We start from the raw sequence: 92,237 nt of genomic DNA on the forward strand, positions 1-92,237 counted from the left end.
AACCGGCCACAGAAGACGAAGGTTGATAAGCCACCCCGACAGCCTCCCACCCACGAGGCCACCACACCCACCGAACTTACGAAAAGATCAGTAGGCGCGCCATCTGACAAGGCACCGCGGAAGGTACGGGACCACCGCGGCCACACCGTCGAAGCCGACAGCGGAGACCGCCGCCGCTTGCGCGATCGCCCCGATTCGCGCTGACCGCGGTCGGAGTGCTCATCGGTGGCGCTCTGTTCGGCGCTCTGTCTTCAACTGCCGGCACCCCACGTCCACCAGCGACGATCCGCATCACTTCCCACCGATCGAGACGCCCTCGGCACCGGCCGGGGCGGCGGCACGCAGCGCCGCCTCGACCCGGCGGTTGCCGGTCATGGTCGACGTGACGGCGGTCATGGTGAGGAGGAGGCCGGCGGCGGCGTAGAGCGGGGTGCGTACGTCGTACGTGGTGGCCAGCCAGCCGCCGAGGAAGGCGCCGAACGGGGCGGCGCACATGGCGAGCATCCGGGAGGTGGAGGCGACCCGGCCCATCAGGTGGGCGGGGACGATCGCCTGTCGGAGGGAGGGGGCCAGAACCATCGTGGCGCCCATGCCCGCTCCGCACACGGCGAGCGCGAGCCCGGCGACGTACGGGTTCGGAGCGGCGGCAAGACCCAGGATGGCGAGCCCCTCGACTGCGGCCGTGCAGGTCAGTGCGGTGCCGGTGCCGAGCCGCCGGCCGAGGAAGGAGGCGATGCCCGCGCCGAGCAGACCGCCGGTGGCCTCCGCCGTGAGAAGCAGGCCGAATCCGAAGGTGTCGATGCCGAGGCGATCGTGCGCGAAGAGGGCGAGTACGGTCTCCACGGCCAGGAAGGCGACGTTCCCGACCGCCGGACGCAGCGCGAGCCCGAGCAGCAACTGATTCCGGAATACGTACGAGGCGCCGGCCCGCGCCTGTCTCAGCAGCGACTCACGAGCCTGCGGCACGGGCCGGGGCGCGGCGGGCAGCGATCGTACGAGCAGTGCGGAGACCGCGAACGACACCGCGTCGGCGAGCAGCGGAACCGCCCGCCCGAGCGTGAGCAGCGCACTGCCCGCGGGCGGCCCCGCGAAGCCGGACGCGGCGGTCTGGGCGCCGCGCAGGCGGGAGTTGGCGCGCTCAAGGAGTGCGGGGTCGCGGCCGAGCAGATCCGGCAGATAGGCCGTGGCGGCCGTGTCGAAGAAGAGCCCGCCGACGCCGAGCAGGAAGGCGACGGCCGCGAGCAGGGGGATGCTCAGCACGTCGAGCGCGGCCGCTGCCGCCGGTATCGCGAGCAGCACCGCACGCGCCGCGTCCGTGACCCACATCGTGCTCCGACGGTCCCAGCGGTCCACCAACGCACCGCCGAGAACCCCGAAGAGCAGCCACGGCAGCGTTCCGGCGGCCGTGACGACGGCGAGCACCATCGGATCCCGCGTCAACGTCAACGCGAGGAGCGGCAGCGCGGCATGCGACACCCCGTCACCGAGCGAGGACACCGTCTGCGCAGTCCACAGCCGTCCGAACTCGGACGGCAACTTCGCTACATCTGAGGTCACTTGGAGTCTCCTTCGGACTGCTCGCGCGGTCCCGGGTGGAACAGTGCGAAGACGAGTGACGCGTCCGGCAGTGAAGGATCGGACAGCTGCCGGTACTCGTCCGCCAGTGCCTCCAGCCGCGCCCCCAGCTCCGCGAACTGCGCCCCGGTGAGCCGGAGATGCGCCATGCGTACGTGTCGCTCGCCATCCATCGGCGCCGCCTCCAGGTCCGCCACCGCATGCCGCATCAGCACGTCCGGACCTCCCTCGCCCGGATCCGGCAGCACGATCGACCGCGCGGCCATGGCGTAGTACCGCTCGGTGACGCCCCGGACCTTCCGCGTCCGGACCACCTTCACCAGGCCTGCCCGTTCGAGCAGCCGTACGTGGTAGCTGGAACTCCCCTTCGCTAGACCCACTCGCTCGGCGATCTGCGTGATCGTCGCGGGCTCGAATCGGAGCACGGCCATGATCCGGTGGCGCGTGAGGCTGGAAACGGCGCGCAACTGCTCGCCGGTGGTGACGTGGAACGTCTCAGGAGCGTCTTCGGTAGGCATGCCCCCAATGGTCAACGTTTCTTGACCATTGGGCAAGGGGTTTTCGTTGGAACTTCCGAACCGCGGCAAGGTCGGGCCCGACGCCGGCTCTGGTCGTCAACACGCCCAACGAGCAACGGTGTTGTGTGCGCAGTGCGCACTGTCGACTGGACCGGGCATGAGGGGTCGGCCCGTGCTCGATTCGGGTGGGCAGAGGAGGATCTGGCGCTCGTTCTCGTCGATGGTCGGGTCCCGGTGGAGCTTCGTGCCGATCCGGGCCGCAGGATAGGTGCGGTGGTGGGAGCTGTCCGAGGGCAGCCCCGCTCCGCCGGTTCGTCTCCGCCCTTGGCGCTGACCGCGAGGAGTTCTCATGTTCGAAAACGTCCAGGGTCTTTCTCCGGAGCGTGCCGCACGCCTTGCCGATCTGGTGGAGCAGTGCGAGCCGTTGCTCGACCAAGACGAGGGAATGGAACAGGTCCAGCGGCTGCTGCGGGACCTCGGGTCGGGGGTCATGGACTCGATCGTGGTGACCCGAGAACTGCTGGGCGTCGGCCTGGGGGAAGCCGAGGAGATTGTCCTGTCGAGTGCCGCACGGACCACCGACCTGCGGACTCATCAACAACTCGTGGACATGACGGAGCGAGCGAAGGACATTGCGGACGCTCTCTCGCAACTGCCCCCGCCCCAAGGGGGCCCTAGGATCGTCGCCATCGACGGCGCGGGAGGATCGGGCAAGACCACGTTGGCCGCCGCGTTGGCCGGACACCTCGACGGCGCCGTCATCGTGCACGTGGACGACTTCTACCGTCCGATGCCCGACCGAGAGCGAGAGCGACTCGATGCGGAACAGGGCTACAGGTGCTACTTCGACTGGGAACGTCTGCGGGATCAAGTCCTGATCCCGCTGCGGGATGACCGGGCGGCCCGCTACCAAATCTACGACTGGACCACCGGACAACTCGGCGCTTGGCACGAGGTCGTCCCCGGGGCCGTGGTGATCGTCGAAGGGGTCTACTCCGCGCGCCCGGAGCTGGTCCCTTACTTCCACTTCACCGCCTACGTCGACACCCCTCGCGACACCTGCCTGCGGCGCGTGCGAGGACGCGGCGAGAACTCCGAGGGGTGGATCAAACGTTGGCGCGCCGCCGAGGACCACTACCTGCGCACCACGTGGCCCCAGGCCAGAGTCAAGCTCGTCGTCCGGGGCTACTGAAGCAGTCGCGGGCGTCCAATAGCGGAAGACGGCGGCCGGGGGCCGGTCCGCCCAGGCCGCCGAACTCCCGTCCGTCGGGCTGGTTTTGAGCCCTGCCGGGCGGGTCGCGTGCCTACTGGGCTGCGACGATGGAACGCTCGACCGATGTGCCCGAGAGTCTCGCCCCAGCCACAGATCCGACCCGGGTCAATGACTACGACAGCTTCGCCGAGGCGTACTCGGCGGACAACGAGAACAACCTCGTGAACGCCTACTACGAGCGGCCCGGGATGGTGGCCCTCGCCGGAGACGTGACCGGCCGTCGGATCCTGGACGCCGGCTGTGGCGCAGGCGCCCTGTCCGCCGTCCTACGCGACCGGGGTGCGGTCGTCACCGGCATCGACGCGAGCGCCGGAATGCTGGCGTTGGCAAGACGGCGGCTGGGTGCCGACGCGGCCCTGCAGGTGGCCGACGTGAGCGAGCGCCTGCCCTTCGACGACGGTGCTTTCGACGACGTGGTGGCGTCGCTGGTCCTGCACTACGTCGAGGACTGGGGGCCGACGCTGGCCGAGATGCGGCGAGTACTCACGCCCGGCGGCCGGCTGATCGCCTCGGTGGACCACCCTTTCGTGGCCTACGCGATCCAGGATCCTCGGCCCGACTATTCTGCGACCACCAGCTATTCCTTCGACTGGACGTTCAACGGGCAGTCGGCTCCCATGAGGTTCTGGCGCAGGCCGCTGCACGCGATGACCGATGCCTTCACGACCGCCGGTTTCCGAATCTCCGCCATCAGCGAGCCGCAGCCCGACCCAGCCGCTCGTGACCTGTTCCCCGACGACTTCGATGCCCTTTCGACCAAACCCGGCTTCCTCTTCTTCGTCCTTGAAGTACCGCCGTCGGCTGCGGGCTCGGAGGAGTAGCCGATCGACCGATCACGAACGGAGCCGGAGCCGGATCGAGGCGAAGGTGGCCGGACTCGTCGGCTCGCCGTCGTCGAGTACGACGACGCCAGAGCGCATGTGTTGCTTCCACGACGAGGACGCCAGGTCGGTGCCGTTGATGCGGTGCCGCTGATCCGGAAGCCCTGGGTGCGGACAGATGGGGAAGGCCGGGGCGGGTGGGGTTGCCTTGGGCGTTGTCGAAGGCTACCGGAGCGCCGCACGCCGAAGGGGCCCGGCTGATGCCGGGCCCCTTCGTTTTCGTAGCGGGGACAGGATTTGAACCTGCGACCTCTGGGTTATGAGCCCAGCGAGCTACCGAGCTGCTCCACCCCGCGTCGGTAACGCCACTCTACGTGGTCCGGGCGGGGTGGCTTGACCAATATCGGCCGCGGACGATGCCTACCTCGGCCTGGACTCGGTAAGGGCTCCTACGCGTGCTCTGACGGCGCCGAGGATTCGTCACGGCTCCGACGGCTCCGACGAGTCGTCCCGGCTCGGACGGCTTGCACGGATCGTCGGTGATTCCCTGGGTAGTCTCGTCGGGAGTCGTCGTCCGAACGGGAGTGAGCCGTGGTGCACGTACTGGGGAGCAGGATCCTGCTGACGCCCACCGACCCCGAGCGCTCCCGCGCCTTCTACGGCGAGACCCTCGGCCTGGCCGTCTACCGCGAGTTCGGCACCGGACCCGAGCGCGGCACGGTCTACTTCCTCGGCGGCGGATTCCTGGAGGTCTCCGGGCGCGCCGACGAGTCCCCCGCGCCCGGGACGCGGCTGTGGCTCCAGGTGGCGGACGTGGCGGCGGCGTACGAGGAACTGCGCGACCGGGGCGCCGAGGTGCTGCGGGCTCCGCTGCGCGAACCGTGGGGCCTGATCGAGATGTGGATCGCGGACCCCGACGGCGTGCACATCGCCGTCGTCGAGGTACCGGCGGACCACCCGCTGCGTTCGCGCCCTTGAAACCGCACACGACGGTGAGCCTCCACGCCGACCGCCACCGCCGGCGCCGCCACCACAGCCCCCATGGCGCGGCCGGATCCGGAAGCGCCGGCTTGACTGTCCTGTGTGGTTTCTGAAGAGTCGACGCCATGAACGAGAACCTCTTCGCCCTCCCCGTCCTCGGCCGACTGTCGCCCTCCGTGACCCGGCGTCTCATCGGCGAGATCCCGATCCTGGTCGTCGACCACCCGCGCGTGCGTGCCGTGGTCAGCCTGCAGGGCGGACAGGTCCTTTCCTGGCAGCCGGAGGGCCGCGCCGAGGTTTTGTGGCTGGGCGAGCGCAACGCCTGGGTGGCGGGCACGCCCGTCCGGGGCGGCGTGCCCCTGTGCTGGCCGTGGTTCGGGCCCGTGGCCAAGCCGTCGCACGGTTTCGCCCGCGCCCTCGATTGGGACCTGGTCTCGCAGGAATCCACCGAGGACGGTGTCGTCCTGGTGCTCCGTCTGGGTTCCTCGGACGTCACGCGCGCCCTGTGGCCGCACGAGTTCACCCTGACCACGCGTATCTCCCTCGGCGCGACCTGCGCGATCGACGTCGAGGCGACCGGCGAGTACCAGAGCACGGCCGCCCTGCACACCTACGTGGCGATCGGAGCCTTGGACGAGACGGAGGTGGTCGGGCTCGGCGACCGCCACCACGACAACCTCCTCGACCTGGACACGGTGGATGCGGGGGGCACGGTGCGGCCGACGGGACACATCGAGCGGGTCTACACCGCGCCGGACGAGGTCAGCGTCGTCCGGGACGGCGCACTCGGTCGCAGCGTGCAACTCACGCACCGGGAGGCCTCCGACGTCGTGGTCTGGAACCCCGGACCCGAACTGGCCGCCTCGATGGCCGACCTGACGGACGACGACCACCTCCGCTTCCTGTGCGTGGAGACCGGCCGCGTCAACGTCCCCCTGGAGAGCACGCCCGCCCGCCCCGCCCGCCTGGGCGTCACCCTGAGCATCCTTCCCGGCGCGCAACGCTGACGTCCGACGGACCGACCGGCCCCCGGGGCGAACCGGGGAGGGAGGGCGAGGGGAACGCGGGGTGAGGGCGGCCGCCCTCGACAGGGCCCGGTGCACGGGACCCCGCCCGCCGGCTGACAGCCCGGCAACTGACCGGCCGTGGGCCTGCCACCGCACGGTGATCGTGCGACGGCAGGCCCACGCCAGTACGGTGCCTCATCAGGACGACAGGATTCCGGTGCGAAACCCCTGGTCAACGGTTCGCAGGCATGGCAGGCTCTGCCTCCACTCGAAGGGAATTCCGCGATGACCGAGAAGCTCGTGCCCGACTGCGTCGACTGCCACCCCCTGCCGGGCCACGACAACGCCCGCATCGGTCCCGACAAGATCTGGCACGCCCCGGACTGCACGGTCTTCGGCCGGTTCATGTCCAGCCTGAAGGAAGACGGCAAGCGGGTCCGCGAGCAGGGCGCGTGGGCGAAGGGCGTCTTTCCCGCCGCGCACGAGCGGCTCAAGAAGGCCGCCGTCGACGTGCCCGAGGACTCCGCCGCCCAGCCCTTCGTCGCCGCGCTCGCCGAGCTCGTCCAGGCACAGGCCGACGCCACCGGATTCGTCAGCCTGCCGCGTTGGGCGGAGATCCTGGAACGTCACTTCCCGGCGACGCCGCCCGGTCCCGAACGGAACGGATAGGCCCGAGGGCCGCCCGCAGCACCCGAACCCACCCGCACCCGAACCCACCCGCACCCGCCCGGACCGCTCGACGCCCGGACCGCTCGACGCCCGGACCCGGCGGCCTCAGGTTCGTTGCCGCCGGGTCGTCACAGGACGCGGACGGCCCCCGAGGGGCTGGACCAGTCGAGGCTGCGCTCGACGACTCCGACGCGGGAGTTCTGCGCGCCGACGTAGGTGTTGCCCCCGACGTAGACGGCGACGTGGGTGGCGGAGCCCTTGGCCCCCCAGTACAGAAGGTCGCCCGGTCGCAGGTCCGACAGATCGACGTCCCGGCCGCTCGCGGACTGCTCTTGGGAGACGCGCGGGAGTTCGACGCCGGCCTGACGGTAGGCGGCCTGGGTGAGGCCGGAGCAGTCGTACGCGCTCGGCCCCGTCCCGCCCATCGCGTACCCCTTGCCGACCTGGGCCCGGGCGAAGTCCACTACCGTCGCGGCCGCCCCGGTCACCTGGTCCGGAGTCGAGGTGTCGGGGGAGGGGGAGGTCGAGGGGGAGCCGTCGGGCCGGGAAGAGGGTATGTGCCCGCTCGCGCCCGTAGGGCCCGAATCCGCCTGGTGGGCCGAGGCGGGGGTGGCCGCAGCGGCCAACGCGAGGGTGCCCAAGACCCCACCGAGAACACCGACGCGCGTCGGGGACGTACCGGAACGGGGCTTGGCGTGACGAGGCTTTCGAACCGTTTTGATCATGCAGCCAGCTCTACCACCGGTTTCGACGCCCGCTCAAATCGCGTGCAATGCGCCACAATTGTGACAATGCGTCCAGGAGGCCGCGCCACGAGGGCCCCCACTGTCGACCGCGCGCCGCAACCCACCCTGTTATCGGCCCGTGACCTGCACTTCTTGACGCACGCTCACGACCGCATCCCGCCCTACCACTTCGCGCACACAGCGGCCGGCCACGCGGGGGCTCGCGCACCGACCGCGTGGCACACCTCACCCTGGCCCATTCGTCGGCCGCGTGAACAACGCTGCGGGTGCGCCATCGTGCCCACCGACCGGGCCCCCGGGCCCTACGCCTCAAACCTTGAACGCACGGCCTACCCCGCCGAGGGTGACGTGGTGCCGAGGTTGAGGGTCGGAGCCGGGACGATCTTGAAGGAGAGGATGGGGAGCCCGATGATCGCCTTTCCGGGGTCCATCGGCGTCCGGTCATGCGGAGCGCCTGCGCAGGCGTCGGCCTCGTAGATGAACACCGATGTGTTCGTGTGGTTGCCCACCGAACGGAAGTAGCTGCCCTCCGGGGCGTCGGGGAACACTTCCTTGACCGTGTAACAGTGACCGTCCGTAGGGCTCTGGACGAGCTTGCGCGGGGCGGCGATCACCGGCCCTTCCTTGCCCGGCTCGCCCAGGGCGACCTGGACGTCGCCGACGGCCGCCGAGGCCGAAGTCGGGAGGGCCACCGCGAGCAGGAGAGCGGTTCCGACCGCGACAAGGAGCCCGGGCCGGTGTGAGAGCGTTTGACGGCGCATGGAAACCTCCTGGGCGCCACGTCGTCCGTGGTCAGATCAGGAGGGCGCCCAACTCGATCCAGTATCCCCTCGCGACCTTCGGGGCGCAGTGCGTCGGCCGCTCACCTGCGGTTTCGCGATGTGAGCGAACGTCGCAGGACGAATCGAAGGTCGGCGCCACAGGGCCATGAGGTGCGCCGTCAAAACGGTCGCGCTGCCGACAGAGGCAGGCGGTCCCGTACGGAGCCGAGGGCGCGCGGCTCCGGGCCCAGCGGGCGGGCCCGCCGTCGGGGACGTGCCCGGCGCCACCGACCGTGTCGCCGGACGGTGGCACTCCTCACCGCCCGTCCGGCCACGGTTGTCCCGGTTCGGGCTCAGGCCCGGTGCGCGACCGCCGCCAGGGCGTTCTTGACTTCCTGCGCCACGCGCGCCGCGTCCTCGGGGTTGTTCACCACGTCCGTGTGGTTCATGTCGATGACGAGGACTTCGCTGGCCGAGTAGTGCGTGTGCACCCAGTCGTCGTACCCGGACCACAGGGTCCGGTAGTACTCGATGAGGCTCTCGTCCTGCTCGAAATCGCGGCCCCGGAGCCCGATGCGGTGCAGCACCGTCTCGAAGTTCGCCTTGAGGTAGACCATGAGATCGGGTGCCTTGCGGTACGGCAGGCCGTCGATCTCGCGCATCATCTCGCCCAGCAGTCCCTCGTACACCCGCATTTCGAGGGAGCTGATCCGGCCCAGATCGTGATTGACCTTGGCGAAGTACCAGTCCTCGTAGATGGACCGGTCGAGGACGTTGTCGCCTTGCTTGTACGCCTCCTTGACCGAGGCGAACCGGGTCTGCAGGAAGTAGAGCTGGAGCAGGAAGGGGTAACGCTTCGCCTGGATCTCTTCGGGGCTCGCCGTGTAGAAGAGCGGAAGGATCGGGTTGTCGTCCACGCTCTCGTAGAAGACCTTGCTGCCCAGTTCCCGGGCGAGCAGTTCGGCCACGCTCGTCTTGCCGATCCCGATCATGCCTCCGACGCAGATCACTGACATACCTCACTTCTCCCTGGAGATCTTCTGTTCGTCGGGCGGGCCGGATGGGCGCCCCACACCACTGAGTGGCCCACCGGCGGTCACGCGATCCCCGGGATCTTCATGATCAGCGCCATGTGGTTCGCCTGGACCAAGGCCCTGACCCGGGCCGATCTCTCGATCGACCGGTCTGAGCGGCAGCCCTGCGGCCGCTGTACGTCTTACATCACGATTCGTGCCATGTCTGAGCGGAGGAATGAAGGGGCGCACCGGCCTAACCGCCGCTACGGATAACACTACATCTTGATGTTGGCGTTTCCTTTCGTCCCAGATGTTGTGCCGCAGGGTGGATTTGGGTCCGACCGCCACGAACTGGCCCATCATGCCCGTGTCCTCGTGGTGCAGCAGGTGGAGGCAGTAGGCGTACGGGATGTTCGAGTCCGCAGCAGAGTTCTCGCCGCGTCGCCGGACCGGGCACGTGCGCGGTCCGGGACGAGCTGCGACACGCCACCTGCGACGTACCGCAGCCGACGCCACGGGCCTACCGGCAAGCCCTTCCGATCACAGCACCGGGTGGTCTTCTCCACCCTCGAATCAGTGTCGCGCGGGGTCCACCGCGAGGATCCGGTGCGTGGTTCAGCGGCCGAGGGCGAAACCGAAGGGGCTGCCCGCCAGGGTGGAGCCGAAGGACGTGGCGGTGAGGCTGCGCACGCCGGTGGTCGCCGGGCCGGCGTCCGCGCCGCGCAGGACGCTGATGGCGCCGTCGCCGAAGTACGGCCACTCCGTGTTGGTGTTGTTCTCGCCTGGGGTACCGACGGCCAGTTCGGCCTTGCCGTCCTTTGTGTAGTCCACGAGGGACACGCCCCAGGCGAACTGGTCGTGCGTCTCCGCGGCCCCCGGCACCCCCGCCGAGTCCTGCGTCAGCGCGACCCCGTCGGTGGCCGTCACGATGCCCTTCGCGCTGCCGCGGAGCACGGTCACCGAGCCGCCGTCCACGACGGCTCCGATGTCCTCGCCGGGCGCTCCGATGGCGAGTTCGGGGTTGCCGTCGCCGGTCACGTCGCCGATCGCGACCGAGTAGCCGAACCTGTCGTCGCTCTCGGCGGCCCCCGGTACCCCGGCGGTGGACTGGGTGATCACCTTCTGCGGCTCGCCGGTGATGCCGCCCTTGCGGCCCTTCCAGACGGCCACGTCGCCGCCGGCTGCCGAGAACTCCCTGGAAGGTCGTCCGATCACGATGTCGGCCTTGCCGTCTTTGTCCAGGTCGCCGACCACCGCGTCGGTTCCTCCCTGGTATGCGCTCTCCGGCCACCAGGTCGCGGAGCCGTCGAGCTTGCCGTTGACCCCGCTGAACACCCCGAACATCGGGACGTTGCCCAGGGCGCGGAACTGGGTCACGACGTCGTCGCGTCCGTCGCCGTCGACATCGCCCGCGGCCAGGCCGTAGGAACCGAAGTTCGCGAAGTCGTCCGTACGCGTCAACGCGGTCCCGCCCGCCGCCACGGTGAAGCGCCGCATGCCTCCGTCGGGCCCGATCCGCTCGGTCGCCACGAGCTCGGGGCGACCGTCGCCGTCCATGTCCGCCGCCGTCAGTGACTGGCCCAGCAGCTTGGCGATGCCCATCACGCGCGAGGCGTTGCCCAGGCCCGTCGGGCTTCCGAAGAGCACGGTCACCGAGCCGGTCCGTTGACCGCCCTCGGCCACGGGGGCACTGTCCTGCGGGGCGCCCACCGCGAGGTCGGAGAAACCGTCGCCGTTGAAGTCGCCGGTGCTCAGCGCGTACCCGAAGTTGTCCCCTTCGCCGGGGTCGCCCGGGACGCCGGCGCTCGCCTGGCTGATCACCTTGCGTTGGGCAGTGACCAGTCCGTCCGGGCCGCCCGGCATGACGGCCACGTACCCGGCGCCCGCCTTGCCGCCGATTGTCGCGGCGGGGGCACCGGTCACGAGGTCGTTGTAGCCGTCCCCGTTGAAGTCGCTCTTGTGGACCCCGGTCACATCGGCTGCCGCGGCGGGTCCCGCCACCACGACCGTTCCCGCCACGACCGTCATCCCCACCGCGAGCGCGGCCCATTCTTGGCGCATCAGCACAATTCCTCCCCTGACCTGCCCGAACGTGTTCCACCGGGCCGTGGAGAGGGACTGTAGGCGACCCCCCTTCGCGCCGTCTCGGCAGGTCGGTTCCCGAGGTCGGGAGAGCCGGGCCCCATGGCGCTCTGGAGGACCCGGTACATCGCCGCCTGTCCACCTTCGAGCACCGCGATCTCAACGTACTCGGCCGCTACGGCTTCACCGCCTCCACCTCGGCCACCGGCACCGGAGGGCGGCCCGGAAACCCGTTTTCCCCGTGGAGGGCGCCCGCCTATGCTGGCAGGGTTCCGATTCCGCCCCCTGTGGGCGTGCGCGTGTCCTTCGAGGTGATGACGTATATCCCAGGCCAAGTAGCCGTTCTTCCCGGGCCCTGCCCGCGGACCCCCGCCTGTGCTGACAAGGCGGATGGGTGTTGTCCGCTGTGAAGACGGTGATCCCGACGGCCTGGGCTCCGTGACATCCTCCTGTGCGCAGTAGGCGTACACGGGCCTTGGCCTGCCCGTTCTTCCCACTGCCCTGAACAGGAACCCCTCTCCGTGTCTCATGACACCCGCAAAGCCCTGCCCGGCTCGGGCACTACCCCAGCCGGACGAACTTCGCGCCCCGGCAGCCAGATCATGCTGGCCGTGGTGCTGATCGGCGAACTGATGGCCGTCCTGGACGCCTCGGTGGTCGACACCGCCCTGCCCACCATCCAGGCGGACACCGGTGCCTCGGCAGCCGGCCTTCAGTGGACCCATGCCGCCTACGCGCTCGCCCTCGGCATAGGGCTGATCACCGGTGGTCGCCTCGGTGACCTCTACGGGCGCAAACGAACCTTCCTGCTCGGCACGGGCGCCTTCACCGGCGCCTCCTTGCTGTGCACCCTCGCCGTCGGCCCCGCCACCCTGATCGCCGCCCGCGCGGTGCAGGGCGCCGGTGCGGCGGTGATGATCCCGCAGGTCCTGGCGACCTTGCACGTCACCTTCTCCGACAGCGACAGCAGCGGCGACAGCGACAACGACCGCCACAGCGGCAGCGGCAGCGACCGCTCCAAGGCGTTCGGCCTGTACGGAACCGTCTTGTCCATCGGAAGTGCCGCCGGGCCCCTCCTGGGCGGCGTCCTCACCCAGGCCGACCTGTTCGGCCTCGGCTGGCGCTCCATCTTCCTGATCAACGTCCCCCTCGGGATCGCCACGGTCCTGCTCGGCCAGCGCTACATGACCGAGTCCCGCGACACGCGGGCCCCGCGCCTCGACCCGCTGGGCATGGTCCTCTCCGCGCTCGGGCTGCTGCTGATCGCCTACCCGCTCAGCGCGGGCGGCGCCCGGCACTGGCCGTGGTGGACCTTCACGGCCATGGCCGCGGGCGTAGCCGTGCTGGTGGGCCTGGTCGTCCAGCAGCGGACCAAGAGCCGTAAGGGCGGCTACCCGCTGATGGAGCTGTCCCTGTTCTCCGGTCGCCCCTTCTCCGGAGGGCTGGCCGCACAGCTGGTCTTCGGTCTGCTGTCCGGCCTGTTCTTCATGTGCTGGACACTCTTCATGCAACAGGGCCTGGGCATGAGCCCGTCGCGGGCGGCGGTCGGCTTCCTCCTCCTCACCCTCGCCGAGATCACGGGCGCCTGGCTGGCCATGGCCGCCGTCGCCCGCCACCAACGACGCGCTCCCCAGGCGGGCGCGCTGCTCGCCGCTTCGGCCCTGGCCTCGTTCCACCTGTTGGCCACCACGTACGGCACCGGACTGTCGATGACCACCATGGCGCTCCCGGTCCTGGCACTGGGGCTCGGACTGGGCATGATCGGTGCCCCGCTCACCGACCTCACCATCGGCCGCGTCGACGTCGCGCACGCAGGATCGGCCTCCGGTCTGTTCAACACCGCCACCCACCTCGGCATCGCCCTGGGCGTCGTCCTCACCGGCGTGGTCTTCTTCGCCCACGACCAGAGCGCGACCGCCCGCGGCGGCGAGGTCGTCGACGCCTTCACCGCCACACTGCCGTACGTGATCGGTGGCCTGCTGATCGCGTGGGCCCTGATGTTCTTCCTGCCCCGCGCCACCTCTCACCGCACCCTCCGCCTCTGAACCCCCGGCTCGGGGTGGAGAGAAGGAGGCGGCTCGGCCGGGGGCCGGCGGCCGAAGCGTTGCCGGGGCGTGGCTTGGGGAGCGAGGGCCAGTTCGTCCATGCGGATGAGGTCGTCCACCGCGTCGCGTGCGCGTTCGGGGAGCTGGGACGCGTAGGCGAGGAGCCGGCCCAGCGGGCCTGGTACGTAGATGCGTGTAGGCGGCCGGCGGATGGCCCGTGCCACGGCGCGGGCTACCTGCTCGAGACGCAGCGGCTGTACGAGACGGGGTCGCAGACCTTCACCGGCACGGGTGGCGACGAGGTAGGGCAGGACGCAGGTGACGTGGACACCGCTGCCGCGGATCTCCCGGCGCAGCCCCTCGGAGAGGGCGACCACGGCGGCCTTCGTCGCGTGGCTGGTGTGGTTCGCGCTGACCGCGACCGCCGCCCTCCTGATCTTCTGTTTCCGCACCCGTTCCTTCCACCGGGCCCCGTCCCGCAGCACCCCTACACGGCTCCCGACACAAACGGCGGACGGCGGTCAGACCACTTCGGCATGTTCCTCACCGAGCAGAGGGAGACCCAGATGACCGCCGGCCGGCAGGGCAAAGCCAATGAAACGATCACGCCCCACGACCCGCGACGCACCACGGACAGCGCCCCCGGCGCCCCCCGAGCCGGCCGGCTCCCCGGACCCCACCAGCACAGCGCGGCCCCGGCCGAGCCGCGTAGGGCGCAGGACGGGCGGTCCGGGTACACAGCGCAGGCGCTGGAGCGGGACATCGACCACCTGTATCCGGAGCTGCCGCACCCTGAGACAACCAGGGATCTCCTGCCCTCCACAGGGACGGAGATCCTCCTGCCGGAGACTGCCAGGCGCCTCCACGGCCGGCTGCACGCGGCGCTCATCACACCGGTGCGCCAGACCGTGGACCACGGCGGCCGGCGCTGGAGACCCACCCTCGCGGCCACGGTGGTGGAGGCACTGGGCGCTGACAGCCGCCCCTACGGGCCCCTGTGGGCGGCCTGCGAGCTCCTGCACACCGGATCACTGATCATCGACGACATCCAGGACGGGGCCCCGCTGCGCCGTGGGCGGCCCAGCGCCCACCTCGAACACGGCACCGCCCTCGCCATCAACGCCGGCACCACCGCCTACTTCAGCATGCACCGGGCCATCCGTCAGACCTTGCCCGACGACCCCCGCCTGCGTTCCCGCGTGTACGAGACCTACCTCGACGCCCTGCAGGCCGCGCATGCGGGGCAGGCCCTCGACCTCCAGGGGCACCACGAGGAGATGAGCGTCGCGCTGACCACCGGGGACACCACCGTCGTACGGCAGTTGGTCGCCCAAACCCACCGGCTGAAGTCCGGCGCACCGGTAGCCGCGGTGTTCCGGATCGCCGCCTTGGTGGCCGAGGCCGATCCGGCTCAGTGTGACGCGCTCGCCGCTCTGGGCGAGGCGGTCGGCACCGCGTACCAGATCACCGACGACGTCGCCGACCTCCGCGGCGTGAGCCGGCAGGGCGCCGCGACCAAGCGCGTGGCCGAAGACCTCCTCAACGCCAAGGTCACCTACCCGCTCGTCCGCGCGCTCGCCCGTATGCCTCAGGACGAAGCCCGACAGCTGTGGGAACAGGTGCGCTCCGGTCTGGACGCGGACGGCGCCGCCCGCGCCGCCCGACGTATCGCCGACTGTGGCGCCCTCGACGAGTGCGCGGACGAAGCCCACCGCATGGTCTACGACGCGTGGAAGAAAGCTTCAGACCGGCTTCGGCCCTCACCGTCGGGCCGGAGCCTGGGCGCGCTGTGCGCCGAAGTCCTGCACTCACGCATCGCCTGACACACGACCCGGGGCAGGCCGGACCCGGTTCGGCCACGCCGGACTGAACGCATGAACGCGGACGTCGCCGAGGCGTTCTGCGCCCGGGTTCCCGGGGTGCGGGGCGTCGAGGTGGTTGGGGCGGGGTGCATGTGGGTTGGTGATCGCAGCGAGTAATTCCCGTACGGGCGCGTCCCGTTGCCGGAAGACGTCGCAGGAGCGAGTGGGGGAGCCGGCGGTGGGGACGAGTGGGGGCGACGGGCGGACGTACGCACCGGACGAGGGGGACGTGCTGGAGGCCGGGGGGCGTTGGGGCGCCCTTCGACAGCGGAGGAGGTCGTCGCGCGGGTCGACGAGCGGACCGGACGCGGTGGCACCAGGCTGTGGTGGTCGGTGGAGCAGTGGCAGGAGAGGACCGTCTCCGGAGGACAGCGTTACCAGCGGGACCGGCGTGACCAGGAGCCGCGGAGGACACCGGACGAAGCGAGCCCGGTCACGGCGAACCCGGAGCGGGTCGCGGAGCGGTTGCGGGAGCGGTACCGCTCCCGCAACCGCTTCGAAGGCCCGGGCGGCTGGCGACGGGGCCGGGCGTCGCGCGCCCTCCGGGCCGCCGTGGAGCAGCAGCCCCCCACCGGCCTCAGGAGCACCCCGCGGACAGCGGCCAGCGCCGCCCCCGGAAGCGCCGGGGGTCGTCGGGGTCAGAGTTCCGCGCGGGTCGCGGATTGGGCGCCCCGCACGGCTACGTTCGCCGCACTTTCCAGCAGCGGGGCGGACGGGCGAGTGTCACCGGTCAGGGTCAGGCCCCCGAGCGCCGCCCAGGCCAGGGCGGCCGAGGCCGCCTTGGCGCGCTCGTCTCGGCCCGGCAGGAACGAGCCGAAGAGGAGCGCGTCACCGAGGTCGGCCGCGACTCGGCAGAGAGTGACCGTACGCAGGGCCGCGCCGACGGGAGCGGCCGCCATCGCGGCGCCGATGATGGCGTCCCGTACCCCGACGGCCCGGATCAGCAGCGCGGCGGACCCTTGCTCGGACAGCCCGCAGGGGCGGGCCAGTACCGCCGGCCGGCAGGCGACCGCCACCCCGTAGCCGAGGGTGGCCACGCCCAGGATCCTTGCCGCTGTCACACGCATCTCGATCACTCCGTCCGGTACTCCGCGAGGCCACCGGACCGGGACCTGCGATTGCGTGTCCGCCTACCCGGCCGGCGCCGGCGCACCCGCCCTACGAGCCATCGTCCTCGGTCACGTTCGCTCCGGCCTGCGCTCCGGGAGCGCAGGCCGGGCACAATCCGCGGTAGGTGACCTCGACCTCGGACACGATGAAGCCGAACCGCTCCTCCGCCGGCAGTCCGACCGGCACGCCGGTCACGTGGACGTCGCGGATGGTGCCGCAGCCGGAACACACCAGGTGCTGGTGCGGATGGTGCGCGTTGGGGTCGAAGCGTTTCGCGCGACCTTGGACGGAGACCTCCACGACCTCACCGAGCAGCACCAGCTCGGCCAGGGTGTTGTAGACGGTCGCTCGGGCGATCTCGGGCAGTCGTCGGACCGCGAGGGTGTGCACCTCGTCGGCCGTGAGGTGTACGTGGTCGCCGTCGAGGACCTCCGCGACGACACGCCGCTGGGACGTCATCCGCCAGCCACGCCCTCGCAGTCGCTCCAACAGGTCACTCATATCGGCTCACCTTTTCGGCTCGGCGGGAAAACGAGATTTTAGCGATGTCGATCGGGTCGCTGACGAAAGCGGATGATCGGAAAATGCCACCTTGCCTCACGGTCTCGGAAAAGAACGGATGTGACCGCTTGTTATGCGGACGCGCTCCGCGTGTTCTCTCCGCGGTGAGCTCTCCGGTGCGCGACCATACGGACGCGCCGACACGCGCTCGATCATCGGCGCCGTTCGCGAGAATGGAAACACCGACACAGGAAGAAGGACGGACGTGTCCGGAAGCGACAGCGAGAACCCGGTCATCCCTGCCCCTACCCCCGCGCCGACCCGCCCCAGGTCGAATCGGGACTGGTGGCCAAATCAGCTGGATCTACAGGTTCTCCACCAGCACTCGCCTCTGGCCAATCCGATGGGCGAGAGCTACACCTACGCGGAAGAGTTCGCGAGCCTGGACGTCGAGGCCCTGAAGCAGGACGTCTTCGAGGTGATGACGGACTCCCAGGACTGGTGGCCCGCCGACTACGGCCATTACGGGCCGCTCTTCATCCGGATGAGTTGGCATTCCGCCGGGACGTACCGCATCGCGGACGGCCGGGGCGGCGGCGGGGCCGGGGCGCAGCGCTTCGCACCGCTCAACAGCTGGCCGGACAACGCGAGCCTCGACAAGGCGCGCCGTCTGCTCTGGCCGGTCAAGCAGAAGTACGGCCGGAAGATCTCATGGGCCGACCTTCTGGTTTTCGCGGGCAACTGCGCCATGGAATCGATGGGGTTCAAGACCTTCGGCTTCGCCTTCGGCCGAGAGGACATCTGGGAGCCCGAGGAGATTTTCTGGGGGCCCGAGGACACCTGGCTCGGGGACGAGCGCTACAGCGGCGACAGGGAACTCACCGGTCCTTTCGGAGCCGTGCAGATGGGTTTGATCTACGTCAATCCGGAAGGACCCAACGGCAATCCGGATCCGAAGGCTGCCGCCCGGGACATCCGCGAGACCTTCGGTCGCATGGCGATGAACGACGAGGAGACGGCCGCCCTCATCATCGGCGGTCACACCTTCGGCAAGTGCCACGGTGCGGTCGACGCCGAGTACATCGGCCCCGAGCCTGAGGCCTGCCCCATCGAGCAGCAGGGCCTCGGGTGGAGGAACACCCACGGAAGCGGAAAGGGCGTCGACGCGCTCACCAGTGGGCTCGAAGGTGCGTGGACCACGGAGCCGACGAAGTGGGACAACGGGTACCTGGACAACCTGTTCCGCTACGACTGGGAGCTGACGACGAGCCCGGCCGGTGCGCAGCAGTGGACTCCCAAGGACCCCTCGGCCCAGGGCACCGTCCCGGATGCCCATGACCCGTCGAAGAAGCACGCCCCCATGATGCTGACGACGGACCTCGCGCTGCGCGTGGACCCGATCTACGGACCGATCGCGAAGAGCTTCCACGAGAACCCGGACAAGCTCGCGGAAGCGTTCGGCAAGGCGTGGTTCAAGTTGTTGCACCGCGACATGGGCCCGCTCTCGCGCTACCTCGGCCCGTGGATCCCGGCGCCGCAGCTGTGGCAGGACCCCGTCCCCGCGGTGGACCACGAGCTGGTCTCGCAGACGGACATCGCGGCTCTCAAGGACCGGATCCTCGCCTCGGGACTGACCGTCCCCCAACTGGCGGGCACCGCCTGGGCGTCGGCGGCGAGCTTCCGAGGCACCGACAAGCGTGGCGGGGCCAACGGGGCCCGGATCCGACTCGCGCCGCAGAAGGACTGGGCGGTCAACGACCTGCCCGAGGTCGCCGAGACGCTGCGGACCCTCGACGGCATCCGCGAGGACTTCAACGGTGCGCAGTCCGGCGGAACGCGGATCTCGCTCGCCGACCTGATCGTCCTGGGCGGGTGCGCGGCCGTCGAACGAGCCGCGAAGAACGCCGGGCACGACATCACGGTCCCGTTCGCCCCGGGGCGCACGGACGCCTCGCAGGAGCAGACCGACGTGGAGACGTTCGCCGTGCTCGAACCCAGGGCGGACGGGTTCCGCAACTATCTCCAGCCGGGGGAGAAGCTGTCACCCGAGACCCTTCTGCTCGATCGCGCCAACCTGTTGAACCTGACCGCGCCCGAGATGACGGTTCTGATCGGCGGCATGCGGGCCATGAACACCGGCTTCGGGCAGACCCCGCACGGCGTCTTCACCGACCGCCCGGAGGCGTTGACGAACGACTTCTTCGTCAACCTGCTCGACATGGGCACGGAGTGGAAGGCGTCGGAGTCGGCGGAGAACGTGTTCGAGGGCCGCGATGCCGCCACGGGCGAGGTCAAGTGGACGGCCACCGCGGTCGACCTCGTCTTCGGTTCGCACGCCCAACTCCGAGCTGTCTCGGAGGTCTACGGGTCCAAGGACGGCGAAGAGAAGTTCGTGCGTGATTTCGTCGGCGCTTGGGACAAGGTGATGAACCTCGACCGGTTCGACCTCGTCTAGGGCGTACCCAAGAGGGCACTGGGTTGTGCCGGGTCGGCCGTCCGAAGCAGTTCCGGGCGGCCGACCCCGTCTCGGGCGCACGGGCCGATCTGCTCGCGGTGCGGGCAGAAGGCGCTGTGGGCCAACAGCAGCCTGCATCGACTATGAAACTGTCATCAGTACGAAAATAGATTCAGTAGTGCTATGTTTGTCTCGTGACGACCGATGGATCGCTGCCGGGCAGGCGTGAACGCAAGAGGGCGGCGACCCGCAGGGCGCTCTCGGATGCGGCGCTGGAGCTCTTCCTCGAGCGCGGCTACGACAGAGTGAAGATCGCCGACATCGCGGAGGCCGCGGACACGGCGGTGACGACGCTCTTCGCGCACTTTCCCGCCGGCAAGGAGGCCCTGATCCTCGACGACAGTGGCGAGCGGGAGGCGTCCTTGACGGCCGCGGTTCGTGACCGCCCCGACGGGAGCGGGGTCCTGGACGCCCTGCACGACTTCTTCGCCGGCCGGGCCCCCTTCGCGGACGACCTGCCCGAAGAGTTCCAGCGCCGCATGGCCCTGGTGATGAGCACACCGGCCCTCCGTGACTACGCACGGCGGGTCTGGATCGCCTGCCAGGACAGCCTGGCCGCACTGCTCGCCGAGGCCGCGGGCCGCACGGAACCCGACGACTCCCTGTACGTCCTGGCCCGCTACGTCCTGGAGACCCCCGACCTCGCCTCCGACCGGCCCGACCGCAAAGCCGCCCTCGCGGAGGCGTTCACGCACCTCAAACAGGGCTGGCCCGGTTTCTGATCACACCCCTGCCCGTGCCCTCTTTCCACCCTTCCCCGCGAGGCCCGCCATGACCTGGAACGTTCATCGCCCGCCGGCTGCACACGGCCTGAACATCCTCGTGACCGGAGGTAACGCGGGCATCGGATACTTCATCGCCGAACAACTCGCCGCAGCGGGGGCCCTGGTCGTCCTCGGCAGCCGCGACCCGTCCAAGGCCGCGGCCGCCACGGCCGCGATAGCCGCTCGGGTGCCGGCCGCCCGGGTCTCCCACATGCCGCTCGACCTCGCGGACCTCTCCTCGCTCAAGGCCTCGGTGGACGGCCTGGACCTCGACCGGCTCGACGTGGCCGTCCTGAACGCAGGGATCGCACTGGATGCCCCGCCCCGCCGGGAGAACGCGGCCGGCCACGAGCAGATGCTCGCCACCAACCACCTCGGGCACTTCGCGCTCACCCACTGGCTGAACCCGCTGCTCGACGCGGCCCCCGCCGCCCGCGTCATCACCATGGGCAGCTTCGCCGCACGCTCCGAGCGCCTCGACCCGGACGATCTCCAGTCCCGCCGTGACTACGATCCCAAGCGGACGTACGGTCGCTCCAAGCTTGCCCAGATGAGCTTCGCCTTCGAGCTCGACCGCCGCCTGCGCGCCCAGGGCAGCGACCGCGCCAGCCTCGTCGCCCACCCGGGCGGCGCCCTGGACTCCCTCACCCCCGCGCGCCCCGCGATACCCGTACGCTCGGTCTCCAGCCGGTTGCTCAGCCTGCCCGCCGGACTGCTCCTCCAGGGCAAGGACGCCGGCGCCTGGCCCGCCGTACGCGCCGCCCTCGATCCCGATGTCAGCGGCGGCATGCTCCTGGGCCCTCGGATGTTCGGCCTGCGCGGTGAACCCCGCATCGAGCAGCCCCGGGCGCACATGACCGATCCCGAGACGGCCGCTCACCTGTGGTCCGCGAGCGTCGCACTCACCGGGGTCGACCCCAGCGCCGCACCCTGAAGCGGCTGGGGTGGTGAGCGGTACGGGCGGGCCCGCGGCTTCCCGGTGGAGGGGTCAACAGTTCGAGGCGTCGGATGTGTCGAGCGGGCCCTGGCCGATGGCCTCCAGCGCGCGGTCCAGGACCTCTTGGACGTGACCGAGGGCCGAGATGGTGGTCACCAGGCCCTGGGCCCGGTAGTGGTCGACGACCGGAGCTGTCTCGGTGCGATAGACCTCCAGCCGCCGACGAACAGTCACTTCGCGGTCGTCGTCGCGCTGGTACAGCTCACCGCCGCAGATGTCGCAGGTTCCCGCCACCGCAGGCGGACCGTAGTCGACGTGGAAGAGGTGTTCGCGGTCCTGACGGCACAGCCGTCGTCCAGCGATGCGCCTGACCACCTGCTCCTCGGGAATTTCCAGGTCGAGCACGGCATCCAGTCTCGACTTCGAGGCGGCGAGGATGCCGTCCAGCGCTTTCGCCTGGGCAAGGTTGCGGGGGAAGCCGTCCAGTAGGAATCCGGGCTCGGTGTCCGGGCGGGCGATGCGCTCTTCCACGACCCCGATGGTGACCTCATCCGATACCAGAAGACCGGCGCGCATGTGCGTGTGGGCGTTCTGGCCCAGCTCCGTGCCCTCATCGATGTGCTCGCGGAACAGGTCACCGGTGGAGATGTGTGGGATGGACAGGTGCGCGGCGAGGCGCACTGCCTGCGTGCCCTTGCCGGCTCCGGGCGGCCCGATCAGGAGGATGCGCATCGCTGAGGTGTCCCCTTCGTCATGCGTGGCCAGGACCCGATTTGAGATCCGAACAGCTGGGCGCCGTGGCTGCGTAGACGTGGACGCCCTTGGTGCGTTCCCACGAATGATAGGCGCCGTGAGGAGGCCCAGGACCGGGTGGCGCCGGGGCGCTCGGCCGGGGGTGTGGCGTCCAGCAACAGTGCCGGCCCGGCGAGGAACCCCGTGCGGTGGCCGATCCGGCCGGGCCACCCCGACCACCCGCCGGACGCGGCCTGGACCTGTCGCACCCGCGGGGCGGAGGTGCGTAACCCGGACGTCGGCTTGGAGATCCGGGTCGGTCGGCGGACGGGGCGTCAGGTCAGGCGGTGGCGCGTCCACCAGAAGCACAGGGCGATCAGGGCCGCGCTCGCCGCCAGGCACAGGCCTGTCTGCGTCCACTGCAGAGGCCAGAAGTGGGAGGCCGGGTGGAACTCCGTCCACCGGCCGGTGATGCCCTTGCCGGCGAGGCATTGACCGTAGTCGGTGGAGGCGTAGCACTCGCTCGATTCGGGGACCCTGCGGCCGGTGGTGTCGAGGAGGCCGCCGTTGAGGATCCAGGCTCCGTCCGGGGCCGGTTCCGCCGTGATGTCCGATCGTTGTGCCACCACCGTCGGCCAGAGCGCTCCACGTACGTGTTCCAGGGCGAACAGGACGACGACGCCGGTGACCGCGGTCGCGGCCATGGCCGCGACGGTGCGTCGTACCAGCAGGCCCAGGGTGGTCCCGATCCCGATCGCGAGCACGAGCAGCGCCTTGGCGACCCGGTGCGGGACCGACGGCGGCGAAGGGCATGGACCCGTGCCAGGGGAACCGGCTGCCCAGCGGCGCGGCGACCGCGTGCCACCACCAGGTGGCGCAGGCGGTGATCGCTCCCGCCCCGAGCACGGTCATGACCACGGGCACGGTGACCTTCGCGCGGAACCAGCGGTTGCGGGGTACCGACTGGGCGAGCGCCGTGCGGTAGGTGCCCGACTCCACTTCCTGGTTGCCGGAGCGGGTACTGGTGTTGCTGCTGGAAATCGGTCACGGCCTGGGAGCACTCGGGCGGCGCCGTGGGGCCGGTCGCATCGACGCATTCCGCGAGGGTCGAGGTGGCGTCGGCCGCCCCGGACCCGCCGTACAGGAAGAACCCGGCGACGAGCACGGTGAAGGCGAGCAGTGCCCACAGGGTGGTGCGGTGCTGGCGCCAGACCAGCCAACTCACGCCGCGGACGCCCGTCACGCCGCGCCCCCGTCACGGTCGACGCGGGCGGTTTCGGTGGTGAAGGCGGCCGGCGCCGGGTCGCGCAGGTAGGTCATGAGGAGTTGCTCCAGGGAAGGCGTCGGGCCGTCGTCGCCGGGTCGGTGGGCGGCGCGAAGGGCGTCGATGTCGCCGGCGAGGCGGATCCGGCCGGAGCCGACGAGGAGGAGGAAGTCGCAGGCGCCTTGCAGTTCGGATACGACGTGCGAGGACATCAGGACGGTGGTGCCGTGGGCCGCGGCCTCGGACAGCATCAACTCGGTCATCTCGTGCCGTACCAGTGGGTCGAGATCGGCCATCGGCTCGTCCAGCAGCAACAGGCGGGGACGTTTGCCGAAGGCGAGGGCGAGCGCCACGCGGGTGCGCTGGCCGCCGGAGAGGGACCCCACCCGGGCGCGGAGGGAGATGTTGCCGCCCTCCAGGACCCGTTCCGCGACGTCCTGGCTCCATCCCGGGTTCATCTCGCGGCCCATCCGCAGGATCTCCGAGACCCGGAAGCCCCGGTGGAGCGGCTTGTCCTGGCTCAACAGGGCCGTCCAGGCGCGGGCCGACGTGTCCTGAGGTGCCCTGTCGAAGACGCGGATCGACCCCTCGGTGGGGGCGAGCAGATCGCAGGCGGGGGAGAGGAGGGTGCTCTTGCCGGCGCCGTTGGGTCCGACCAACGCGCACACGCGGCCGGCCGGCACCTGGAAGGTGCAGTCCTTCAGGGCCCAGCCGCGCCGGTAGCGACGGCCGAGCCCCACGGCACGCAGCGCGGGGACCGCGTCGTCGACGCCGGCGCTCATCGACCGCGCCCCACAGGCCGTGCGGACGCGGTGCCCGGCTTCGGGCCGGCCGGCTGCCGACCGAGGTCGTCGCTCGTGTGGGACGGCCGGGAGCGGGGGACGATCCGCTGACGCGCGGTGGGGCGCGGGCTTGGCACGGCGGTGGGCATCGACAGCGCGAGGATGCCGTCCGATGCCGGCGATGCCGGCGGTGTGGGCGGGGCGTGGGTGTTCATGTCCCAGCCCCGCACCCGTCGGCGCCACGACCTCGCTGTCGTCGCGTTCGCCGCCTGCCTGTCCGTGACGCTGGCCGGGACGGCCGCCAACCCGCTGCTGATGTTTCCCCGCATGTCCTTGACCGCGGCCCTGTCGACCCCCGCCGACTGGCTGCTGACCGCCGTGACGCGCGGCCCCCGTCCCTTCTTCTTCGTGACCTCCGGATCGGTCCCGGCCGTCGCCGCGGCCGCCGCCCTGTGGTGGCGTCGCCGCTTCCCGGCCGCCGTCGCGACCGTCACGCTGTGCCTGGGAATGGCCTCCTCAGCGGTCACCGTCTCGGCGATGATCGCCCTGTTCACCGTCGCCGCGTCGCGCCCCCCGCGCACCACGGCATGGTTCGCGGTGGCCGCGGCGCTGCCCGTCGCCGCGGTGCAGGTGCTCGGCCGCCCGGCGATCACCGACCTGTCGATGCTGGGTACTCTGCTCATCGCCTGGACCCTCGTCGCCCTCGCGGTCGGGTGGGGACTCTTCGTGCGCTCGCGACGGATGCTGGTCGACAGCCTCACCGAGCGGGCCCGCCGCGCGGAGGTGGAATCCGCCCGACAGGTGGTGGAGGCCCAGCAGCGGGCCCGCGAGGAGATCGCACGCGAGATGCACGACGTCCTGGCCCATCGACTGTCCCTGTTGAGCCTCCACGCCGGCGCGCTCGAATTCAACGAGTCCCCGCATCCGGGCGACACACGTCGCGCGGCGGGCGTGATCCGCGCCAGTGCCCACCAGGCACTGGAGGACCTGCGCACCGTCATCGGGGTACTGCGCACCACCGACGACGGCCGGTGGTCGGAGCCGACGGCCACGCCTGCGGACGGCAGGGAACGCGCGCCCCTCACCCTCGACCCGCCCCCCGAGGTTCCGCAGCCCTGCCTCGGGGACCTCGCACGCCTGGCCGAGGAGTCCAGGGCCGCGGGCATGCGGCTGTACCTGGACATCGACGTCGACGAGCCGGACACCGCCCCCGACCTCGCGGGCCGCACCGTCTACCGCATCGTGCAGGAGGGCCTGACCAACGCGCGCAAGCACGCACCGTCCGCACCCGTACACGTCCAGGTGAGCGGCGATCCGCACGCCGGCCTGGACGTCATCGTGCGCAACCCCGCGACGGCGAACCCGCAACCGCCCCCACCCTCCGAGTCGGGTTCGGCCGCCCCGCCCGGCGCCATTCCGGGCTCCGGTCGCGGGCTCATCGGGCTGGCCGAGAGGGCGGCGCTGGCGGGCGGCGAGCTGCGACACGGCCGCACCGGGGCCGACTTCCTCCTGCAAGCGTGGATACCGTGGCCGGCGTGATCCGACTCCTGCTCGCCGACGACGATCCCCTGGTGCGGATGGGCCTGAGGATGATGTTCGCGGGCGTCGAGGACATCGACGTCGTGTCCGAGGCCCGCGACGGTCGCGAGGCCGTCGACCTCACCGCGAAGGAGGCCCCCGACGTCGTCCTCCTGGACATCCGCATGCCGGTCTGTGACGGTCTCGCCGCCACCCAGGCCCTGCGCGCCCTGCCGGTTCCACCGGCGATCATCATCCTGACCACCTTCAATCCGGACGACTACGTGGTGCGGGCCCTGCGCGCCGGGGCCGCCGGGTTCCTCCTCAAGGACACGCCGCCCGCAGACATCGTGGCGGCCGTACGCCGGGTGGCGGCCGGCGATCCCGTTCTGTCCCCGGCGGTGACCCAACAGCTGATCGCGCAGATCGCCACCCCGCGGCCTTCGACCGCAGCCGATGCCCGCGCACGCGCCCACGCCCGTTTGGAGCGGCTCGCCGCACGGGAGTACGACGTCGCCCGAGCTGTCGGCCAGGGCCGCACGAACGCGGAGATCGCGGCCCGCCTCTACATGAGCGTCCCGACGGTCAAAGCGCACGTGTCGAGCATCCTGAACAAGCTGGGGGTGACGAACAGGGTCCAGGTCGCCTTGATCGTCCACGACGCCGGCATCGGAGCCGTCGCCGACGGCGGCGTCGGGGGAGAAGCCGAGGCCGACCCGTACGGACCGCGTGGGCGGTGAGCCCCGTCCGTGACCGGCAGGCCGGAGTCGTCCGCCGGCGCGGATCGATCGGCGGCGCTTGAACGAGCGACGGACCGGCCCGGGCCGTGTGGGCGCCGGTCCGGTCCGTCGCGTTCGGTGTGGAGGGGAGTCATGACGATGTCGCGGTGGGGATGTCGAGGCGGGCGGCTCGGTGGGCCGGCCAGAGCGAGGCGAGGCGTGCTCCGCCGAGGGCGAGGAGGACACCGAGGACATGGCGGTGCCGACGGCCGCGCCGAGGCCGCCGACGATCAGGGCTTCCAGGCGGATCATCCGGAACACGCCGCGGCGGTCCAGGCCGATGGCGCGAAGGACACCGATTTCCCGGCGGCGTTCCATGACCGACATCGCGAGGGTGTTGGTGACGCCCTTGGCGCCGAAGACGTCGCGGAGCTGCCATATATGGAGAGGGGACCAGGCCGGATGCGGTGACGATGCCCGCACTGGATGCGGGGTGGGGAGTCACGGGACGTCCACCCACCGGCGGTGGACCGAAACGTCGCGCTTAGGCCGAGGCGATCGATCCAGACGTCCCACTGGCGGGCCCGCCATGGACGGCGAGGAGGTCCACGACGAAAATCAGGGTCGAGCCCGCCGGGATCAAGGGGGAGGGGGATTGGTTCTTGTAGCCGAGACGCGGGGGAATGGTGATCTCACGCCGGCCGCCGACCTTCATTCCCCTCACGCCCCGGTCCATGCCCTTGATGGCCTTGCCGCCGCCCACGGCGAACTTGAACGGCTGGTCCCGGTCCCAGGAGGAGTCGAACTCCCTCCCCGTCCCGAACGTGACCCCGACGTAGTGGACTTGGATGACCCGGCCCGGCTTTGCCTCGGCCCCGTCCCCGACCACGAGGTCCCGGGTCGTCAGCTCGTCGGGTGCATCACCCTTCGGAGCATCGATCTCAGGCTTCGTCTGTTCACTCATCGCGGCCGGCCCCATCGTTCTCCGCCGGAGAGCCCTCACACGGACCACCCGGACGCACGGACACTCCATGCAGCAGACGATCACGCTACCGGCAATCGTCGAAACCCGCGGAGCCGACTGGTCGTGTGGCCGCGCTGCGATCGCCACCCGCCCCGGAACTGATCAACCCGCACGGCTTCGGTCCTCCCCGGTGCCGCTCCCACCAGGGCGGGAGCGGCACCGGGGGTCGAGACGCACTTCTTCTTCGACCCGGCTCCAGGCCGAGACCGGCGCAGGATCAGAGGCCTGTTTGTTCGTCCCGGGTGTCGAAGGCTTCGCGTGCGCGTGTGATGGCGGGCATCTGCGCCGAGGCCCACGCCAACAGCACGTCGACGGGCGGTCGCAGGGTCTTGCCGAGCGGTGTGATCCGGTACCTGACCGCCACCGGGCGGGTGGACATGACCTCGCGTTCGATCACGCCGTTTCGTTCGAGTCGGCGAAGTGTCGAGGTCAGCGACTTCTGGGTGACCTGGGGAACGGCCCGGCGCAGTTCGTTGAAACGGCACGGGCGTTCGCATAGCTCGTTGAGGACGCTGAGCGACCACTTGTCGAGGATCTGGTCGAGCAGTTCGCGGTGCGGAAGCTCGATGCGGAACTCGTCGTCGGTATCGATGAGGAAACCTGGTCTCGTTGAAGTGTCCTTCTTCTACTAAGTAGCGTACAGATACCTACTCTGAAGGAGGAACAGCCGTGACTGTTCAGCACTTCACACCCGACGGCATGCTGCAGCCGGTCCCGTACCACCACGTCGCCGTGGGCACCGGCACGACGCACGTCCACGTCAGCGGACAGATCGCACGCCTGGCAGACGGAAGCGCGGTCGCACTCGGCGACCTGGCCGGGCAAGTCGCCCAGGCGCTGCGCAACACCTCCGTCGGGCTGGCGGGCGCGGGCGCGTCGTTCGCGGACGTGCTGCGCCTGACGTTCTACGTGACCCGGTGGAGTCCGGAGAAGATCGGCGACCTCATGGCCGGGGTGGGTGCCGTCGCCGCCGAGATCGGGCTCCCCCTGCCCCTGCCGCCGGCCTCGCTCATCGGGGTCGACTACCTCTTCGAGGCGGATGTGCTCGTCGAGGTTGAGGCGACCGCACTGCTGGGCTGATTCCCGAGCGGATGCTGTCGTGGTGATGAGGGGTGTGGCGGCTGATCCCGAGGGCTTTCGGCGGCTTCTTGGTCGCCGAGGGGATCGTCCGGACGGGAGCCGAGCCGGGATGCGTGACCAGCTCGCTCCCGCCGCGCGGCCGTCTTCCCGGCCCCCGTCGGGCGGCCGGATCAGCGCAGGCCGGCGAAGAGATCGTTCTCGGGTACGGCCGCGCCGGTGGCGTCCTTGACGCGTACGAAGGTCTCCGTGCCCATCAGCTCGCCGAACTTCTCCTTGCCCATCTTGAGGAAGAAGATGTTCTCGCCCTGGCTGGCGTGCGCGGCCAGCGCGTCGAACTTCTGGCCGCTGAAGGCGAGGGTGTCCACCCAGGTGGTGATCTCATCGTCGGGGAGGCCGATCTCGGCCATCGCGGCGGCCTCGGCCGGATCCGGCTCCGGCAGGTCCCCGTGAAGCTCGCGCATGATCTCGCCGAACCGCTGCATCATCGAGCGGGGCATCGTCGTCCAGTACACCTTCGGTGTCAGCTCGGTCATCTCCAGCGCCGCCATCGTGATGCGATGGGCCTGAATGTGGTCGGGGTGGCCGTAGAAGCCGTTCTCGTCGTAGGTGACGACCACGTCGGGCCGGTAGTGCCGCATGAGTTCCGCGAGTCGGGCGGCGCCCTTCTCCACGGGGGTCTGCCAGAACGATCCGGGGGCGTCGTTGCTCGGCCAGCCCACCATCCCGGAGTCGGCATAGTCCAGCGTCTCCAGATCGCTGATGTTCAGGACGTCACGACTGACCTCCAGTTCCTGACGGCGCATCAAGGCGACGGCCGCCGGATCGTGTCCGGGCTCGCCCGGCTTGACTCCGCCGGGTCCGTCACCGCAACCGCCGTCGGTACACGTCACGAGAACCGTGCGGATGCCTTCCGCCGCGTACCGGGCGAGGACGCCTCCGGTTCCGGTGGCTTCGTCGTCGGGGTGGGCGTGTACTGCCATGAGCGTCAAGGGCCGGTCAGTCATGAAGAAGTCCTCCTGCAGAAATGGATACGTCGTAGTCCAAGGGTGCGGCGGGCGTACCGCGATCCGGGGGCGTGGATCCTGGTGGGACGGACGGCCTTGTGGTCTCCGTGGCCCCCCTGCAGCGCCCGCCCCTCGGTCGGTGCAACCGTACCGACCGGCCCGGCTGTTCCCGACGCGGCCGCTTGACCTTCCAGGCGTTGGCGTTCCGTGCGAACGAGGCCACAAGCGCGGCCTGCGTGTCCCGGCGCCACGTCGGATCCGGCTTCTACGCGGCTACCGCTGCCGGGAGCCCCCACACGGGTTCGCTGCCCAAGGTGCGGTGGACCGGCCGAGCCTCATGACCTGCTCATTCCCCGAGTGCGAACGACGCCCGTTCCTGCCACTTCGTGCCGTCGTGCACCAGGAGTTCAACCGACGAGACACGAGAGGTGAACGGGAGCCGGCCGGCGAGGTCGGCCTCGATCTTCTCCAAGACGGCGTCTTCCTGGCCTTGCGCGATGGTCAGGTGCGGCACGATCTCGGTGAACCGACCCCCATACGGCGGGGCCTCGGGCCATCGATCAGCGACCGCCTCCGTGAGCTGCCGCAGCTGAGTGTCGGGCTCGGGAACGAGATACGACACTTCCGGGAGCCGCCCACATCTCTCGAACCGCAGGTCAAAGGCCTGGTGGCGTCCCAGTACGTCCGCGAGAGCGGAGTAGACGACCGAATCGATTCGGCTCTCGTCGAGGAACGGGAAGATCACGGTGACATGCGCGGGGACCCCGGCCTGGGCTGAGGGGTCCAAGCGTTCACGCCACCCGCGGACGGCCGACTCTGCCTCCGGGATGCGGACGATGAGCCCCGTCCGGCCCGCCCGAAACGTACTACCGCTGTCGTTTGCCATGACGTGGCATGGTGTCACCTCTGCCGCACACGGCACGGCTCCTTTTCCACTGAACGATCAGGAACGATCGCCGGACAGGTCGGCGAGGGACCTACCGAGAAGGCGACTCCGCCTTCGGATCGAGCAGGAATCGAGAAGCCAGGCTGACGGCGTCGCGTCTAACCTGCTCGCCATGGAAATCACCATTCACACGACGGCTCTGCCGCACGACGACCCGGACGCCTCGCTCGCCTTCTACCGCGACGTCCTCGGCTTCGAGGTTCGCAGCGATGTCGGGCAGGGCAAGATGCGCTGGATCACGGTCGGCCCGGCCGGTCAGCCCGGCACGTCGATCCTTCTGGCGCCGCCTGCCGCCGATCCCGGCATCACGGAGGACGAGCGCCGCACCATCACCGAGATGATGGCCAAGGGCACCTACGGCTGGATCCTGCTGGCCACCCCGGACCTCGATGCCACGTTCGAGAAGGCACAGGCCGGGGACACCGAGGTCGTCCAAGAGCCGACCGAGCAGCCGTACGGGGTGCGCGACTGCGCCTTCCGGGATCCGGCGGGCAACCTGGTCCGCATCCAGGAGCTGCGCTGAGCCCTGAGGGTACGGGTTCGGGTACACGGGTGCGGCCGTGCGGTCGTGGGGCGGACATCGCGACCGCCCGTGAGGAGCACCGCGGCGCACCCGAGCGCATGAGCTCGCACCACCCGGGCGTCTGGGGTGTCCGCCCGGGCGGGCATCCCAGACGCCCGAAGACGTCGATGCCCATGAAAGACGAACGACAAAGAAGGGGGCCTCATGTGTAAGCCGGAATGGCGGCGTGCACGCGTCCAGGCGCAGCGCCTGGACGATCTCGCGCGGCTGCGCCGCGTCCGCGACCGGATCGACCGGGAGTATGCACAACCGCTGAACGTGGAGGCGCTCGCCCACGACGCGCACATGTCCGCCGGGCACCTGAGTCGCCAGTTCCGGGCAGGCTACGGCGAGTCGCCGTACGCGTATCTGATGACGCGTCGCATCGAGCGGGCGGCGGCGCTGCTGCGGCGGGGCGACCTCGGCGTCACCGAGGTCTGCTTCGCGGTCGGGTGCGCGTCGCTCGGTACGTTCACCACCCGTTTCACCGAGCTGGTCGGCATGTCGCCCGGAGCCTTCCGGCGCCAAGCGGCGGCTGCGGCACATGACGCTGCCGATGCCGTACCCGCGGGCCATGCCTCGGGTGCGGCCCACGAGCCGGGCTCGGCGATCACGGTGGTGGGGATGCCGGCGTGCGTGGCGAAGCAGGTCGCGAGACCGGTCAGGAATCGAGAAGCCCCGGCCGGCACCCAACCCCTAGCGTGATGGTCATGGCAACCACCGCTTCCACCGCAGCCCACCTGTCCCTCGCGTCCGTCACCCTTGAGGTGGCCGACCCCGAGGCGGCCCACCGCTTCTACACCGCCTTCGGCGTGGACACGTACGTCCACCTGCGGGCGTCCGAGGCCCACACCACCGGATTCCGCGGCTTCACCCTGGGGCTCACGGTGTCCGGCCCGGCCACCGTCGACGGCTTCGTCGCCGCCGCCGTGGACGCCGGCGCCACGGTCCTGAAGCCCGCCGCGAAGTCGCTGTGGGGCTACAGCGGCGTCGTCCAGGCCCCCGACGGCACGATCTGGAAGATCGCGACCTCGGCGAAGAAGGACACCGGCCCCGACACCCGCGAGATCGACGAGGTCGTCCTGCTGCTCGGCGTCGAGGCCGTGAAGGCCACCAAGCAGTTCTACATCGACCGGGGCCTGACCGTGGCCAAGAGCTTCGGCGGCAAGTACGCCGAGTTCGCCCCCGGTGCGGCCGGCCGCGTCAAGCTGGCGCTGTACAAGCGCCGCGCCTTGGCCAAGGACCTCGGCGTCCCCATCGACGGCAGCGGCTCGCACCGCATCCTCCTCGGCAGCACCGCCGAGACCTTCACCGACCCGGACGGCTTCGCCTGGGAGGCCGCCGCGTAGCTCGCCGTACGCCCTGCCGACTCCCGACCCTGCACTCCCGCCCCGCCCCACCCCGCCCCGCCTGTCCCTGTCCTGCACGACCTGTACGAGAGGAAACCTGCCATGCCGTCCACGCAGTCGCCCGCCGAGAACTCCGGCACCACCACCGAGAAGTACGACGGATTCACCGCCGACGAGCGGGCCGCGATGAAGGATCACGCACGCGAGCAGAAGCAGACGGCGGCGCGGCGCGGTGCGTCCCAGGCGGAGAAGGAGGCGGCCGCGGAGCAGGACGTGCTCGCGAAGATCGCCGAGATGCCGGAGGCGGACCGGGTCCTCGCCGAGCGGATCCACGAGATCGTCAAGACCGCCGCTCCGGGCCTTGCGCCCAAGCTCTGGTACGGGATGCCCGCGTACGCCAGGGACGGCAAGGTCGTCTGCCACTTCCAGAGCGCGGAGAAGTTCAAGTCGAGGTACGCCACCCTCGGCTTCAGCGACCAGGCGGCACTCGACGACGGCGCCATGTGGCCGATCGCCTACGCGCTGAAGGAGCTGACCGCGGCCGACGAACAGCTCATCAGCGCCCTCGTGAAGAAGGCAGTGGCCTGAGCCGACCGGGGGCGGGACCGGCGGCGGCAGCTGCGAGACGAGCTCTGACCAGGTTGGTCTCGGCGCACTCGTGCACTCGCGCCGGCCGGCCAGATCCCGCAGCTCACTGCGGTGCCGGCTCGCGGCGCGCAAGGTGAAATCGTAGAACCATGGCTCAGTGGCAGCGGCAGGCCGGGCAACCGCGGACGCCGCAGGTGCCGGCCGCCGCCGTGGACGGGCAGGGTGAACGTCTCCGGCTCGGGGCACCCGCACCTCACGGAGCCCCGGGTGGTCGTCGACCACCGGCACCGCGTCCGGGGGCTGATCCCGGGGACCGGGTCGAGGTCACAGCAATCGGTCGACCAGCCCGTCGATGTAGTCCGGGGTGAGCGGGACCATGCCGAACAAGACGCGGATGTACATCGGCGCCAGGACGTGGTCCAGCACGCCGAACGCGTCGGGTGCGTCCTCGCCACGTTCGCGGGCGCGATCGAGCATGGACTGCAGTTGCCGCATCCGTTCGGCGCGGAGGTCGTCACCCGCCTGCAAGCCCTGCTGACCTGTGCTCGACAGGGCGACGGCCAGGCGCACCACCGCCAGACCGTCGGGTCCGGTGATCTCGCGGGCCACGTTGGCCGCGTAAGTGCGCAGGTCGCCGGCCAGGCTCCCGGTGTCGGGCATCGGCGACTGCGCGTTGAGGCGGGTGAGCGTCACGTCGGTGAGCAGGGTTTCCAGACTTCCCCACCGGCGGTAGATGCTGCTGTCGGCTACGCCCGCGCGGGCAGCCACCTCGCCGACGGTGAAGTTGCCGTAGCCGCGCTCGCTGATCAGGTCGGTGACGGCCTGGTGCACCTCCGCGCCGACGCGGGCGCTGCGCCCGCCGGGCCGCCGGGCTCGCTGTCGCTCGTTCATGCCCCTATCTTAACGCAGTTATCGCTTGCTTTTGCGTGGGACCCTCCCTACAGTCGCCTAACGCAGTCAGTGACTGCTTTAGAACGCTCAGGTGTATCGCCACCCGCCTCAACCCCGGCCGGGCGAACCAACGATGGAGAGGAATCCCCATGGCCGCATCGCACGCGGCGGTCGTAGGCAGTCGGTCAAACCGGGCCGTGCTGCTCACGGTGACCTGCCTAGGTCAACTCATGGTCCTGCTCGACAACACGATTGTCGGAGCGGCGCTGCCCGATATGCAGCACCGGCTGAACACTCAGTTGACCGGTCTGCAATGGATCGTCGACGCGTACGTCCTGCTGGTCGCCATGCTGCTGCTGTCCGGCGGTGTCTTCGCCGACCGGTTCGGTCGCAAGCGCGTGTACCTGACCGGCGTGGCGGTGTTCACCGTCGCCTCGGTGCTGTGCAGCCTCGCGCCCTCGGTCGGCTGGCTGGTCGCCGGCCGGGCGCTGCAGGGCATCGGGGCGGCGGCGCTGAGCCCAGCCTCGCTCGCCCTGCTCGTCGCCGCCTATCCCGTGCCGCAAGAACGAATCAAGGCGATCGGGCTGTGGGCCGGAGTCAGCGGAATCGGTCTGGCCGCGGGCCCCGTGGCCGGCGGCGTGCTGACAGATGTCTTCGGCTGGCCCGCCATCTTCCTGGTCAATCTGCCCATCGGCGTGGTCCTTCTGCTGGTCGGTCTGCGCAGCCTTGACGAGTCCCGCAATCAGAGCGCCCCCGCGATCGATGTCCCGGGGACGGTGCTGTCCGTCCTGGGGGTGGGGGCGCTGACCTACGGGCTGATCGAGGGTGGTGCCCGCGGCTGGACGGCGCCGGTGATCCTGGGCAGCTTCACCGCCGCGGTGCTCCTCCTCGCCGCCTTCGTCGCCGTCGAGGCGCGTCGTTCCGCGCCGCTGCTGCCGCTGCGGCTGTTCCGGCAGCGCCTGTTCACCGTGTCCAACACCGCCATGGTCGTGGTGGGGTTCGCGCTCATGGGTTCTTCGTTCTTCTTCTCCCAGTTCTTCGTGTACGTCCAAGGCAGCTCCATCCTGCGCGCGGGCCTTCAGACCCTGCCGGTATCCCTCGCCATGGTGATCGTCAGCCCGTACGCGGGCCGGCTCGCCGCCCGGTACGGCTTCCGCATCGTGGTGACCACCGGCCTGGCCCTGGCCGGCCTGGGACTGCTGGCGCTCGGCATGGTGCACGCCGACACCGGCTACGGGAACGTGTGGTGGCGGCTGGGAGCGATCGGCATCGGCTTCGCACTGACCATGTCCCCCCTGACGGGAGCCGCCATGCAAGCAGTCAGCCCGCAGGAAGGCGGCCTCGCCTCAGGCATCAGCAGCACCACCCGGCAGATCGGCGCGGTACTCGGCGTGGCGCTCCTCGGAGCCATCGTCCGCTCCCGGCAGTCCGGCGGCGCCTCCTTCGAGACCGGCCTCAACAGCGCCTTCGTCGCGGCCGGCGTCATCACCTTGGCCACCGCCGTGATCACCGGCCTGTGGCTGGCCGGCTCCAAGCCCGCGGAAGGCTCCGCGGCGCCGCAACGTTCCACCGATCCAGGTGCGGTCACCACCTTGAAAGAGGCATCCGTGAACCGGCGTTGACGACAACAACGGCCGCCTCGGCCCCCAACCGAGTCGATGCGGGCAGGCACGGCCGCCGAGGACTCCGTGCGCGACGGTGGGCAGCGAGAGCGGCCACCGTCGCCGGGGAGCCGTGCAGCATGCTGCTCGGGCCGGCCCTTGAATCCCGCCGCGATCCACCCTCGCGGGACTCCACCCCGCCGCCATCCGCACCTGGTCAGCCAGATGACCCGAAGGGAACGGCCTGGTATCCACTCGCCCAGCACCCCCGGTTAAGCTGCCGAGCGAACGCGCATCACCACGGGGGATTCCACTTGAGTGACGACAAACTGCCCGAGCCGTCCCAGCTACCGCTGACTTCTGACGAGCTGAAGAAACACAACTCTCCCTGGGCCGGGGGCCTGACCAAGGCTCCGCCCGCGGACAGCTACCACGACCCGCTCGTCCCTGTTCCCCTTCAGCAGACCCCTTTCCAAGAGCCGTACCCGTTCCTCAAACCGGCCCCCAAGGCCGGGCCGCACCAGGACGGCGACGTCCTGAGGATCGAGCCATCCATCCTCACCAAGGCCGCCGGCAGCGCGGACGAGATCCACACCGCCTTCACCCAGCCGGCCGCCGCACTCGAAGGACCCGCGCAGGCGGCGGCCTCTGCCATGGGCGGTTGGGAGACGGCCTTCGCCCTGCGGGCCGCCCACAAGCAGTGGGAGACACAGGCCGGCACGGTGGCGGGGTGGCTGGCGCAGATCGCGGAAAGCCTCCGGGTCGGGGCGCGGGACTATACGAAGACGGACCACGAGATCGAAGAGGCGTTCCGGGGGATCAAGCCCCGCAAGTCGCTGTTGGAGGGGCTCTGATGGCCTCGTTCTACCGGGAGATCCTGGACACCGACCTTGGGCCGCTACGGAAGCTCGCGGACCAGTGGCGCACCTCGCACGAGGCGATAGCCAAGCTCGGCAAGCGGGTCCACGGCGAGATGCTCCAGCCGCTGCGGGACAAGGGCTACTGGGAGGGCGCGGCGGCCCCGTACGCCTGGCGGATGATCGACGACATCGAGCGCCGGCTCGACGACGCCACCAAGGTCGCGGCAGCCGTGATCGGTGTCCTCGACGACGCCTTGGGGGAGCTTGAGAGCGTGAAGACCGACCTTGAGGGCGCGGTCCGGCGCGCCGGTGAGCGGGGCCTGCACATCGATTCCGGCGGCACCGTGTCGGCGTCCGTGATCCACGGCGTATGCAAGGTCATCGAGCAGGGGTCCGAGGACGCGAAGGCGATCGAGGCGGCCCGGCGGGAGATCCTGGAGATCGTCAAGCGCGGGATAGCCGCCGATCAGAACCTGTCGTTCAGCCTGATGTCGGACATCGGCGTCGACGAGTGGTTCAACGCCAAGCCCCAGCACCAGAACATCGACTCCACCAACACGATCGGCTACGAGGAGTACAACGAGCTCAACCGCGCCATCCAGGGCAAGTCCCCGTACCAGTTGCCCAACAGCGACGACCCGTACGACCTGGGCTTCGGATGGCTGCTCGGCGAGGGCCCGCGCGACCGGCAGTACGAGGCCGGGGACACGATGACCGAGCTCATACGACAGAGCGAGAGCATGACGAAGCTCCGGGCGGACACCCTCGACGAGTGGCGCAAGGAGGGCAACGCGTCGGGCACGGTCCACTACTCGATCTCCGAAGGCGGCAAGATCGGCGCGCTCCAGAAGCTGATCACGACGGACATCCCCGCCATTGTCACCGGGGACCCGAGGCACCTCGGCGAGGCCTTCGCCGGCTCCTACTCCCTCGACTACGACGTGCGGGGGCAGGACCCCGACGGCTCCCTGGTCGTGCAGTACAAGTTGAAGAACGCCACCAGCAATGAGTCGTTCCTGCACTTCATCGGCTACTACGACTGGCTCAAGAGCACGAACCGGGACGAGGGCGTCCTCTCCACCGTCCGCCAGGAGATCACCTGGACCGAACGCATTCCGGCCGGAGCGAAGTAACCCCATGATCCGCCCCCTGCGCACGCTCACGACGGCCGCCGCCCTCTCCCTGCTGACGTTCCAGCTCACCGGGTGCGGCGCCTCCAGCACGTTCGAACGCTGCATCCCGCCCGAGGCCACGGCCGCGGGCGGCAGCGAACTCGCCGGCACCTACCGGGGCAAACACGACGCCGACGGCGTCAGCCTCACCCTCTCGCTCACCCCCGGCCACAACGGAGGCGACCTCACGGTGGAGAACTGGCCCACCGGTGACTACTACCGGGCGGAGTTGGGCGCCACCTTCAAGGGCTCGGGCACCTGGGAAATCGACACCCCCTCGAACCCCAAGGACCATCCCCTGGTCCACCTCTACTTCACCCAGCCGCACGACTGGTTGTCGGGAGACACGGTCGACCGTCTGTCCGTCGCCATGGACTCCACCGGGACGGTCCTCTACGAGAACTCCGACCCGGACACGTGCCCGGACTTCCGCCTGGACCTCACCAAGACGAGCTGACACCTCGAACGGGTTCCGGTGCAGACGGTCGGGCGACAGGTGGGGCTCCGAGCGGCAGCGCGCCGAAGCCGCGGTGGGCGGAAGCCGCCGCCCTACGCGACACGTTGAGGTCGGCCGGCCCCGTACCCACTTCACGTCGTCCCTGGCGAAGGCCTCCACGCGTCTCGTTCACTTCAGGCCTGAAAGAGACCGCGAGCCGTACGTCCTCGTCGGGGTCGACGGCGGGCCGCTCCACGAGATCGGTGGGGAGCGACGGTTCTCGGCGAGGGCCGCTCAGGTGCGCCCGCGGGCCGAAGCGACGGCGCGAGGTGGGGCGAGTCCAGCAGGGGCGCCCGTACGGAAGGGGCCCGGTCGTCGAGCGAGCGGGCGAACGCGGCGTCCGGCAACGGCGCGACGCTCGTACGCAGGTCGTGTCACTCAGGTCCGTCGGCGGCGGCCGGGTGCCCGGCACCACGCCTTCCGCGGAGAGCGTCCGCTGGGCGACGGACCCCACCCCCGCCCAGGTACGCACCCCGACGCCCGCACGGCGCTCGGCAACGCGATCCGCCACTTTTGGGGGGCGTGTCGTACTGCCAGTGGGTTGACCTGGGTCAGCCTGCCAGTCGGGCGAGGGCCAGTGTGTGCGCGTGGTCGAGGGAGTCGGCGGCGGGGCAGGGGACGTCCGGCTGCACACCGATTCCCTCCCAGTTGGTGCCGGAGACGGGGTTGATGGCACGGCCCGTAGGGATGCCGGCCTCCAAATGCGGGTGCACCGTCCAGCCCTCCCGCGGGTGTGCGCCGCCGCGGGTGCGCTCGCCGACGACGATGGCGCGGCCGAGCTGCTGCAGGTCGTACGCCAGCTCCTCGGCGGCGGAGAAGGTGGTGTCGCTGGTCAGCACGTACAACGGCTTGCTGCCGCCGAAGCGGGCGCCGGGGACGTGCGGCAGGCTCCAGGACTGCTCGCTGCGCTCGCCGTCGCGCCAGTACATGGTGTTGAGGTGGGTGCGCTTGTCCAGGAGGTAGCTGCAGACGAAGGCGACCGTGTCCGGGTCGCCGCCACGGTTGGAGCGAAGGTCCACGATCAGCGCCTGGGCGCGGGAGGCCACGGTGAGTGCGGCGCTCAGCGCTTCGGCGGCCCATTCCAGTGGGAACAGCATCGGTGCCAGCTCCAGTACGGCCACCCCTCCGTCGAGGAGTTCCACCCGGGGCGCACCGCCCAGCGAGGCGTCGAATTCCCGGCGTATGGACTCCAGGACGGCCGCCCCCTTCTTGGGAGGCACCGGGTCGGCGTGGTGCTTCAGGCTCAGGTGCCGGTCACCGTTGACCGACTGCAGGTCCGCGGTGACCAATTGGGCGAGTTCCTCGGCGCCGTCGACGTCATAGGCGCCCTCGGTGAGGCGTCGTTGCAGGAGGCCGGCGAGCTGCTCGCCTATCTCGGGGAACACATAGTGCTCGGTCACGAGCCGGGCCGTCTCGTCGATGACCTGGGCCGGCCGAAGCTTCGTAGGAGTCGTCATGGCGGGGAGTAGAACACCGGCCTTGTGAAAGCGTCAAGCAAGTTAGACACTTTCGGCATGTGCGACCAGCCTCCCTACTCGCCGCCTCCTGAGGATGTCCTGGAGATCGGTGCGCCCGAGCAGTTCGCGGCGCTCTCCCACCCCTTGCGCCAGCGGTTGCTCTTCGCGCTGGGTCAACGGCCTGCCACCATCAGCCGGCTCGCGGCTCAGCTCGACGCGAAGAAGGGCAACGTGGCCCACCACCTCAAAGTGCTCCGCGAGGCCGGGCTGGTCTACATCGCCGAGACCCGCCAGGTCCGCGGCGGCACCGAGCAGTACCACCAGCGCACGGCCCGCCACATGGTCGTCGCCGAACCCCAAGCGGCAGGCACCACCGCGATGCTCGCCGCGGTCGCCCACGAGCTGGACCGCTCGCCGACCGAGACCCACCTGACACTGCGCCACCTACGTCTCAGCCCCGCGAAGGCAAGAGAACTCGGCGAGGCCCTCGCCAAGCTGGTCGACGGGGCCGAGGAAGACGCGGAGGACCAGCCCGTGCACGGCGTGCTGGTAGCGCTCTATGAGCAGGCTCCGCCGACCAGCACCACCGATTCCGCCTAGCGGTGCTTGTCTCCCGAGACAGCACGTCCAGCTGACTCGATACGACTTGCACCCTCGACATCCAACCCGGTGTCTGGAGAAAGGGTGCGTTTCGGCGGCGAGGGTCCGCATACCGGTCCCGTCTTGGCTCCGCGCGGGGACCTCGGCACCATGGGCGCATGATGCACAGTGATGACAAGCACAACGACTCGCCGGCGATTGTCCTGCTCAAGGAGTTGGGAGCCGAGACCACCAAGCACTCCGGCGGTACGCTCCTGACCCACCTGTTGCGCGTTGAGGCGCTGCTCGCCGCGTGGGGCGCACGGCCCGCACTACAGACCGCGGCCCTCTGCCACGCCTTCTACGGCACCGACGGGCTGCCCTTGATCCTCCTGGAACTCTCCGAGCGCGCCCGCCTCGCGGAGGCGATCGGTACGGAGGCCGAGGAGCTCGTCTACTTCTACGCGAGCTGCGACCGAAAGGCCTCCTACCCCAGTCTCGCCGCCCAGGACGAGGCATCAGTGACCTTCCGGGACCGCTTCACCGGGGAGGAGTTCACCCCGTCCCTGCGGCAGCGTTGCGACTTTGCCGAGCTCACGGTGGCCAACGAGTTGGACCTGGCCAAGGTGAACGCGTCGTTCCGTGAGCGGAACGGAGCGCACCTGCTGGAACTCTTCACGCGCTGGACGCCCCTCCTGTCGGAGGCGACGCGCCGAGAAGTGACCACCGTCCTCGGCTGAGCCGTGCGGGAAGCCCAGGTTTCGTGATGAGCGTGGCCATGATCTTGCCCTTTGTTGTCCGCTGTCGTTCTCGGGGCGCAGGCACGCTTCAGGCCGCGACGGCTGCGACTTGGGTCGCATGCGATTGCGACCCGGGGCGGATGTGGCATCGCGTGTCCCGTACCGAGGATGGCCGGGTGACCGAGATCATCGCGGGACTGTACATGTCCGCTCCGGAAATTCTTGCCTTGCTGGGTGGCGTCGCACTGGTGGTGGCGCGCTGGCTTCCGCCCGCTGCCCGCCCACGCGTCACGATCGCGGCGGGGGCGGCTCTCGTCCTGTCCGCGATCGTGCTGAGTGTGGTGGGGATCCGCTGGCAGATGCTGCCGATACTGGCAGGCGCTGCCGTCGCGTTGCCGTTCGCGTTGTCTCCCCTGCTGCGACGGCGTAGCGGCCGGCCGACGTGGCGCGCCCGATGGTGGCTGGCCTTGCCGGGTTCAGTGGCGTGCGTCGGCCTGATTGCCACGGGTCCGGTGGCCGCATGGGCCTTTCCCGTACCCGTGTTCCCCGAGCCGTCCGGCCGTTTCGCGGTCGGCACCCGTGTGGTGCAGTGGACCGACGACGCCCGCCCCGAGAGCTTCACCGCCGATCCGCACGACCGGCGCACGGTCGTGGTCCAGCTCTGGTATCCCGCGCAGAAGAGCCCCGCAGGCGCGCAACGGGCCCAGTACCTCGGACGCACGGAGCAGGAGGCGCGCACCGTTTCCGACGCCCTCGCCCGCCAGGTCGGCTTGCCCGGCTTCCTCGTCGACGGCGTCCCGCGTGCCCACTCCCGTTCGGTCTTCGACGCCGCGGTGGCCGGTGGGGGCGAACGGTTCCCGGTCGTGCTGTTCTCTCCCGGGTCGGGCGGAGTGCGTACGCAGAACACCGCCTGGGCGGAGGAACTGGCCGGCCACGGCTACGTGGTCGCCGCCCTGGACCACCCGTACGACTCCGCCGCCGTCGTCCTCGACGACGGCCGAACGATCCACACCGAGACCACCTCCACCGGAGACCGGGACAAGGACGACAGGCTGGCCGTGGACTGGACGGCTGTCCGGGCCGCCGACCTCGGCTTCGTCCTCACCCAACTGGATCATCTGGACCGGGGTGAGATCGCCGGCCCGCTGACCGGACGCCTGGACACCGGTCGGGTCGCGGTCACCGGCCACTCCATGGGGGGCGCCGCCGCTCTGCAAGCAGCCCGGCAGGACCGCCGGTTCGACGCCGTCATCGATCTGGACGGCTACCCCCACGGCCCCACGTCCCCCTCCCTCCACCAGCCGACGCTCGCGCTCACGCAGGCCATCACTCCCGCAACCGATCCGGACTACATACCCCGCCTCACGGAGGGCCTCAAGGCCAACACGGCGACGAGCTACCGGCTCACCATCCCCGGCGCCGCACACCTCACCTTCATGGACGGCCCCCTGTACCTGCCGCCCGTGCCCTCGATAGTGGGATCGCTGGGCCGCACCGAGAGCCCGCGCGTCGTCGCGGCAACCACTCTCGCCTTCCTGGACACCACCCTGCGCCACACACCCGGTGACCTGGCCGGCCTTTTGTCGGCCTACGGCGACCTCGGCGTCTACCACCCGAACAACAGCGGGTGATCAGCTGCGTCACGGCAGCCGATCGCACGGCCTGGCAACGCGATCCCGGGCCGGACCCTTGGCCGACCCGATCGCCGCCCGGCACCTCCGCGACACCGGCGCGCGGGCGTCTCAGTCAGCGGGACGGCCCATGAATCCCCGTGCGGCCAGGGGCGGGAGACGGAGGCGGTCGCGGGTGTCTTCGTCGAAGTCGTCCAGAAAGCCGTGCAGGGCGTCGGCGAGGTGGTCCGTACTGTCGGTGGAGAACAGGACGGGCTGGTACCCGGCGACCGGGTAGGGACGGGTGACGAGATCGCTGATGTCCCAGGGACGGATGTCGGCCTGCTGGAAACGCCGCAACTCACCGTACGAGGACAACAGGGCCGCCCCGCACGCCTTGGGCACCCCTGATTCGCGTACGACGCCGTACTCCAGGCTGAACCAGTAGACGCGACTGATCAGGTCGAGGGCATCGGGGGACGACACCCGCGCCGCTGCCCGGCCGACGGCGCGGTAGAGGTCGGCGAACCCGGGGTCCACCAGGTGGGTGCCGTGGCCGAACACGTCGTGGAGTACGTCGGGCTCCGGGGTGTACAGCGGCAGGCGCGGGTGCCGCACGTACTGCACGGCGTGGAAGTAGCCCTCGGCCATGGCACCCAGGAACCGCTCGTTCGGCACGATTCCGCCCGCGAGCGTGAAGCGGAATCCCGTCAGTTCGTACAACCGGTCTCCGACCTCCGCGTGTTGGGGCACATGGTCGTCCGGGATGGGCGCCCGCCCCCTCGCTTCCTCCACCGCCCGGCACACTCGTCCCTGCCAGGCGCCGGTCAGAGACGAGTGGACGCTGCGCCAGGTGGCGTGCTCGGCGCCGCTGTAAGAGATGTGTGGGGACGGTGCACCCACCGCATGGCCGACGGCCAACGCCACGATCGCATCGCGTCGTCGCCGGTAGAGGGGATCGCTGAACCCCGGGTGCTCCTCGGCGCAGCCGAGCTGTCCGGTCGCTGTCAGAGGGGTCTGCGTCATCGAATCGGTCATGATGATCTGCTGCCCCGTCGCGACTCACCCGCTCAACCGTTAACCCGGACGAGTGGCAGCCGACAAGCAGGGCTTGAAGTGGTGCCTCCGGTGCGGGGCGCGCGCCCGGGGGGAGGCGGCGATGGCCCGGACCGGGTTCTGGCTGATGGATTCCCTCATGCTGCCGATACCCGCCGGCACCCCGCGTACGGTGGTGGTACGACCCGCCGGGAGGAACAGCCCATGAGCGCGCAGCCCGACCACGTACCTGTCCCGCCGTCCGCGCCCGCCCCGGGAGCTCCGGCCGAGCTCCTCGACCGGCTGCGTGCCGACCGGCGGGCCGGGCAGTGGGTGCCGGCCTTCGAGCGGGAGTGGGCGGCCGCCCTGGAGGAGTCCCGCCGGTCCTTCTCCCTCGGCGGCCTGTACGCGGTTGTCCAGGACTGGCAGGGCCGGCTTGCCCACGCCCCGGCCGTCGACGCGTTCGCCGCCTCCGGCTACGACGACAGCGAGAGCATCGACGTGGCGGAGCTGCGGGGAAGGCGCCGGTGAGCGGACAGCCGTACGCGGTCCGCTTCTCCGCTCCGGCCGCGAAGATCCTCGACACCCTGCCCGAGCATGCCGAGGACACCGTGTGGCACGTCCTGGACGCCGCCGCGGCCGACCCGTGGGGCTTCGGGCAGTTCAACGCCGACGACCCCGAGGGTGAGGACGTACGGTATGCCTCCGTCGGCCGGCTGTCCCTCACCTACTGGGTGAACAGGCCGCGCCGGCGCGTGACCGTCCTGAACATCGTCTGGCTCGGATAGCCACCGTGGAAACCGCGGGAGTCAGCCGCCCGGGGGTGCTTTCCCGGGCCTACCCGTCACGGCCCCGGCTCTGGATGATGAGGGGCCGTTGAGAGGGAGGTCGGTGGCTCGAACAGTGCCCCGGCGGTTTCGGCGGCCGTCTCGCGCAGCCAGGCGTGGGCGCGGTCGTCGTCGTAGCGCTGGTGCCACAGCAGGTACAGGGGGACGTCGGGCAACGGAAGCGGCAGGGGCAGCGTGACCAGACCGAGCTGGTCCCGGGCCGCGCGGGTGACGGCGTCCGGAAGGGTGACGACCAGGTCGGTGCCGAGCGCGAGTTGCAGAGCGAAGGCGGAGGTGGGCCCGGCGGCGATGACACGGCGTTCGGTGCCGCGCGTCGTCAGGGCGTCATCGATCTGGTCGTGCAGGCGTCCGCGCCGCGAGACGGTGAGGTGTTCGGCGGCCGCGTAGCGCTGGAGGCTCAGCGGGCCATCGGTGAGCGGGTGGCCCGGGCGTACCGCGACCACCAGCCGGTCCCTGCCGACGAGGCGGTGGCGGATGTCGGGGAGCGCCGGTCGGCTGGAACTCGATTCGAGGTCGACCTCACCCCGGCGCAGCTCGGGGGTGTCCGTGCCGGATTCGGCGGGCAGGCGCAGCCGGACGCCGGGGGCAACGCGGTGGACGGTGGTGATCAGGGCGGTGCCGCAAGCGGCGATCAGGGCGTCGTGCCAGCGCACGGTGAACACCCTCTCCAGGCCCGCCAGGTCGAGTTCCCGCTGAGCGGACATGAGGTGGTGTGCCTGCTGCACGAGGGCGTGGACCTGTGCGCGCATGGCCAGCGCGCGGGTGGTGGGGACCATGCTGCGGCCGGTCCGGACCAGGATCTGGTCACCGGTGGCCTTGCGGATGCGGCCCAGGGAGCGGCTCATCGCCGGTGCGGTGACGTGGAGGCGGGCTGCGGCACCGGCGACACTGCCCTCTTCCAGCAGGGCGTCCAGGGCTGTGAGCAGATTCAAATCCAGTTGCATGAGAGTCAGTCTACGAGTGAATAGCATGCAGTTGGTGTTAGTTGGCAAGGCGCCTGCCTTCGGAGTGCGGGTGCGGGACGAGCCGCCTCGCACCGACCGAGCCGAGGGAAGTCCGCCATGAGCACAGCCATGCCTTTCGACGTCGACACGACGCTCATGTCCGACGTGACCGCCGCCGTGAAGACCGCCGGCCTCACGCTCCTCGACCGCTACACCCCCACGCCCGGGGAGTCGGCCTCGACGAGATCGCCCGTCCGGGAGCGGGGTGGGCCGAGGACGAGCCGGCCGGTGGCGCGCTCCCGCCGGGGGAGTGGTGGGTCATCGACCCTGCCGAGGGCAACATCAACCACGTCCACGGCATGGGAGTGGGCCGTGACTGCCACGTTGGTCCGCGACAACCAGCCGGTGCTCACCGTGGTCCACCTGCCGAGGACGAGCAGACCTTCCGGCGGATCGGCGACTGCGTCACCGCCATGCTCATCAACGGCCTGGTCGTGCGGGTGTCCGTTCCCGCCACGATGCAGCTCATCCACACCGCCGCCCTCAAGGTCCTGTCGCCGACCACCTGACCGCGAAGCGGCCCGCGCATCCTGGGTGCCGGCCGCATCGGCACCAACCTCGCCGGCACGTTCGCCGCCACCGGACACCACGTCATCCTCGGCCGCCGCAGCCCGATGGAAGGCACCGCGAAAGCATGGGCCCCCGCGTCTCCTTCGCCGACGAGCGCACCACCGCCCGCACCGCGGACATCGTGATCAACGCCATCGGGGGGCACCCCCGTCATGGACGGGGTGCCCACGGGCCGGTGGCCGTGCGGGGTGATCAGGGGAGAGGCGGATGGAGGCGGGCGGCGAAGACGATGATGTCGTCGTCGGGTTCCTCCGCGAACGTCTCCAGCAATGTCCCGCACAGGGCTTCGGGTTCGTGTGGTCCGCCCGCGGCGGTGGCGCTGAGGAGCTCCAGGCGTGCGTCGAGGTTGCTGCGGCGGGTTTCGATGAGTCCGTCCGTGACCATCAGGAGCCGGGTGCCGGGTTCGATGGGGTGGCTGACAGCGGGTGGGTGGGGCAGACCGACGCCCAGGAGTGGGCCGTGTTCGTGCAGGTAACGGGGCGGTCCGTTCGGCGGGAGGAGCAAGGGCGGCAGGTGCCCGGCGTTGGCGATGTGCAGGCGTGCGTTGCCCGGTTCGACCAGGGCGATGCACAGGGTCGTGGTCCATCCGGGTTGGTGCAGGCGCAGCAGGTGGTCGAGGTGCTCCAGCAGGACGTGCGGCGGGTGGCCTTGGGCCGCGTAGGCGCGTAGGGCGAGGCGGAGTTGGCCCATGACCACGGCTGCCTGAAGTGAGTGGCCCACGACGTCGCCGACGGCCAGGAGCAGGCCGTGGGGAGTGTCGACGGCTTCGTAGAAGTCGCCGCCGATCTCGGCCGTGGTGGCGGCGGGCAGATACCGTACGGCGAGTTCCACGCCGGGACTCTCGGGCAGTCCGGCCGGCAGGAAGGCGCGCTGGAGGGTCAGGGCGCGTTCGTGTTCCTCGCTGAATCGTGCCACGACGTCTTTGTGCTCGACCGTCAGTTCCGCGTACAGGGCCATGACGCCCGCGTTGGTTTCGGTGAGTTCCTCGTTGAGTCGTTCCAGCTCGTCGCGTTGGTTGTGGGCCTCTTCCAGCGAGGCGATCAGGTCCCGGGTCTGAGCCTGCAGGTCGTCGATCGCGCTCGCGGGAGCGTCGGTCTCCAGCAGGGTTCGGACCTGGTCCAGGTCCAGGCGGGCGGCCAATTCGGGGATGAGGCAGACGATGTCGATCCGGCCGCCACGGGAGCCGTTCGAGGAGGTCGCGGAACGGTCGCCGCCCGCCTGGTAGCGGGTCTGCGGCAGGAGCCGAGTGACCGCGGTCAAAGACTCCTCGGCCGGCGCTCTGTCGTCGCGCCATCGCAGGGAGGCCTTGAGGGCGGCCGGTTCACGCTGCACGTCGAACGTGACCGTCATGGGTGCGGGACGCAGGAGATCGCGGCCCAGCTCGCTCAGTGCCGTGGCCAGGCGGACCTGGTCGCGGTTGTCGAGGCCGACGGCCTGGGCGACGGTCTTGGCGCGCCGGCGCAGGTCGAAGACATGCTGCTCGGTGGTGACGGCGGCGGTCAGGACCGGAGCGTGGTCGCGGACACGGGGGGCGGGCACGTTCACCAGGCTCCCTTGGCGATCACCACGCTGGCGTCGTCGCGGCGGGTTCCGGCCTGGCGCAGCAGGCTGGTGGCGATCAGGGCCGGCGGGTGGTGCAGCAGGGCGGCCAGATCGCCGGGCTTCCAGCGTTCGCTGAGCCCGTCGGAGTGCATCACCAGGATCGCGTGGGCCGGCAGGCGGTGTTCGTAGGTGCGCAGCTGTCGCATCTGGTGCCCGACGATCCCGGGGTGCGAGAGGAGGTTGGCGCGGGAGTCGGCGGTGACCACGGCGGCACTGATGTTGCCGATGCCGCAGAACAACGCCCGTCCGTCCGGCTCCAGTCGGGCCACGGCGACAGCGGCGCCACGGGTCCCGCGCAGGGCTCGGTGCACCTCCTCCATCGCCTGCTCCGGTGTACGGGCGGAGCCGGTGCGGAAGGCCTGGACGGCCGCCTGCGAGGCCATGGCCGCCATCGGACCGTGACCGAGGCCGTCGCAGGACATCACGAGTATGCCCTGGCCGGGTCCCGCCGCGGCGCCGCGGACGAGCTCGGAACGCCGCCCGGCGCCCGGGCGCTCAGCGCGTTCGGTAGGAGTGGGAGAGTGCTGCGAACGCGGGTATTTCGTCCGGGCAGCGGTCAGGGTGGACCAGTCGGGTGCGCGTACGACTTCGCTCGCGCGGTCGATCCGCTCGCTCGCCGGCGGCACGACCGGCGGGTCGTTGTCCGCGCGCGCCGCCCAGGCGTCGCCACACACGTCTTCGCCGCCGATGGGTCTGGTGATCCCTCCCACCATCGCTTCGCCCCGGAGCGAAGAATGGAGGGGATGAGGCCAGAAACGGGCCAACTGCACGGTTCCCAGGCCCGGTGAGGAGTGGATCTCGAACCTGTCCGACAGGCGCTGTACCGAGCCCAGACCGATGCCCAACGTGCCCACCGACGACATTCCGTCCCGGAGAGCCGCCGTCACATCCGTCATACCGGGACCGCCGTCGACGACGACGACCTCGACCCCCGCCACGTCCCGGTTGCGCAGCACGCGCAGCAGCACGGAGCCGTCGGCGGCGTGCTTGGTGAGGTTGGTTGCCAGCTCGGCGACCGCGAGCACCAGCTGCGCGGTGCGGTGTTCGCCCAGGCCGATGCGCCGCCCCAGGGCGGCGGCGGCCCCCCGGGCGGCTTCGGGCTGGTCACGGAACCAGGCGACGTCCTCGCAGTCCAGCAACAGCGTCCCGCCCATCGTGATCACCGGGCCCACTTCGTGATGGTGACCGAGGTTCCCTGCCCGGGTGCGGTGTCGAGGACGAAGTCGTCGACCAGCCGTTTGGAGCCGGACAGGCCGAGGCCCATGCCACTACCCGAGGTCCAGCCGTCGGTCATGGCCAGGTCGATGTCCGCGATGCCGGGCCCCTGGTCCACGAAGCTCAGGCGCACCCCCCGCCGACCGCGTTCCTCGACCAGGGCGGCGGTCATGGTGCCGCCGCCCCCGTAGATGAGGGTGTTGCGGGCCAGCTCACTGGCAGCGGTGATCAGCTTGGTCTGCTCCACCAGGGAGAGCCGGCACGCCTGAGCCAGGGCACGAACCGCCTGACGGGCCTGAACGACTCCGGCGTTGGCGGTGATCTCCAGCACGGTCGGGCCAGAGGCCGGGCCGTTCACAGACCTGCCGCAACATCCGGCTCGGCGCCCTCATCACCGGACTCGGCCGGCGAACGGGCTTGATCCAGGCCCATCGCGACCACGTGGGCGCGCTCCAACATGCGCAGCCCCTTGTCCAGGGTCAGCGCGGTTTGCACTCCACCGAGCGAGAGCCCGAGTTCGACCAGGGTGATGGCGACGGCCGGACGCATGCCGACCACCACCGTCTGCGCGTCCAACAGGCGGGAAATGGAGGCAATGGTGGACAGCATCCGGCCGACGAAGGAATCGACGATCTCCACGGCGGTGATGTCGATGACCACCCCGTGTGCGCCCGACTCCACGACCGCGGCCGCAAGATCATCTTGAAGCAGCATCACCGCCTGGTCGTCCAGATCCGTCTGGATGGACACCAAGAGGACCTGTCCGATCCGAAGGACCGGAACCTGCTCGCTCACCGGCCACCGGCCTGCGGCGCCGTACGCGAGATGGCGATGCCGGAACGACGCAGCGCGTGGCGCAGCGCGTCGGCCAACGTGGCCTTGGTGACGATGTCACCGAAGTCGATACCCAGGGCCACGATCGTCTGCGCGATCTGCGGCCGGATCCCGGAAATGGTGCATTCCGCGCCCATCAGACGGGCCGCCACCACCGTCTTCAGCAAGTGCTGAGCGACCTCGGTGTCCACCGCCGGGACGCCGGTGATGTCGATGATGGCCTGCTCGGACCCGGTGTCGATCAGCGCCTGGAGCATCTTCTCCATCACCACCATGGTGCGCGCCGAGTCCAGGGTGCCGACCAGGGGCACACCGATCACTCCGTCCCACAGCTTCACCACCGGCGTGGACAGCTCCATCAACTGCTCCGCCTGCGCCGCGATCAGCTCCTCGCGGGTACGGGTGTAGACCTCGATGGTGAACAGGCCCAGCGAGTCCAGGAGGGCGGCGAACCTCAGGTACGCCGGCACGTCGCTGTTCTTGCCGGCCAGGGCCGGCTCCAGGACCTCTTTGAGGGAGAAGACGCTGACGGCCGTCTCGGTGGGGCTGAAACCCTGTCGGGCGCGGGCTCGCGACAACTCGGTGAGAAGCGCACGGACTTCGCCGAACCCCTCGCCGCGCGCGTTCAGGTCGCCGCTCCCCAGTGCCGCCACCAGCGCCGTGTACAGCTCCTGGAGTTCGCGCTGGACCTCCGCACGGCTCACCCGTCCGCCCAACGAACCGGTGACCTTGTCCGCCCAGTCGGCGCTCAGATCCTCACCGCGGACGGACAGCAGTCCTATCAAGCGATCCGAAACGTTCTCGTCAGCCACAGCGCACACCTTTTTCAAGGGGGTCGAGCGACCCCTTCGGAACTTTAGGCCATTGCCCGGGTTGCCGGGCGGCACCGGCCGTTTCACCCCTGTGAGAATGCTGACGAGCCCGGAGTTCCCCCTCGGCACCCCGCATTTAGGTAATGCGACACGCAGTTCCACACTCCCGCACAGGACAGCACCCGGCCACCGACTGCCCGTATTCGTGCCTGCCATGCCCCCACGGCGCCACCCAAAGGATGTGGCTTGCGCCACCTCACCCCTCAAGGCACCTGCGGGGCGGGGCGTCGGATCTCGGGCATGCGGGCAGACCCGGGACCCGGGGCCGGGGACCCAGGACCTGGGGCCGGGGGCCTGGGGCACAGGGGGGCCGCCGCCAACCATCGCATCGTCGTACTCGACGCCCCGAAGGCGGGGACGTGGACGCCCGTCCAGGAGCCCAGACGGCGCCGCGTGAGCGCCGCGCCGCGAGGCGGGGGTGCCCGGGTGCAGGCCTGAGGCTGACTCCCTGCGGATCGTGATGTCGTCATGCTGTGCGAGGATCCTGAGGCTTTGGTTGCGCAGCGGGCAGACGAGGGGACATGAGGCGGTCACGGGTGGGCGATGAGCCGGAAGATCGAGCCCCCGAAGCGTGCACTGTCCCGGCGTCATCGGAAACACCGCTTCCCGCCACGGTTGGCGCTGCCCGTGACAGAGTGGCCGCGCTCCTGACCCGGTTCGGGATCCCGTCGGATCGCCGCGTGGTGGCGGACGCCCTGATGATCACCTCGGAGCTGGTCACCAACGCGATCCGGCACGGCGGCGGCCTGACCGCCTTCGACGCCTGCATACGCGGTGGCGTCCTGCGCCTTCTCGTGGCCGACAACAGCCCCGTACATCCCTTTACCCAGACAGGTGAAGCTCCCGGGATCCGTATCGGCGGCTACGGCTGGCCCTTGGTCCAAAGCCTGGCCGACCTCGTCACCGTGACCCCGCACGGCGCCGGCAAGCAGATCGCCGCGCACCTCGCCCTTCCGTACTCCTGACGGACACCCGACGCACGATCGGTTCCGGCAGCCGCAGCGGAAAACACGAGCGGGATGTCGGCATGTGCAGGATGCCGGGAACGTGGCGAGGCCCCCGGCCGTCACGGTCGGGGGCGGAAATCGCCTTGCGCTGACTCGTCTGGCCCGCTGAAGGATTCTCAAACCGGATTTCGGCGGACACTACCGATGGGGTTCCGCACGAGAGGGGCTGTGCGACTTCCCGCCGGCGCCGATAAGAAACGGGTAAGTTCTGCGCATGCTCGGGGGGCGTGGGGGCATTCGACTGCTCGGAGGTTGATAACCATGGTTCCCCTGCTTCTTGTTCTTCTGCTCGCTCTGATCCTTTTTGGTGCCGGTTTCGCGGTAAAGATCCTTTGGTGGATCGCGATCGCGGTGCTGGTGATCTGGTTGGTCGGGTTCGTCGCCCGGCCGAAGGGCGGCAGCGGCCGCTGGTACCGCTGGTAGCGATTCAAACTCGCTGAACTCTTCGTGCCTGGACATGTCTGCGGGGCCGACCTCACTAGGTCGGCCCCGCAGACATCGTGGTCGACACCGGTCCGTGGACCTTCGAAAGAGGGGGCGGGACCAAGCCCGGCACCACGTCCCGCCCGCACGGCTGCCAACTCTTCGACCCACATCCACGAATCCGCGCATGTACGCGGCTTCCCGGGGCAGGCGGGCCGTGCAAGTCGTCCGTCCAGGGGAGGAAAGTTCCATGTCCCACACCGTCACAGTTGTCAGCTCCGCGTTCGAGACGGAGACCATGCCGGCTGTGGGACCCGAGGTCGAACAGCCCGTACGGGCATTGCCCCGGATCGACGACGCCCGCAACGTGGCGCCCTCCGACGCCCGTGAGCTGTCGAGGATGTTCCTGGTCCGGCTGCGCACCCTGGAGGAGGGCACGCGTGAGTACCAGTACACGCGCAACACCCTCATCGAGATGAACATCTCGCTGGTGAACTTCGCCGCCCGCCGTTTTCGGGGCCGTGCCAACAGTGGTGGAATCGACTTCGAAGACATCATTCAGGTCGGCACCATCGGTCTCATCAAGGCGATCGACCGCTTCGACCCCGACCGTGAGGTCGAGTTCTCCACCCTCGCCCTCCCGTACATCAGCGGCGAGATGAAGCGCTTCTTCCGGGACACCACCTGGGCCGTCCACGTCCCGCGCCGGCTGCAGGAACTGCGTACCGAACTTGCCAAGAGCCAGGAGGCCCTGACGGAGGTGTTCGGCCGCGCCCCGACCATCAAGGAACTCGCTGACCACCTCGAACTCTCCGAGGAGCAAGTCGTCGAGGGCATGGTCGCCGCCAACGGCTACACCAGCGGCTCCATCGACGAATCCGCCCCCTCGGGCAGCCGACCCGCCGCGCAGCCCCGCTCCCTTGCCGACACGGTCGGCGACGTCGACCCGGGCATGGAACTCTTCGAGGACTTCCACACCCTCGCCCCCCTGCTGAACGACCTCGCCCCCCGCGACCGCCACATCCTCCAGATGCGCTTCGGACAGGAGAAGACCCAGGCCGAGATCGGCGCCGAACTCGGCATCTCCCAAATGCAGGTCTCCCGCCTCCTGACCCGCATCCTCACGCAACTGCGCACGGGAATGCTCGCCGCCTGATCCGCCGCCCACGTGGGAACGAGCACGGGTCCCAGCAAGGGTGAAGCCCCCGGCAGACCGTGCTGCGGGCCGACACCTCCCACGGTGGTCGGTGGCCCACGAGGTCGGCGAACACGCCGGTCGGCAGCCGGGCCGTGTCCACTTGCGCGGCACAGCAGGCCGCGCGGGCGCAACGGTCCGGAGGACAGAGCCGTACGAACGGGGTACCAGACGACCGTCCCTGCCGGGCCCAGGCCCCCACCCGACTCGTCCGGCACGGGGAGCCATACAAACCGTTACTCCAGCCAAGCACCATCACGCATGATGACTCTGCCGCGCAACTCCGGCTCCCCGTGCCAAGCGCTTACCACCTTCGGCACTATGCGCACGTACACGAAGGGCTCATCCGCCACACGCGAGTCCCAGCCGAACTTGCCGGTGAACGCGTCCGCCGCGTCCGTCGGTACCTCCTGGTCCGTGAAGCACTGCGCCGTCCCTTGGAGCAGCACTACATCGAAGGTGTCCGGTAGCGACAGGCGAACCCGCGGGTCCGTACGGAGGTTCCGCACCGTCGCGGATGTCGCACTCGTACACATCCACACCGCCTGCCCGTCCCATGAGAACCACAAGGGGACCTGGTGGGGGCCGTGATCGGGGTGAGCTGTCGCCACCCAGGCATCTCGTTCCGTGGCAAGGCGGTCCAGCGTCTCGCGCTTGCGTTCGGCCACCGAGCGATGAGCAATTCCCGTGTTCCGCATGATCGCCGACACTAGTCAGCAAGATCGAAAAGCACATGAGGCTGAGGTCCTACGCCCCTTGACCGGCCTCCACGTCGGCTTCGGACGGGAACGAAGGTAAGCCCCGTGGTCACCCCGTGGCGGTCGGCGGTCGCCCAATGCCGACTCGCGTTCGGCGGCAGCCAGGAAGCCCTGGCCCTGGCCACCGAGGAACTGCGGCCGGCGCGGGTTTGGAACACCCCGCGCACGGTGGGACGCGCGCTGCGCGTCCTCGGCAGCGCGACCGGTGGCCGCCGGGGGCTGGACCTCGCCGAGGAAGCTGTCGAGACCCTCAGGGGCGCACCCGCCGACGCCGGGATGGAACTGGTCGAGGCCCTCGTCGCCCAAGGCCGCCAGCTCCTCGCCGCCGGCGAACGCGGCCGCGCCCGTGTCCGGCTCCGCGAGGCGGCGGACCTGGCCGAACGCAAGGGCGGACTGCGGCTCCTGGCCTTGGCCGAGCAGGCCCTGCGCGAGGGCGGTGCCCGGCTCCCGGTCGCTGCGCGCACCGGCTCGGCGGCGCTGACCGACAGCGAGCGCCGCATCGCCGAACTGACCGCGGCGGGCCGGACGAACACCGAGATCGCCGACCTGCTGCACCTGGCCCGGCGCACCGTGGAGACCCACCTGACCAGCACCTACCGGAAACTGGGCATACGCCGCAGGGCGGAACTGCCCGCCACCCTCACCCGCACCCTTCCTTGAGCCGGCGCGGCTCCTCGGGTATGACGGGCCGGGTGGCGTCCTCGTCATGTCCTTCCGGGTCGTGTCGGTGGTTTGTCGGGGCTGTCGGAGCGGTGTCGGCGGGAGTTGACATGTTCGAGGGGTCTTGCCGGACGCGCGTCCGGCTCGGCCTTGGAAAAGGGGATCTCCTGTGCATGACGTACTGATCGTGGGAGCCGGTCCGGTCGGTCTGGCCCTCGCCTGTGAACTCGGCCTGGCAGGCTGTTCCGTACTGGTGCTCGAACGAGAGCCGGACCTCGGCTCCCCGTTACGGGCGGCCCCCCTCGGGAGGCGCGGATTGTCCGCCGCGTCGGTCGAGACGTTCTACCGACGCGGAATGCTGGAACGGCTGCTGACGGAGTCGGGCGCCCAGGAGATGTTCGGGGCGGCCCCCGAAGCGGGCGCGCCGTCACGCCCCCGGTTGGGTGGCCACTTCGCCGGCATGATGCTCGACGGTGACCGGATCGACGCCGCCGCCCTGCCGTTCCGGCTCCCCGGCCCGGTACTCGAATCCGTGGCGACGGACCTCAAAGCGGTCGAGACGGTGCTGTCCGAGCAGGCGTCCAAGCTCGGCGTGGAGATCAGGCGCGGCGTCACGGTCTCGGCCGTCTCGCAGAACGCCGAGGGCGTGGTCGCCCGAGCCGGAGCGAACGCATACGAGGCGCGCTGGCTCGTCGGCTGCGACGGCGGACGCAGCACGGTGCGCGGGCTCGCGGGCTTCGAATTCGTCGGTACCGAGCCCCAGCTCACCGGATACACCATGCTGGCCACTCTCACCGATCCGGAGAAGGTGAGTCCGGGATTCCACCTGACGCGGACGGGCATGTACATCCGCATGCCCGCCGCCGGGTACGTCGCCATGATGGACTTCGACGGCGGTGCGTTCGACCGCTCGCGGCCGCCGACCCGCGACCATCTCCAGGCCGTCCTGCGCCGCGTGTCCGGTACCGACGTGAGCATCGGCGAGGTCCACCTCGCCTCGTCCTTCACCGATCGGGCGATGCAGACGACGGCCTACCGCCGGGGACGCGTCCTGCTCGCGGGCGACGCCGCCCACATCCATTCCCCCCTCGGCGGTCAAGGGCTGAACACCGGCATCGGCGACGCCGTGAACCTGGGATGGAAGCTCGGGGCGACCGTGCGGGGGCACGCGCCGGACGGGCTGCTCGACACCTACGCCGACGAGCGCCATCCGATCGGTGCGGCGGTCCTCGACTGGTCGCGGGCTCAGGTGGCGATCATGAGGCCGGACCCCTACGCCCAGGCGATCCAGGCGGTGGTCCGCGATCTCATCGCCACCCGGGACGGAGCGACCTACGTGTTCGAGAAGCTGTCGGGAGCCTGGATCCGGTACGACCTCGGCAGCGAGCACCCGCTGGTCGGCCGCAGCGCCCCTGACTTCGGCCTCGCGGACGGCACCCGTCTCGGTGACCTCATGGAGGACGGACGGGGCATCGTGCTCGACTTCAGCACCGACGGACGCCTGCGCACCTCGGCGACGGCCTGGGAGAGCCGGATCCGGTACGTGGCCGGCGTGGCCGGGAACGACCTCGGGGCGGGCGCCGTGCTCGTACGGCCCGACGGCGTGGTCGCCTGGGCCGGTGATCGCCACCCCGATCGGGCGGCCTTCGAGCAGGCGGCGACCCGTTGGTTCGGTGCTCCGGCCACGGCAGGACTCCACCCTGGCTCCGCACCCTCAAGCGCGGCCTCCGATCGGGTCGGGGCGTGACGCTCGTGCGGCGCGGTCGGACTCCGCTCCGCGTGCGACGACATCACCGCTGATCCCCCCAACCCCCCTCGTCGCACGCGGTACCGGCCCGGACGGGGAAGCGCCCGCCCGCCTCCAGCCTGTCACCCGCTGACGCGACGGGTCCCCCCCCGATGGGCGAGGTATGGGGAGGACGGCCGGCTCGGTGGATCACCGATCCGGCCGTCGACGCCGGGTGGGTCGATACCGTGACCGCATGACAACCGACTCCGTCTCACCCACACACCTCGCGTCCCTGCCCAGGGCCGAGTTCGCCTTTCCCGGTCCACTGCGCGATCGGCTCGTCGCAGCGATCCTCGACGGTTCCAAGACCTCCACGGCAGGGCTCCTCGTCGGCTACGAGCACGAGGGGGAGCCGTTGCCGGAAGTCGGCAGGCGGTCGGTGGTCATCGACTCGGACGACCGTCCGGTCGCGGTCATCGAGGTGACCGGTGTGTGCGTCGTCCCGCTGGCGCGGGTGGATCTCGCGCACGTGGTGGACGAGGGGGAGGGTGACACCGGCGTGGCCGAGTGGCGAGCTGCCCACGAGCGGTTCTGGCACGGCGAGGAGATGCGCGCGGCGTTGGAGGATCCCGGGTTCACCGTGGACGACGCGACGCCGGTCGTTCTCGAACGCTTCCGCCTCATCACCGACCTTCGGCCCGCCGGTTGACCATCCGCCTACCGCGCGCACCGCATCGTCAGTACGGCCGAGCCTGCTTCGCGAAGGCCGGCGACAGCCCGCTTTGTGCGGCGCGTGGGAAGGCGACGCTGTTCGGGTTTCCGTCCGAGACGTACCGGTCCTTCCCGGTGGCGAGCTTGTCCAGCCAGCGCGACGAACCGAACTCTGCGTCCTCGTCCTTGGGCCCGGCCGAGCGGATCCGAGGGATGGCGCCGGGTGTGAACGCCTTGGCGAACGGCGAGGCCGAGGGGTTGGCTCCCACGAGGTACACACCGGAGTACTGGTAGCCCGTTCCCCGCGCGGCGACCCCGGCCGACTGGGGCATGGCGCCGAAGGGCAGGGCGAGGGAAGTGACCTGAGTCCCGGGCGCGGACTTCTCGATCGCCTGCTGTCCGGAGGCGATGGCCTGAACGGCGCCCGTCTGGTCCAAGGAGCGTAGGTTCTGGTGCCGGTCGGTGTGGTTGCCGACCTCGTACCCGTGTTCCCTCAGCCAGGTCAGGGCCTTGGCGGAGCCGGTGGCCGAGAAGGCGTCCGCGTTGACGAAGAAGGTCGCCACCGGCTTGAACGCGGGAAATTTCCTGGCCGTCTCCGTGAGGATGGCGATCGCGGTGTCCGGGGCCGGCATGCCGGACCGGTCGAGCCGCATCTGGCTGTTGGTAGAGTCGTCGAACGTGAGAACCACCGGGTGCGCTCCGGCCGGGATGTCGATGCGGCCCGTCTGAAAGTCCCGGGCCGTGACCGGCACGTAGTTCTCCCGAGCGAGGCGCTCCAGCTCGGATCGGAAATCGGCCGGAGTGCGGTCGTAGACGCCGGCGGGTTTTTCGGTGAGTTGGTGGTACATCAGCACCGGCACCTGGCCGAGCTCGTTGGCGCCGACCTCCTCCGGGGCCTTCTGGCCGACGGGGCTGGCCGCCGCCGGCGAGGCGGCCGGTCGGCCGGCGGCGGGCGGCGCCCCCGTGGAACAGCCCGAGGCGAGAAGGGCGGCGCCTGCGGCGGCGCAGAGCGTGACGAGCGGGTGGCGCATGAGAAGACCCTCCAAGACGGATGTGTCTTGCCATACGTACCTGCGACGGGGACGCCCGTACCGCACTGTGCCTGCATGGCCTAGGCGCCACACCGGGGCGAGTGCGGCCGTTCGTGTGAAAGTTGGTCGGGACGAGGGGGTTGGCGCAGGCTGCGGCAATGAATGAGGGCATCATCCAGCCACGGCACGAAGGACGTCATGATGTCCAGGAAACACATATCGCGCTCCGTTCCGTTCGGCCGACTCCGCCGCCCAGGTCGCCGAAACACCCTGATAGCGGCGACGACCGGGGCACTCGCGCTGGCCGGAGCGGGCGTCGGAGCCTGGACCTTCCTCGCGCCGGGACCGGGTGTCCAAGGCCTCAGCGACGGGGCCGTCTACAACGGGCGCAGGGCCGCACAGGTCAGCGCCTACCTCGACACCCGGGCGGCCGGCAGTCAGGACAAGCTCCGCGTCACCCTGGACGGTACGGCGGTTCCCGCCACGGCCGAGGGGAAGCGCCTGAAGCTGGTCCTCCCGCGCCTGACCGAAGGCCGACACACCCTGGTGGTGGCGGGTCGCAGCAGCCTCCCCTTCGCCTCGTACCGGGAGGCCGTGGCGTTCACCGTGGATGCCACCGTTCCCGACCTGAAGGTGGCCGACCCCGAGGTCAAGAAGGTGGGCGCCGCCGTGGCCATCACCGGCACCGCCTCCACCGACGCCGCGGTGACCGTCAACGGCAAAACGGTTCCCGTCGACAAGGCCGGGGCTTTCAAGATCACGGTGCCCAAAGGCACACCGCTCGTGACGGTCACCGCAGTGGACCGCGCCGGAAACACCACCACCAAGACCGTCTCCGCCCGAGGCCGTCGCCCCATGATCCGCGCCGCCCACATCACGGCCATCGGCTGGGGCGACGACACGCTGCGCGGCAACATCCTCGCCCTGGTCCGCAGCGGCAAGCTCAACGCCGTCGAGCTGGACGTCAAGGACGAAGACGGTGAGGTCGGCTACGCCTCTCAGGTGCCGTTGGCGCGTCAGATAGGCGCCGCCAAGGGCTACTACGACGCCCGCAAGGCCGTCTCCGAGATCCACGCTGCCGGCGCGCAGGTCATCGGCCGCATCGTGGCCTTCCGCGACCCAAAGCTCGCCTCGGCCGCCTGGAAGTCGGGCCAGCGCGACCAACTCGTGCTGACCCCGGCCGGACAGCCCTACGACGGCGGCCATTACGGAGCCCTGTCCTTCACCAACTTCGCCGATCCCACGGTCCGCAAGTACAACCGTGACCTGGCCGTCGAAGCGGCTCGGCTCGGTTTCGACGACATCCTCTACGACTACGTGCGCCGCCCGGACGGCCCGCTGTCGCAGATGCGCTTCCCCGGCATCGGGACCGCCACCCCCGAGCAGTCCATCACCTCGTTCGTCGCCGACACCCGGACCGCGCTGCGTCCGCACGCCAAGTACCTCGGCGTCTCGGTCTTCGGCATCGCCGCCACCCGCCCCACCGAAATCGCCCAGGACATCGGTGCCCTGGTCAAGGTCACCGACTACATCGCGCCGATGGTCTACCCGTCTCACTGGGGACCGGGGGAGTACGGCGTCGCCCACCCCGATACCGCCCCCTACGCGATCGTGCAGCGCTCGCTCGCCGACTTCGCCCGCCTGGCGGCTGGCACCCAGACCGAGATCGTGCCCTGGCTCCAGGACTTCTCGATGGGAAGTACCTACGGGCCGACCCAAGTGGCCGAACAGATCAAGGCCGCGGCGGCCAACAAGATGAACTCCTTCATCCTCTGGAACGCGGGCGCCCGCTACCAGGACGCGGCGCTTCAGCGAATCGCCGCTCGCTGACGGGGCCGACGGGCCGGTGTTCGGCACGCGTGTGGCAACAGCCTCCTGGTGCGACTGGGCACCCTTCTCATCAGGAGGCGCGTGCGCTGGGCGTCGAGCCCTGGTGTCCCGACACGGCCTCACAAGGCTGCCGGCCGCCGTGGCCGCCTGGACGTCACCGATGGCCCGACCGACGAGCTCGGAGGGCCAGGTGCACCACGGCGGCAGGTGGGCGGTGGCGGACAGCAGGTGATGGCGGTCCGCCAGACGGGCTCGCACATGGCCGAACAGCACCTCCCGCCCGCAGGACCGAGGGTGCGGGCGGTGCATTTTGCTTGCGCGGCCTCCTGGTGAACCTCACGCCCACCGAATTCCGCATCCTGGCCGTCCTCCTCGCGGCCCAAGGGGGCCTGGTGCGCCGGCGGGAGCTGGTGCGCGCCGGCCGGCGCGAAGGGGCCCAGGTCAGCGACAACACCCTCGACCAGTACCTGACCCGGCTCCGCCGCAAACTGCGGGAGGCCGGCAGCACCCTGACCCTCGGCACGTCCCGGGGTGTGGGGCACCGCCTGTCATGAGTCCGCCTGTAGTGAGTCCGCCCGTCATGAGTCCCCGATGGCCGCGGACGTCGTCCACGTCGTCGTGGGCAGTCCGTACATGGTGTCGGCCGTGGGCTTCACCCTCGCCCTGGCCGGGGTCCTGGCCCTCTGGTACGCGTCCGAGCGGGCCCTGTCCATCCACAGCATCCGCAGCACCCGCCGCGAGGTCTTCTACTGGGCGACGGTCCTCACCACCTTCGCCCTGGGCACGGCAGGGGGTGACCTCACGGCCGGGCCCCTGCACCTGGGTTACCTGCCGTCCGGGTTCTTCTTCGCGGCCCTGATCGCGCTGCCGGTGCTGTGCCGCCGCTTCCTCGGGCTGAACGCCGTGGCCGCGTTCTGGGCGGCGTACATCCTCACGCGCCCGCTCGGCGCCTCGTTCGCGGACTGGATGGGCGTCCCCACCGCGCGCGACGGCCTCGGGTGGGGGACCGGAACGGTCAGCCTCGCGCTGCTGGTGCCGATCGCCGCGCTCGTCGGCTACCTACAGATGAGCCGTGCCGACACGCCGGCGCCGACCCCTACCGTCTGACACGCCGACCGGGCCGCGCGCGCCGGCCGGGGGACCGGGTCAGTCCCGCACTCCCGGCAGGAGCAGCGTGAACGTGGTCGGCCCGGCACGGTGCAGGCTCAGCCTTCCCCCGGCCGCCTCGGCGAGCTCCCGGGCCACCGCCAGGACGATCCCCGTGCCGGAGCCTCCCGTGCCGCCGCGTGCGAAGACAGTCCCGACGGCGAGGGTCAGCGTCCACTCGTCGGCCTCGTCGGCCTCGTCGGCCTCGTCGGCCTCGTCGGCCTCGTCGGCCTCGTCGGCCACGTGGGACACGACGGCTCCGGCGGCCTCACGGGCGGTCACGGCCAAGGAGTTCGCGCTCCTCGCCGAACTCGCCCGTCACCACGGCAGCGCCGTCTCTCGGGAGACCCTGATGGCGCGCGTCTGGGACGAGAACTGGTTCGGCCCGACCCCAAACCCTCGACGTCACCATGGCCTCCCTGCGCCGCCGCCCGCACACAGTCGAATTTACGGCGCCGCGCACCGCACGTGCCTTCCGCTCGGACCGGAGTCATGCGGATCAGGGTGCGCACGACGGTCTTCGACCAGGTAGTACATCGCGACTACGGACGTGAGGGAAACGGCGTCCGGGGCTGTGTGAGCCTCGCCTGCCGGCTCGGCACACGTGTGTCTCATACTCGATCACCGGGCGGGGTCGCGGGTATCTGGCCGGTGAGCTGCGCCGTTGGGACCCAGGGAAGGTTGATGGAGCACATGAAGGACGCGAACGAACCAGCTGTGCCCGAGGTGGTGGACAGTCCGGCTTTGCGGGCTGAGCCGAGCGGCCGTGTCGCGCGGTGGATGCTGCGGCATCAGGTGCAGCCGGTCGGTCCGGCGGCGGGGGAGGGGCAAGGCGAGCCGCATGCCTGGTGGAAGGTGATGTGCCTGACGGGCGTCGACTACTTTTCCAGCCTCGCCTACGTGCCGGCGATCGCCGCCCTCGCGGCCGGCGCCGTCTCCCCTCTGGCGACGCTGCTGATCGTGGTGTTGACGCTGCTGGGCATGCTGCCGATGTACCGGCGCGTGGCGAAGGAAAGTCCGCACGGGGCCGGATCGGTGGCGATGCTGGAGGATCTGCTCCCGTTTTGGCGGGGCAAGCTGTTCGTACTGGTCCTGCTCGGTTTCGTCGCCACCTCGTGGATCATCACCATCACCCTTTCCACGGCGGACGCCTCCGTTCACGTGGTGGAGAACCCCTTCTTCCCCCAGGCCCTGCACGGCCACGAAGTCGCCCTCACCGTGGCCTTGCTGCTGATCCTGGGCGGAGTCTTCCTCCTGGGGTTCAGCGAAGCCGTCAAGGTCGCCATCCCGCTCGTGGCCGTCTTCCTCGCCCTGAACGCCGTGGTCATCGGCTTTGCCGCGGCGGACGTTCTCAGCACGCCCGCCGCCGTCACGGCCTGGACGGATGCCCTCGGCAAGGGCGGTGGCGGCTTCGGTGACTTGCTCGGCCCGGCCCTGCTGGCATTCCCGCTGCTGGTGCTGGGCCTCTCCGGGTTCGAGACCGGTGTGAGCATGATGCCCCTGATCAAAGCCGACGGGGCCAACGCCGAACAGCGGCTGCACTCCCGGATCCGCAACACCCGACGCATGCTCACCACCGCCGCGCTCATCATGAGCGTCTACCTGCTGGCCGCCAGCTTCGTGACCACCGTCCTCATCCCGCACGAACAGTTCGAGCCCGGCGGCGCCGCCAACGGTCGCGCCCTGGCCTGGCTCGCCCACGAACACGTCGGCGAGGCGTTCGGCACCGTCTACGACATCAGCACCATCTTGATCCTGTGGTTCGCCGGCGCCTCCGCGATGGCCGGACTGGTCAACATCGTGCCCCGCTACCTGCCCGGCTACGGCATGGCCCCCGAATGGGGCCGCGCAGTACGCCCCGTGGTGCTCGTCTACACCGCCCTGTGCATCACCATCACCATCGCCTTCGACGCGGACGTCGACAAGCAGGCCGGCGCCTACGCCACCGGCATCCTGGCCATGATGGTCTCCGGAGCCTTCGCCGTCACCGTCTCCGTCGTGCGCCGCCGCAAACGCGCCGCCGCAGTCGGCTTCGCGCTGCTCACCACAGTCCTGTCCTACGCCCTGATCGCCAACATCATCGACAAGCCCGACGGCATCGCCATCTCCGGCATGTTCATCCTCGGCATCATCACCGTCTCGCTGGTCTCACGCGTCTCGCGCACCACCGAGCTTCGCGCCGACCGCATCGTCTTCGACGCCCACGCCCGGCGTTTCCTCACCGACACCCTGGCTCACGACCAGTCCATCAACATCATCACCAACCGCCGCCAAGCCGGGGACGAAGCGGAATACGCGGCCAAGGAACAAGAGCAGCGCGGCAACAACCCCGTTCCCGGCCGCGCCGACATCCTGTTCCTGGAAATCGACGTGGTCGACCCCTCCGACTTCAGCGACACCCTCACCATCCGCGGTGTCCAAGTAGGCCCCTACCGCATCCTGCGCGCCGAGGCCCCGGCCGCTCCCAACGCCATCGCCGCCATCCTCCTCGCGCTGCGCGACACCACCGGCGTCAAGCCGCACTGCTACTTCGCCTGGGCCGAAGGCAGCCCCCTGCTCCACATGTTTCGTTACTTCCTCCTCGGCCGCGGCGACACCGCCCCGGTCACCCGCGAAATCATCCGCAGCCACGAACCAGACCCCGACCGCCGCCCCGGAATCCACGTCGGCGGCTGACCAGCCGGCCCCCGCCGCCGGCCACGCACCGGCCCTTCGCGGGCGAGGGGGCGCGTACGAGCCGGTCCGTGGGTCCCGTGGGGGTGATGTCGATGATTTCCGGCTGGGCGCCGAGGGCCTCCCAGAGGCAGGCCCTCGGCGTCCCGGCCATCGCAGGCCTCCTCACCGGCCAGTAAGCGCCCCGGCCCTCGACGCCTCAGCGCTCGTACAGCAGCTCCGCCATCTCCCGCGCCCGATGGGCCGGCTCGGGGCCGGGGGAGAGGGCGGCCACCGCTGTCGCGCCCTCGAACAGGATCAGCAGCTGCTCTGTCAGTCCCGGAGAGCGACGGTCCGGGTCCGCGGCCTCGGCCAGCACGGAGCGCAACTCGGCCCTGTGGCGGTGCACCACCTCCGGCACGGCGCCGTGACCGGAACCGAGTTCGCCCCACGCGTTGAGGAACCCGCAGCCTCGAAAGCCCGGTTCCGAGCACCACTCGGCCAGCCGGTCGAAGACGGCCGACACGGGATCTGAGGGCCGGGCCGCCACGGCCTCTCGAAGGCTCGACGTCCAGGGGCCGGTGCGGCGCTCCAAGGAGGCCGCGACCAGCAAGTCCTTCGCGGGCGTCATGCGGATCCCCGCAGGGAAGGACGTGCTTTCTCCGTTGCGGCGGTAAGCGGAGGGGCCCATTGGGGCGAGCGCAGGACACTGCGGAAATATCGCTGGCCGAAAAAATCTATACCCCCCATCGGGCCACCTATTTGCCCGTCCGGAGCGTTCCGGTCTAGCTTCATGGAGCGGAACAGCCGCAGGTCCGGCGGGGCCTTGTGGTCCGCCCGCCGAATGCTTGCAGAGACGGCCGGGCCGGTTCGTTCGTACCGCCCTCAATCGGTATTCCGTATTCCATTTCTGCTCGAAAAGGGAGCGGTGTCATCAGCGTGCCCAGTGCCCAGACCGCAACAATGGTGGACCGGACGGTTCTGTCCGGTAAGGCTCCGCCCCGGCCTCCGTGGGCCGCGGTGGCAGTCGCCACCGCGGCGGCGGTCGCGGGGCTGGTCGCTTTGGTCGGTCTCGGCTTCGTCATGGGGCAGGCCCTGCTCATACCGCCCTTGGCGGCGAGCGCGGCCCTCGTCCACGGCGCGCCCGCCCTGCCTCTGGCGCAGCCGCGCAGCGTGATCGGCGGTCAGCTGCTGTCCGCTTGCGTCGGGTTCGCCGTGCACGCGGTCGTCGGGAGCTCGCTCTGGGCGGCAGCCGTGGCCGGTGGCCTCGCCCTGGGGGCCATGATGGCCGCCCGCACCCCACACTCGCCCGCTGCGGCGACCGCCGTGATCGTCGTGGTCACCGAGCCGGACGCAGTCCTGTACCTGCCGCTGCTCGCCCTCGCCGCCGCCCTTCTCGTCCTCGTGGGCGTGCTCGCCTCACGGCTGAGGCCGGGGCCGGTCTACCCCACCTACTGGTGGTAGCGGGCGGCCCCCGCGCGGCCCTTTCTCCCACGCCAATCCCGTCCCCTCACAACCAGTCAAGAGGTAGTCGACGATGACCCTTCGCATCGCAGACATCGAAATTCCGGACAGCCGGATCGCCAAGGAAGCCACCGAGCTGATCCGCGAGGCGACCGACGACCTGATCTACCACCACTCGCGCCGTGTCTTCCTCTGGGGCGCCCTCCAGGGACACAACCGCAATCTCACCTTCGACGCCGAACTGCTCTACGTCGGTGCGATGTTCCACGACCTCGGCCTGACCGAGCCCTACCGCGACAACCAGCAGCGCTTCGAGATCGACGGAGCCGACGCGGCCCGCGCCTTCCTTCTGGCCAACGGGATCGAGGTGGACCGGGCCCGGGTGGTGTGGGAGGCGATCGCGCTCCACACCACCCCCGAGATCCCCACCCGCATGGCCCCCGAGATCGCCCTGGTCACCGCCGGAGTCGAACTCGACGTACTGGGAATCGGCTACCACGACGTGTCCGACGAGGTCCGTGCCGCAGTCGTGGCGGAGCACCCCCGCCCCGACTTCAAGCGGAACATCGTCCAGGCGTTCAACGACGGCATCACCCGCCGCCCGGCCACCACCTTCGGCAACATCAAGGCCGATGTGCTGGAACGCCTCACCGAGGGCTACGTACGCCCCAACTTCGTGGAAATCATCGAGAAGTCGCCCTGGGCGAACTGAACTCCACAGACGCGAAGGGGCCCGAAAAAGACTCCGCACTGATGAGGTCCCTGATCACCCGCGGAGTCGTGTCGGAGTTCTTCCGCACCGGCCCCGACACCGGGCCGCCCGTCCCGACCGGGGGCCTCAACGTGACCACGGCGCCGTTCCGCGTCATCGCGGCGGACGGCAGGATCCACGACGGGCTCCACGCACTCGGGATACCCACCGAGCACACCCGCTGGTGCACCCAGGTCGGCAGCGGGAAGCCGGGCCTGAACACACTGTTCCGCCGGGACGGGCGAGGTCATCGCCCGGGCGATGCTCCACCCCCGCATCGAAGGCGCCGAGCCGCCGGCCTCCGCCGGCCACACCACCACCGACGACCGCAGGGTCCTGCTGGGCAAGGAACGGACCTCATGACAGCACTGCACCTCATCGGCGACGACGGCGACACCCTGCTCTCGTACGCCGAGCTGTCCCGGCGCTCCGACCAGGTGGCGCTGTGGCTCCGGGAGATCGGCGTCAGGCGCGGGGACCGGGTGCTGCTCGCCCTCCACAACGTGCTGCCCCTGTGGGAGGCGATCCTCGCGGCGATCAAACTCGGCGCCATCATCGTCCCCACCTACCCGAACGCGCCCCCGGCCGACCTGGCCGACCGCGTCCACCGCGCGGGGATCAGCCACGTCCTCACCGAGAGCGCACTGACGGAGGGGTTCGCCGACGTCCCCGGAGGGTGGACCCGCATCTGTACCGGGCCGCCCGTCGCGGGCTGGGCGTCGTACGAAGACTCGTACGACGTCCCGGAGGGCCCCTTCGTGCCGGAGGCGGCGACGGGAGCCGACGACCCGCTCTTCTGCTCCTTCACCTCGGGCACCACGTCCAAGCCCAAGATGGTCGTCCACACCCACACGAGCTATCCCGTCGGCCACCTCTCCAGCATGTACGGGAACGGAGTCCAGCCGGGAGACGTCCACCTGAACATCTCGGCGCCCGGCTGGGCCAAACACTCGTGGGGATCCCTGTTCGTGCCCTGGAACGCCGAGGCCACCCTGCTCGTTCTCTCCTCGCCGAACGCCGGCGGCAATCCCCCCGGGCGCAGGCCCCTCCCGGGGAGCATGGGCAGGCCGATGCCCGGATACGAGGTCATCGTCGCCCAACCGGGCAGCGGGACCCCGGCGCCTCCCGGCATAGCGGGCGAACTCTGCCTGGACCTCGTCAACCGGCCGGCCGGCATGCTCAGCGGTTACCTCGGTGACGGGGCCAAAACGGCCGCGGCCTTTGCCGGAGGTCGCTATCACACGGGTGATCTGGTCACCCAGGACGAGACCGGCGACCTGCACTACGCGGGTCGCGCCGACGACATGTTCAAGTCCTTCGACCACCGCATCGCCCCCCTGGAACTGGAAGCTGTCCTGTTGCGGCATCCGGCGGTCAGGCAGGCCGCCGTCGTTCCCGTACCCGACCCGCTGGGGATGTGGATCCCGAAGGCCTTCGTCACCCTGGCCTCCGGAGGAGAAGCGACGGGGGCGACCGCTCTGCGACTACTGACCCATACTCGGGAAGACCTCCCCGAAGAGAAGTCGATCCGCGTCATCGAATTCGCCGAGGAGCTGCCCATGACCGCCTCCGGGAATATCCAGCGCAGCGTGCTGGGCGCCGAGCGGACCCTGAGAGGTGAGGAATTCCGTCCCGCGTGACGGAACAACCGCCGGTAACGGCGAGTTGTGCGTAAAGCAGCATGGAACACGCCGCAGGGCGCGCCATGCGCAAGGCCGAACGGGGGAGCGGCCTTCTATGCAACTGCTGTGGCTCCAAACCTTCATGGCCGTTTACCACACCGGGTCGTTCACCAAGGCGGCCCGCCAGCTGGGAATCACCCAGCCCACCGTTACCCAACAGGTCCGTGGACTGGAATTGGAATTCGGACTTCCGCTCTTCGAACGCACTCCGCGCGGAGTCGTGCCCACACCCAGTGCGACCGTACTCGCCAAAGACGTGCAGGTCTCCCTGAAGAACCTGAGCATCGCCATCGGCCGCCACTTCGGCGACGGCGAGGAGAACCGCCCGCTCCGGATCGGGGCGACACCGGAACTGGCCGCCGCACGGCTGATGCCCGCCTTGTCTCGGCTGGCCGCCGGAGGGATGGACATCAAGACCTCCGTCGGCGTCAGTTACGAACTGCTCGACCGGCTCTCCGAGGGATTCCTCGACCTGGTCGTCTCCACGTTCCGCCCCCGTAGACGGGGGCTGGAGGCAACCCCCCTCGCGGACGAGGAACTCATCCTCACCGCCTCCCCGGCGATGGCGCAGGAGATGTTCCCGCACGGGGTGACGGAGGACGACGTGGACCTCGTGTCCAAGGCTCCGCTCATCGCGTACGCCGAGACGCTGCCGCTGATCCGGCAGTACTGGAAGGACGTCTTCGACACCACACCGACGACCGCGCCCAGCGTCGTCGTACCGGACCTGCGCGCCGTCATGTCCGCGGTCATCTCCGCCGCGGGCATTTCGGTCCTGCCCCGCTGCCTGTGCTCGGCCGCCCTCGCCTCGGGAGCCCTCGTCACCCTCCTGGAACCGGAACTCCCACCCATCAACACCCTCTACCTGGTGGTCCAGTCCGGAACCCTGGCCGACTACCGACTCTCACAGGTCCACAGCCAACTCCTGCGCAGCGCCCAGATGTGGACCTGAGGATCGGAAGGCCCCGAAGGCCCGGACCACCCCACGGATCCGGGCCGGCGGGCTCGCCATGGACCCGGTCGAACGGATGACCCCGCGGATCCCGACGTGATCCCGGACGGGCCAGCCGCGCAGGCGGGTCGGGCCCCGTCGGTGGTCCCGACCGGTATGGAGGAGCGAACGGACACGGCCGGCAACCCGTTGCCATGAAGCAGGCAGGACCGCCACGATCACCCCCGGCGAGCCGCCGAAAGCCCCCTGGTGCGGCCTGGGGCCCGTACGGGGTACCGATCGGACTGACCGTCGGGGCGACGCCCACTCGATACGTCGCCGAGTGGCTCCTCGGAGTGTTGCTTGCCGGCCCGGGCGTGGGGCTGGTGCTGCCCACGCTGATCGGCGCCGCGCCGGCGGCGCTGCCGCCTGAGGCGCCCAGCCGTGGCGGAGCAACGCATCCCCATGGGCACGACGACCCGGCGGTAGCGCTCACCGTCGACGGAGATGACCCGGGTGCGCTTCTTCACCAAGGCCACCGCCACGCACCCCTTAACCCCACGGACGGCCCAACGAAAAGTCACCCCTCCTCCGTCATCCCCGTCGCCCCGAAGTATCCGCTGCGCACCACCGGGTCGGCGGCCGGTGCCGTGCGGGACCCGGTGAAGTACTCCGCGTCCTTCGGACGGTCGGCGGGGAGTTTGGAGCGGGGGGCCGGCATCAGCTTCGGTATGTGCTTGGAGCAGTGGATGTAGGCCTCCTCGACGGTGAGGTGGACCCACATCTCAACGGCGCGCCCCGGCGCGATGTCGTAGGGCAGGCCCGGCTGTACGGCGCGGAGGTCGGCGTCGAGGTAGAGCCGGGCGACGCCGTTGACGTGCAGGCCTACGTGATGGTGTGTGAAGTCGACGAAGAGCATGCCGAGGTGGGGGTTCTCCGTCATGTTGCCGGCACTGGCGAGCACGCCGTTTCCCCGGAACTCAGGGTAGGCAAGGGTGTGTTCGTCCAGCACGTGCACGAAGCCGGGCGGCCCCGCCCGAAAACTGGCGTCACATTCCCCGTGGGAGTCGGCGGTGGCCAGGAAGACCATGCTCTGTAGGCCGATGAACTCCTGCATCTCGGCCGTGAGGCAGGGGCGCACCTGCCGGTCGTAGAACCGGGCGGCGCGGTCGGCGCTGCCCATGTACTGCTGTAGTCGGTGTTCACCCGCTGATCCGAAGGACGGTGGGGGGAAGGTCACGGGGGCGTTCTCCTGGCAGGATCGGCAAGCGTGTGGCTCAGGGAGCGGACAGGACGGGCGTTTCGAATGGATCGTGATGGATGCGGTCGGACTGGGTGCCGTGCAGCGTGAGCGTCTCGCTGGCGGAGACCACCATCGGGGCCGGTCCACTGAGATAGACGTCGTGCTGGTACCACGGGCCGTACTCGGCAAGAACCTGTGGCAGGGATCCCCGGATGCCGGGGATGTACTCGTGGGAGACGGCGCCCCTGATGGTCAGCCAGTGGTGCTGCTGCGCCATCCGGAGCATGTCGTCGACCCCGTACAACTCGGCGCCGGTACGGGCCCCGAGGAACAGGTCGACCTGGTGCCGCCCGCCACGACGGGCCACCTCCTCGACGATCGCGCGGATCGGCGCGAGGCCGGTCCCGCCCGCCACACAGAGCAGGTCGCTGTGGACGGCGGCGTCCAGCACCATGTCCCCCATCGGCGCTCCGAGTTGGAGGACGTCACCCACGGCGGAACGGTGTACGAGAGCGTCACTGACCGTGCCGCCGGCCACCGCGCGCACGTGAAAGGTGAGGGTGCCGTCCCGACGGGGTGCGTTGGCGGGGGAGTAGTAACGCCACTGCTTGGGCCACCACGGTGTCTCCAGGCTGACGTACTGCCCGGCCGCGTACGGGTACGGAATGTGGGGTCGCACTGTGACCTCGGCGATGCCGTGTCCGCGCTGGACCTTGTGCACCACGGTGGCGGGCCAGACGGCGGGACGCCGGGCCTCGTCCTCCTCGGCTGCGCTGATCATGACGTCGGCGACCACCCCGTATGCCTTGGTCCAGGCCGCGGCGATGTCCGCGGTCCATGCGGGGCCGGCGTAGCGGGCCAGAGAGGCGAGGAGACACTCGCCCACGGCGGGGAAATGCGCACTGAGGGTGCCAAACTTGCGGTGATCACGGCCGAGGTGGCCGCAGAAGCGGACAAGGCCTTCCGGGTCGTCGACCAAATCCACGATGCGTAGCAGCGCGCGCAGCAGGCGCCCGCGCTGGGCGTCCATCCCCGGGGGGAACATCGGACGGACCTCGGGGTAGCGGGCGAAGAGGATCGCATAAAAATAGACGGTCATCTCAGCGGCGAACGGTTCGACCACGGAGACGGAAGTCCGTACGAGTGTGATCTCGTGGGCCGAGAGCGGCGGCTCGTCGCTGGTGGCGGCTCGGGTGGTGACGGCAGGAGGAGCGGGATCCTCCACCTGCGGGAGCGTGGCCGGGTTTGTTGGGCGTCCGATCCGGAACTTCAAGAGACCAGCGCTCCTCCCGTGGGTATTCGAATGGGACGCGATCGTCCGGTGGCGGCGACGGCGGCGGGCATGAGTCCTCCTGGCGGGTGCTGACGTAGAAGCGGATCAAGCGGATCAAGCGGTTCCGGAGGGTACATGATCGTGCGTGTGACTCGGAAGTAATAACGGGCCGCAATGCCGGCGAGGTCGAATCCGCGCTCGTCGATGACGCCCCCGAGAGACGTCCTACGCAGTACGCGGTGCGAACTTTGTCGGCCTCGCGTGTGGTGACTCCGGAAGCGAGCCACTGCACCGGTATCCGAGGAGTCGCCGCCGCCAGGCCCACGATCCGAGGACCGGGACTTCGTACTGGCCGGGCGTACGCCGCAGCCGGCCCGGGCCGCTGTGCAGGAGGGGCCGAGATCCGGAGGGCCGCTTCGAGCGCGGTCTTCTCGTGGCCCCGGATCTCGATCGTGATCACGCTTTCATCGCTCATGCCCCGGGAACCCGCAATGCATGGGCGCCGGCCAAATGGCGTCGCAATCGGGCTGCTCTCGTGCGCACTGTGCCCAGGACTCCAGGAGCCGACGGAAGCCGGCCGGCGCATACCGTTCTCCGGAGGTCGCGCGGGGCCTCTGGATGCCGGCCACCTCGGCCATCGCGCCGCTGGGGCTGAGGCTGCCAGCCGATTTCCGCCACCCACAGGCCCAGCTGCTCCGCTCTCCGGTGCAGGTCCAGAAGGTGAAGCAGGCATGGGTTGAAGTCGCCCCGGCGTCTGGTCATCGTGCCCTTTGACCTGCCGCCCGGACTCGTGAGGTCAGCACGGCATGAGAAATCCAGTTGGGCTGGCACCGCTCCTGACGGGCGCGGGCATCGGTACCCCGGGGCGGGGGCGATGCTGCTGCCGCACCGCCCTGCTGCTGTACCGCCCCGACGCTGCCGAACGACCTGGCCACGGGATGGCGCCGCGGGCGTTGGCTCCGTCGCCCCGGCCACAGGGGGCGGTCGAGAATGTCACTCCTCCAGATTCGGTGGATCGCCGCCGTGCTCAGGGCGCGAGCCGGTAGAGGAGCCCCATGGGGGATGTGCGGGTTACGTCTTGGCGCTGGGAACGGCGAGGGGCTCAGCGGGGGCCTTCTTCTTCGCCTGCTCCATGAGTTCGCCGAGTGGGGTGAGGCGGTTGCGTCCCGTGGCCTAGCGGAACTGCTGGAACAGTTTCTCGACCGTCTTGTGGTCTTCCCTGAGCAGCACGATCCCGTCCACCAACGCCTCCTCGGCAATGCCGTTCCGGGCGGCGCAGGCCGGCCACCCCGACGCCGTTCACCCGGCGCGGCCCCGCTCGGTCCGCCCGGGAGGGGGGTCTGGCCCGGACAGGCGATGCGCCTACGCCGTACGCCGACCGGAGACCCGCACCCCACTGGCGTGTCCTACCGAGGAATCCCATCACCGCACCCCTGCGAAAGGTGGTCGCCGGCAGGTGGGTCTTGGTCCACGGGGAAGAGGGACAGGGTGCCGGTCATTTCGAGAAGCTGTTGGAGCTGGCGGTTGGGGGCGGCGATACGGATGACGGTGCCGGTGGGCTGTGCCGCGTGGCGGGCGCGCAGGAGGGCGTTGAGTGCGGAGGAGTCGCAGAAGGTGACACGGCTGCAGTCGATGACCACGGGCCTGGCGGGTGAGGCGTGGGTGAGGGCTTCGGCCAGGGCGCGTTCCAGGGAGGCGGCTGTGTCGAAGTCGATCTCACCGGTGGCCCTGACCACCACGGCCTGATCCATGACCTCCACGGCGATGTCAGTGCCTTCTTCCCGGTGAAGGTGGTCGACCATGGCTCTCTCCGGTCTTCGTTGGGTCCCCCGTGGTTCGGGGTTCCGGTTACGTGCTGCGCTGGTCGTGGGTGTCCTGGCGGAGTTGGTGGGTGTGTCGGGTCAGGGTGTCGATGCGCTCGGCGAGTTCGGCGTCCTCGGGCCGCAAATGGGGGCGGGTGTCGGTCAGGGGTCCCATCAGACGGGCGGCGTCGTTGTCGCCGAGGGCCTGGTTCAGGTTGCCGATCGCGCTTTCGGAGCCGGCGGGCAGGCCGGTGAGGGAGGTGACCTGTCCGGCGAGGCGCCGCAGATCGGCGGCGTTGTCGCGGGCCCAGGCGGTGACGCTGCGTTCGGCGGCGCGGGTGTCGCGGGTGGCCTGGACGCGTTCCTCGCCGGTGCTTCCGGTCTTGCCGGGGCGCAGGCGCAGGTAGCGGCGTTCGGCGGCCTGCCGACTGGCGACCCCGAGCGGGCCGGCGAGGTCCGCCCAGCTCGCGCCCCGCTCGCGGGCGGTCTCGATCAGCCCACTCTCCCAGCCGGCGAGTTCTTCGCGAATCTCGCGCAGCCTCAGCAGCGCGGCCAGGACCGGGTCCGAGCCTGCGTTCAGTGCGGGCGCCGCGTCGGACTCGGGTGTTGCGGGGCCGGGCTGTTGTGCGTCATGAAGGGCCTGCCGGATGGCCTCGAGTGCCGTGGCGGCGGTCATGAACGGGACCTGCGGAGTAGATGGGGCGGCTTTGGCCATGCTGTCCTCCGGTCGTGCTGTCACCCTTCAGGTGACTTCTTGCTTGTCATCGTTTCGATGACATGCTACAACGGATGCACGTTGAAGCGCATTGGCAGTTTCTGCCTGAGTCAAGTGGAGGTGTTTCGCGATGTTGATGCGCACTGACCCGTTCCGCGAGATGGACCGGATCGTCCAGCAGCTGTCCGGCACGTCGGGCACGTGGTCGAAGCCGTCCGTGATGCCGATGGACGCCTACCGCGAGGGCGATGAGTACGTGATCGCCTTCGACCTCCCCGGTGTGAGCACCGAGGCGATCGACATCGACGTCGAGCGGAACATGCTGACCGTGAAGGCGGAGCGCCGCCCGGTCACGAAGGTCGACGCCGTGAAGGTGGAGCTCTCGGAGCGGCCCCTGGGTGTCTTCTCCCGTCAGGTCGTCCTGGCCGACACCCTGGACACGGAGCGCATCCAGGCCGACTACGACGCGGGTGTCCTGACCCTGCGGATCCCGATCGCCGAGCGCGCCAAGCCCCGCAAGATCAGCATCCGAGGCGAAGCCGGCCGCAAGCAGATCTCCGGCTGACCCCTCCCGCACCAGCCGGCAGCGGAGGGCGGGAAGAGTCGATTCCCCCTCCGGCACCCGCCCTCCGCGCCCCTTGCCCCCTTCACCCCTTCTCTGGAGGTGACGTGATGTCGATGCGCAGGGAAGCGTTCCTGGCCCACGTCCAAGAACGCGGCGAGTACGCAACCACGGAAGAGGCCGATCGCGTGGCACGCGTCGTCCTGGCCCTGCTGGGTGCGCACCTGGCCGGCAGCGTGCGGGCCGAGCTCGCCGCCCGGCTCCCCGAAACGTACGCCCTGATCCTCCTCAACCCGCTGCAGGCGACGGAGCCGCTCTCCCCGGAGCGGTTCGTCCGCGCGACCGCGGCCTGGATCGAGGGGGCCACCGAGACGACAGCCCTGTGGGACATCGGCGCCGTCCTCTCCACCGTCGCCGCCGCCGCGGGCGACGTCCTCACCCGCGAGGTCCTCCTCCAGCTCCCACCCGGCTACGACCTCCTGTTCGGCCACCCCCAGCCCACCTGACCACCACCGGCCCAAGGCCGGATCCTCCACAGAGAAAGGCAACCGCAGCCATGTACGACCAGCCTCGACCGAACCGGTCCACCCCCGCCATGACCTTCGAGCAGATGCTGGAACGCGTGCGCTACGAAGGCGCCTACCCCACCTGTGAACGCGCCGCGGAAGCCGTCCACAACGTCCTGGCCGCCCTCGGCCGCCAGCTCACCGGAGACGAACGCATCGACCTCTCCCAGCGCCTGCCCGTCGAAGCAGCCCTGACCCTGACCGCCCAGGTCCCCGCCACCGAGCACCTCACCGGCTGGGGCTTCGTCAAAGACCTCGCCACCCGCACCGGCGCCACCCCGGCCACCGCCCGTTGGGACACCGGAGCCGTACTCGCCGTCGTCACCCGCCTCGCCGGCCCCGACCTCCTCGCCCGAATCCTGCGACAGCTTCCCGGCGGCTACGCCCTCCTCTTCGGACAGGCAGAACTGCGCCGGCCCCAGCCCGCCGCCGCCTGATCGACCCGCCGGCACGTGGACACGCGTCAGGGCCGGGACCGCCACTGCGGTCCCGGCCCTGACGGCGTGAGGGTCAGCGCTTGAAGGTGCCCTTGACCTTTTCCTTGGCCTTTTCCTCGGCCTCGCGGGCATCGCCCTTTGCCTCGGCCTTCTCCGGGGTCCGGGCGGGCCGAGTGCGCTAGCGGGGGAGGAGAGCGCGGACGGTCTTGCCTCCGTCGGGCTTGGGCGTGATGACGGTGGTATGGGCGAGGTCGTTGACCATGTGCCAGCCGAACCCGCCCGTTCCATTGACGAGATCAGGGGCTCGCATCCGCGACGTCCGGGGGCTGGGGTCGTCGACGGCCACTTCGATGCTGTCGGGGTGGGCGGTAAGGCGCAGGGTGTAGGCGCCGCCGCCGTGGCGCAGGGCGTTGGTGACGAGCTCGGAGACGACCAAGGCGACGGGGTCGGCAGCGTCCGGATCGACGGCCGGTCGGAGAGTGGCGAGGTAGTCGCGGGCGGTCGCGCGTGCCTCGGCGACCATGCCCGTGGAGCAGGCGGCTGTGGCATCGACGCTCACCGTGTCCATCAGGTACTCACTCGCTGCTCCATGAACCATCGCTGCCAGGTACTGCCCGCCTGATGTGCCCCGCCAGGCAAGCGGCCAACCCTGCCGGCTTCGATTTCCTCACCACGAAGCACGCGGAAATCTGTGTTGGCCGGAGTAGACATTGGAGCGTCGTGTGGTTATGGTTTCTCTCGTAGCCAGAAAGAACGAAGGGCCCGGCAGAAACGAACTGCCAGGCAGCAGTACCCGCAGTTGCAGTTCGTCGGACGGTGCGGTGGTGGAGTTTCGAAGCCAGAGAGGTTGTAGGACGGCGACGGAACTGACGACCGGACCGGGTGGCCCGCGGTGATCAGGGGCCGCCGTGAGCAGTACCGCAGTTGATGCAGTGGTGGCAGTACCCGTAAGTGCGGTTCGCGCTACCCAGCAGTGAAAGTGAAGTAGGTGGTTCCTCGGTGAAGGCGTCGGCTGCGGGCGCGCGCACCGGGAGGTTCGGCAGTGGGGTTCCAAGCCAGAGCAGACGCACGATGGGCGACGGGGCTGGCTGCCGGAGCGTGGCGCTGGGGCAGGCCACGAGCAGTTCTCATCAGAGCAGTACAAGCAGTTCGCAGTCCCATTGAGGGAAGAACGGAGGGGCCGAGCGCCATCAGGGATCGCCCGGGTCGAATGACTGAGCCCGGGTACCGCAGGACATCGATAGTGAGGTGGTCTCCGGTCAAGCAACCGCGATCCCCGCACTCCCGACAGAGTTCATGTCGGGTCGGCGGAAACAGAAGGCCGGCGCGGTACCAGGGCCGGCAGATGGTGTAGCAGTTCCTTCGGGGCCCTGGTGCCATAGGCGCCAGGGCCCCTCCACGCGTTCCAGAAAGAGGTGCGATGACAGCAGACGCTTCGTTCGGTCGTCTCGATGACGACGACTACCCCGCCTACACCATGGGCCGGGCCGCCGAGATGCTCGGCACCACCCAGGGCTTCCTCCGCGCCATCGGGGAAGCACGCTTGATCACCCCGCTGCGTTCGGATGGCGGCCACCGGCGTTACTCCCGCTACCAGCTGCGGATCGCCGCCCGCGCCCGGGAACTCGTCGATCAGGGAACCCCGATCGAGGCGGCCTGCCGCATCGTCATCCTCGAAGACCAGCTGGAGGAAGCGCAGCGCATCAACGCCGAATACCGCCGCGCGGCCGGATCGGCGAACCCGACGGCTGCGGCCTGAGAGGACCGGAGCCCGATGCGCCTTGGAACCGTAGCCTCACGGGAGGCGGGCATGATCTCCTCTCCACGGCGGCCCCCGCGCCCCCACACGCACACGGTCTTCGCAGGCCACCATGGCCTCATCCAACTCGTCGGTGAACTCGACCTGGAGACCGCTCCCGCCATTCGCGACGCGGTCCGCAGGTGCCTCGACGGCCGCCCCTCCCTCCTGCGCGTCGACATCAGCGGGGTGTCTTTCTGCGACTGCTCCGGGGTCGCCTCCCTGGTGTGGGCGAAGGCCGAAGCGGCCCGTGCCGGAACCGGCTTCCACCTCAGCGGCCCTCCCCAACCCGCCGTCGCCCGAGTCCTGAAGGCCACCGGTACGGCCGCTCACCTCGGCCTGGCGCAGGGGCACGCCGAGATGCGGAGCGGCATCAGCCCAATCTGATCGGGATCGGGATCGGTGCAAGTGGCTCAGTCTCACCAGCGGGTGCGCCATCCGCGGTCGTTCACGCTCAGCTCTGCTCAACATCACCGCGTACGGGCTTCAATCCCGCGTCCCGCGAGCGGGGCGCGCATCGCCCGCCACGTGGTGCGCGGCGCGTGACGACGTGGGCCGGGACGACGGCTGGCGGGCCGAGGCGGGTCTCGGACGGTGGCCCGAGGCTCGCACGGCTGACGCCCGGCCCGGGCTATGCGGGGGCGGGTTGGGGGACGGGGGGTGTGAGGCGGCCGGTGCGGGCCAGGGCGTGGACGGCGGTCGCGCAGGCCAGTCCGATGGCGGTGAGTCCCAGCCACGGTAGACAGGGCGCTTGGTGGTGGTGGGCGTAGTCCCAGATCGCGCCGGTGGCGAGGTTGCCGAGGGTGATGCCAAGGCCGGAGACGGTGTTGTAGAGGCCGTAGTGAGTGGCGATCAGGCGGCCGCCGGAGAGGGAGACGACGGTGTCCATCTCGAAGGGGTAGACGATCGCGCTGCCCACCGCGAGGAGGGTGACGGCCGCTGCGAGGGCGGCCACAACCACGATGGTGGCGTACCCGTTGCGGCCGGCCGGGGTCGGGGCCAGGGTCAGCGGCAGGAAGGCGACGCCCATCAGAACCAGGCCCCGTGCCAGGGCCTGCTCCGAGCTCCAGCGGCGCTTGGCCCAGCCGGTCAGCCTCAGCTGCCCGGCCACCGCCACGGCGGCGGACAGCACGAACAGGCCGCTGGTCGCCTTCGTGCCGTCCACGCCCAGGACGTCGTCGGCAGCGAGCGGCAGGGCCAGGTAGACCTGGAAGGTCAGGACGTAGGAGCCGATCATCGCGGCGGAGAACAGCAGGAACGGCCGGTTGGCCGCCACCTGCCGCCACTGTCGCCACACCCCTTCCGCGCGCCCGGTCTCCGTGACCGGTGCTGGGCCTTGGCCTCGGCGAGCGGGCGAGGCACGCCACTGCAGCGCGCTGAGCGCGGCGAAGATCGCAGCGGCCACCGTGCACACGAGGCGGAAGTCGGCGACCAGCAGGCCCAGGCCGACGAGCGGGCCGAGCAGCATGCCGGCCTGGTAGTAGACGTTGAAGGTGGCGAACGCTTCCACGCGCCGCTCGCCCGCTTCCGCCGCGAGGTAGGCGCGTACGGCCGGGTTGAACAGGGCGCCCGCGAAACCGGTCGCGGCGGACGCCGCGATCAGGGCGGGCAGGGTGTCGGCCCAGCCCAACAGGGCGAACCCGGCGGTGCGCAGCAGGCAGCCGGCCAGGATCGGCGCCTTGTAGCCGTAGCGGTCGGCGAGGGTTCCTCCGATGAGGAACATGCCCTGCTGGGAAAGGTTGCGGACCCCGAGGATCAGGCCGACCGTCCAGGCGGCGAGGGCGAGGTCCCCGGCCAGATGCGCGGCGAGGTAGGGCATGAGCATGTAGAAGGCGAGGTTGATGGCGAACTGGTTGGCCATCAGCAGTCGCGCGGCCGGGGGGAAGGAGCGGTTGGACCGCCACAGCGCCTTCATCCTGCCACCGCCGTCAGGCCGTCGGCCGCGTCGTCGTCGGTGAGGCGGACGAGTTCGGCGTCGGCGTCGGCGTCGGGGCCGGGGTCGGGGTCGGCGAGGGGGTCGGTGACGCTGGTGCACCGCGTCCACGAGATGACCGTCCGCTGACCGGGGTGGGTGATCTGCTGTGGTTGCTCGGGCGCGGCATCGAGCAGCAGGTCGTGTGCGCGGCAGCAGGCGTCGCTGAAGACACTGCCGGTGTAGCGCTGGGGGCCGTCGGGGAAGACGGCGACGATGCGGTCTTCGGCCGCGCCGGTGACGGCGAGCCAGCGGGCGACCAGCGCGGTCGCCCCCTTGGGGGAGGGCGCTGCGCTCGCCACCATCGACGAACAGGTCGGCACCGGCGCACAGCGCTGGGGTGCCGACCCCGAGATGGGGGATCCCCTCTTGGAGCGCCTGCTCCCCTTCCGGAGGCGACGGCTTGCGGATAGCCCCGGAACGGCGCGACCATCGAGTTGAGCACCACGTGCCCGGTCCAAACAGATGTGCAGTCGATCGCGGTGAGGTGAGACGACGTGGACTTCCGCGTGATGACCGCTCGTACCGCCGGCACACTGCCATCCAGGTCGCCAGGAGTGCCCTGGCCTGGCGCAACACCGCGTACCGGCGGTGTTGCCGGCGGCGGGGGGAGACCCGCGCCGAGCGGGGGAGTGGGGCTGGTCCGGTTGCGCATCCGCCACTCGCGTTCTGCCGAAGACGGTCGTGGCGGCCTGCGTACGCACTTCTCGACGGCAAGCCTGCGCGCTGCCCGAGCGGGGGTGAGGAGAGTCTGCGCGGTGTGTCTAAGCAGTGTGGGCGCCGGACCGGCGTCCAGATGAACGGACATCCTGGAGGGCCTCATGTCGGACATCATCAACCCCGCCGCGGGCGGGAGTGCCCCACGCCCCGTGGGCAAGGCCCTTACGGGCCAGAGCGGCGCCGACGCGGCGCCCGGGACGCGGGGCCGGACGACCATCACCGACAGTGTGGTCGAAAAGATCGTAGGTATGGCCGCCCGCGAGGTGCCGGGCATACACAGCCTCGGTTCCGGCATGTCCCGCACGCTCGGGGCGGTCGCGGACAAGGTCCCCGGCGGCCGTCCCAGCCTGAGCCGCGGCGTGAAGGTCGAGGTGGGCGAGCGGCAGGCCGCCGTCGATCTCGATGTCGTCGTGGACTACGGCGTTGCCATCGTGGACATCGCCGCCGACGTCCGCACCAGTGTCATCACGGCTGTGGAGCGCATGACGGGCCTTGAAGTCGTCGAGGTGAACATCACCGTCGACGATGTCCACCTGCCGGACGAGGAGGACGACGAGGAATCCGCAGGGCGCGTGCGGTAACCCCTGACCCGGCACGGCCGGGTCGCAAGACGACCAACGCAAGGGTTCAGGTGAGTGAGATGAACGGAGCAACCGTGGGCCTGCTTGCCGGCATGGCCTTGGGCTTTGCCGCCTTTTTCGGCGGCTTCTGGGCATTCCTGCTTGTGGCGTTCTTGGGCTTGGTGGGCCTGATCGTCGGCCGCATGCTGCAGGGCGACCTGGAACTGTCCGACTTCACGCGTTCCCGGGACCGGAAGTGACAACGCAACCCGACGCCGCCCCGCCCGGGGCGCCGGCCGCCGGTCAGACGGCGGTGCTGTCACCGGCAGAGCGCGGTGCCACCGTGATTCCGGAGAAGGTGGTGGCCCGGATCGCGGCCCGCGCCGCAAAGGAGGCGCTGGCCACACACACAGGCACCTCGGCCGCGCGCGCGAAGCCGGCGGCAGCGCACGCCTCCGCGACCATCGGCGGCGGCTCGGCACGGCTGAGGCTGACCGTGGACTTCCCCTACCCGACCGACCTCGCCGCCGCGTCCCAGCACGTGCAGCACTACGTCAGCGAGCGGGTAGCCCACCTCACCGGGATGCGCGTCACAGAGGTGACCCTCGCCATCGAGCACCTGGTCTCCGCAGATGGCCGTGAACGCGGGCGCGTGCAGTGAACCGGAGCGCATTCCCCACCCGGGAAGGAGAGCCGGCATGGAACGCGACCAGGAACCTCCAGCCGTAGCGAAGCAGCCCACCGCGACCGACGAGTTGACCTCCCGCAGGGTGGAGCAACCGGCCAAACAGCCCGTAGCCGAACGCCAACCGACTCCCCGCCCTTGGTCAACGCGCCGGGTACCCGCCGCGCTCACGGCCCTGCTGGTCGGGGCTGTGGCGGGCATCCTCTTGTTCGATGTCGTCAGGGTCCGCGCCGGTCAGACTGCCGCAACTTGGCGCGAGCGCCTGGCCGACGAACTGGCCACCCGGCCACTGGACGACATCTGGATACGGGTCGGTGCCGCCGCCATCGCCGTCCTCGGCCTTTGGATGCTCGTCATGGCCCTGACCCACGGTCTGCGCCACAAGCTGCCCCTGAAGACCCCCGACGCGCAGACGCACGCCGTGTTGGACCGCGACGCCGCCGAACTCCTGCTGCGGGATGCGGCAATGCGGGTCCCCGGTGTCAGCGCCGCCAGAGTGCGGATCGTCCGCAACCGCGTCGGGGCGCACGCGGACGTGCGCTACCGCGCCCCCGCCGACGTCAAGGCGGATCTCTTGGTCGCTCTGCCGGCGGAACTCGACCGGCTGGCCCTCGCACGTCCTCCCAGGCTCGCCGTCAAGGTGCGCCCACGCCGCAAGTAGCCCGCGTCTGCGAGATGCCTGCCGCCGAGCGAGAGACATGAAGGGGATCCCATGAAGAGGAAATCCGCAGTCAACCGAGTCCTTCTGGCCTTGGCCGGCATCGTCCTGCTCGGCACCGGCCTCCTGCTCCTGGCGGGCGGGTTCGACCTCTACCGGCGCCGGCGCATCACACCCCCCGACGGCTGGCCCCTGACCACTCCCCGAGGAGTCCTGCTCGATGACGCCGACCGCACGCGCTGGGTGGACGAGGGATGGTGGTGGCCCGCGGTCATCGCCGTTTTGGCCCTCGTCGTCCTGCTCGCCCTGTGGTGGCTGCTGGCACAACTGCGCCGCACTCATCCGGGCCCCGTATCCGTCGGCGCAGACCCCCTGGAGGGAGTGGAACTGGGCGAGAGCGCCCTCGGCGACGCTCTGGCAGCCGACGTCCGGCACCTGCCCGGCGTCGACCAGGCCCGCGTACGGATGACCGGGTCGTCCCACCATCCCGAAGCCCACTTCGACCTCACCCTCACCCCCGACGCCGAGCCCGGCCCGCTCCTGCAGGCGCTGTGCGACGGACCGTTGGAACGCGCCCGCCAGTCCACCGGCCGACCCCTTCCGGCGAGGGCGCGACTGCGGGTGTCCCCCCACAAGGCTCACCGCGCCGCATAGCCCCTTCGGTGTCATATGCGCGCGTTGCCCGGTCCTTCAGGCGGCACGATGTCAGTGCGCGGAGAGGTTCGTGTGGAGGCGGATGGTGGTGCCGGTCTGTGGGCCGGTGCGGATTTCGACGAGGTCGCACAGTTGGTGCACCAACCAGAGCCCACGGCCACCGACGCCTTGGTGGGTGGGACGGATACGGCCTGCGAGGGGGTTGTCGATGTGGCCGGCATCGCGGAACTCGCAGATGAAGGTCGAGTCCTTGGCCCAGGTGCGCAGGGTTCCCCGCCCCCCACCGTGGCGGATGCTGTTGGTGGCGACTTCGGTGACCGCGAGGAGCAGGTCATCGAGCCGGGATTTGGGCAGGTTCGCCTCAGCGGCGCAGGTGGTGACCTTGTCGCGTACGGCTGACAGGTCTCCACGCGTGTAGGACAGCTCGTCCAGGGGCCCGCACGGGTCGGTGAGTTCCTCGAACGCGTAGGCGGTGTCCCCGTCGTAGTCGGCGTTCGGCTCGGCCGCTCCGGCACGGCGGATCAGGGGATGGCAGCGGATCAGGGCCTCCAGCGAGACCGGATCCTCGCCGCCCGTGTCGTAGGGGCACAGCAACTGCCAGGCCGAGCTTCGCGCGAAGGCCAGGTTGAGCAGCCACTCGTGGTAGCGCAGCTCGGCGGCCTGCGAGGGGGTGCGCGCCTGGCGCCAGGCGGTCTCGCCGATGCCGCGCAGCGGCCGTCCGTCCGCGGAGTGCCGGGCGATCTCGTCCTGCCACACGGCAAGGAGCCGGCCCGGGTTGTGCCCGGGCGCCGCGGCGTCGAGGAACGTGACCGGCGCGGAGTCCGGGAGCTCGGCGCGCAGCAGGGCCTCGCGATCGCCGGGTACGGAGACGACGACGCCTTCCCGAGCGTCCAGAGCCTCCTGGATGAAGCCCAGGGCACCACCCAGGAACGCATCGTCGCCGCGGTAGGGGTAGAGCTCGTGGCGGAAGCCGTCCCGTGGCTGCTCGGTCTGGAGGCAGGGGCTCATCCGAGGACCTCGACCGGGATCTCGGGTACGGCGTAGCCGGACAGCTGCCAGGACCGCCGAACGATGCGGTTGGCGCCCTCGACGGTGACGGAACGATCCGGTAGGTGCAGTGCGGCGTCGACCAGGGCGCGCATCCCGGCGGCGTCGATCAGTTCGACGTCCTCGAAGCACAGCCGGACAGCGCGAGCGTTCAGCGTCGCGGCCCGAAGGACCGAACCGAACGCGTGCGCCCCGTCCGAGTCGATCACACCTCTCACCTTCCAGCCCTCGCTTCCCGATCTGAACATGTGAAACGCGGGCAGTGAAGGTCGGCTGCCCAATGTCTGTGGGTGTACACACATGACCTGCTCCAACTGCGGGGCGTCCCAGGAACCGGGGAGGTAGGCACACACCACGGTGGCGCCGCCGGCGGCGGCGATCTCGTCCAGCCCCAGCTCGCTGTCCAACAGGGCCGCCATACCCGCCGGGGTACCGCAGTCTCCCGATTCGCGGCACGCGAGGACGCGAACGGAACGGAACCCTTCGCGCCTGGCCCGCCTGAGCTCGCGGTCCACGGCCGCCACCACGGATCCCGCGGTTTCGAAGGGATCGATCACCACGGCGGAAGCGGGGAACGAACCCAGCCGCCGCACCTCCGCCACCGGATCCGCCGAGCCCACCAGCACGACCCGGTCCCCGAACAGCGCCCCGTCCGCGACGTAGGGAGCAGCGCCGGTGGACAGACGTCGGACGCCGTCGATCACCCAGCACGCGTGATCTCCCACGTCGATCTCGTCCAACGTCGCAAGCGCTCGCGTCCCTCTCACCCCGGCCTCCTTACCGCCATGACCAAGGATATGCCGCCCCTGATCTTCAGATGAACGGGAGAACCGCAGGTGGTTGCCGAGTCAAGGACGAGCCCTGTGGCCCTGGGCGGTTGCCTGACGCGTTCGAGGACCAGTACGTGTTCGAGGACCACGGCGTGAACGGCGGCGGCGAGCCTGTCCACTGCTGCCTCTGACCTGCGGGGTCAGGGCCGGCGGCCTGGCCGGTGCCGGGTTTCGCCGTGGCTCACTCCTGCGTGGTCCGGCCGAACCAGTCCATGCACAGGATCATCGCGTCGTCGTCGGGGTCGGCGTCGCGGTACGCGGCCAGTTCCTGGAGGATCGCGCGGGGCACGGCCGCGGCGGGCAGGAGGCTGGTGGCGTGGATCGCCCGGGCCAGAGCGCGTTCGCTGTATGTCTCTCCGCCCTCGCGGGCGGCCGCGTACACGCCGTCGCTGACGAAGACCAGGCGGTCGCCGGGCAGCGCTTGGAAGGCGTGGGCGGTGTAGGCGGACTCTTCGATCATGCCGAGGGGGAGTTGTGCCTCGAATTCGAGGCGTTCTACGGATCTGTTTCTGTAGCGCCACAGTTGCGGGGAGCCGGCGTCGACGACCTTCCCGTTACCGGTTTCCAGTTCGAGGGAGAGCAGCAGGGTGGACACGTATTGGTGTCCGCGGTGCTGCCCGTAGATGGCCTGGTCCGCCAGCGAGGCTTGATCGGCGATGTCGACCCCGGCCCTTCTGGCGTTGCGCAGCGCGTTGATCGCGAGGTTGGTCAGGAGCGACGCCTGGATTCCCTCGCCCATTCCGTTGGTGACCGCCAGGGTGAGGGTCTCGGCGGTCGTGGACCAGTCGAAGTTGTCGCCGTGGATGGCATAGGCGGGCTCCAGTTGGGCTCCGATGGCGTATTCGGGGCGGGCGCACGCTCGCGCGGGCAGGAGCTGCCACTGCATTTCGGCTGCGAGGGTGAGGCGGCTGGCACGCCGGGCCTGGAGGTAGAGGTCGGTATCGCGCTCGGCCACGATGATCTCGTGTCCCAGCAACTCCGCAAGGTCGGTCAGTTCACCGACGGCCTCCGGCGTGCACGCGTCTTCGGGCACGCGCACCGTCAGGATGCCCAGTCGGTCGCCGCGCACGGTCACGGGCAGGTGGAGGTCTACGGCGCCGTCCCGGGCCGCGTCCTGTAGGTAGGGCTCCTGGCTGCCGAAGGCCCGGCCTTCGGGGCTGGACTGTACGGACAGGGGCTCGGCGGTGTGGGGCAGCGCGGTCACCGGCTGTAGGACGGTGAGGCTGTAGTCGGCCATGAGGAGGCTCACCTCGATCGCGCGGTAGTGCTCGATCAGGGCTACGCGGAGCGACCGCAGGAGGTCGTGGGGCGCGGCCGTGCGCAGGGCACGTTCGACAGCGAGGAAGTTCGTCATGGCCGGATCATTTCTGCGAGGTGGGGCGGGGGTAGGGGAGGGACGCGCCGGGGGAGCCGGTGCCGGGTCGTCGAGGTCATGGGCTTCGGGTACACGGGCCTTTTCGCACGCGTGTGCCCGGGACTCGTGGGACCAGTCGTGGCTGTCGCCGTGGGGGAGGGCGGCAGCCGTCGGCGCGGCCCTTTGCCCGGTTCGGAGATGAGGCAGCCCGGGCACCGCTCCCTCATGGCCGCTCGGCTGCCCCGCGAACAGCCCTCCGGATGTCTCGCCGAGCCGGCGGCGGAGGGTTGAGGCGGCGGCCCGACGCGTCGCGCGCTTCGGGTACTGCGCTGGTCTTGGCTCTCCAGGGTGCCCTGATCGGCCTGGCCCCCGCTCAGCGCACCGGGCGGGGTCACGTCAGGACCCTCGCCATCCACGTCGGCGGGACACCGGATACGGGCGGGGCCCAGCGGAGGTCCCGGCCCCTGCGGTGAGGGTCAGCGCTTGAAGAGGTCCTTGATCTTTTCCTTGGCCTGTCGAGCGGCGCCCTTGGCCTGTTCGGTACGGCCTTCGGCGGTGAGGCGTTCATTGCCGACAAGACGGCCGGCGACTTCCTTGACCTTGCCCTTGGCCTGCTCGGTCTTGGCCCGGGTCTTCTCTTTACCCGACACGGTCATCACTCCCAGGCGGTAGAGAACGCTTACGCACCGACGTCTGCCCATTTCCGGTGAGGCAAACGTCCGACGACATGTCATCGGGGAATCAGGAAGAGCGTCGAACGCCCAGGCGGGTTTTCGCCCGTGGCCGCACTCAAAGGGGAACGCACGTGCGGGGATCGTCAGCTGGGGAGGCTTTCGAAGGTTGGTGGACGATGAGCCGCCCAAGGTCGGCCCGTTCCCGAGATGCCGTCACTCATGGTGTTTACGACCCCGCATTCTGGTTACACCAAGTAACTACAAGTAATCGGTATCCGACGGAAGGCAGGAACATGACCCTCGTTACCGTACTCATCCTCGTCGCTGTCCTGATGCCCATCGCTCTGCTGATCCTCGCGCCCAGCGCCCCGGCGCGGAGCAACCCCTTTCCGGGCCGCCGCAGGCGGAGCGGCTCCCGCCGTTCCCGCGCGCCGCGATCGAGCGGAGCTCCGCGTCAGCAAGGCATCCCGTATCAGGGTCGTTGACCCGACCGGAAGGCGCCTCCCGGCGGCCCACCTCCTTCGGACCGGCCCCTGAGGAACTGACGGCCATGGAGCAGCAACATCGCGACTCGGTTGTGCCGCGGTCACAACGCGGCGACGGGTACGAAGAGACAAAGAGGCACTCATGATCAGCATGCCCATGCCCATGCCCATGCCCATGCCCATGCCCACGCTCGACCACGGCGCGGAAGGCCGCCTCGGCGCGGAAATCCCCCTCGATCGTGGCCCCTACGAAGCGCTCGTCAGCGCCGTGCTCGCCTGGAAGGTCCCGCGCCTGGAGGACCGCGACTATGAGCAGATCGCGCTCCAGATGACCGGACACGCACGCGCCGTCGCGGCGGTCGTACGCCGGCACGCGGTCCGTCTCCGAGGCGACGACGGACGGCGCGCGCTGGCCGAAGTGATCCTGGACGACGCCGAGCGCATGTTCGCCGAGCCGCTGGAGGCGACCGCGGCCTGCGCCCAGGCCCGGGCCCGGATGGTGCGTTCGCTCTACGCCAGATTGGATCGACTCACGCTCACCCCGGCCCCGCTCGCCTGACTCTCGACACCGCGCGGACGAACACCGCGCTTGCGTCGCGCCAGGTCCGCGCTCTACAGGCTGCGGGCCACATCCGGTCGGATCGGGGCGGCCCGGTTGTCCTGCCTGGCGCGGAGCATGGGGTCGTCGGCCAGTGCCTGCTCGAATTGGGCAAGGCCTTCGGCCAGTGCGGTGCGCTTGGGGAAGGGCATGTCGGCGAGGGTCTGGATGAGAAGCTGGTCGCGGCATTCACGGATCCGGGCCAGGTGGTCGCGGCCCGAGCCCGTCACGGAAAGCATGACTTCGCGGCCGTTGTCGGGGCTGGGCAGACGTTCGATGAAGCCCAGGGCCTGGAGGCGGTCGACCAGACGACACACCGAGGGCGGCGCGGCGGACAGGAGACGGGTGAGGTCCCGCATGCGGATCCCGTCCTCACCCTCGACGATGTACATCACGCGCAGCTGGGAGACGGGGACGTACGGGGGCGGGATGTTGTTGCGGGCCTGCTCCCACAGGATGTCGAGGAGTTCGACGATCCGTCCGACTTGGCGGGCCGCGGAGTGAACGGGGTCGGACTCCGGGTGGGTGCGCTCTGTCATGCGTTCCCCCGTCCAGGGACCGGGCCCCTGCTGCTGGCGTGCGCGTGGTTCGGGCATCAGGTGCTGGTGCCCGGTCCGGCCGGACGAGGTCCGTGGCCGGCTTGCTCGACGGGTATGCCGTCCTCTGACGTATGACGATATGCCATGCGGTGCGTCTCGGTGTGACCGTCGGTCTCGATCGGACGCCCGGGGACGAGGTGGTCCATGGCGCCGGTGAGGGTCAGCATCCGTTCGAGGGCGGGTGGACGGGCTTCCAGACACAGCATGACGTGCACGGCGGTGGTGCGACGGTGGAGCATCAACAACATCGCCAGGCCCATGGAGTCGATGCCGTTCAGGCCGCCGCAATCCAAGCGGAGAGTCCGCAGGCCGGGGGTGGCGGCGAGGTGCTCGGTGGCGGCGGCCAGGAAGTGCTCGGCGCTGTCGAAGTCCAAGAACCCGTGTACCTCCAGATGGAGCAGGCCCTCTTCGGCGCGCTGCGCGCTGATCAGGCGCAGGTGGGCAGAGGCGAAATCGGGCGGCGGCGTCATACGGGATTCCCGGAGTCGGAGGCGATCACGGAACCTGCCCTGGTGAGGCGGTCCGCGGCTCGGTCGAGCATGAGGGTGGCCCGGGGAAAGTCCCTGAGCTGCTCGCTCAGGATGCTCAGGGCCGAAACGAGCGAGTGGGCCGGGACCCTGCGGGCGGTGAGGATGCCGGCCGTCCAGGCGAGGAAGTCGGTGAGGAGTTCCGGATCGTCGGTGTAGAGGGCGGTGGCCAGGAAGTCCACGATGTGCGCGATGTCATCGGCGGTGTGGCCGAGTTGCGCGGCGGTGTAGTCGCGCATGGCCGGGAAACGGGAGGCCAGCGCGTCCATGACGGCGCGCACCAGGCCGGAGCGGGTCCGGGCGACCATCGTGTATTCCTGGTCCCTCAGGTGCGGTAGGTCGTCGATGGGCTGGTGCGCGGGAGCGGGCAGGGGCAGCGGTCCCTCGTCGAGCCGGTCCGCGGCGGTCCCGGCGTCCGGCGCCCAGGCATCGGCGCCCAGTAGCCGGGCGTACTGGCCGTGACGGCCGAAGGCCGCCCCGCCCACCAGGACGGGTGTGCCGGTGGCCTGGATCGCGGTGATCGTGGCATGGGCGGTCGGCAGGCGGGTGGCGATCGAGCTGGAGAGCGCCACCACCGCGGGACCCCTCTGATGGATCCGTGCGATCAGGTGGCCGGTGGGGACCTGTGCGCCGAGGTAGTCGACCGTCCAGCCGCGCAGGGTGAGGACCTCGGCCAGAAGGCGTGCGGGCAGCCCGTGCCATTCCCCGTCCACGCAGGCCACGATCACCGTGCCCCTGCCTGTCGCCGCGGGGGCGGCGCAGTGCCGGGAGAGGGCGGCTATGGCGCGGTCGTTGATGGCGGAGGCGGCGTGCTCCTGGGCGACGGTGATGCGGTTGGCGGCCCACTCCTCGCCGACCCTGCGCTGGACGGGGGCGATCAGGTCCAAGAGCACGCGCTCCGCCGGCACGCCGTCTTCCCACGTGCCCAAGACCGAGTCGGTGGCCGCCCGCTCGTCGCCCGCGCAGACCGCCTCCCACAGAAGGTCGATGCGGCGCTCCGGTGAGACGGTGTCCAAGGAGTTCATGCGGTGAACCTGCCCCGGGTATGGCCGCCCACCGCACTGAGGTGGTGGGTAAGAGGAGCCGCGATGACGACGACGGCCATGTCGTCGTGCTCCGCGGCCCCCACCCACTGGCCGACGAGCATCTGCACATGCCGCACGACCACCTCGGCCGACATCCCGGCGCACTGCGCCAACGCCTCCTTGAACCGCTCCTCGCCGAACATCTCCTCGCCCAACGGTCCACCCCGGGCCTCGGTGATCCCATCGGTGAACAGCACACAGAAATCACCGGGCGCCAACATCTCGTGCGTCGTCGTCGCGGGGGCCGCGGGGAAAACGCCGACCAGAGTGCCGCGGGAGGCAGCCTCCTCCACGCCACCGTCCCACCGCACGATCAAGGCCGGTGGATGCCCCGCGCTGGTCACCCGAAGCCGCACCGAGCCCGCCTCGCGCACCGCCGAGGCCATCACGAGCGTCGCGAAGCGGGTGTGGTGGGAGTTGAGAAGGGCGCCGTTGAGCAGGTCGATCATCTGCTGGTGATCGCCGGCCATCGGCAGCAACGCCTGGAGCGTGTTACGGATCTTGCCCGTCAGGACGGCGGCTTCGAGGCCCTTGCCACAGACATCGCCCAGCACCGCGAAGGACGCGTCGCCCTCGGCCGCTCCAGGATGGACATCGTAGAAATCGCCGCCGATCCGCTCGTTGTCCTTCGAAGGACGATAGCCACCGGCGAAGTCCACCCCCGCGACCTGATGCAGCACCGGAGGCAGCAGATCCCTCATCAACGTCTGGCTGAGGGTGGCCTGCTCCGCGTACAAACGGGCCGCGGACATCGCCGCGCCGGCACGGGCGGCGAAGAGACGCGCGAAAACCTCTTCCCCCTCGCTGAAAACCGCCTCCCCGCTACGGCGCAGCAAGATCAGCGCACCGGCGGGCACACCGTGCCCAGGCAACGGCGTGACGACGATCGAACCGACCGGACCGAATCCCTCGGGAACCAACCAGGCCGGAGCGGAGGCCGGTTCGATCCACCGCGACGGAACAGGGGGGAAGCCCTGCAGCGCCTCGGCCAGACCGGGAACCTCCTGCGGATCGACGTCCCAGTGGGAACGCTGCGGTGCGCCACCGTTCAGACAGGTGACGGCCGGCAGCCGACGCCCGCTGCGCGGCGCGATGACCAGCGCGGCGTCCGCGAGATGCTCGGCCGCGAGTTGCGCCGTCACCTCCATGCACCGCTCCAGGTTCAACGACGCGAGCAACGTGTTGGATGCCTCGGCCAAGAACGCCGTCCGTTCGCGCTCCCTCCGCAGATCCTCGCGGGTCACCCGGTGTTCGGTGTCGTCCAGGAGCCACCACACGACGTCCCCGTCGTCCTGCACCGTGGGATGAGCCTCGAAGCTGCGCTCTCCCACCGGACCCGACATCACCACGTTCTGGGTTCGATCCGCCGCCACCCGGCGCCTGTGGCCGTCGGCCAGCCATGCGGGCACACTCCCGGCCAGGGAAGCACCGGAACGCAGGTCGGGGAGAAGGCTGGTGGCTCGCGCGTTGGCATGGCGCACCGTACCGGCAGGATCCACGATCACGACGGGGCAGGGCACATGCGTCCATGCGATGTGGGCCGGAGCGGACGCGCTCACGGCCGGTGCCTGCTGGGTGTAGGTCACAACCACGAAGGCCCGCTGCGCGAACCCCTCACCTCATTAAGTCGATGTATTGCCGTGCGGCAACCATCGTCTACGTGCCCCTCCCCCCGCAACCCCGCCCCCCGCCGGCACCCGTCCCGTACAGGCAATTCGCCCACCTTCAGCCCCCGGGTCCCGGAATGAGAGCTCTGGCTCCACGTCGGAGTGCGAGACAACGCCCGAGTAGAAGCACAGGTCAGCGATCTGCGGGCATCCCTTGGCGACACCCGGGCGATGCCCGCACCAGGCAGCCTCCGCGCGGCATGTGAAGAACCTGAGGAGAGACCGCAGGGGCGGCCGAAGCCTCTTCCGAGCACCCTCATCGTCGACGCCTCGATGCCGAAACCGGCTGGGAAATCGGGCTCCGTTCGGGAGGCGTGAACGGGCAGCACGGCGGGACGCCGGATCTGGCGTGGGATGACGTCAAGAACTTCTTCGACCCGGACTTGCTGGGTGCTCTGTCGGAGGTGTCCGCGGTGGACGCCTCGATGGAGGACTGGCAGGCGGTGTTCGATCTGGTTCGGTCGAGCTTGGAGGGCGGTGTCGCGGGACCGCTGCCTGCTGCTGTGGAAGTGTTGATGCGTCCGACCGATGTCGAGACGGCCGCCCTGGTTGCTCATTGCCGGCTGCGGTCGGGCGGTGATAGGAAATCGGTGGCCGTGACCGCAGAAGGCGAATGCGGAAACTGAGTGCGCGGCTTCGTTTTCGCAGTCGCCGGTGGGTGCTGACGGTAGACCCCAGATCAGCTGAGCGCTGCGGCAAACTGTTTTGATCGGTGATCATCAGTTCGCCGCGGCACGCCTTCGAGGGCCTCGGGACCGGGCACGCAAAAATGATTCGGGCACGGCCTGCCGCTCGCGCCACGAGGGTGTGCCCGGCGATGGTCGGCCTGGGACGGGCGCCTCGTGTCGGCGATGCGGCGTGGGCTGGGCCCCATGGGCCCCATCGTCCGCCCAGGGTTCAGCGGAGACGGGAGAGACACTTGAGTGGCACGGCTGAAGGCAAGGGCCCGGGTCCTGATCCGGACCGTTCTGTGCCGGCTCCTCCTCTGCAGCATCAGGGCGGCACCGTGGATGATCACGGGCGGGCTCCGGGAGCGGCCTCCAGGGTGGGCACGGGCTCGACGGCACCGCCGATCGACCCGGAGCGCGTACGAAAGGCCAACACGGGAGACCGGCTGCCGCGACGGTACGAGCTGGTTTTCCCCGGTGTCCCCGAGGGCGGCCAAGACACTGTCGAGGTGCGTGTCACCGGCCGGACGGGGGCGGGGGGCCACCCTGTCTACGAGGACACGACGGGCACCATCCAGGCAGAGATCAGCGACAAAGCGGAAGTGCGCGTCCTCGCAACCGGCGCCGGCCAAGAACCGGTTCACGGGGTTACCGCGCGCCCCTTGGCCGACTGATGCAGGCGTCGGCCCCTGGATTCCTTCAGATGGGGGCAGGGGGGGGTCCCTAAGGGCTGTCCCGTAATCCCTGGTGGGCGCGCGGCGTCGGCTACGGCACCTCGCCGCGTTGTCGGAACGCCCGAATACGTCCGGTATTCGGGCGTCCCTCCGCCTTGCGATGCACCGCATCCGACGCCACGCGCTGATCCACCACGGATTACGGGACAGCCCTTACTGATCTTTTCGTAAGTTCGGTGGGTGTGGTGGGTGGATGGTGAGGCCGGTGTGGGTGAGG

Annotated in this window: 97 protein-coding genes, 1 tRNA gene and 5 pseudogenes; 57 read left to right on the forward strand and 46 right to left on the reverse strand. The window is 70.1% G+C overall.

The window, feature by feature from the left end; all coding sequences use genetic code 11:
* Positions 1-291: 291 nt before the first annotated feature.
* Together ACIOD1_RS33285 and ACIOD1_RS33290 are read right to left on the reverse strand one after the other, a co-directional pair.
* On the reverse strand, positions 292-1,557 hold the full coding sequence (locus ACIOD1_RS33285) for an MFS transporter (RefSeq protein ID WP_401906767.1): 1,266 nt from the start codon (positions 1,555-1,557) through the stop codon (positions 292-294).
* Positions 1,554-2,093 (reverse strand): ArsR/SmtB family transcription factor, encoded by a 540-nt coding sequence (locus ACIOD1_RS33290; protein WP_401906770.1) that lies wholly within the window; start codon positions 2,091-2,093, stop codon positions 1,554-1,556. Before ACIOD1_RS33290 ends, ACIOD1_RS33285 begins: the two co-directional genes overlap by 4 nt.
* A gap of 349 nt (positions 2,094-2,442) precedes the next feature.
* On the opposite strand from ACIOD1_RS33290, the gene ACIOD1_RS33295 reads away from it, so the two are divergent.
* Positions 2,443-3,285 carry a hypothetical protein gene (locus ACIOD1_RS33295; RefSeq protein ID WP_401906772.1) on the forward strand — a complete coding sequence of 281 codons (843 nt, stop codon included), beginning with the start codon at positions 2,443-2,445 and terminating at the stop codon, positions 3,283-3,285.
* A gap of 128 nt (positions 3,286-3,413) precedes the next feature.
* Positions 3,414-4,187: a class I SAM-dependent methyltransferase gene (locus ACIOD1_RS33300; protein WP_401906775.1), complete on the forward strand. Its 774-nt coding sequence runs from the start codon at positions 3,414-3,416 to the stop codon at positions 4,185-4,187.
* Between the two features lie 282 nt (positions 4,188-4,469).
* On the opposite strand, the gene ACIOD1_RS33305 is transcribed toward ACIOD1_RS33300, so the two are convergent.
* Positions 4,470-4,543: transfer RNA gene (locus ACIOD1_RS33305), tRNA-Met, on the reverse strand.
* Positions 4,544-4,778: 235 nt separating this feature from the next.
* Between ACIOD1_RS33305 and ACIOD1_RS33310 the strand changes: the two genes are divergently transcribed.
* The 3 genes from ACIOD1_RS33310 (at position 4,779) to ACIOD1_RS33320 (ending at position 6,844) form a co-directional block, all read left to right on the forward strand.
* A complete protein-coding gene (locus ACIOD1_RS33310) occupies positions 4,779-5,165 on the forward strand; it encodes a VOC family protein (protein WP_401906777.1) in 387 nt (128 codons plus the stop codon).
* 128 nt (positions 5,166-5,293) lie between these two features.
* Positions 5,294-6,175, forward strand: coding sequence for a D-hexose-6-phosphate mutarotase (locus ACIOD1_RS33315; protein ID WP_365627241.1), 882 nt, complete (start codon positions 5,294-5,296; stop codon positions 6,173-6,175).
* Positions 6,176-6,460: 285 nt separating this feature from the next.
* Positions 6,461-6,844, forward strand: coding sequence for a hypothetical protein (locus ACIOD1_RS33320; protein ID WP_365627244.1), 384 nt, complete (start codon positions 6,461-6,463; stop codon positions 6,842-6,844).
* 128 nt (positions 6,845-6,972) lie between these two features.
* Here the strand turns inward: ACIOD1_RS33320 and ACIOD1_RS33325 are convergent, their stop codons facing one another.
* The 4 genes from ACIOD1_RS33325 to ACIOD1_RS33340 all read right to left on the reverse strand — a co-directional run bounded on the left by ACIOD1_RS33325 (position 6,973) and on the right by ACIOD1_RS33340 (position 11,428).
* Positions 6,973-7,485, reverse strand: a complete 513-nt coding sequence (locus tag ACIOD1_RS33325; RefSeq protein WP_401906781.1) for a C40 family peptidase — start codon at positions 7,483-7,485, stop codon at positions 6,973-6,975.
* A 434-nt stretch (positions 7,486-7,919) separates the two neighbouring features.
* On the reverse strand, positions 7,920-8,351 hold the full coding sequence (locus tag ACIOD1_RS33330; RefSeq protein ID WP_365627249.1) for a hypothetical protein: 432 nt from the start codon (positions 8,349-8,351) through the stop codon (positions 7,920-7,922).
* A 353-nt stretch (positions 8,352-8,704) separates the two neighbouring features.
* Positions 8,705-9,367, reverse strand: coding sequence for a deoxynucleoside kinase (locus tag ACIOD1_RS33335; protein WP_365627252.1), 663 nt, complete (start codon positions 9,365-9,367; stop codon positions 8,705-8,707).
* 615 nt (positions 9,368-9,982) lie between these two features.
* Positions 9,983-11,428 (reverse strand): FG-GAP-like repeat-containing protein, encoded by a 1,446-nt coding sequence (locus ACIOD1_RS33340; protein WP_401906785.1) that lies wholly within the window; start codon positions 11,426-11,428, stop codon positions 9,983-9,985.
* 542 nt (positions 11,429-11,970) lie between these two features.
* On the opposite strand from ACIOD1_RS33340, the gene ACIOD1_RS33345 reads away from it, so the two are divergent.
* On the forward strand, positions 11,971-13,494 hold the full coding sequence (locus ACIOD1_RS33345) for an MFS transporter (RefSeq protein WP_401906787.1): 1,524 nt from the start codon (positions 11,971-11,973) through the stop codon (positions 13,492-13,494).
* Here the strand turns inward: ACIOD1_RS33345 and ACIOD1_RS33350 are convergent.
* Positions 13,473-13,946 carry a hypothetical protein gene (locus ACIOD1_RS33350; RefSeq protein WP_401906790.1) on the reverse strand — a complete coding sequence of 158 codons (474 nt, stop codon included), beginning with the start codon at positions 13,944-13,946 and terminating at the stop codon, positions 13,473-13,475. The genes ACIOD1_RS33345 and ACIOD1_RS33350 overlap by 22 nt on opposite strands.
* An 84-nt stretch (positions 13,947-14,030) precedes the next feature.
* On the opposite strand from ACIOD1_RS33350, the gene ACIOD1_RS33355 reads away from it, so the two are divergent.
* The gene (locus tag ACIOD1_RS33355; protein WP_401906793.1) at positions 14,031-15,317 is read left to right on the forward strand and encodes a polyprenyl synthetase family protein; all 1,287 of its coding nucleotides are present in this window, start codon (positions 14,031-14,033) and stop codon (positions 15,315-15,317) included.
* Between the two features lie 677 nt (positions 15,318-15,994).
* Here the strand turns inward: ACIOD1_RS33355 and ACIOD1_RS33360 are convergent.
* Together ACIOD1_RS33360 and ACIOD1_RS33365 are read right to left on the reverse strand one after the other, a co-directional pair.
* Positions 15,995-16,423: a hypothetical protein gene (locus tag ACIOD1_RS33360; protein ID WP_365627263.1), complete on the reverse strand. Its 429-nt coding sequence runs from the start codon at positions 16,421-16,423 to the stop codon at positions 15,995-15,997.
* A 91-nt stretch (positions 16,424-16,514) separates the two neighbouring features.
* Positions 16,515-16,967: a Fur family transcriptional regulator gene (locus ACIOD1_RS33365; RefSeq protein ID WP_365627266.1), complete on the reverse strand. Its 453-nt coding sequence runs from the start codon at positions 16,965-16,967 to the stop codon at positions 16,515-16,517.
* Between the two features lie 265 nt (positions 16,968-17,232).
* On the opposite strand from ACIOD1_RS33365, the gene katG reads away from it, so the two are divergent.
* The 3 genes from katG to ACIOD1_RS33380 all read left to right on the forward strand — a co-directional run bounded on the left by katG (position 17,233) and on the right by ACIOD1_RS33380 (position 21,180).
* Positions 17,233-19,422: a catalase/peroxidase HPI gene (katG, locus tag ACIOD1_RS33370; RefSeq protein ID WP_401906797.1), complete on the forward strand. Its 2,190-nt coding sequence runs from the start codon at positions 17,233-17,235 to the stop codon at positions 19,420-19,422.
* A 194-nt stretch (positions 19,423-19,616) separates the two neighbouring features.
* Positions 19,617-20,204 (forward strand): TetR/AcrR family transcriptional regulator, encoded by a 588-nt coding sequence (locus tag ACIOD1_RS33375; protein ID WP_401906800.1) that lies wholly within the window; start codon positions 19,617-19,619, stop codon positions 20,202-20,204.
* Between the two features lie 49 nt (positions 20,205-20,253).
* Complete coding sequence (locus ACIOD1_RS33380) at positions 20,254-21,180, forward strand: SDR family NAD(P)-dependent oxidoreductase (protein WP_365627275.1); 927 nt, start codon at positions 20,254-20,256, stop codon at positions 21,178-21,180.
* Positions 21,181-21,234: 54 nt separating this feature from the next.
* Here the strand turns inward: ACIOD1_RS33380 and ACIOD1_RS33385 are convergent, their stop codons facing one another.
* Together ACIOD1_RS33385 and ACIOD1_RS33390 are read right to left on the reverse strand one after the other, a co-directional pair.
* On the reverse strand, positions 21,235-21,915 hold the full coding sequence (locus tag ACIOD1_RS33385) for an adenylate kinase (RefSeq protein ID WP_365627278.1): 681 nt from the start codon (positions 21,913-21,915) through the stop codon (positions 21,235-21,237).
* Positions 21,916-22,250: 335 nt separating this feature from the next.
* The gene (locus tag ACIOD1_RS33390) at positions 22,251-22,679 is read right to left on the reverse strand and encodes a hypothetical protein (protein ID WP_401906803.1); all 429 of its coding nucleotides are present in this window, start codon (positions 22,677-22,679) and stop codon (positions 22,251-22,253) included.
* Between the two features lie 47 nt (positions 22,680-22,726).
* Between ACIOD1_RS33390 and ACIOD1_RS33395 the strand changes: the two genes are divergently transcribed.
* Positions 22,727-22,900, forward strand: a complete 174-nt coding sequence (locus ACIOD1_RS33395; protein ID WP_401906805.1) for a hypothetical protein — start codon at positions 22,727-22,729, stop codon at positions 22,898-22,900.
* Positions 22,901-23,154: 254 nt separating this feature from the next.
* On the opposite strand, the gene ACIOD1_RS33400 is transcribed toward ACIOD1_RS33395, so the two are convergent.
* Complete coding sequence (locus tag ACIOD1_RS33400; protein ID WP_401906808.1) at positions 23,155-23,961, reverse strand: ABC transporter ATP-binding protein; 807 nt, start codon at positions 23,959-23,961, stop codon at positions 23,155-23,157.
* Positions 23,962-24,174: 213 nt separating this feature from the next.
* Here ACIOD1_RS33400 and ACIOD1_RS33405 point away from each other — a divergent pair, with 213 nt between their 5' ends.
* Together ACIOD1_RS33405 and ACIOD1_RS33410 are read left to right on the forward strand one after the other, a co-directional pair.
* Complete coding sequence (locus ACIOD1_RS33405) at positions 24,175-25,500, forward strand: sensor histidine kinase (protein WP_401906811.1); 1,326 nt, start codon at positions 24,175-24,177, stop codon at positions 25,498-25,500.
* Positions 25,488-26,219 (forward strand): response regulator, encoded by a 732-nt coding sequence (locus ACIOD1_RS33410; RefSeq protein ID WP_401906813.1) that lies wholly within the window; start codon positions 25,488-25,490, stop codon positions 26,217-26,219. Before ACIOD1_RS33405 ends, ACIOD1_RS33410 begins: the two co-directional genes overlap by 13 nt.
* A 267-nt stretch (positions 26,220-26,486) precedes the next feature.
* Here the strand turns inward: ACIOD1_RS33410 and ACIOD1_RS33415 are convergent.
* The 3 genes and pseudogenes from ACIOD1_RS33415 to ACIOD1_RS33425 form a co-directional block, all read right to left on the reverse strand.
* Positions 26,487-26,585: pseudogene (locus ACIOD1_RS33415) on the reverse strand (FtsX-like permease family protein); the annotation flags it as partial.
* A gap of 157 nt (positions 26,586-26,742) precedes the next feature.
* On the reverse strand, positions 26,743-27,162 hold the full coding sequence (locus tag ACIOD1_RS33420) for an FKBP-type peptidyl-prolyl cis-trans isomerase (protein WP_401906816.1): 420 nt from the start codon (positions 27,160-27,162) through the stop codon (positions 26,743-26,745).
* Between the two features lie 277 nt (positions 27,163-27,439).
* Positions 27,440-27,814, reverse strand: a complete 375-nt coding sequence (locus tag ACIOD1_RS33425) for a helix-turn-helix domain-containing protein (RefSeq protein WP_365627483.1) — start codon at positions 27,812-27,814, stop codon at positions 27,440-27,442.
* Positions 27,815-27,891: 77 nt separating this feature from the next.
* Here ACIOD1_RS33425 and ACIOD1_RS33430 point away from each other — a divergent pair, with 77 nt between their 5' ends.
* Positions 27,892-28,302, forward strand: coding sequence for a RidA family protein (locus ACIOD1_RS33430; RefSeq protein WP_401906818.1), 411 nt, complete (start codon positions 27,892-27,894; stop codon positions 28,300-28,302).
* Positions 28,303-28,472: 170 nt separating this feature from the next.
* On the opposite strand, the gene ACIOD1_RS33435 is transcribed toward ACIOD1_RS33430, so the two are convergent.
* Positions 28,473-29,306, reverse strand: coding sequence for a PIG-L family deacetylase (locus ACIOD1_RS33435; protein ID WP_365627293.1), 834 nt, complete (start codon positions 29,304-29,306; stop codon positions 28,473-28,475).
* A 346-nt stretch (positions 29,307-29,652) separates the two neighbouring features.
* Entirely contained in the window at positions 29,653-30,192 is a 540-nt protein-coding gene (locus tag ACIOD1_RS33440; protein WP_401906822.1) for a 2'-5' RNA ligase family protein, read from the reverse strand.
* 172 nt (positions 30,193-30,364) lie between these two features.
* Between ACIOD1_RS33440 and ACIOD1_RS33445 the strand changes: the two genes are divergently transcribed.
* From ACIOD1_RS33445 to ACIOD1_RS33460, 4 genes are all read left to right on the forward strand, one after another.
* A complete protein-coding gene (locus tag ACIOD1_RS33445; RefSeq protein ID WP_365627299.1) occupies positions 30,365-30,775 on the forward strand; it encodes a VOC family protein in 411 nt (136 codons plus the stop codon).
* A 204-nt stretch (positions 30,776-30,979) separates the two neighbouring features.
* The gene (locus ACIOD1_RS33450; RefSeq protein ID WP_401906825.1) at positions 30,980-31,519 is read left to right on the forward strand and encodes a helix-turn-helix transcriptional regulator; all 540 of its coding nucleotides are present in this window, start codon (positions 30,980-30,982) and stop codon (positions 31,517-31,519) included.
* A complete protein-coding gene (locus tag ACIOD1_RS33455) occupies positions 31,519-32,163 on the forward strand; it encodes a glyoxalase (RefSeq protein WP_365627305.1) in 645 nt (214 codons plus the stop codon). The genes ACIOD1_RS33450 and ACIOD1_RS33455 overlap by 1 nt, the downstream gene beginning before the upstream one ends.
* Before the next feature lie 102 nt (positions 32,164-32,265).
* On the forward strand, positions 32,266-32,751 hold the full coding sequence (locus ACIOD1_RS33460; RefSeq protein ID WP_365627308.1) for a DUF1801 domain-containing protein: 486 nt from the start codon (positions 32,266-32,268) through the stop codon (positions 32,749-32,751).
* A gap of 324 nt (positions 32,752-33,075) precedes the next feature.
* On the opposite strand, the gene ACIOD1_RS33465 is transcribed toward ACIOD1_RS33460, so the two are convergent.
* Positions 33,076-33,642, reverse strand: coding sequence for a TetR/AcrR family transcriptional regulator (locus ACIOD1_RS33465; protein WP_365627311.1), 567 nt, complete (start codon positions 33,640-33,642; stop codon positions 33,076-33,078).
* Between the two features lie 149 nt (positions 33,643-33,791).
* On the opposite strand from ACIOD1_RS33465, the gene ACIOD1_RS33470 reads away from it, so the two are divergent.
* The 4 genes from ACIOD1_RS33470 (at position 33,792) to ACIOD1_RS33485 (ending at position 37,732) form a co-directional block, all read left to right on the forward strand.
* Positions 33,792-35,264: an MFS transporter gene (locus tag ACIOD1_RS33470; RefSeq protein WP_401906829.1), complete on the forward strand. Its 1,473-nt coding sequence runs from the start codon at positions 33,792-33,794 to the stop codon at positions 35,262-35,264.
* Between the two features lie 293 nt (positions 35,265-35,557).
* Positions 35,558-36,097 carry a type VII secretion target gene (locus ACIOD1_RS33475; protein WP_365627316.1) on the forward strand — a complete coding sequence of 180 codons (540 nt, stop codon included), beginning with the start codon at positions 35,558-35,560 and terminating at the stop codon, positions 36,095-36,097.
* Entirely contained in the window at positions 36,097-37,236 is a 1,140-nt protein-coding gene (locus tag ACIOD1_RS33480; protein ID WP_365627319.1) for a hypothetical protein, read from the forward strand. Before ACIOD1_RS33475 ends, ACIOD1_RS33480 begins: the two co-directional genes overlap by 1 nt.
* Before the next feature lie 4 nt (positions 37,237-37,240).
* Positions 37,241-37,732: a hypothetical protein gene (locus ACIOD1_RS33485; protein ID WP_365627322.1), complete on the forward strand. Its 492-nt coding sequence runs from the start codon at positions 37,241-37,243 to the stop codon at positions 37,730-37,732.
* 590 nt (positions 37,733-38,322) lie between these two features.
* Here ACIOD1_RS33485 and ACIOD1_RS33490 read toward each other — a convergent pair.
* Complete coding sequence (locus ACIOD1_RS33490) at positions 38,323-39,228, reverse strand: S41 family peptidase (protein WP_401906834.1); 906 nt, start codon at positions 39,226-39,228, stop codon at positions 38,323-38,325.
* 57 nt (positions 39,229-39,285) lie between these two features.
* Here ACIOD1_RS33490 and ACIOD1_RS33495 point away from each other — a divergent pair, with 57 nt between their 5' ends.
* From ACIOD1_RS33495 to ACIOD1_RS33505, 3 genes are all read left to right on the forward strand, one after another.
* A complete protein-coding gene (locus ACIOD1_RS33495; protein ID WP_401906837.1) occupies positions 39,286-39,828 on the forward strand; it encodes an ArsR/SmtB family transcription factor in 543 nt (180 codons plus the stop codon).
* Between the two features lie 158 nt (positions 39,829-39,986).
* Positions 39,987-40,547, forward strand: coding sequence for a DUF6817 domain-containing protein (locus ACIOD1_RS33500; protein ID WP_365627331.1), 561 nt, complete (start codon positions 39,987-39,989; stop codon positions 40,545-40,547).
* 140 nt (positions 40,548-40,687) lie between these two features.
* Positions 40,688-42,178: a dienelactone hydrolase family protein gene (locus ACIOD1_RS33505; RefSeq protein ID WP_401906929.1), complete on the forward strand. Its 1,491-nt coding sequence runs from the start codon at positions 40,688-40,690 to the stop codon at positions 42,176-42,178.
* Positions 42,179-42,289: 111 nt separating this feature from the next.
* Here ACIOD1_RS33505 and ACIOD1_RS33510 read toward each other — a convergent pair whose 3' ends face one another.
* Positions 42,290-43,183 (reverse strand): phenylalanine 4-monooxygenase, encoded by an 894-nt coding sequence (locus ACIOD1_RS33510; protein WP_401906840.1) that lies wholly within the window; start codon positions 43,181-43,183, stop codon positions 42,290-42,292.
* Between the two features lie 234 nt (positions 43,184-43,417).
* Between ACIOD1_RS33510 and ACIOD1_RS33515 the strand changes: the two genes are divergently transcribed.
* Both ACIOD1_RS33515 and ACIOD1_RS33520 read left to right on the forward strand, forming a co-directional pair.
* A complete protein-coding gene (locus ACIOD1_RS33515; protein WP_365627340.1) occupies positions 43,418-43,723 on the forward strand; it encodes a DUF6247 family protein in 306 nt (101 codons plus the stop codon).
* On the forward strand, positions 43,720-43,980 hold the full coding sequence (locus ACIOD1_RS33520; protein WP_401906843.1) for a hypothetical protein: 261 nt from the start codon (positions 43,720-43,722) through the stop codon (positions 43,978-43,980). The genes ACIOD1_RS33515 and ACIOD1_RS33520 overlap by 4 nt, the downstream gene beginning before the upstream one ends.
* A 56-nt stretch (positions 43,981-44,036) precedes the next feature.
* Here ACIOD1_RS33520 and ACIOD1_RS33525 read toward each other — a convergent pair whose 3' ends face one another.
* Positions 44,037-44,984 (reverse strand): LysR substrate-binding domain-containing protein, encoded by a 948-nt coding sequence (locus ACIOD1_RS33525; protein ID WP_401906845.1) that lies wholly within the window; start codon positions 44,982-44,984, stop codon positions 44,037-44,039.
* A 117-nt stretch (positions 44,985-45,101) separates the two neighbouring features.
* Here ACIOD1_RS33525 and ACIOD1_RS33530 point away from each other — a divergent pair.
* Both ACIOD1_RS33530 and ACIOD1_RS33535 read left to right on the forward strand, forming a co-directional pair.
* Positions 45,102-45,535: pseudogene (locus ACIOD1_RS33530) on the forward strand (3'(2'),5'-bisphosphate nucleotidase CysQ); the annotation flags it as partial.
* Positions 45,536-45,589: 54 nt separating this feature from the next.
* On the forward strand, positions 45,590-45,739 hold the full coding sequence (locus tag ACIOD1_RS33535) for a hypothetical protein (protein ID WP_401906931.1): 150 nt from the start codon (positions 45,590-45,592) through the stop codon (positions 45,737-45,739).
* A gap of 67 nt (positions 45,740-45,806) precedes the next feature.
* Here the strand turns inward: ACIOD1_RS33535 and ACIOD1_RS33540 are convergent, their stop codons facing one another.
* Genes ACIOD1_RS33540 through ACIOD1_RS33560 form a run of 5 tightly spaced genes read right to left on the reverse strand, consistent with a single transcriptional unit; the run spans position 45,807 to position 50,077 of the window.
* Positions 45,807-47,153 (reverse strand): PP2C family protein-serine/threonine phosphatase, encoded by a 1,347-nt coding sequence (locus ACIOD1_RS33540; protein ID WP_401906847.1) that lies wholly within the window; start codon positions 47,151-47,153, stop codon positions 45,807-45,809.
* A gap of 2 nt (positions 47,154-47,155) precedes the next feature.
* Entirely contained in the window at positions 47,156-48,388 is a 1,233-nt protein-coding gene (locus tag ACIOD1_RS33545; protein WP_401906850.1) for an ATP-binding protein, read from the reverse strand.
* Positions 48,376-48,789, reverse strand: a complete 414-nt coding sequence (locus ACIOD1_RS33550) for an anti-sigma regulatory factor (protein ID WP_401906853.1) — start codon at positions 48,787-48,789, stop codon at positions 48,376-48,378. The genes ACIOD1_RS33545 and ACIOD1_RS33550 overlap by 13 nt, the downstream gene beginning before the upstream one ends.
* Positions 48,786-49,226, reverse strand: coding sequence for an STAS domain-containing protein (locus ACIOD1_RS33555; protein ID WP_365627353.1), 441 nt, complete (start codon positions 49,224-49,226; stop codon positions 48,786-48,788). Before ACIOD1_RS33555 ends, ACIOD1_RS33550 begins: the two co-directional genes overlap by 4 nt.
* The gene (locus ACIOD1_RS33560) at positions 49,223-50,077 is read right to left on the reverse strand and encodes an STAS domain-containing protein (protein ID WP_365627356.1); all 855 of its coding nucleotides are present in this window, start codon (positions 50,075-50,077) and stop codon (positions 49,223-49,225) included. Before ACIOD1_RS33560 ends, ACIOD1_RS33555 begins: the two co-directional genes overlap by 4 nt.
* A gap of 581 nt (positions 50,078-50,658) precedes the next feature.
* Between ACIOD1_RS33560 and ACIOD1_RS33565 the strand changes: the two genes are divergently transcribed.
* The 3 genes from ACIOD1_RS33565 to ACIOD1_RS33575 all read left to right on the forward strand — a co-directional run bounded on the left by ACIOD1_RS33565 (position 50,659) and on the right by ACIOD1_RS33575 (position 52,723).
* Positions 50,659-51,102, forward strand: coding sequence for an ATP-binding protein (locus tag ACIOD1_RS33565; RefSeq protein ID WP_401906856.1), 444 nt, complete (start codon positions 50,659-50,661; stop codon positions 51,100-51,102).
* A gap of 303 nt (positions 51,103-51,405) precedes the next feature.
* Positions 51,406-51,567: a hydrophobic protein gene (locus ACIOD1_RS33570; protein WP_365627362.1), complete on the forward strand. Its 162-nt coding sequence runs from the start codon at positions 51,406-51,408 to the stop codon at positions 51,565-51,567.
* Positions 51,568-51,817: 250 nt separating this feature from the next.
* On the forward strand, positions 51,818-52,723 hold the full coding sequence (locus ACIOD1_RS33575; RefSeq protein WP_401906859.1) for a SigB/SigF/SigG family RNA polymerase sigma factor: 906 nt from the start codon (positions 51,818-51,820) through the stop codon (positions 52,721-52,723).
* Between the two features lie 275 nt (positions 52,724-52,998).
* Here the strand turns inward: ACIOD1_RS33575 and ACIOD1_RS33580 are convergent, their stop codons facing one another.
* Positions 52,999-53,460 carry a pyridoxamine 5'-phosphate oxidase family protein gene (locus tag ACIOD1_RS33580; RefSeq protein ID WP_401906862.1) on the reverse strand — a complete coding sequence of 154 codons (462 nt, stop codon included), beginning with the start codon at positions 53,458-53,460 and terminating at the stop codon, positions 52,999-53,001.
* A gap of 93 nt (positions 53,461-53,553) precedes the next feature.
* On the opposite strand from ACIOD1_RS33580, the pseudogene ACIOD1_RS33585 reads away from it, so the two are divergent.
* The 3 genes and pseudogenes from ACIOD1_RS33585 to ACIOD1_RS33595 all read left to right on the forward strand — a co-directional run.
* A pseudogene (locus ACIOD1_RS33585) lies at positions 53,554-54,180 on the forward strand (LuxR C-terminal-related transcriptional regulator); the annotation flags it as partial.
* Positions 54,181-54,349: 169 nt separating this feature from the next.
* Positions 54,350-55,927, forward strand: coding sequence for an FAD-dependent oxidoreductase (locus tag ACIOD1_RS33590; protein ID WP_401906865.1), 1,578 nt, complete (start codon positions 54,350-54,352; stop codon positions 55,925-55,927).
* Positions 55,928-56,162: 235 nt separating this feature from the next.
* A complete protein-coding gene (locus ACIOD1_RS33595) occupies positions 56,163-56,618 on the forward strand; it encodes an ASCH domain-containing protein (protein WP_365627368.1) in 456 nt (151 codons plus the stop codon).
* A gap of 28 nt (positions 56,619-56,646) precedes the next feature.
* Here ACIOD1_RS33595 and ACIOD1_RS33600 read toward each other — a convergent pair whose 3' ends face one another.
* A complete protein-coding gene (locus ACIOD1_RS33600; protein ID WP_365627371.1) occupies positions 56,647-57,651 on the reverse strand; it encodes a polysaccharide deacetylase family protein in 1,005 nt (334 codons plus the stop codon).
* A gap of 201 nt (positions 57,652-57,852) precedes the next feature.
* Between ACIOD1_RS33600 and ACIOD1_RS33605 the strand changes: the two genes are divergently transcribed.
* From ACIOD1_RS33605 to ACIOD1_RS33615, 3 genes and pseudogenes are all read left to right on the forward strand, one after another.
* Positions 57,853-59,481 (forward strand): putative glycoside hydrolase, encoded by a 1,629-nt coding sequence (locus ACIOD1_RS33605; RefSeq protein WP_365627374.1) that lies wholly within the window; start codon positions 57,853-57,855, stop codon positions 59,479-59,481.
* A 314-nt stretch (positions 59,482-59,795) separates the two neighbouring features.
* Positions 59,796-60,035 (forward strand): annotated as a pseudogene (locus ACIOD1_RS33610) (helix-turn-helix domain-containing protein); the annotation flags it as partial.
* A gap of 37 nt (positions 60,036-60,072) precedes the next feature.
* Complete coding sequence (locus ACIOD1_RS33615; protein WP_401906869.1) at positions 60,073-60,588, forward strand: hypothetical protein; 516 nt, start codon at positions 60,073-60,075, stop codon at positions 60,586-60,588.
* Positions 60,589-60,627: 39 nt separating this feature from the next.
* On the opposite strand, the gene ACIOD1_RS33620 is transcribed toward ACIOD1_RS33615, so the two are convergent.
* Entirely contained in the window at positions 60,628-60,915 is a 288-nt protein-coding gene (locus ACIOD1_RS33620) for a hypothetical protein (RefSeq protein WP_401906933.1), read from the reverse strand.
* A 40-nt stretch (positions 60,916-60,955) separates the two neighbouring features.
* On the opposite strand from ACIOD1_RS33620, the pseudogene ACIOD1_RS33625 reads away from it, so the two are divergent.
* Both ACIOD1_RS33625 and ACIOD1_RS33630 read left to right on the forward strand, forming a co-directional pair.
* A pseudogene (locus ACIOD1_RS33625) lies at positions 60,956-61,159 on the forward strand (hypothetical protein); the annotation flags it as partial.
* 248 nt (positions 61,160-61,407) lie between these two features.
* Positions 61,408-63,303 carry an amino acid transporter gene (locus tag ACIOD1_RS33630; RefSeq protein ID WP_401906872.1) on the forward strand — a complete coding sequence of 632 codons (1,896 nt, stop codon included), beginning with the start codon at positions 61,408-61,410 and terminating at the stop codon, positions 63,301-63,303.
* A gap of 196 nt (positions 63,304-63,499) precedes the next feature.
* Here ACIOD1_RS33630 and ACIOD1_RS33635 read toward each other — a convergent pair whose 3' ends face one another.
* Positions 63,500-63,910, reverse strand: coding sequence for a TetR/AcrR family transcriptional regulator (locus ACIOD1_RS33635; protein ID WP_401906873.1), 411 nt, complete (start codon positions 63,908-63,910; stop codon positions 63,500-63,502).
* 389 nt (positions 63,911-64,299) lie between these two features.
* Here ACIOD1_RS33635 and ACIOD1_RS33640 point away from each other — a divergent pair, with 389 nt between their 5' ends.
* The 4 genes from ACIOD1_RS33640 to ACIOD1_RS33655 all read left to right on the forward strand — a co-directional run bounded on the left by ACIOD1_RS33640 (position 64,300) and on the right by ACIOD1_RS33655 (position 68,128).
* On the forward strand, positions 64,300-64,743 hold the full coding sequence (locus tag ACIOD1_RS33640; RefSeq protein ID WP_401906876.1) for an HPP family protein: 444 nt from the start codon (positions 64,300-64,302) through the stop codon (positions 64,741-64,743).
* Between the two features lie 73 nt (positions 64,744-64,816).
* On the forward strand, positions 64,817-65,455 hold the full coding sequence (locus tag ACIOD1_RS33645; protein ID WP_401906878.1) for an HD domain-containing protein: 639 nt from the start codon (positions 64,817-64,819) through the stop codon (positions 65,453-65,455).
* 398 nt (positions 65,456-65,853) lie between these two features.
* Entirely contained in the window at positions 65,854-67,134 is a 1,281-nt protein-coding gene (locus ACIOD1_RS33650; RefSeq protein ID WP_401906880.1) for an AMP-binding protein, read from the forward strand.
* A gap of 97 nt (positions 67,135-67,231) precedes the next feature.
* Positions 67,232-68,128 carry a LysR family transcriptional regulator gene (locus ACIOD1_RS33655; protein ID WP_401906882.1) on the forward strand — a complete coding sequence of 299 codons (897 nt, stop codon included), beginning with the start codon at positions 67,232-67,234 and terminating at the stop codon, positions 68,126-68,128.
* Positions 68,129-68,687: 559 nt separating this feature from the next.
* Here ACIOD1_RS33655 and ACIOD1_RS33660 read toward each other — a convergent pair.
* From ACIOD1_RS33660 to ACIOD1_RS33675, 4 genes are all read right to left on the reverse strand, one after another.
* Positions 68,688-69,290 carry a pyridoxamine 5'-phosphate oxidase family protein gene (locus tag ACIOD1_RS33660; RefSeq protein ID WP_365627495.1) on the reverse strand — a complete coding sequence of 201 codons (603 nt, stop codon included), beginning with the start codon at positions 69,288-69,290 and terminating at the stop codon, positions 68,688-68,690.
* Positions 69,291-69,384: 94 nt separating this feature from the next.
* Positions 69,385-70,575 carry a globin domain-containing protein gene (locus tag ACIOD1_RS33665; protein ID WP_401906884.1) on the reverse strand — a complete coding sequence of 397 codons (1,191 nt, stop codon included), beginning with the start codon at positions 70,573-70,575 and terminating at the stop codon, positions 69,385-69,387.
* Between the two features lie 1,454 nt (positions 70,576-72,029).
* Positions 72,030-72,425, reverse strand: a complete 396-nt coding sequence (locus ACIOD1_RS33670; protein ID WP_401906887.1) for an STAS domain-containing protein — start codon at positions 72,423-72,425, stop codon at positions 72,030-72,032.
* Positions 72,426-72,471: 46 nt separating this feature from the next.
* The gene (locus tag ACIOD1_RS33675) at positions 72,472-73,140 is read right to left on the reverse strand and encodes an HSP18 transcriptional regulator (RefSeq protein WP_365627402.1); all 669 of its coding nucleotides are present in this window, start codon (positions 73,138-73,140) and stop codon (positions 72,472-72,474) included.
* Positions 73,141-73,270: 130 nt separating this feature from the next.
* On the opposite strand from ACIOD1_RS33675, the gene ACIOD1_RS33680 reads away from it, so the two are divergent.
* The 3 genes from ACIOD1_RS33680 to ACIOD1_RS33690 all read left to right on the forward strand — a co-directional run bounded on the left by ACIOD1_RS33680 (position 73,271) and on the right by ACIOD1_RS33690 (position 74,705).
* On the forward strand, positions 73,271-73,705 hold the full coding sequence (locus ACIOD1_RS33680) for an Hsp20/alpha crystallin family protein (RefSeq protein WP_401906890.1): 435 nt from the start codon (positions 73,271-73,273) through the stop codon (positions 73,703-73,705).
* A gap of 107 nt (positions 73,706-73,812) precedes the next feature.
* Positions 73,813-74,208 (forward strand): DUF2267 domain-containing protein, encoded by a 396-nt coding sequence (locus ACIOD1_RS33685; RefSeq protein ID WP_365627408.1) that lies wholly within the window; start codon positions 73,813-73,815, stop codon positions 74,206-74,208.
* A gap of 50 nt (positions 74,209-74,258) precedes the next feature.
* A complete protein-coding gene (locus ACIOD1_RS33690) occupies positions 74,259-74,705 on the forward strand; it encodes a DUF2267 domain-containing protein (protein WP_365627411.1) in 447 nt (148 codons plus the stop codon).
* 178 nt (positions 74,706-74,883) lie between these two features.
* Here ACIOD1_RS33690 and ACIOD1_RS33695 read toward each other — a convergent pair whose 3' ends face one another.
* Positions 74,884-75,273, reverse strand: a complete 390-nt coding sequence (locus tag ACIOD1_RS33695) for an ATP-binding protein (RefSeq protein ID WP_365627414.1) — start codon at positions 75,271-75,273, stop codon at positions 74,884-74,886.
* Between the two features lie 852 nt (positions 75,274-76,125).
* Between ACIOD1_RS33695 and ACIOD1_RS33700 the strand changes: the two genes are divergently transcribed.
* Positions 76,126-76,464: a MerR family transcriptional regulator gene (locus tag ACIOD1_RS33700; protein WP_401906894.1), complete on the forward strand. Its 339-nt coding sequence runs from the start codon at positions 76,126-76,128 to the stop codon at positions 76,462-76,464.
* Between the two features lie 51 nt (positions 76,465-76,515).
* Positions 76,516-76,890: an STAS domain-containing protein gene (locus tag ACIOD1_RS33705; protein WP_365627419.1), complete on the forward strand. Its 375-nt coding sequence runs from the start codon at positions 76,516-76,518 to the stop codon at positions 76,888-76,890.
* Between the two features lie 244 nt (positions 76,891-77,134).
* Here ACIOD1_RS33705 and ACIOD1_RS33710 read toward each other — a convergent pair whose 3' ends face one another.
* Together ACIOD1_RS33710 and ACIOD1_RS33715 are read right to left on the reverse strand one after the other, a co-directional pair.
* Positions 77,135-78,418: an MFS transporter gene (locus ACIOD1_RS33710; protein ID WP_401906897.1), complete on the reverse strand. Its 1,284-nt coding sequence runs from the start codon at positions 78,416-78,418 to the stop codon at positions 77,135-77,137.
* Entirely contained in the window at positions 78,415-78,780 is a 366-nt protein-coding gene (locus ACIOD1_RS33715) for a hypothetical protein (protein ID WP_401906900.1), read from the reverse strand. The genes ACIOD1_RS33710 and ACIOD1_RS33715 overlap by 4 nt, the downstream gene beginning before the upstream one ends.
* A 516-nt stretch (positions 78,781-79,296) precedes the next feature.
* Here ACIOD1_RS33715 and ACIOD1_RS33720 point away from each other — a divergent pair.
* The 5 genes from ACIOD1_RS33720 to ACIOD1_RS33740 are packed head-to-tail and all read left to right on the forward strand — an operon-like array spanning position 79,297 to position 81,752.
* Positions 79,297-79,776, forward strand: coding sequence for an Asp23/Gls24 family envelope stress response protein (locus ACIOD1_RS33720; RefSeq protein ID WP_401906902.1), 480 nt, complete (start codon positions 79,297-79,299; stop codon positions 79,774-79,776).
* A 59-nt stretch (positions 79,777-79,835) separates the two neighbouring features.
* Positions 79,836-80,015 (forward strand): DUF2273 domain-containing protein, encoded by a 180-nt coding sequence (locus ACIOD1_RS33725; RefSeq protein ID WP_365627431.1) that lies wholly within the window; start codon positions 79,836-79,838, stop codon positions 80,013-80,015.
* Entirely contained in the window at positions 80,012-80,416 is a 405-nt protein-coding gene (locus ACIOD1_RS33730; RefSeq protein ID WP_401906905.1) for an Asp23/Gls24 family envelope stress response protein, read from the forward strand. The genes ACIOD1_RS33725 and ACIOD1_RS33730 overlap by 4 nt, the downstream gene beginning before the upstream one ends.
* Positions 80,417-80,453: 37 nt before the next feature.
* Entirely contained in the window at positions 80,454-81,101 is a 648-nt protein-coding gene (locus ACIOD1_RS33735) for a DUF6286 domain-containing protein (RefSeq protein ID WP_401906907.1), read from the forward strand.
* 51 nt (positions 81,102-81,152) lie between these two features.
* On the forward strand, positions 81,153-81,752 hold the full coding sequence (locus ACIOD1_RS33740; RefSeq protein WP_401906908.1) for an alkaline shock response membrane anchor protein AmaP: 600 nt from the start codon (positions 81,153-81,155) through the stop codon (positions 81,750-81,752).
* Between the two features lie 51 nt (positions 81,753-81,803).
* Here the strand turns inward: ACIOD1_RS33740 and ACIOD1_RS33745 are convergent, their stop codons facing one another.
* From ACIOD1_RS33745 to ACIOD1_RS33760, 4 genes are all read right to left on the reverse strand, one after another.
* The gene (locus tag ACIOD1_RS33745) at positions 81,804-82,760 is read right to left on the reverse strand and encodes an anti-sigma factor RsbA family regulatory protein (protein ID WP_401906910.1); all 957 of its coding nucleotides are present in this window, start codon (positions 82,758-82,760) and stop codon (positions 81,804-81,806) included.
* Positions 82,757-83,566: an MEDS domain-containing protein gene (locus ACIOD1_RS33750; protein WP_365627442.1), complete on the reverse strand. Its 810-nt coding sequence runs from the start codon at positions 83,564-83,566 to the stop codon at positions 82,757-82,759. The genes ACIOD1_RS33745 and ACIOD1_RS33750 overlap by 4 nt, the downstream gene beginning before the upstream one ends.
* 244 nt (positions 83,567-83,810) lie before the next feature.
* Positions 83,811-84,983 carry a PP2C family protein-serine/threonine phosphatase gene (locus ACIOD1_RS33755; RefSeq protein ID WP_365627445.1) on the reverse strand — a complete coding sequence of 391 codons (1,173 nt, stop codon included), beginning with the start codon at positions 84,981-84,983 and terminating at the stop codon, positions 83,811-83,813.
* Positions 84,984-85,459: 476 nt separating this feature from the next.
* Positions 85,460-85,633, reverse strand: coding sequence for a CsbD family protein (locus tag ACIOD1_RS33760; RefSeq protein ID WP_401906914.1), 174 nt, complete (start codon positions 85,631-85,633; stop codon positions 85,460-85,462).
* A gap of 651 nt (positions 85,634-86,284) precedes the next feature.
* Here ACIOD1_RS33760 and ACIOD1_RS33765 point away from each other — a divergent pair.
* On the forward strand, positions 86,285-86,701 hold the full coding sequence (locus ACIOD1_RS33765) for a restriction endonuclease (protein WP_401906916.1): 417 nt from the start codon (positions 86,285-86,287) through the stop codon (positions 86,699-86,701).
* A gap of 53 nt (positions 86,702-86,754) precedes the next feature.
* On the opposite strand, the gene ACIOD1_RS33770 is transcribed toward ACIOD1_RS33765, so the two are convergent.
* Genes ACIOD1_RS33770 through ACIOD1_RS33785 form a run of 4 tightly spaced genes read right to left on the reverse strand, consistent with a single transcriptional unit; the run spans position 86,755 to position 90,543 of the window.
* Positions 86,755-87,279 (reverse strand): MarR family winged helix-turn-helix transcriptional regulator, encoded by a 525-nt coding sequence (locus ACIOD1_RS33770; protein ID WP_401906917.1) that lies wholly within the window; start codon positions 87,277-87,279, stop codon positions 86,755-86,757.
* Between the two features lie 56 nt (positions 87,280-87,335).
* A complete protein-coding gene (locus ACIOD1_RS33775; RefSeq protein WP_401906920.1) occupies positions 87,336-87,809 on the reverse strand; it encodes an STAS domain-containing protein in 474 nt (157 codons plus the stop codon).
* Complete coding sequence (locus ACIOD1_RS33780; RefSeq protein WP_365627456.1) at positions 87,806-88,891, reverse strand: cobalamin-dependent protein; 1,086 nt, start codon at positions 88,889-88,891, stop codon at positions 87,806-87,808. Before ACIOD1_RS33780 ends, ACIOD1_RS33775 begins: the two co-directional genes overlap by 4 nt.
* Positions 88,888-90,543, reverse strand: a complete 1,656-nt coding sequence (locus tag ACIOD1_RS33785; RefSeq protein ID WP_401906923.1) for a SpoIIE family protein phosphatase — start codon at positions 90,541-90,543, stop codon at positions 88,888-88,890. The genes ACIOD1_RS33780 and ACIOD1_RS33785 overlap by 4 nt, the downstream gene beginning before the upstream one ends.
* 389 nt (positions 90,544-90,932) lie before the next feature.
* On the opposite strand from ACIOD1_RS33785, the gene ACIOD1_RS33790 reads away from it, so the two are divergent.
* Positions 90,933-91,244, forward strand: a complete 312-nt coding sequence (locus tag ACIOD1_RS33790; protein WP_401906926.1) for a hypothetical protein — start codon at positions 90,933-90,935, stop codon at positions 91,242-91,244.
* Between the two features lie 191 nt (positions 91,245-91,435).
* Positions 91,436-91,960: a DUF6296 family protein gene (locus ACIOD1_RS33795; RefSeq protein ID WP_365627465.1), complete on the forward strand. Its 525-nt coding sequence runs from the start codon at positions 91,436-91,438 to the stop codon at positions 91,958-91,960.
* The last annotated feature ends 277 nt before the right edge of the window (positions 91,961-92,237 follow it).

The sequence above is a fragment of the Streptomyces sp. NPDC088097 genome, assembly GCF_044741845.1.
Lineage (GTDB): Bacteria > Actinomycetota > Actinomycetes > Streptomycetales > Streptomycetaceae > Streptomyces.

Bases quoted from the DNA above. Each gene is read 5' to 3' on its own strand.
- ACIOD1_RS33795 (WP_365627465.1), top strand. From the start codon at position 91,436: ATGGTCGGCCTGGGACGGGCGCCTCGTGTCGGCGATGCGGCGTGGGCT.
- ACIOD1_RS33295 (WP_401906772.1), top strand. From the start codon at position 2,443: ATGTTCGAAAACGTCCAGGGTCTTTCTCCGGAGCGTGCCGCACGCCTT.
- ACIOD1_RS33740 (WP_401906908.1), top strand. From the start codon at position 81,153: ATGAAGAGGAAATCCGCAGTCAACCGAGTCCTTCTGGCCTTGGCCGGC.
- ACIOD1_RS33335 (WP_365627252.1), bottom strand. From the start codon at position 9,367: ATGTCAGTGATCTGCGTCGGAGGCATGATCGGGATCGGCAAGACGAGC.
- ACIOD1_RS33500 (WP_365627331.1), top strand. From the start codon at position 39,987: ATGATGCACAGTGATGACAAGCACAACGACTCGCCGGCGATTGTCCTG.
- ACIOD1_RS33605 (WP_365627374.1), top strand. From the start codon at position 57,853: ATGTCCAGGAAACACATATCGCGCTCCGTTCCGTTCGGCCGACTCCGC.
- ACIOD1_RS33470 (WP_401906829.1), top strand. From the start codon at position 33,792: ATGGCCGCATCGCACGCGGCGGTCGTAGGCAGTCGGTCAAACCGGGCC.
- ACIOD1_RS33725 (WP_365627431.1), top strand. From the start codon at position 79,836: ATGAACGGAGCAACCGTGGGCCTGCTTGCCGGCATGGCCTTGGGCTTT.
- ACIOD1_RS33405 (WP_401906811.1), top strand. From the start codon at position 24,175: ATGTCCCAGCCCCGCACCCGTCGGCGCCACGACCTCGCTGTCGTCGCG.
- ACIOD1_RS33455 (WP_365627305.1), top strand. From the start codon at position 31,519: ATGGTCATGGCAACCACCGCTTCCACCGCAGCCCACCTGTCCCTCGCG.
- ACIOD1_RS33635 (WP_401906873.1), bottom strand. From the start codon at position 63,910: ATGACGCCCGCGAAGGACTTGCTGGTCGCGGCCTCCTTGGAGCGCCGC.
- ACIOD1_RS33465 (WP_365627311.1), bottom strand. From the start codon at position 33,642: ATGAACGAGCGACAGCGAGCCCGGCGGCCCGGCGGGCGCAGCGCCCGC.
- ACIOD1_RS33515 (WP_365627340.1), top strand. From the start codon at position 43,418: ATGAGCGCGCAGCCCGACCACGTACCTGTCCCGCCGTCCGCGCCCGCC.
- ACIOD1_RS33720 (WP_401906902.1), top strand. From the start codon at position 79,297: ATGTCGGACATCATCAACCCCGCCGCGGGCGGGAGTGCCCCACGCCCC.
- ACIOD1_RS33445 (WP_365627299.1), top strand. From the start codon at position 30,365: ATGGAAATCACCATTCACACGACGGCTCTGCCGCACGACGACCCGGAC.
- ACIOD1_RS33615 (WP_401906869.1), top strand. From the start codon at position 60,073: ATGGCCGCGGACGTCGTCCACGTCGTCGTGGGCAGTCCGTACATGGTG.
- ACIOD1_RS33340 (WP_401906785.1), bottom strand. From the start codon at position 11,428: ATGCGCCAAGAATGGGCCGCGCTCGCGGTGGGGATGACGGTCGTGGCG.
- ACIOD1_RS33290 (WP_401906770.1), bottom strand. From the start codon at position 2,093: ATGCCTACCGAAGACGCTCCTGAGACGTTCCACGTCACCACCGGCGAG.
- ACIOD1_RS33695 (WP_365627414.1), bottom strand. From the start codon at position 75,273: ATGGACACGGTGAGCGTCGATGCCACAGCCGCCTGCTCCACGGGCATG.
- ACIOD1_RS33655 (WP_401906882.1), top strand. From the start codon at position 67,232: ATGCAACTGCTGTGGCTCCAAACCTTCATGGCCGTTTACCACACCGGG.
- ACIOD1_RS33570 (WP_365627362.1), top strand. From the start codon at position 51,406: ATGGTTCCCCTGCTTCTTGTTCTTCTGCTCGCTCTGATCCTTTTTGGT.
- ACIOD1_RS33395 (WP_401906805.1), top strand. From the start codon at position 22,727: ATGGACCCGTGCCAGGGGAACCGGCTGCCCAGCGGCGCGGCGACCGCG.
- ACIOD1_RS33715 (WP_401906900.1), bottom strand. From the start codon at position 78,780: ATGGTGGCGAGCGCAGCGCCCTCCCCCAAGGGGGCGACCGCGCTGGTC.
- ACIOD1_RS33320 (WP_365627244.1), top strand. From the start codon at position 6,461: ATGACCGAGAAGCTCGTGCCCGACTGCGTCGACTGCCACCCCCTGCCG.
- ACIOD1_RS33360 (WP_365627263.1), bottom strand. From the start codon at position 16,423: ATGCGTGTGACAGCGGCAAGGATCCTGGGCGTGGCCACCCTCGGCTAC.
- ACIOD1_RS33510 (WP_401906840.1), bottom strand. From the start codon at position 43,183: ATGACGCAGACCCCTCTGACAGCGACCGGACAGCTCGGCTGCGCCGAG.
- ACIOD1_RS33680 (WP_401906890.1), top strand. From the start codon at position 73,271: ATGTTGATGCGCACTGACCCGTTCCGCGAGATGGACCGGATCGTCCAG.
- ACIOD1_RS33495 (WP_401906837.1), top strand. From the start codon at position 39,286: ATGTGCGACCAGCCTCCCTACTCGCCGCCTCCTGAGGATGTCCTGGAG.
- ACIOD1_RS33380 (WP_365627275.1), top strand. From the start codon at position 20,254: ATGACCTGGAACGTTCATCGCCCGCCGGCTGCACACGGCCTGAACATC.
- ACIOD1_RS33525 (WP_401906845.1), bottom strand. From the start codon at position 44,984: ATGCAACTGGATTTGAATCTGCTCACAGCCCTGGACGCCCTGCTGGAA.
- ACIOD1_RS33440 (WP_401906822.1), bottom strand. From the start codon at position 30,192: ATGGCAAACGACAGCGGTAGTACGTTTCGGGCGGGCCGGACGGGGCTC.
- ACIOD1_RS33675 (WP_365627402.1), bottom strand. From the start codon at position 73,140: ATGGCCAAAGCCGCCCCATCTACTCCGCAGGTCCCGTTCATGACCGCC.
- ACIOD1_RS33745 (WP_401906910.1), bottom strand. From the start codon at position 82,760: ATGAGCCCCTGCCTCCAGACCGAGCAGCCACGGGACGGCTTCCGCCAC.
- ACIOD1_RS33775 (WP_401906920.1), bottom strand. From the start codon at position 87,809: ATGACGCCGCCGCCCGATTTCGCCTCTGCCCACCTGCGCCTGATCAGC.
- ACIOD1_RS33780 (WP_365627456.1), bottom strand. From the start codon at position 88,891: ATGAACTCCTTGGACACCGTCTCACCGGAGCGCCGCATCGACCTTCTG.
- ACIOD1_RS33645 (WP_401906878.1), top strand. From the start codon at position 64,817: ATGACCCTTCGCATCGCAGACATCGAAATTCCGGACAGCCGGATCGCC.
- ACIOD1_RS33650 (WP_401906880.1), top strand. From the start codon at position 65,854: ATGACAGCACTGCACCTCATCGGCGACGACGGCGACACCCTGCTCTCG.
- ACIOD1_RS33400 (WP_401906808.1), bottom strand. From the start codon at position 23,961: ATGAGCGCCGGCGTCGACGACGCGGTCCCCGCGCTGCGTGCCGTGGGG.
- ACIOD1_RS33660 (WP_365627495.1), bottom strand. From the start codon at position 69,290: ATGGGCAGCGCCGACCGCGCCGCCCGGTTCTACGACCGGCAGGTGCGC.
- ACIOD1_RS33670 (WP_401906887.1), bottom strand. From the start codon at position 72,425: ATGGTCGACCACCTTCACCGGGAAGAAGGCACTGACATCGCCGTGGAG.
- ACIOD1_RS33565 (WP_401906856.1), top strand. From the start codon at position 50,659: ATGAGGCGGTCACGGGTGGGCGATGAGCCGGAAGATCGAGCCCCCGAA.
- ACIOD1_RS33705 (WP_365627419.1), top strand. From the start codon at position 76,516: ATGATCTCCTCTCCACGGCGGCCCCCGCGCCCCCACACGCACACGGTC.
- ACIOD1_RS33710 (WP_401906897.1), bottom strand. From the start codon at position 78,418: ATGAAGGCGCTGTGGCGGTCCAACCGCTCCTTCCCCCCGGCCGCGCGA.
- ACIOD1_RS33755 (WP_365627445.1), bottom strand. From the start codon at position 84,983: ATGACGAACTTCCTCGCTGTCGAACGTGCCCTGCGCACGGCCGCGCCC.
- ACIOD1_RS33765 (WP_401906916.1), top strand. From the start codon at position 86,285: ATGATCAGCATGCCCATGCCCATGCCCATGCCCATGCCCATGCCCACG.
- ACIOD1_RS33770 (WP_401906917.1), bottom strand. From the start codon at position 87,279: ATGACAGAGCGCACCCACCCGGAGTCCGACCCCGTTCACTCCGCGGCC.
- ACIOD1_RS33355 (WP_401906793.1), top strand. From the start codon at position 14,031: ATGTTCCTCACCGAGCAGAGGGAGACCCAGATGACCGCCGGCCGGCAG.
- ACIOD1_RS33300 (WP_401906775.1), top strand. From the start codon at position 3,414: ATGGAACGCTCGACCGATGTGCCCGAGAGTCTCGCCCCAGCCACAGAT.
- ACIOD1_RS33505 (WP_401906929.1), top strand. From the start codon at position 40,688: ATGTGGCATCGCGTGTCCCGTACCGAGGATGGCCGGGTGACCGAGATC.
- ACIOD1_RS33575 (WP_401906859.1), top strand. From the start codon at position 51,818: ATGTCCCACACCGTCACAGTTGTCAGCTCCGCGTTCGAGACGGAGACC.
- ACIOD1_RS33580 (WP_401906862.1), bottom strand. From the start codon at position 53,460: ATGCGGAACACGGGAATTGCTCATCGCTCGGTGGCCGAACGCAAGCGC.
- ACIOD1_RS33735 (WP_401906907.1), top strand. From the start codon at position 80,454: ATGGAACGCGACCAGGAACCTCCAGCCGTAGCGAAGCAGCCCACCGCG.
- ACIOD1_RS33420 (WP_401906816.1), bottom strand. From the start codon at position 27,162: ATGAGTGAACAGACGAAGCCTGAGATCGATGCTCCGAAGGGTGATGCA.
- ACIOD1_RS33600 (WP_365627371.1), bottom strand. From the start codon at position 57,651: ATGCGCCACCCGCTCGTCACGCTCTGCGCCGCCGCAGGCGCCGCCCTT.
- ACIOD1_RS33480 (WP_365627319.1), top strand. From the start codon at position 36,097: ATGGCCTCGTTCTACCGGGAGATCCTGGACACCGACCTTGGGCCGCTA.
- ACIOD1_RS33450 (WP_401906825.1), top strand. From the start codon at position 30,980: ATGTGTAAGCCGGAATGGCGGCGTGCACGCGTCCAGGCGCAGCGCCTG.
- ACIOD1_RS33385 (WP_365627278.1), bottom strand. From the start codon at position 21,915: ATGCGCATCCTCCTGATCGGGCCGCCCGGAGCCGGCAAGGGCACGCAG.
- ACIOD1_RS33315 (WP_365627241.1), top strand. From the start codon at position 5,294: ATGAACGAGAACCTCTTCGCCCTCCCCGTCCTCGGCCGACTGTCGCCC.
- ACIOD1_RS33330 (WP_365627249.1), bottom strand. From the start codon at position 8,351: ATGCGCCGTCAAACGCTCTCACACCGGCCCGGGCTCCTTGTCGCGGTC.
- ACIOD1_RS33435 (WP_365627293.1), bottom strand. From the start codon at position 29,306: ATGACTGACCGGCCCTTGACGCTCATGGCAGTACACGCCCACCCCGAC.
- ACIOD1_RS33690 (WP_365627411.1), top strand. From the start codon at position 74,259: ATGTACGACCAGCCTCGACCGAACCGGTCCACCCCCGCCATGACCTTC.
- ACIOD1_RS33685 (WP_365627408.1), top strand. From the start codon at position 73,813: ATGTCGATGCGCAGGGAAGCGTTCCTGGCCCACGTCCAAGAACGCGGC.
- ACIOD1_RS33460 (WP_365627308.1), top strand. From the start codon at position 32,266: ATGCCGTCCACGCAGTCGCCCGCCGAGAACTCCGGCACCACCACCGAG.
- ACIOD1_RS33490 (WP_401906834.1), bottom strand. From the start codon at position 39,228: ATGACGACTCCTACGAAGCTTCGGCCGGCCCAGGTCATCGACGAGACG.
- ACIOD1_RS33365 (WP_365627266.1), bottom strand. From the start codon at position 16,967: ATGAGTGACCTGTTGGAGCGACTGCGAGGGCGTGGCTGGCGGATGACG.
- ACIOD1_RS33630 (WP_401906872.1), top strand. From the start codon at position 61,408: ATGCTGCGGCATCAGGTGCAGCCGGTCGGTCCGGCGGCGGGGGAGGGG.
- ACIOD1_RS33700 (WP_401906894.1), top strand. From the start codon at position 76,126: ATGACAGCAGACGCTTCGTTCGGTCGTCTCGATGACGACGACTACCCC.
- ACIOD1_RS33595 (WP_365627368.1), top strand. From the start codon at position 56,163: ATGACAACCGACTCCGTCTCACCCACACACCTCGCGTCCCTGCCCAGG.
- ACIOD1_RS33485 (WP_365627322.1), top strand. From the start codon at position 37,241: ATGATCCGCCCCCTGCGCACGCTCACGACGGCCGCCGCCCTCTCCCTG.